The 114971-nt window shown below is 61.1% G+C and carries 99 protein-coding genes, 2 tRNA genes and 6 pseudogenes (2 of these 107 only partly in view); 50 read left to right on the forward strand and 57 right to left on the reverse strand.

All coding sequences use genetic code 11. The annotated features are described in order from the left end of the window. The 3 genes in view from PFEN_RS15155 to PFEN_RS15165 are tightly spaced (each overlapping or abutting the next) and all read left to right on the forward strand, a layout consistent with a single transcriptional unit that may run on beyond the window. Window positions 1-455 carry the end of an ABC transporter substrate-binding protein gene (locus PFEN_RS15155; RefSeq protein ID WP_191487630.1) on the forward strand. The gene continues 736 nt to the left of window position 1, outside the view, so the window shows 455 of its 1191 coding nt (coding positions 737-1191); its start codon lies off the left edge, out of view; it ends in the stop codon at window positions 453-455. Further along, a complete protein-coding gene (locus PFEN_RS15160; protein ID WP_191487631.1) occupies window positions 452-1513 on the forward strand; it encodes a FecCD family ABC transporter permease in 1062 nt (353 codons plus the stop codon). Before PFEN_RS15155 ends, PFEN_RS15160 begins: the two co-directional genes overlap by 4 nt. Further along, window positions 1507-2262, forward strand: a complete 756-nt coding sequence (locus PFEN_RS15165) for an ABC transporter ATP-binding protein (RefSeq protein ID WP_191487632.1) — start codon at window positions 1507-1509, stop codon at window positions 2260-2262. The genes PFEN_RS15160 and PFEN_RS15165 overlap by 7 nt, the downstream gene beginning before the upstream one ends. Window positions 2263-2299: 37 nt before the next feature. Here the strand turns inward: PFEN_RS15165 and glgP are convergent, their stop codons facing one another. The 4 genes from glgP to gabT form a co-directional block, all read right to left on the reverse strand. After that, window positions 2300-4801: an alpha-glucan family phosphorylase gene (gene glgP, locus PFEN_RS15170; RefSeq protein ID WP_191487633.1), complete on the reverse strand. Its 2502-nt coding sequence runs from the start codon at window positions 4799-4801 to the stop codon at window positions 2300-2302. Window positions 4802-4908: 107 nt separating this feature from the next. Continuing rightward, complete coding sequence (locus PFEN_RS15175; protein WP_100943735.1) at window positions 4909-5397, reverse strand: Lrp/AsnC family transcriptional regulator; 489 nt, start codon at window positions 5395-5397, stop codon at window positions 4909-4911. A 45-nt stretch (window positions 5398-5442) separates the two neighbouring features. Next, a complete protein-coding gene (locus PFEN_RS15180) occupies window positions 5443-6099 on the reverse strand; it encodes a 2-haloalkanoic acid dehalogenase (RefSeq protein ID WP_191487634.1) in 657 nt (218 codons plus the stop codon). Between the two features lie 95 nt (window positions 6100-6194). After that, on the reverse strand, window positions 6195-7487 hold the full coding sequence (gene gabT / locus PFEN_RS15185; RefSeq protein ID WP_191487635.1) for a 4-aminobutyrate--2-oxoglutarate transaminase: 1293 nt from the start codon (window positions 7485-7487) through the stop codon (window positions 6195-6197). Window positions 7488-7760: 273 nt separating this feature from the next. Here gabT and PFEN_RS15190 point away from each other — a divergent pair, with 273 nt between their 5' ends. Together PFEN_RS15190 and PFEN_RS15195 are read left to right on the forward strand one after the other, a co-directional pair. Beyond that, a complete protein-coding gene (locus tag PFEN_RS15190; protein WP_191487636.1) occupies window positions 7761-8687 on the forward strand; it encodes a 2-hydroxyacid dehydrogenase in 927 nt (308 codons plus the stop codon). A gap of 74 nt (window positions 8688-8761) precedes the next feature. Then, window positions 8762-10249: an aldehyde dehydrogenase family protein gene (locus tag PFEN_RS15195; RefSeq protein ID WP_191487637.1), complete on the forward strand. Its 1488-nt coding sequence runs from the start codon at window positions 8762-8764 to the stop codon at window positions 10247-10249. A 57-nt stretch (window positions 10250-10306) separates the two neighbouring features. Here PFEN_RS15195 and PFEN_RS15200 read toward each other — a convergent pair whose 3' ends face one another. From PFEN_RS15200 to PFEN_RS15255, 12 genes are all read right to left on the reverse strand, one after another. Then, window positions 10307-11386, reverse strand: a complete 1080-nt coding sequence (locus PFEN_RS15200; protein WP_191487638.1) for a tartrate dehydrogenase — start codon at window positions 11384-11386, stop codon at window positions 10307-10309. A 41-nt stretch (window positions 11387-11427) separates the two neighbouring features. Next, window positions 11428-12885, reverse strand: a complete 1458-nt coding sequence (locus PFEN_RS15205; RefSeq protein ID WP_191487639.1) for an NAD-dependent succinate-semialdehyde dehydrogenase — start codon at window positions 12883-12885, stop codon at window positions 11428-11430. A 315-nt stretch (window positions 12886-13200) separates the two neighbouring features. Beyond that, window positions 13201-14358 (reverse strand): acetylornithine deacetylase, encoded by a 1158-nt coding sequence (gene argE / locus PFEN_RS15210; RefSeq protein ID WP_191487640.1) that lies wholly within the window; start codon window positions 14356-14358, stop codon window positions 13201-13203. Beyond that, entirely contained in the window at window positions 14355-15509 is a 1155-nt protein-coding gene (locus PFEN_RS15215; RefSeq protein ID WP_191487641.1) for an NAD(P)/FAD-dependent oxidoreductase, read from the reverse strand. The genes argE and PFEN_RS15215 overlap by 4 nt, the downstream gene beginning before the upstream one ends. Further along, entirely contained in the window at window positions 15506-16882 is a 1377-nt protein-coding gene (locus PFEN_RS15220; protein WP_191487642.1) for an NAD(P)/FAD-dependent oxidoreductase, read from the reverse strand. The genes PFEN_RS15215 and PFEN_RS15220 overlap by 4 nt, the downstream gene beginning before the upstream one ends. Next, window positions 16864-17172, reverse strand: coding sequence for a (2Fe-2S)-binding protein (locus PFEN_RS15225; protein WP_191487643.1), 309 nt, complete (start codon window positions 17170-17172; stop codon window positions 16864-16866). The genes PFEN_RS15220 and PFEN_RS15225 overlap by 19 nt, the downstream gene beginning before the upstream one ends. Then, window positions 17169-19010 carry an ABC transporter ATP-binding protein gene (locus tag PFEN_RS15230; protein WP_191487644.1) on the reverse strand — a complete coding sequence of 614 codons (1842 nt, stop codon included), beginning with the start codon at window positions 19008-19010 and terminating at the stop codon, window positions 17169-17171. The genes PFEN_RS15225 and PFEN_RS15230 overlap by 4 nt, the downstream gene beginning before the upstream one ends. Window position 19011: 1 nt before the next feature. Further along, window positions 19012-19887, reverse strand: coding sequence for an ABC transporter permease (locus PFEN_RS15235; RefSeq protein ID WP_191487645.1), 876 nt, complete (start codon window positions 19885-19887; stop codon window positions 19012-19014). Beyond that, window positions 19884-20840, reverse strand: a complete 957-nt coding sequence (locus tag PFEN_RS15240) for an ABC transporter permease (protein WP_191487646.1) — start codon at window positions 20838-20840, stop codon at window positions 19884-19886. Before PFEN_RS15240 ends, PFEN_RS15235 begins: the two co-directional genes overlap by 4 nt. Before the next feature lie 49 nt (window positions 20841-20889). Beyond that, window positions 20890-22527 carry an ABC transporter substrate-binding protein gene (locus PFEN_RS15245; RefSeq protein ID WP_191487647.1) on the reverse strand — a complete coding sequence of 546 codons (1638 nt, stop codon included), beginning with the start codon at window positions 22525-22527 and terminating at the stop codon, window positions 20890-20892. Window positions 22528-22619: 92 nt separating this feature from the next. Then, window positions 22620-23894, reverse strand: a complete 1275-nt coding sequence (locus PFEN_RS15250) for an NAD(P)/FAD-dependent oxidoreductase (RefSeq protein WP_191487648.1) — start codon at window positions 23892-23894, stop codon at window positions 22620-22622. Window positions 23895-23931: 37 nt separating this feature from the next. Continuing rightward, window positions 23932-24600: a haloacid dehalogenase type II gene (locus tag PFEN_RS15255; protein WP_191487649.1), complete on the reverse strand. Its 669-nt coding sequence runs from the start codon at window positions 24598-24600 to the stop codon at window positions 23932-23934. Window positions 24601-25190: 590 nt separating this feature from the next. Between PFEN_RS15255 and PFEN_RS15260 the strand changes: the two genes are divergently transcribed. The 10 genes and pseudogenes from PFEN_RS15260 to PFEN_RS15305 all read left to right on the forward strand — a co-directional run bounded on the left by PFEN_RS15260 (window position 25191) and on the right by PFEN_RS15305 (window position 37049). Then, window positions 25191-26048, forward strand: a complete 858-nt coding sequence (locus PFEN_RS15260; protein WP_191487650.1) for a GNAT family N-acetyltransferase — start codon at window positions 25191-25193, stop codon at window positions 26046-26048. A 543-nt stretch (window positions 26049-26591) separates the two neighbouring features. Further along, window positions 26592-27788, forward strand: a pseudogene (locus PFEN_RS15265) (3-dehydroquinate synthase); the annotation flags it as partial. Next, window positions 27785-27985 carry a hypothetical protein gene (locus PFEN_RS15270; RefSeq protein ID WP_191487889.1) on the forward strand — a complete coding sequence of 67 codons (201 nt, stop codon included), beginning with the start codon at window positions 27785-27787 and terminating at the stop codon, window positions 27983-27985. The pseudogene PFEN_RS15265 and the gene PFEN_RS15270, both read left to right, overlap by 4 nt. Further along, complete coding sequence (locus tag PFEN_RS15275) at window positions 27982-28764, forward strand: EboA domain-containing protein (RefSeq protein ID WP_191487651.1); 783 nt, start codon at window positions 27982-27984, stop codon at window positions 28762-28764. Before PFEN_RS15270 ends, PFEN_RS15275 begins: the two co-directional genes overlap by 4 nt. Before the next feature lie 36 nt (window positions 28765-28800). Then, window positions 28801-29685: a TatD family hydrolase gene (locus tag PFEN_RS15280; protein WP_191487652.1), complete on the forward strand. Its 885-nt coding sequence runs from the start codon at window positions 28801-28803 to the stop codon at window positions 29683-29685. Beyond that, on the forward strand, window positions 29682-30914 hold the full coding sequence (gene eboE / locus PFEN_RS15285) for a metabolite traffic protein EboE (protein WP_191487653.1): 1233 nt from the start codon (window positions 29682-29684) through the stop codon (window positions 30912-30914). Before PFEN_RS15280 ends, eboE begins: the two co-directional genes overlap by 4 nt. Then, window positions 30904-32349 carry an alkaline phosphatase family protein gene (locus PFEN_RS15290; RefSeq protein WP_191487654.1) on the forward strand — a complete coding sequence of 482 codons (1446 nt, stop codon included), beginning with the start codon at window positions 30904-30906 and terminating at the stop codon, window positions 32347-32349. Before eboE ends, PFEN_RS15290 begins: the two co-directional genes overlap by 11 nt. Continuing rightward, window positions 32328-33464 carry a hypothetical protein gene (locus PFEN_RS15295; protein WP_191487655.1) on the forward strand — a complete coding sequence of 379 codons (1137 nt, stop codon included), beginning with the start codon at window positions 32328-32330 and terminating at the stop codon, window positions 33462-33464. Before PFEN_RS15290 ends, PFEN_RS15295 begins: the two co-directional genes overlap by 22 nt. Window positions 33465-33474: 10 nt before the next feature. Next, a complete protein-coding gene (locus tag PFEN_RS15300) occupies window positions 33475-35841 on the forward strand; it encodes a hypothetical protein (protein ID WP_191487656.1) in 2367 nt (788 codons plus the stop codon). Window positions 35842-35993: 152 nt separating this feature from the next. Next, a complete protein-coding gene (locus PFEN_RS15305; RefSeq protein ID WP_191487657.1) occupies window positions 35994-37049 on the forward strand; it encodes a hypothetical protein in 1056 nt (351 codons plus the stop codon). A 6-nt stretch (window positions 37050-37055) separates the two neighbouring features. Here the strand turns inward: PFEN_RS15305 and PFEN_RS15310 are convergent, their stop codons facing one another. From PFEN_RS15310 to PFEN_RS15330, 5 genes are all read right to left on the reverse strand, one after another. Then, complete coding sequence (locus PFEN_RS15310) at window positions 37056-39686, reverse strand: EAL domain-containing protein (RefSeq protein ID WP_191487658.1); 2631 nt, start codon at window positions 39684-39686, stop codon at window positions 37056-37058. 269 nt (window positions 39687-39955) lie between these two features. Next, a complete protein-coding gene (locus PFEN_RS15315) occupies window positions 39956-40954 on the reverse strand; it encodes a LacI family DNA-binding transcriptional regulator (RefSeq protein WP_191487659.1) in 999 nt (332 codons plus the stop codon). Window positions 40955-41058: 104 nt separating this feature from the next. Next, window positions 41059-42534, reverse strand: coding sequence for a glycoside hydrolase family 32 protein (locus PFEN_RS15320; protein WP_191487660.1), 1476 nt, complete (start codon window positions 42532-42534; stop codon window positions 41059-41061). A 13-nt stretch (window positions 42535-42547) separates the two neighbouring features. Next, a complete protein-coding gene (locus tag PFEN_RS15325; RefSeq protein WP_263596607.1) occupies window positions 42548-43828 on the reverse strand; it encodes an MFS transporter in 1281 nt (426 codons plus the stop codon). A 188-nt stretch (window positions 43829-44016) separates the two neighbouring features. Beyond that, the gene (locus tag PFEN_RS15330) at window positions 44017-44940 is read right to left on the reverse strand and encodes a LysR family transcriptional regulator (protein ID WP_191487662.1); all 924 of its coding nucleotides are present in this window, start codon (window positions 44938-44940) and stop codon (window positions 44017-44019) included. A gap of 109 nt (window positions 44941-45049) precedes the next feature. Between PFEN_RS15330 and PFEN_RS15335 the strand changes: the two genes are divergently transcribed. From PFEN_RS15335 to PFEN_RS15345, 3 genes are read left to right on the forward strand one after another with little or no spacing between them, the layout of a single operon-like run. Beyond that, window positions 45050-45679, forward strand: coding sequence for an NADPH-dependent F420 reductase (locus PFEN_RS15335; protein ID WP_191487663.1), 630 nt, complete (start codon window positions 45050-45052; stop codon window positions 45677-45679). A 19-nt stretch (window positions 45680-45698) separates the two neighbouring features. After that, window positions 45699-46541, forward strand: coding sequence for a DODA-type extradiol aromatic ring-opening family dioxygenase (locus tag PFEN_RS15340; protein ID WP_191487664.1), 843 nt, complete (start codon window positions 45699-45701; stop codon window positions 46539-46541). Further along, on the forward strand, window positions 46534-47205 hold the full coding sequence (locus PFEN_RS15345) for an alpha/beta hydrolase (RefSeq protein ID WP_191487665.1): 672 nt from the start codon (window positions 46534-46536) through the stop codon (window positions 47203-47205). The genes PFEN_RS15340 and PFEN_RS15345 overlap by 8 nt, the downstream gene beginning before the upstream one ends. A gap of 383 nt (window positions 47206-47588) precedes the next feature. On the opposite strand, the gene PFEN_RS15350 is transcribed toward PFEN_RS15345, so the two are convergent. Continuing rightward, window positions 47589-48026: a hypothetical protein gene (locus PFEN_RS15350; protein ID WP_191487666.1), complete on the reverse strand. Its 438-nt coding sequence runs from the start codon at window positions 48024-48026 to the stop codon at window positions 47589-47591. Window positions 48027-48293: 267 nt separating this feature from the next. On the opposite strand from PFEN_RS15350, the gene PFEN_RS15355 reads away from it, so the two are divergent. Next, window positions 48294-48605, forward strand: a complete 312-nt coding sequence (locus PFEN_RS15355) for a hypothetical protein (RefSeq protein ID WP_191487667.1) — start codon at window positions 48294-48296, stop codon at window positions 48603-48605. Window positions 48606-48737: 132 nt separating this feature from the next. Here PFEN_RS15355 and PFEN_RS15360 read toward each other — a convergent pair whose 3' ends face one another. Beyond that, the gene (locus PFEN_RS15360; protein WP_224770971.1) at window positions 48738-49109 is read right to left on the reverse strand and encodes a hypothetical protein; all 372 of its coding nucleotides are present in this window, start codon (window positions 49107-49109) and stop codon (window positions 48738-48740) included. A 92-nt stretch (window positions 49110-49201) separates the two neighbouring features. On the opposite strand from PFEN_RS15360, the pseudogene PFEN_RS15365 reads away from it, so the two are divergent. Next, a pseudogene (locus PFEN_RS15365) lies at window positions 49202-49393 on the forward strand (integrase); the annotation flags it as partial. Window positions 49394-49475: 82 nt separating this feature from the next. On the opposite strand, the gene PFEN_RS15370 reads toward PFEN_RS15365, so the two are convergent. Then, window positions 49476-49562 (reverse strand) — tRNA-Leu (locus PFEN_RS15370). A 630-nt stretch (window positions 49563-50192) separates the two neighbouring features. On the opposite strand from PFEN_RS15370, the gene PFEN_RS15375 reads away from it, so the two are divergent. The 4 genes and pseudogenes from PFEN_RS15375 to PFEN_RS31490 all read left to right on the forward strand — a co-directional run bounded on the left by PFEN_RS15375 (window position 50193) and on the right by PFEN_RS31490 (window position 55484). Beyond that, window positions 50193-51332 (forward strand): lactonase family protein, encoded by a 1140-nt coding sequence (locus PFEN_RS15375; protein ID WP_191487668.1) that lies wholly within the window; start codon window positions 50193-50195, stop codon window positions 51330-51332. A 679-nt stretch (window positions 51333-52011) separates the two neighbouring features. Further along, window positions 52012-53163, forward strand: coding sequence for an HD-GYP domain-containing protein (locus PFEN_RS15380; protein WP_412071446.1), 1152 nt, complete (start codon window positions 52012-52014; stop codon window positions 53161-53163). 446 nt (window positions 53164-53609) lie between these two features. Continuing rightward, window positions 53610-54587 (forward strand): annotated as a pseudogene (locus PFEN_RS31485) (HAMP domain-containing protein); the annotation flags it as partial. A gap of 111 nt (window positions 54588-54698) precedes the next feature. Next, window positions 54699-55484 (forward strand): methyl-accepting chemotaxis protein, encoded by a 786-nt coding sequence (locus PFEN_RS31490; protein WP_412071447.1) that lies wholly within the window; start codon window positions 54699-54701, stop codon window positions 55482-55484. A 37-nt stretch (window positions 55485-55521) separates the two neighbouring features. Here PFEN_RS31490 and ppsA read toward each other — a convergent pair whose 3' ends face one another. Then, window positions 55522-57957 carry a phosphoenolpyruvate synthase gene (gene ppsA / locus PFEN_RS15390; RefSeq protein ID WP_191487671.1) on the reverse strand — a complete coding sequence of 812 codons (2436 nt, stop codon included), beginning with the start codon at window positions 57955-57957 and terminating at the stop codon, window positions 55522-55524. Window positions 57958-58304: 347 nt separating this feature from the next. Between ppsA and PFEN_RS15395 the strand changes: the two genes are divergently transcribed. Next, window positions 58305-58979 (forward strand): polysaccharide lyase family 7 protein, encoded by a 675-nt coding sequence (locus PFEN_RS15395; RefSeq protein ID WP_191487672.1) that lies wholly within the window; start codon window positions 58305-58307, stop codon window positions 58977-58979. A gap of 155 nt (window positions 58980-59134) precedes the next feature. Here the strand turns inward: PFEN_RS15395 and PFEN_RS15400 are convergent. After that, window positions 59135-59577 (reverse strand): annotated as a pseudogene (locus tag PFEN_RS15400) (hypothetical protein). Between the two features lie 555 nt (window positions 59578-60132). On the opposite strand from PFEN_RS15400, the gene PFEN_RS15405 reads away from it, so the two are divergent. The 3 genes from PFEN_RS15405 (at window position 60133) to PFEN_RS15415 (ending at window position 61662) form a co-directional block, all read left to right on the forward strand. Beyond that, window positions 60133-60837 carry a polyphenol oxidase family protein gene (locus tag PFEN_RS15405; RefSeq protein WP_191487673.1) on the forward strand — a complete coding sequence of 235 codons (705 nt, stop codon included), beginning with the start codon at window positions 60133-60135 and terminating at the stop codon, window positions 60835-60837. Between the two features lie 217 nt (window positions 60838-61054). Beyond that, window positions 61055-61369 carry a type II toxin-antitoxin system RelE/ParE family toxin gene (locus tag PFEN_RS15410; RefSeq protein ID WP_191487674.1) on the forward strand — a complete coding sequence of 105 codons (315 nt, stop codon included), beginning with the start codon at window positions 61055-61057 and terminating at the stop codon, window positions 61367-61369. A gap of 2 nt (window positions 61370-61371) precedes the next feature. Next, complete coding sequence (locus tag PFEN_RS15415; RefSeq protein ID WP_191487675.1) at window positions 61372-61662, forward strand: helix-turn-helix domain-containing protein; 291 nt, start codon at window positions 61372-61374, stop codon at window positions 61660-61662. 191 nt (window positions 61663-61853) lie between these two features. Here the strand turns inward: PFEN_RS15415 and PFEN_RS15420 are convergent, their stop codons facing one another. Next, window positions 61854-62879 carry a hypothetical protein gene (locus tag PFEN_RS15420; protein WP_191487676.1) on the reverse strand — a complete coding sequence of 342 codons (1026 nt, stop codon included), beginning with the start codon at window positions 62877-62879 and terminating at the stop codon, window positions 61854-61856. Between the two features lie 170 nt (window positions 62880-63049). Between PFEN_RS15420 and PFEN_RS15425 the strand changes: the two genes are divergently transcribed. Then, window positions 63050-63289, forward strand: a complete 240-nt coding sequence (locus tag PFEN_RS15425; RefSeq protein WP_191487677.1) for a hypothetical protein — start codon at window positions 63050-63052, stop codon at window positions 63287-63289. A 122-nt stretch (window positions 63290-63411) separates the two neighbouring features. On the opposite strand, the gene PFEN_RS31195 is transcribed toward PFEN_RS15425, so the two are convergent. After that, window positions 63412-63594, reverse strand: coding sequence for a hypothetical protein (locus PFEN_RS31195; RefSeq protein WP_191487678.1), 183 nt, complete (start codon window positions 63592-63594; stop codon window positions 63412-63414). Window positions 63595-63956: 362 nt separating this feature from the next. Here PFEN_RS31195 and PFEN_RS15435 point away from each other — a divergent pair, with 362 nt between their 5' ends. After that, window positions 63957-64547, forward strand: coding sequence for a hypothetical protein (locus PFEN_RS15435; protein ID WP_191487679.1), 591 nt, complete (start codon window positions 63957-63959; stop codon window positions 64545-64547). Window positions 64548-64827: 280 nt separating this feature from the next. Here PFEN_RS15435 and PFEN_RS15440 read toward each other — a convergent pair whose 3' ends face one another. From PFEN_RS15440 to PFEN_RS15500, 13 genes are all read right to left on the reverse strand, one after another. Then, entirely contained in the window at window positions 64828-65397 is a 570-nt protein-coding gene (locus tag PFEN_RS15440; RefSeq protein WP_191487680.1) for a hypothetical protein, read from the reverse strand. 541 nt (window positions 65398-65938) lie between these two features. Further along, window positions 65939-66012, reverse strand: a tRNA-Cys gene (locus PFEN_RS15445). Window positions 66013-66160: 148 nt separating this feature from the next. Beyond that, window positions 66161-67627, reverse strand: coding sequence for an FAD/NAD(P)-binding protein (locus PFEN_RS15450; RefSeq protein WP_191487681.1), 1467 nt, complete (start codon window positions 67625-67627; stop codon window positions 66161-66163). A 14-nt stretch (window positions 67628-67641) separates the two neighbouring features. Beyond that, window positions 67642-68409 (reverse strand): ABC transporter ATP-binding protein, encoded by a 768-nt coding sequence (locus PFEN_RS15455; RefSeq protein WP_191487682.1) that lies wholly within the window; start codon window positions 68407-68409, stop codon window positions 67642-67644. A gap of 3 nt (window positions 68410-68412) precedes the next feature. Beyond that, window positions 68413-69753, reverse strand: coding sequence for an ABC transporter substrate-binding protein (locus PFEN_RS15460; RefSeq protein ID WP_191487683.1), 1341 nt, complete (start codon window positions 69751-69753; stop codon window positions 68413-68415). Between the two features lie 36 nt (window positions 69754-69789). Continuing rightward, window positions 69790-70839 (reverse strand): branched-chain amino acid ABC transporter permease, encoded by a 1050-nt coding sequence (locus PFEN_RS15465; RefSeq protein ID WP_191487684.1) that lies wholly within the window; start codon window positions 70837-70839, stop codon window positions 69790-69792. Window positions 70840-70842: 3 nt separating this feature from the next. After that, complete coding sequence (locus PFEN_RS15470) at window positions 70843-71724, reverse strand: branched-chain amino acid ABC transporter permease (protein ID WP_191487685.1); 882 nt, start codon at window positions 71722-71724, stop codon at window positions 70843-70845. Further along, complete coding sequence (locus PFEN_RS15475; RefSeq protein WP_191487686.1) at window positions 71724-72500, reverse strand: ABC transporter ATP-binding protein; 777 nt, start codon at window positions 72498-72500, stop codon at window positions 71724-71726. Before PFEN_RS15475 ends, PFEN_RS15470 begins: the two co-directional genes overlap by 1 nt. After that, window positions 72497-73492 (reverse strand): AMP-binding protein, encoded by a 996-nt coding sequence (locus tag PFEN_RS15480; protein WP_191487687.1) that lies wholly within the window; start codon window positions 73490-73492, stop codon window positions 72497-72499. Before PFEN_RS15480 ends, PFEN_RS15475 begins: the two co-directional genes overlap by 4 nt. 197 nt (window positions 73493-73689) lie before the next feature. Next, entirely contained in the window at window positions 73690-75087 is a 1398-nt protein-coding gene (locus tag PFEN_RS15485; protein WP_191487688.1) for an LLM class flavin-dependent oxidoreductase, read from the reverse strand. Next, window positions 75077-75532 carry a hypothetical protein gene (locus tag PFEN_RS15490; protein ID WP_191487689.1) on the reverse strand — a complete coding sequence of 152 codons (456 nt, stop codon included), beginning with the start codon at window positions 75530-75532 and terminating at the stop codon, window positions 75077-75079. The genes PFEN_RS15485 and PFEN_RS15490 overlap by 11 nt, the downstream gene beginning before the upstream one ends. A 9-nt stretch (window positions 75533-75541) precedes the next feature. Continuing rightward, window positions 75542-76744, reverse strand: a complete 1203-nt coding sequence (locus tag PFEN_RS15495; protein ID WP_191487690.1) for an SfnB family sulfur acquisition oxidoreductase — start codon at window positions 76742-76744, stop codon at window positions 75542-75544. A gap of 326 nt (window positions 76745-77070) precedes the next feature. Further along, window positions 77071-77634, reverse strand: coding sequence for a helix-turn-helix domain-containing protein (locus PFEN_RS15500; RefSeq protein WP_191487691.1), 564 nt, complete (start codon window positions 77632-77634; stop codon window positions 77071-77073). On the opposite strand from PFEN_RS15500, the pseudogene PFEN_RS15505 reads away from it, so the two are divergent. The 7 genes and pseudogenes from PFEN_RS15505 (at window position 77593) to PFEN_RS15535 (ending at window position 85104) form a co-directional block, all read left to right on the forward strand. Next, window positions 77593-78668, forward strand: a pseudogene (locus PFEN_RS15505) (DMT family transporter). The gene PFEN_RS15500 and the pseudogene PFEN_RS15505 sit on opposite strands and share 42 nt — an antisense overlap. Before the next feature lie 393 nt (window positions 78669-79061). Then, window positions 79062-81980: a monovalent cation/H+ antiporter subunit A gene (locus tag PFEN_RS15510; RefSeq protein WP_191487693.1), complete on the forward strand. Its 2919-nt coding sequence runs from the start codon at window positions 79062-79064 to the stop codon at window positions 81978-81980. Beyond that, window positions 81980-82324 (forward strand): Na+/H+ antiporter subunit C, encoded by a 345-nt coding sequence (locus tag PFEN_RS15515; protein ID WP_191487694.1) that lies wholly within the window; start codon window positions 81980-81982, stop codon window positions 82322-82324. The genes PFEN_RS15510 and PFEN_RS15515 overlap by 1 nt, the downstream gene beginning before the upstream one ends. Next, a complete protein-coding gene (locus PFEN_RS15520; RefSeq protein WP_191487695.1) occupies window positions 82321-83988 on the forward strand; it encodes a monovalent cation/H+ antiporter subunit D in 1668 nt (555 codons plus the stop codon). Before PFEN_RS15515 ends, PFEN_RS15520 begins: the two co-directional genes overlap by 4 nt. Beyond that, window positions 83985-84473, forward strand: coding sequence for a Na+/H+ antiporter subunit E (locus PFEN_RS15525; RefSeq protein WP_191487696.1), 489 nt, complete (start codon window positions 83985-83987; stop codon window positions 84471-84473). The genes PFEN_RS15520 and PFEN_RS15525 overlap by 4 nt, the downstream gene beginning before the upstream one ends. Further along, window positions 84470-84748, forward strand: a complete 279-nt coding sequence (locus PFEN_RS15530) for a K+/H+ antiporter subunit F (protein ID WP_191487697.1) — start codon at window positions 84470-84472, stop codon at window positions 84746-84748. The genes PFEN_RS15525 and PFEN_RS15530 overlap by 4 nt, the downstream gene beginning before the upstream one ends. Then, the gene (locus tag PFEN_RS15535; RefSeq protein WP_191487698.1) at window positions 84745-85104 is read left to right on the forward strand and encodes a Na+/H+ antiporter subunit G; all 360 of its coding nucleotides are present in this window, start codon (window positions 84745-84747) and stop codon (window positions 85102-85104) included. The genes PFEN_RS15530 and PFEN_RS15535 overlap by 4 nt, the downstream gene beginning before the upstream one ends. Before the next feature lie 164 nt (window positions 85105-85268). Here the strand turns inward: PFEN_RS15535 and PFEN_RS15540 are convergent, their stop codons facing one another. From PFEN_RS15540 to PFEN_RS15550, 3 genes and pseudogenes are all read right to left on the reverse strand, one after another. Beyond that, window positions 85269-85508 carry a pyocin S6 family toxin immunity protein gene (locus PFEN_RS15540; RefSeq protein WP_191487699.1) on the reverse strand — a complete coding sequence of 80 codons (240 nt, stop codon included), beginning with the start codon at window positions 85506-85508 and terminating at the stop codon, window positions 85269-85271. Between the two features lie 8 nt (window positions 85509-85516). Further along, a pseudogene (locus PFEN_RS15545) lies at window positions 85517-85711 on the reverse strand (colicin E3/pyocin S6 family cytotoxin); the annotation flags it as partial. A gap of 36 nt (window positions 85712-85747) precedes the next feature. Next, entirely contained in the window at window positions 85748-86650 is a 903-nt protein-coding gene (locus PFEN_RS15550; protein ID WP_191487700.1) for a LysR family transcriptional regulator, read from the reverse strand. A 131-nt stretch (window positions 86651-86781) separates the two neighbouring features. On the opposite strand from PFEN_RS15550, the gene PFEN_RS15555 reads away from it, so the two are divergent. The 4 genes from PFEN_RS15555 to PFEN_RS15570 all read left to right on the forward strand — a co-directional run bounded on the left by PFEN_RS15555 (window position 86782) and on the right by PFEN_RS15570 (window position 91824). After that, entirely contained in the window at window positions 86782-87864 is a 1083-nt protein-coding gene (locus PFEN_RS15555; protein ID WP_191487701.1) for an AbrB family transcriptional regulator, read from the forward strand. A 256-nt stretch (window positions 87865-88120) separates the two neighbouring features. Beyond that, window positions 88121-89137, forward strand: a complete 1017-nt coding sequence (locus tag PFEN_RS15560) for an iron ABC transporter substrate-binding protein (protein WP_191487702.1) — start codon at window positions 88121-88123, stop codon at window positions 89135-89137. Window positions 89138-89152: 15 nt separating this feature from the next. After that, window positions 89153-90751 (forward strand): ABC transporter permease, encoded by a 1599-nt coding sequence (locus PFEN_RS15565; protein ID WP_191487878.1) that lies wholly within the window; start codon window positions 89153-89155, stop codon window positions 90749-90751. After that, on the forward strand, window positions 90748-91824 hold the full coding sequence (locus tag PFEN_RS15570) for an ABC transporter ATP-binding protein (protein WP_191487703.1): 1077 nt from the start codon (window positions 90748-90750) through the stop codon (window positions 91822-91824). The genes PFEN_RS15565 and PFEN_RS15570 overlap by 4 nt, the downstream gene beginning before the upstream one ends. Here the strand turns inward: PFEN_RS15570 and PFEN_RS15575 are convergent. Continuing rightward, on the reverse strand, window positions 91821-93536 hold the full coding sequence (locus PFEN_RS15575) for a hydrogenase maturation protein (protein WP_191487704.1): 1716 nt from the start codon (window positions 93534-93536) through the stop codon (window positions 91821-91823). The two genes, PFEN_RS15570 and PFEN_RS15575, sit on opposite strands and share 4 nt — an antisense overlap. Before the next feature lie 223 nt (window positions 93537-93759). On the opposite strand from PFEN_RS15575, the gene PFEN_RS15580 reads away from it, so the two are divergent. Further along, complete coding sequence (locus PFEN_RS15580; protein ID WP_191487705.1) at window positions 93760-93954, forward strand: hypothetical protein; 195 nt, start codon at window positions 93760-93762, stop codon at window positions 93952-93954. A 161-nt stretch (window positions 93955-94115) separates the two neighbouring features. Here PFEN_RS15580 and PFEN_RS15585 read toward each other — a convergent pair whose 3' ends face one another. After that, complete coding sequence (locus PFEN_RS15585; RefSeq protein WP_191487879.1) at window positions 94116-94532, reverse strand: VOC family protein; 417 nt, start codon at window positions 94530-94532, stop codon at window positions 94116-94118. A gap of 32 nt (window positions 94533-94564) precedes the next feature. Next, the gene (locus PFEN_RS15590; protein ID WP_191487706.1) at window positions 94565-94990 is read right to left on the reverse strand and encodes a YciI family protein; all 426 of its coding nucleotides are present in this window, start codon (window positions 94988-94990) and stop codon (window positions 94565-94567) included. Window positions 94991-95401: 411 nt separating this feature from the next. On the opposite strand from PFEN_RS15590, the gene PFEN_RS15595 reads away from it, so the two are divergent. Continuing rightward, window positions 95402-96532, forward strand: coding sequence for a patatin-like phospholipase family protein (locus tag PFEN_RS15595; protein ID WP_191487707.1), 1131 nt, complete (start codon window positions 95402-95404; stop codon window positions 96530-96532). Between the two features lie 100 nt (window positions 96533-96632). Here the strand turns inward: PFEN_RS15595 and PFEN_RS15600 are convergent, their stop codons facing one another. Then, window positions 96633-98111, reverse strand: a complete 1479-nt coding sequence (locus PFEN_RS15600; RefSeq protein WP_191487708.1) for a sensor histidine kinase — start codon at window positions 98109-98111, stop codon at window positions 96633-96635. Then, window positions 98108-98824: a response regulator transcription factor gene (locus PFEN_RS15605; RefSeq protein WP_191487709.1), complete on the reverse strand. Its 717-nt coding sequence runs from the start codon at window positions 98822-98824 to the stop codon at window positions 98108-98110. The genes PFEN_RS15600 and PFEN_RS15605 overlap by 4 nt, the downstream gene beginning before the upstream one ends. Window positions 98825-98936: 112 nt before the next feature. Here PFEN_RS15605 and msrB point away from each other — a divergent pair, with 112 nt between their 5' ends. The 3 genes from msrB to msrA are packed head-to-tail and all read left to right on the forward strand — an operon-like array spanning window position 98937 to window position 102085. Further along, window positions 98937-99503 (forward strand): peptide-methionine (R)-S-oxide reductase MsrB, encoded by a 567-nt coding sequence (gene msrB / locus PFEN_RS15610; protein WP_412071445.1) that lies wholly within the window; start codon window positions 98937-98939, stop codon window positions 99501-99503. 27 nt (window positions 99504-99530) lie between these two features. Beyond that, entirely contained in the window at window positions 99531-101336 is a 1806-nt protein-coding gene (locus tag PFEN_RS15615) for a cytochrome c biogenesis protein DipZ (RefSeq protein ID WP_191487710.1), read from the forward strand. A 20-nt stretch (window positions 101337-101356) separates the two neighbouring features. Further along, window positions 101357-102085, forward strand: coding sequence for a peptide-methionine (S)-S-oxide reductase MsrA (msrA, locus tag PFEN_RS15620; RefSeq protein WP_191487711.1), 729 nt, complete (start codon window positions 101357-101359; stop codon window positions 102083-102085). Between the two features lie 209 nt (window positions 102086-102294). Here msrA and PFEN_RS15625 read toward each other — a convergent pair whose 3' ends face one another. Beyond that, on the reverse strand, window positions 102295-103914 hold the full coding sequence (locus PFEN_RS15625) for a glucan biosynthesis protein D (RefSeq protein WP_191487712.1): 1620 nt from the start codon (window positions 103912-103914) through the stop codon (window positions 102295-102297). A 316-nt stretch (window positions 103915-104230) separates the two neighbouring features. Between PFEN_RS15625 and PFEN_RS15630 the strand changes: the two genes are divergently transcribed. Together PFEN_RS15630 and PFEN_RS15635 are read left to right on the forward strand one after the other, a co-directional pair. After that, window positions 104231-104914: a response regulator transcription factor gene (locus tag PFEN_RS15630; protein ID WP_191487713.1), complete on the forward strand. Its 684-nt coding sequence runs from the start codon at window positions 104231-104233 to the stop codon at window positions 104912-104914. Beyond that, window positions 104892-106286: a sensor histidine kinase gene (locus PFEN_RS15635; RefSeq protein WP_191487714.1), complete on the forward strand. Its 1395-nt coding sequence runs from the start codon at window positions 104892-104894 to the stop codon at window positions 106284-106286. Before PFEN_RS15630 ends, PFEN_RS15635 begins: the two co-directional genes overlap by 23 nt. 21 nt (window positions 106287-106307) lie before the next feature. Here PFEN_RS15635 and PFEN_RS15640 read toward each other — a convergent pair whose 3' ends face one another. From PFEN_RS15640 to PFEN_RS15655, 4 genes are all read right to left on the reverse strand, one after another. Next, a complete protein-coding gene (locus tag PFEN_RS15640) occupies window positions 106308-106724 on the reverse strand; it encodes an SRPBCC family protein (RefSeq protein WP_191487715.1) in 417 nt (138 codons plus the stop codon). A gap of 300 nt (window positions 106725-107024) precedes the next feature. Then, window positions 107025-107837, reverse strand: a complete 813-nt coding sequence (locus PFEN_RS15645; RefSeq protein WP_191487716.1) for a hypothetical protein — start codon at window positions 107835-107837, stop codon at window positions 107025-107027. 178 nt (window positions 107838-108015) lie between these two features. Beyond that, entirely contained in the window at window positions 108016-108570 is a 555-nt protein-coding gene (gene phnN, locus PFEN_RS15650) for a phosphonate metabolism protein/1,5-bisphosphokinase (PRPP-forming) PhnN (RefSeq protein ID WP_191487717.1), read from the reverse strand. A 161-nt stretch (window positions 108571-108731) separates the two neighbouring features. After that, complete coding sequence (locus PFEN_RS15655) at window positions 108732-110045, reverse strand: MFS transporter (protein WP_191487718.1); 1314 nt, start codon at window positions 110043-110045, stop codon at window positions 108732-108734. Window positions 110046-110346: 301 nt separating this feature from the next. Between PFEN_RS15655 and PFEN_RS15660 the strand changes: the two genes are divergently transcribed. Further along, window positions 110347-111645, forward strand: coding sequence for an MFS transporter (locus PFEN_RS15660; RefSeq protein ID WP_191487719.1), 1299 nt, complete (start codon window positions 110347-110349; stop codon window positions 111643-111645). A gap of 219 nt (window positions 111646-111864) precedes the next feature. Continuing rightward, complete coding sequence (locus PFEN_RS15665) at window positions 111865-112635, forward strand: substrate-binding domain-containing protein (protein ID WP_191487720.1); 771 nt, start codon at window positions 111865-111867, stop codon at window positions 112633-112635. On the opposite strand, the gene PFEN_RS15670 is transcribed toward PFEN_RS15665, so the two are convergent. From PFEN_RS15670 to PFEN_RS15680, 3 genes are all read right to left on the reverse strand, one after another. After that, a complete protein-coding gene (locus tag PFEN_RS15670; protein WP_191487721.1) occupies window positions 112629-113543 on the reverse strand; it encodes a LysR family transcriptional regulator in 915 nt (304 codons plus the stop codon). The two genes, PFEN_RS15665 and PFEN_RS15670, sit on opposite strands and share 7 nt — an antisense overlap. A 168-nt stretch (window positions 113544-113711) precedes the next feature. Then, window positions 113712-114731 (reverse strand): branched-chain amino acid aminotransferase, encoded by a 1020-nt coding sequence (locus PFEN_RS15675; RefSeq protein ID WP_191487881.1) that lies wholly within the window; start codon window positions 114729-114731, stop codon window positions 113712-113714. Window positions 114732-114897: 166 nt separating this feature from the next. After that, window positions 114898-114971: the 3' portion of a sensor domain-containing diguanylate cyclase gene (locus tag PFEN_RS15680; protein ID WP_191487722.1), read on the reverse strand. The gene runs 1006 nt beyond the window's last position; the window shows 74 of its 1080 coding nt (coding positions 1007-1080); its start codon lies off the right edge, out of view; the stop codon is at window positions 114898-114900.

The raw sequence follows: 114971 nt of genomic DNA on the forward strand, positions 1-114971 counted from the left end.
TCGAGCTGGCCGGTGGCAACAACGTCGCCAAAAGCATCATCCCCAGCACCTTCGGGCAACTGAACCCGGAACAGGTGATTGTCGCCAACCCGGATCAGGTGGTCGTCACCAGCGCCAATTGGGAAGCCTTTGCCCCCGGCGGTCACTGGGTCGGTGTCGGCCCCGGCGCGGATCTGGCGCAGGCCCGACGCAAACTGGCCTGGTACACCCAGCGCCCGGCTTATGCCGGGATCAAGGCCCAGGAGAACCAGGCCTTCCATGCCATCTGGCATCAGTTCTACAACAGCCCCTACCAGTTCGTGGCCATCCAGCAGCTCGCCAAATGGTTCCACCCGACGCTGTTTGCCGATCTCGATCCCGAGGCGTCGTTTCGCGAACTGCATGAACGCTTTCTGCCGGTGCCTTACGAGCCGGGCTACTTCGTCAGCCTGAAACCAACCGAGGACAAGCCATGAGCGCCCTGGGCGAAGTGCATATCGCGCAAAGCAAGACCTATCGCCGGATAGTACTGCGCAAGCGGCTGATGCTCGCCGGGCTGACCACGCTGCTGGTGCTCAGCGTACTGCTCGACCTGGCACTGGGGCCGGCGCGCTACAGTCTGCGCGAAGTGCTCGGCGCACTGTTGTCGCCGGATACGGCATCGGCGCAAGTGCGCGTGGTGATGTGGGAAATCCGTCTGCCGGTGGCTCTGATGGCCGTGGCGGTCGGCGCGGCGTTGTCGTTGGCCGGCGCGCAAATGCAGACGATCCTCAACAATCCATTGGCCAGCCCCTTCACCCTGGGCATTTCCGCCGCCGCCAGTTTTGGCGCGGCCATGGGCCTGGCATTCGGGGTCGCGCTGTTCCCGTTTGCGGTGCAGTACATGGTGCCGCTCAACGCGTTCATCATGGCCATGCTCTGCGCGCTGCTGATCCACCTGCTGAGCATGCGCCGCGGCGTGACCGCCGAAACCATCGTACTGCTGGGCATCGCGCTGGTCTTCACGTTCAATGCCCTGCTGGCGCTGGTGCAGTTCTTCGCCACCGAACAAGCGGTCGCCGCCGTGGTGTTCTGGACCATGGGCAGCCTGACCAAGGCGACCTGGCCAAAACTGGGCGTGGTCTGCCTGGTGATCCTGCTCACCGCGCCGATCTTCGCCAAGCGCGCCTGGGCCATGACCGCCCTGCGCCTGGGTGACGACAAGGCCGCCAGCTTCGGCATCAACGTCAAGCGCCTGCGCTTGCAGACGCTGATCATGGTCAGCCTGTTGGCGTCGTTTCCGGTGGCCTTTGTCGGCACCATCGGCTTCATCGGGCTGGTCGGACCGCATATCGCCCGGATGCTGATCGGCGAAGACCAGCGGTTCTTCCTGCCGGCCTCGCTGCTCACCGGCGCGCTGATTCTGTCGGCCAGTTCAGTGGTCAGCAAAACCCTGATTCCCGGAGCGATATTTCCCATCGGCGTGGTCACCTCGTTGATCGGCGTGCCGTTCTTTATCTCTCTGATCCTCAACGGGAAGAAAAACTCATGGTGAAGCTTCAACTGGAGAACCTCGGCGCCCGTTACGGCCAGCGCGAGATCCTTCGCGAGGTGACCACCACGACCTTTCTCGGTGGCCAGGTAGTCGCCGTGGTCGGTCCCAACGCCGCCGGCAAGTCGACCCTGTTCAAACGCATGGCCGGACTGCTCGACGGACCGGGACGGGTCAATCTGCAGGACTCGAAAAAAGGCCTGCAAGGCATCTGCTACATGCCCCAGGGCCTGAATGCCAGCGCCCGTCTGACGGTGTATGAATCGGTGCTGCTGGCGCGCAAGCAACTCAACCCCGGCTGGCGCGTCGATGACGATGAATTGCAGCGGGTTGACCAGATCCTCGCCGCACTGGGGATCAGCGAATTGTCCTTTCGCAACCTCGGCGAGCTCAGCGGTGGTCAACAGCAGTTGGTGTCGATTGCCCAGACCCTGGTGCGCGAGCCGGAAATCCTGCTGATGGACGAACCCACCAGCGCGCTGGACATGCACCGCCAGGTGCAGGTGCTGAACTTCATGCGCTCGTTGGCCAGACAACGGCAGATCATCGTGTTCATTGCCATCCACGATCTGAATCAGGCCCTGCGCTTTGCCGACCAGGTGCTGGTGATTGCCAATGGCCGTGCCCAGGGCAGCGGCCCCAGCGACGAAGTGATCAACGTGCAGATGCTGCGTGAGGTCTACCAGGTCCGGGCACGGATCGAGACGTGCAGCCAGGCCAGGCGCCATATCCTGATCGACGATATCGTTTGAAGCTGTCTTCTGACCGGCGCGCCGAGCCCGACCGAGTTCAGCGCTGCCAGGCAATCAGTGCATTTTCCGCCGGCAGAAACGCCTCCGGGTGCCAGGCGCGCACCCGTGGCGTGTAGTCGTCCACGGGCCGCGTGAGCGCAACCGAAATGGAAAAGATGTAACCCTGGATGGCACCGGGAATCGGGCCAACGACGTTCATCGGCAGGCATTGCGCCGGGTGCTCGGCGCACACGGCGGCATAGAGCTCCACCCTCACCCATTGCGCCGCGATCTCGCCCAGATAGACCGGCACGCTGATCTGCAGCCGGGCGCCGTCGCGAGTCGCGTTGAGCGGGCCAATGTGTATGTTGCCCCATCCCGCGCTCAACGCCTTGCTCCATGCCTGCAGCGCCCGCGCGAGCTCGGCCTGGTCCTGGCGGCGGCGGCGGAAAGCCTCGAGCGCCGGTTGGTAAAGACGGTCCTGGTATTCGAGCAGCATGCGATTGCTGCTGAATTGCGGCCCCAACTGCGACATGCTGGCGCGCATGCGTTGTACCCAACCACGGGGGATGCCCTGCGTGTCGCGGGTGTAAAAGGCCGGGACGACGGCGTCTTCGAGCAGGCGATACAAACACTCGGCATCGGCGGCGTCGTCGCTGGGCGCGTCAGTGCCGATGGCCCAGCCGCAATCGGGTCGGTACGCCTCCGCCCACCAACCGTCCCGCTCGGACAGGTTCAGGCCACCATTGACCAGCACCTTCATGCCACTGGTGCCGCAGGCTTCCCAGGGGCGCCGTGGGGTGTTGATCCAGACATCGACGCCCTGCACCAGATGTTGCGCCAGTTCGAGGTCGTAATCTTCCAGGAACACCACATGCCTGCGCAGACCCGGACGATGGACGAAGTCCATCCAGGCCTGGATCAGTTGCTTGCCCTTCTCGTCATCGGGATGGGCCTTACCGGCGATGATCAACTGCACCGGACGATGCTCATGGGTGAGCAGACGCCTCAGGCGCTCCGGATCACGCAGCAGCAGATTCGGCCGCTTATAGTCGGTGAAACGCCGGGCGAAGCCGAGCGTGAGGCAATTGGGGTCGAGCACTTGCGCGGCCTCTTCAACCTTTTCCACCGGCTCGCCACGCTGGCCAAGGTGCCAGGCCAGACGCTGACGCGCGTATTTGACCAGATCGCGGCGTTGCTCGCCGGCCATCGTCCACAAGGCCTGGTCGTCGCTGCTGGCGAGTGTCCCCGGGAGCGATTCCAGGCTGCCGAGCCAACGGGCCTTGCCACAACTGGTGGTCCACAGGTGATCGGACCACACCGAGTCCCAGGAGGGCACATGAACGCCATTGGTCACATGCCCGACAGGGACCTCCGGCAGCGGCCAGCGTGGATAGAGATCACTGAACAGTTGCCGGCTGACTTCACCATGCAGGCGGCTCACGGCATTGCACTGGGCGCAGCCACGCAAGGCGAGGAAAGCCATATTGAACGGCTCGTTGTCGTCCAGCGGATCACGCCGGCCCAGCGCCAGCAACTCGCGCAATGAAAGATGACAATCTTCCAGATAGCCGCGCGCGTACTTGTCGATCAACTCGGCCGGAAAGACATCAAAACCGGCGGCCACGGGCGTATGCGTGGTGAACACATTCCCGGCACGCGTGGCCCACCAGGCCTCCCAGAACGAAGTCCCGATCTTGTGCATGAAGCAGCGGGCACGCTCCAGCACCAGCAGCGCGGCATGGCCTTCGTTCAGGTGGCACACCTCCACGTCGACCCCCAAAGCTTCAAGCACGGTCCAGCCGCCGATGCCGAGCACCACTTCCTGGAGCAAACGCATTTCCGAGCCACCACCATACAGTTTCGAGGTGATCCCGCGATCGCCGGCGCCATTGAGCAGATCGTTGCTGTCCAGCAGATACAGGCGCGTGCGTCCGACAACAGCCTGCCATACACGCAGATGCAAGGTGCGACCGGGCAATTCCAGCGCGACTTTCAGCCAGCCGCCTTCGTTGCCAATGGCCGGCTGAATCGGCAGGCTGGTCGGGTCGTTGTAAGGATAGGCCTCATGCTGCAGACCGGCCGCGTCGATGCTCTGCCGAAAATAGCCTTCCTGGTAGAGCAGTCCCACCCCCACTATCGGCGCGCCCATGTCGCTGGCCGTCTTGAGATAATCCCCGGCCAGCACGCCGAGCCCGCCAGCATAGAGCGGAAAGGCCTCGCTCAACCCGAACTCCATGCTGAAGTAGGCGATCCGCGCCGAATCACTGGCTCCGGGTCGTTGTGCACACCAGCCCGGCTCGCCGAGATAACGCCGGTGCTCTTCGATGGCCTGGGCGAGCTTGTGCGAGAACGTGGCATCCCGGCAGAGTTGCTCAAGGCGCTGTGGCGAAGTGTTCTGCAGAATCAGCCATGGATTGTGGGTGCGCTCCCATAGCAGCGGGTCGATCGCGTCCCACAAACCGTCGAGCGCATGATTCCAGGTCCAACGCAGGTTGAGCGCCAGTTCGGTCAATGCACCGAGCTGCTCCGGCAACTCGCGTGGCAAGAATGCATACACGTCGACACCTCGATGCAATCGGCAGGTTTACGGACCTTCGGCATGCGCGCCATGAGACCCATGCAGACGTGAATATCCACGAAAGTAAAGGTACTTGCACAGGCGGTTCAGTGACGCAGCAGCTTGCGCAGTGGCACACCATCCTTGAGCACGGGAGATTTGATGACGATGTAACTGAAGTATTTGGAGATGCCGATGTTCTTGTCCAGCAGGCTTTCGATCACCTCCTGGTAATGCTGGATGCTGCGGGTCATGAAGCGCACCAGGTAATCATAGCCACCGCTGATCAAATGGCACTCGAGCACTTCGTCCACCAGGCGGATATTGGATTCGAATTTGGCGAAATCTTCGCGTTTGTGGTCGCTCAGGGTGACTTCGGTGAAGACCGTGACCGAATCGGTAATCTTCGCCAGGTTCAGGTGGGCCTTGTAGCTGGAAATATATCCGGCCGACTCCAGCCGCTTGACCCTTTGCAGGCAGGGGCTGGCCGACAACCCCACCGCATCGGCCAGACTCACGTTGGTCATGCGTCCATCTTTTTGCAGCTCAACCAAGATGCTGATGTCGATCCGGTCCAGTTTCACTAAACCTTCCATTGCCTACCTCTTGACTGCCATTTGTAAGACAATCTTCTAGCAAAATCAGCGCCGTAAAGACAGCTGATGCTGCGCCACCAGATCGGCCATGCTGTTGATGCAGTAATCCGCCGCGCAGGGCGAGGGTTGTTTTGCCCGGCCACGACAGATCAGGCACAAGTCGCCGGTCACCTGCCAGGCGGCCGAAGGCCGGGTCACCTGCAGAATGTGCGCAACCTCAAGCTCGTTGGCCTTCAGCCATTCTGGATCGAGCAAAGGATCGCTGGCCAATGAAATGAAATCATCGGGCATGATCCCCAGCCGCTCACAGAGCAGCCCTCGATCCTCTGTATCGCGGTCCCCCCGTACCAGCAGGCGATAGAACTTGCGCAAGTACAACATCGCCCCCGGCGCGTCCTCGAACAGCGACCAGCCGGCAACCGAACGGGCAAAGCTCATCCCCTCCTCCCAACTGGCTTTCAGCCCCCAGCGTTCGGCCAGCTGGCGATGGGCGAAACACAGCAAGCCACTGAAGCCCAGCTCAGCGAACCGCGGATACAGCGCACGCACGACCTCGACGTATTCAGCCAGCACCTGGTCCTTGTCCGAGTGACCGCCACGGCTGTCGAGCAACGGTTGCAATGCCGCCCAGACCCCCGAATCGCGATCGACCAGCACCTCGTCGCAATCAATGAGCAGCGCCCGATATTCAGTCAGCCCCATGGTGTGCAAAGCCTCCGATGATGCATTTCATCTATCCATGCTCCATAAACGCTCACGGGCGATGCCTGGCGACACCGCCCCGAGCGGGCACCCACTCAGTTCAAGACGCGTGCCAATGCGCCATCGAGGATCCGCAGCGCTTCGTCGACCTGCTCTTCAGTGGTCACCAACGGCGCGAGGAAGCGTAGAACATTACGCTGGACACCACATTTGATCACCAGCAAACCACCGTTGCGGGCCTCATCGATCAGCCGCTGGTTCAAGTCGGCATCCGGAGTGCGAGCCTCGTCATCCTTGATCAGCTCGAGCGCCAGCATGAAACCGCTGCCGCGCACATCACCGATTTGCCGGTAACGCGCTTGCAAACGCAGCAGCCCCTGGCGCAAGCGTTCGCCCAGTGCTTCGCCGCGGGCCAACAAGTGCTCTTGCTCATAGGCGTCGATCACCGCCAGTGCGGCGGCACAGGACAATGCGTTGCCGCCGTAGGTGCCCCCCAGGCCGCCGGGCAACGGCGCGTCCATGATCGCCGCCTTGCCCACCACGCCCGATAGTGGCAAGCCACCGGCCAGGCTCTTGGCGACCGTCACCAGATCCGGCTGGATCCCGGCATGCTGGTAACCGAACCATTTGCCGGTACGCCCGAAACCGGTCTGGATTTCATCGAGGATCAACACGATGCCGTGCTTTTCAGTCAGGCCACGCAGTGCCTGAAGAAACTCCGCCGGGGCCGAGAGGAACCCGCCATCGCCCTGTACCGGCTCGATAATGATTGCCGCGACCCGCTCCGGCGCCACCTGGGTGGCCAGCAACTCGTCGAGCGCCTTGAGCGCCATGTCGCTGCTGACACCGCGATAAGCATTCGGGTACGGGGTGTGGAACACCTCAGGCGCGAACGGGCCGAAGTTCTGCTTGTACGGCTGACTCATGCCGGTCAGCGTCGTACCGAGCAAGGTGCGCCCGTGGAAACCGCCGCGAAAGGCAATAACCGCCGCACGATTGGTATGGGCACGGGCGATCTTGATCGCATTTTCCACCGCCTCGGCGCCCGAGGTGAAGAAGGCGGCCTTATAGGCCTCCTGGCCGCCGATCATTTCGCACAGGCGTTGGGCCAGATCGAGATAAGGCTTGTAGGCAACCACCTGGAAACAGGCGTGGGAGACCTTTTGCAATTGGGCCTGCACGGCAGCGACCACCTTGGGGTGGTTGTGACCGATATTGAGCACGCCAATACCGCCGACGAAGTCCAGGTAGCGCTTGCCGTCCACGTCCCACAATTCGGCACCCTGGGCGCGATCGATCACCAACGGGTGAGCGGTAACCAGGCCACGTGGCACGAATTGATCGCGCTGACGGAGCAAATGAGGGGTTTGGTCGACTTTGCTATTCATGGCATTTCCCATCGTGAGTCCGGCAACCGGGAGCTGGTTGCGATGATGTTCAGGTTAAGCCTTGTGCAAAACGATCTACGCCGAACTTGCCCCCTGAGAAATTCGGATCGACTGTTTTCACCCCGCCAAACGGCAGATTCCATCAGCACGCCGAATCTGCCGGAGCATCGCCAATAGAACGTCGCGCAAGCTGTTTAACCCGGTGTTTTCGACAGATCCTGCGCCGGCATTGCGCGATGATGGCGACACCCCTCGCCCTTTCAGGAAATGCCCATGGCCCTGCTGTACAAAGCTGACCCGGTGCGCGGCGAACAGTGGAAAGCTCTGTTCGCCGCGCACGCCCCGGATATTGAATGGCGTGCCTGGCCGGATATCGGCGACCCCGCGGACATCGAGTACCTCGCCGCCTGGCAGGCCCCCGACGACCTTGAAGCACTGCTGCCCAATCTCAAGGTGCTGTTCGCCCTGTCCGCCGGGGTCGATCAGTTGGACCTCGGTCGCTTGCCAAGCGGCTTGCCGCTGGTACGCCTGCTGGACCCGGGCATCACCCGCGGCATGTGCGAGTACGCCAGTTTCGCGGTGCTGAGCCTGCATCGCGACATGCTCCGTTATCGCCAGCAGCAACTGGCGGGCTGCTGGCAAGCACACTTGCTGCAACCGGCGAGCCGGCGTCGGATCGGTGTCATGGGCCTCGGCACCCAGGCTCGGCAAATTCTCGCGACGTTGCAGCCGCTGGGCTTTGCCTTGTCGGGTTGGGCCCGCAGTGCCCATCAGGTGCCGGGGGTGGACTGCTATGCCGGCCATGAGCAACTGCCGGCGTTCCTGAGCCAGTGCGATATTTTATTGTGCGTACTGCCGCTGACCGAGCAGACCCGGGGCATTCTCGACGACAAACTGTTCCGCCAACTGCCCCATGGCGCGGCGTTGATCAACATGGGTCGTGGCGGGCACCTGGTGGAAAGTGATCTGCTGGCGGCCCTGGACAGCGGGCAACTCGGCGGCGCGGTCATCGACGTGCTGCAGCAGGAGCCGGCACCGGCCGATCATCCGTTCTGGCACCATCCAAAGATTCTGCTGACCCCGCATATCGCGGCCATGACCCAACCGGAAAGCGCATTCGGGGTGCTGCTGGAAAATATTCGGCGACATCAACGTGGCGAGCCGATGGTCGGCGAGATCGATCGCACCCAGGGTTATTGAATACACCGCCACGCCAATGCGCGCGCGGACTTGCTCGCGCGCAGTACCTATTACCGCTCCAGGGAGCCCGTTGGATGACCACACACTCTTCGAACAGCTACAGCGTTGATCCGCAAACGTCTCACCAGTTTTATATCAACGGTCGTTGGTCCGCCCCCGCAAGCCCGGCAAGTTTGCCGGTGGTCAATCCGGCAAGTGAAGAGGTTGTGGCGCAGGTTGCGCGTGGCTCGGCCGCGGATGTGGATCGGGCGGTCGCCGCGGCGCGTGCGGCGTTTCCTGGTTGGTCCGCGACCTCGGCTGCGGCGCGCGGGCTGGTCCTGGGCAAGATCCACGATCTCATCCTTGAACGAAAAGAGCTGCTCGCCCAGGCCCTCTCTCTAGAAATGGGCGCGGCAATCAGTTTCGCTCGGGCCATGCAAGTGCCTCTCGCCGCCGAACACGTTCGGGTCGCACGCGATCTCCTGTCCAGCTATCGCTTCCAGACCGTTGAAGGCGGCACCGCGATTGAACGCGAACCCATAGGCGTCTGCGCGCTCATCACGCCGTGGAACTGGCCGCTTTATCAAATCACCGCGAAAGTCGCCCCGGCTATTGCCGCCGGCTGCACCGTGGTTTTGAAACCCAGTGAACTTTCGCCGCTGAGCGCCCTGCTGTTTGCACAACTGGTCCATGACGCGGGCCTGCCAGCGGGCGTCTTCAACCTGGTGAACGGAAGCGGTCCCGAGGTCGGCGCAGCCATGGCGGCGCATCCCGATATCGATATGATTTCAATTACCGGCTCAAATCGCGCCGGCGCGCTGGTCGCACAGGCGGCCGCCGAGACAGTGAAACGCGTCACACAAGAGCTGGGAGGAAAGTCGCCGAATCTTCTGCTTCCCGACGCTGACTTCGCCAAAGCCGTGCCCCTGGGAGTGATGTCCGCATTTCGCAACGTCGGGCAATCCTGCAGCGCCCCGACAAGAATGATCGTTCCAAAGGATCGGTTGGCCGAGGTCGAATCCCTGGCGGCGGCAACCGCCAATGCAATCATCGTGGGAGACCCGCGATCGGAAGCCACGGTACTGGGCCCGATAGCCAACGAAGCCCAGTTCAAGCGCGTGCAAGCCATGATCCAGACTGGCCTGGATGAAGGCGCAAAACTCGTTTGTGGAGGACCTGGGCGTGTGCCGGGTTTTACAAAGGGCTTTTACACCCGGCCGACTGTTTTCTCCGAGGTGGATTGCGCAATGCGGATCGCCCAGGAGGAAATTTTCGGTCCGGTGTTGTGCATCCTGACCTATGAGACGATCGACGAGGCGGTCGCTATCGCCAACGACACGGTCTATGGGCTGGGCGCCCATGTTCAGGCCCGGGACCTTGATCTTGCGCGTGCCGTTGCCTCTCGTATCCGCGCGGGACAAGTGCATCTGAATTACCCCGCCTGGAACCCGATGGCTCCGTTCGGCGGGTATAAGCGCTCAGGTAACGGTCGTGAATACGGCGTCCAGGGTTTTGAAGAGTACCTCGAAACCAAAGCCATCATCGGCTTTGGCGCAGCGCCAGATCTCCCTTCGCGCACATAGAACACGCTTGACCGGGTCAATCGGGCAACTGCGCGCAGTCGCCCGATTGACCCGGGTTCAAAGCGCGGCGACGATTGCCATACCGACATCCTGGGTCGAGCCCTGCCCGCCCAGGTCGGGGGTAATCGGCCCCTCGGCGATAACCCGTTCGATGGCCTTGAGAATGCCATCATGCGCGGCGCGATAACGCTCGTCCCCCTTACCCAGGAAATCCAGCATCAAGGCCCCGGACCAGATCATTGCGATCGGATTGGCGATGTTCTGCCCGGCGATGTCCGGCGCCGAGCCATGCACCGGCTCGAACAACGACGGAAAGCGTCGTTCGGGATCAAGGTTGGCCGACGGCGCGATACCGATGGTCCCGGCGCAAGCCGGCCCCAGGTCGGAGAGGATGTCACCGAACAGATTCGACGCCACCACCACATCAAAACGGTCCGGGTGCAAGACAAAACGCGCGCACAGAATATCGATATGCTGCTTGTCCCAGGTAATGTCCGGGTACTTCGTCGCCATCAATGCGGTGCGCTCGTCCCAGTACGGCATGCTGATGGAAATCCCGTTGGACTTGGTCGCCGCCGTCAGACGCTTGCGCGGTCGGGTCTGGGCCAGGTCGAAGGCGAACTTGAGAATCCGGTCCACGCCACGCCGGGTGAACACCGACTCTTGCAGCACGAACTCATGTTCGCTGCCTTCGAACATTTTGCCGCCCACCGAGGAGTATTCGCCCTCGGTGTTTTCGCGGATTACCACAAAATCGATATCCCCCGGCTTGCGCCCGGCCAGCGGACAGGGCACGCCGGGAAACAGCCGCACCGGACGGATGTTCACATACTGATCGAAGTCGCGACGGAACTTCAGCAGCGACCCCCACAACGAAATGTGGTCCGGCACCTTATCCGGCCAACCGACGGCGCCAAAGTAGATCGCATCGAAGCCCTTGAGCTGTTCGAACCAATCGTCGGGCATCATCTGCCCGTGTTCCAGGTAGTAATCGCAATGTGCCCAGTCGAACATTTCGATGCTCAAGTCCAAGCGCCATTTCCTCGCGGCCTGCTCCAGCACGCGCAACCCTTGCGGCAGGACTTCCTTGCCGATGCCATCGCCGGCAATCGCGGCGATTCTGAATACCTTGCTCATCAATCATGCCTCGCAAAATGTCTGTGCCAGCGTGGGTCGGGTTATAGCCCACCGATATGGAAGGCTTTGACTTCAAGGTATTCGTCCAGGCCGTACTTGCTGCCTTCACGGCCCAGGCCCGACTGCTTGATACCGCCGAACGGAGCGACCTCCATGGAAATGATCCCGGTGTTGAGGCCGACCATGCCGAACTCCAGTGCCTCGCCAAAACACCAGGAACGGCGCAGGTCCTGGGTGAAATAATAGGCGCCCAAACCATAAGGCGTGGCATTGGCCAACGCGAGCGCTTCGGCCTCGGAGGTGAAACGCATCAGCGGCGCCACCGGGCCGAAGGTTTCTTCGTTGGCCAGCAACATACCGACGTGGGCCTCGCCCAGTACGGTGGGCTGGACAAACTGACTGTCGCCCGTGGGCACGCCGCCGCAGAGCAAACGCGCGCCCTGGCTCAAGGCATCGTCGATATGCCGGGCAACCTTGTCCACGGCGGCCGAATTGATCAGCGGGCCGATCGTGACATCGGCGTCCAGGCCGTTGCCCACCTTGAGCTTGCCCACTTCCTCCACCAGGCGCTGGGCAAACCGCGGGTAAATGCCCTCCTGCACCAGAATGCGATTGGCGCAGACGCAGGTCTGGCCGGCGTTGCGAAACTTGCTGAGCATGACGCCGGCCACCGCCTGTTCCAGGTCGGCGTCGTCAAACACAATGAACGGCGCGTTGCCGCCCAGCTCCAGGCTCAGGCGCTTGATGTGTTCGGCGCTCTGGCGCATCAGCAGCCTGCCGACGGCCGTCGAGCCGGTGAAGGAAATCTTCCGCACGCTCGGGTTGCCGGTCAGTTCTTCGCCGATCCCCGCGGGCATCCCGGTCAGCACATTGAATACCCCGGGCGGAATCCCGACCCGCTCGGCCAGCACCGCCAGAGCCAGGGCCGACAATGGGGTCAGGTCCGAGGGTTTGACGATGATCGGGCAACCCGCCGCCAACGCCGGCGCGCATTTGCGGGTGATCATCGCGTTGGGGAAGTTCCATGGGGTGATCGCGGCGCATACGCCCACCGGTTGCTTGAGCGTCAGCAGCCGGCGATCGCCGCTGGGGGCCGGCATGGTTTCACCGTAGACCCGGCGGGCTTCCTCGGCGAACCATTTGACGAAACCGGCGCCGTAGCGAATTTCGCCCTTGGCTTCGCTCAACGGTTTGCCCTGCTCGCAGGTCATGATCAGTGCCAGGTCGTCGAGGTTGTCGAGCATGGCCTGATACCAGCGTTCCAGTAGCGCCGCCCGCTCGGCCGCCGGGCGGGCGCGCCAGGCCGGCCAGGCGCGCTCGGCAGCTTCGATGGCGCGACGGGTTTCCGGGCCTTGCAGCGCCGGCACGCGGGCGAGCAACTGGCCACTGGCCGGGTCGCTGACGTCCAGGGTCGCGGCGTTGTCAGCGCCGATCCACTGCCCATCGATATAGGCGAGTTCTGCTAAAAGGCCGGGGTCTTGCAAACGATTCTTGAGCATGGTCGAGGTCCTGATCCGAGACAACTGCCAGTCTAGGGAGGTGCCACGGACGAGGATGCTGAAAGCGCCATAACAGCAGTGTCGGATGCTGAAAAACGGGATGCGACGGCAGGCTCTACTGGTGGGCATTTGCTATCTATCGTGGCAAGCACCCAACCTGTGGCGAGGGAGCTTGCTCCCGTTCGGCTGCGCAGCAGTCGTAAAATCCCTTGATGCGTTTGACCTGACTGAACGCAGTGGCTGATTTCAGGGCCGCTTCGCGCCCCAGCGGGAGCAAGCGCCCTTGCCACAGGGGAATGGAGTCGCCAAGGGGCCTTACAGTTTCAGGGAACCCAGCAGCCCCTGCAGAAACTGTTCCCCGGCCTCCATCTGGCTGATCTCGACAAACTCGTCCGGCTTGTGCGCCTGCTCGATCGAACCCGGTCCGCACACCACCACCGGAACATCCAGACGTTGCTTGAACAACCCGCCTTCGGTGCCGAAAGAGACTTTACCGATGCCGGTATCCGGTGCGGCAAAATTCTGCAGAAAACGCACCGCCTCGATACTCGGATGGGTGTCGAGACCGGGATAGACGTTGAGGGTCTCGATTTCGATATCGGCGACACTCGACAGGCGTTTGGCTTCGCCCACGATCACTTGCGCCCGCTCGCGCATCTGCTCCAGGAACCGATCCAGGTCGTCCGCGGGCAAGTTGCGCACTTCAAAATCGAGGGTACAGAGGTTCGGCACGATGTTCAGCGCCTTGCCGCCGACAATTTTCCCGACATGCACGGTGCTGTAAGGCACATCATAGTCGGCATCCTGGGCGCCCTGCTCTTGCAACTGCTGCTGGCTCTGGCGCAATGCACCGATGAAATCGCAAGCCAAGTGAATCGCATTGAGCGAAAGCGGCGCCAGCGACGAGTGAGCCTCCAGGCCGCGGCAGTAGGTGCGGTAAGAGCCCTTGCCCTTGTGCCCGAGCACAAACTGCATCCGGGTCGGTTCGCCGATCAGGCACAGGAACGGCCGTACCGGTGCCAGGTGCAACACATCCAGCAAGCGCCGTACGCCGACGCAGCCGATCTCCTCGTCATGGGACAGCGCCAGTTGCAGCGGCCGGCTCAACGAACAGTCCGCCGCATCAAGCATGGCATCGATAGCCAGGGCGATGAAGCCCTTCATGTCGCAACTGCCACGACCATAAATTTTCCCCTCCCGCACCGTCGCCTGGAACGCCGGGAAGGTCCAGACCTGCCCTGCCGCGGGCACCACGTCGGTATGCCCGGAGAGCAGAATCCCCGGCAACTCGCGTGGGCCGGTGCTGGCGAACAGATTGGCCTTTTTGCCTGTTTCATCCTCGACGATCAGCGACTCGATACCCTTGCTCGACAACAGGTCGCGGACGTACTCGATCAAGGCCATATTCGACTCCGAAGACACGGTGTCGAAAGCCATCAGGCGTTTGAGAATATCCAATACGCGAGGTTTCATGAGACCTTGCTCCGTTGCTCGGCTGAAAGGACGAATCGGCGAATGGAGAACGGCTCAATCGACGTACTGGTGCTGCCGGTACTGATCAGTTCGGCCATCACATCGCCAACCCCCGGGCCAAGCTGGAAGCCGTGGCCGCAGAAGCCAAAGGCATAGAACAGCCCCGCTATCGCGCCGCTGGGGCCAATGACCGGCAGGGAGTCCGGCGTATAGCTCTCGATGCCGCTCCAGACCCGGATGATGTTCAGTTTCTCGGAGCCCGGCAGCAGGCGGCGCATTTGCCGCATCTGATTGAGCAGGCTTTCCGGCTTGAAGTAGGCACGCCGGTTGACCATGTCCGGCTTACAACGGTTGCCGCCACCGATGACGATGTTGCCACGCGGGATCTGCCGATAGTAAATCACCTCTTCGGGGACCTTGGTGTACACGCCGATCACCGTCGGCAAGGCGTAGGGCACCGGCTCGGTCACCGACATCTGCGGACCATTGGCTTCCAGCGGCACCGGTTCGCCGAATTGTTCGGACAGCTTGGCGGCCCAGGCACCCGCGGTGATCAACAGTTGCTGGGCGACGAACAGTTGGCCATCGCTGGTCGTGACATGGAATTGGTCCTGGACCTTTTGCACCTCGACGACCTCAGTGCGCTCTTCGATCCGCGCGCCGAGGCGTCGGGCCGCCCGGGCAAAGGCCGGCGCCGTCAGACGCGGGTTGGCGTGACCATCGTGAGGCGCATAGGAGCCGCCCTTGACCTCCGGGCCGAGGAACGGGAAACGCGCATGCAAGGCCTTGCCCGTGAGGATCTGCAAGTCCAGTTCACGGGCCTCCGGGGCCTCGGCGTAGGCTTGCAGCTCGGCGATCTCGTCCTCGCGGTAACACACGCGCATGTGACCGCTGGCGATGAATTCGAGGTCGTCGTCAATCAGCTCCGGCAGGCGTTTCCACAACGCCCAGGAACGGTTGGCCAAGGCCAACTGCCCAAGGAAACGCCCCTGGCGCCGCACATTGCCGAAGTTCACGCCGCTGGCGTATTGACCGATCTGGTCACGCTCCAGCAGGGTGACCGACTGTCCACGCTGGCGCAGGAAAAATGCCGACGTCGAGCCCATGATGCCGCCGCCGATAATCAGGACATCGCTTTTTTGCGGATTCATGAGCATTCCTCGATGATCATCATCGGCAAGGGTTTGACCGGGGCCTGACTGCGCTGCCGACCGACCTGTCGCACATCGATGCCGGCGGCCGCGGCAATCACCTCGGCCCCGGCCTGGGAGCAGTAGCGCCCTTGGCAACGGCCCATGCCAACCCGGCTGAACGCCTTGGCCCGGTTGACCTCACAAGCACCTTTCTCGTGGACCACGGCCCGTAACTCGCCGGCGCTGATCATTTCACAACGGCAGACAATGGCACTGTCCGGCAATGCCTTGGCTTGCGCCGCCGGCCAGGGAAACGCCAGGGCCAGGCCCAGACGAAAGCGGTCCATTCGCGCCAGGGCCTGACGTTGTTCGTCGCGCAAGCCGGCATCCACCGGTTTGTGCAGATCCTCCAGCAGCGCCATGGCCACCAGGCGCCCGGCGTGTTCGGCGGCATCCGCGCCACGAATTTTCGAGCCATCGCCGGCGGCATATACCCCACTGACCGAGGTCCGGCCCGCTTCATCGACGGCCAGCCACCATTGGCTGGAGGCCTCGTCGAAGCGCAGTTGGCAGCCGGCCAGATCCGCCAGTTGGGTTTCCGGGCGCAGGTGATAACCCAGGGCCAGGGCATCGCACTCCACCGACAAGGTCTCGCCGTTGGCCGTACGCACCCGCACACCGCTGACACCGCTGGCGGCGTCACCCAGTACTTGCAGCGGTTGGATCCCCAGGTGCAGTGCAATCTTCGCCCGATACAGTTGCGCCAACAGTTTCATGCCGCTGAACAGCAAACCCGGGCGCGCCAGCAGTTTCGGCAAGGCCAACAGGCGTTGGCGCAGCGGTGAGGTGTCGAGCACCGCCGCCACATTCGCACCAGCCTTGAGGTATTGGCTGGCTACCAGATAGAGCAACGGCCCGCTGCCCATGAACACCACGCGGTGGCCGATGGAAACGGCCTGGGCCTTGAGCGCGATCTGCGCCCCGCCGAGGCTGTAAGTGCCCGCCAACTGCCAACCCTCAATCGGCATCAAACGGTCGGTGGCACCGGTGCACAGGATCAACGCGTCGTACTCCACCATCGAATGGTGGCCCTCGCTGACGCAGTGCAGTTGCCCCGGCGTGAGGTTCCAGACCAAGGTCCGCGGACGGTAGTCGATGCGCTCGCGCAAACGCTCGAAGCTTTGGTGCAGGTCCCGCGCCTTGGCGGCTTCGCTGCCATACAGCGTGGCGTAATCGCGGGTAAAACCTTCCGGCTGACGCCGGTAGATCTGCCCGCCATCGCGACGATTCTCATCGATCAGGGTCGGCTTGAATCCGGCGGCCAACAGCGTTTCGGCACAGCGAATACCGGCCGGTCCAGCACCGACGATGACTATCCGCGCAGTGGCCATGTCGCCTCCGGTTGTATGGTGACTATATCCAGTCCTTCACGGACTTCATTGGAACAAGCGCGCAAACGTTCGCCAGCGCGAGTCCAGACCCAACAATCCTGACAAGCGCCCATCAGACAGAAACCGGCGCGGCGCCCCGCATCGAACTCCGACTGACGCAACGCAGTGCCCTGGGTCAACAACGCGACCATCAGCGTGTCTCCCTGCAAGGCTTCGATGGGCGCGCCGTCCACCTTCAGTTTGACGGTCGGCCGGCCCTGCTCGGCCAGTCTTACAAAACGCCCGTTCATGCATAGGCTCCCTGGATCATGATGTTCAAATCCTGCTGAGTCTTGAGCAACTCGGCGCTGTCGTGATGGCAAAGGATCTCACTGCCGCCGTCGATAGTCCGACGGTTCGGCGCAGTGTGATTGCACAGACCATCGACCCGTACCGGACAGCGATTGAGGAAGGTGCACAGTTCCGGCACGTTGGCCTTCGCGCCAATGGGTGGGAGTTCGCCACAAGTGCTGCCACAGTTCTCCAGCCAGCCCTGACGCAGCTCCGGCACCGAGTGGATCAACAGGTCGGTGTAAGGATGGAACGGAGCCTGGGCAAATGCCTGCCGAGTACCGGCCTGGACCTTGTGACCGCTGTACATCACCACGATGTCGTCGCACAGCGCCCGCACGGTGGAAATATCGTGGCTGATGAACAGATACGAAACCCCCAGTTCCTGGCGCAGGTCGCGCAGCAGTTCGAGAATCGCCGCGCCGACCACGGTATCAAGTGCCGAGGTCACCTCGTCGCACAGAATCAGGTCCGGTTTGGCCGCCAGCGCCCGGGCCAGGTTGACCCGCTGCTTTTGTCCGCCGGACAATTGATTGGGACGCCGTTCGGCCAGGGCTCGCGGCAGCCGCACCAGATCCAGCAGTTCGCCAATACGCTCGCGCAAGGCCGCGCCCTTGAGGCCGAAATACATCTTCAGCGGTCGACTCAGGAGGGTACTGACACTGTGCATCGGATTGAGCGCGGTGTCGGCGTTCTGGAAGACCATTTGAATGCGCCGGAACTGCTCAGGGCTACGCTCGCGCAAACTCCCACCCAGTGGCTGGCCAGCGAACGTCAGCGCCCCCAACGCCGGGGTCAGCAATCCGGCCACCACCCGCGCCAGAGTCGATTTGCCGGAGCCCGACTCGCCGATCACGCCGATGGCCTGCCCTCTGCGCACCGTCAGGTCGATGTCTTCCAGCACGCGGATCGACGGCATGCCTTGCAGGTTTTTGTTGCCGTAGCCGGCAGTCAAACCAGTGATGGTCAACAAGGGTTGCTCTTCGGCCACGCCACTGGGCGGGCGGATCGTCGTATCCGGCCGCGCCGCCGCCAGCAGGCTGCGGGTATACTCATGGACCGGGCCCTTGAGCAACGGCGCGGTGGCGCCCTGCTCGAAAATCTGGCCACCGTTGAGCACGACAATCTGGTCAGCCATCTGTGCCACTACCGCCAGGTCGTGGGAAACGTAGACCGCGGTCGCCCCCCTTTCGTGGACCACCCGCTTGAATGCCCGCAGCACGTCGATCTGAGTGGTGACATCGAGGGCGGTGGTCGGCTCATCGAGCACCACCAGGAGCGGATCGCTGATCAACGCCATGGCGGCCATGACTCGTTGCAACTGCCCGCCGGAGACCTGGTGCGGATAGCGCTGACCAATCTGGTCGGGGTCCGGCAAGGCCAGGTCGCGGAACAGCTCGATGGCCTTGGCCTCGAGCACGACACGGCTGCCCAGGCCATGAATCAACGCGCCCTCCACCACCTGGTCGATAAGCTTTTTCGCCGGATTGAACGCGGCGGCGGCACTCTGGGCGATATACGACACACGGTTGCCGCGCACACCTTGCAGTTCGTGTTCGCTCAACGCCAGCATGTCGTGCTCGCCAACCCGCACCACGCCCGAAGCCAACCGGCAACCGCGCCGGGCATAGCCGAGCAGCGCCAGGGCGATGGTGGTCTTGCCGGAACCGGACTCACCGATCAGCGCCAATACTTCACCCTTTTCCAGGGAAAAGCTCACCCCCTTGACGATTTCCACTTCGCCGCGCTCGCCGCAGGCCACGACGCGCAGGTCCTCGACTCGGATCAATTCACTCATATCAATGACCTCCCGAACGGCGACTACGCCGGGACGAGAGTCTGTCGATAAACAGATTCACGCCAATGGTCAGGGTACCGATGGCCAAGGCCGGAATCACGATGGCCGGCGCACCCTGGTTGAGACCACCGATGTTTTCCCGCACCAGGGAGCCGAGGTCGGCATCCGGCGGTTGCACGCCCAGACCGAGGAAGCTCATGCCGCTGAGCAGCAACACGATAAAGCCAAAGCGCAGTCCCAGGTCGGTCAACACCGGGTTGAGCATGTTCGGCAGGATTTCCACGCAAGCGATGTACAGCCGGCGCTCGCCACGGGTCCGGGCGACCTGCACGTATTCCAGCGCTTCGATGTTCACCGCCATGCTGCGGGCAATGCGAAAGGCGCCGGGGCAGAAACTCAGCACCGCGGTGCAGATCAGCAACGTAACCGATGAACCGAACGCCGAGACCATGATCAGCGCCAGCATTTTGCTCGGGATCGAGATCAAGGCATCCATCAGGCGACTGATCACTTCGTCCAGCCACTTGGGCGATACCACCGACAGCAGCGCGCAGCTGGTGCCCAGGCCACTTGCCAGTAGCGCCGCAATCAACGCCAGGCCGACGGTGAAACGCGCGCCGACGAGGATCCGGCTGAGCATGTCGCGGCCCAGGTAGTCGGTGCCAAACGGGTAAAGGGCACTGATGCCGTCAAACACATTGTCAGAGACCACTTCACCGACGGGGTGCGGTGCCAACCATGGGCCGAACAACGCCACCAGCAACCAGATCAGGCACATCGCGGCCCCGATCAAACCCAACCAGGCCGAACCGTTAGACACCTTGCCAACCGACAGGTCGGGGCTTGCAGGCGTCGACTTCACAATGAGATTGTTCATTGGTTTCTCAGCCTCGGATTGGACAGAATCGCGCACAGGTCGGCCAGCAGCACCAAGCCCAGGTACGCCGTACAAAACAGCATGGTGCAGGCCTGGACCAGCGCCATGTCACGGTTGGTCACGGCATCGACCATCAGGCTGGCGATGCCGGGGTAGTTGAAAATCGTCTCGACAATCACCACCCCGCCCAGCAGATAGGACAAGCTCAGGGCGATGGCGTTGGCAATCGGTCCGATGGCATTGGGCAAGGCATGGCGCAGGACAATCCGCACCGGCCCCACGCCTTTGAGCCGGGCCATTTCCACATAAGCGCTGTCGAGTTGATCGATCACCGCGGCCCGGGTCATGCGCGCCATTTGCGCGACGATCACGCAGCACAGCGTCATCACCGGCAAGGCGTAAGTCCGCAGAAATTGCAGGGGTGAGCTGATGTCGCTGGCATAGGACAACGCTGACAACCAGCCCAGGTTCACGGCAAAAACCAGTACCGCCAGGGTCGCCACCAGAAACTCCGGCACCGCCACCATGGCCAGGGTGACAAAACTGAGGAAGCTATCCATGCGCCCGCCCCGGCCCATGGCCGATCCGATGCCCAGAACCAGGGCCACCGGCACTGACACCAGCGCCGTGGCGGCCGCCAGCATCAAGGTGTTGGGCACCCGACCGGCCATCAACTCGCTGACCGGCATGGCGTTGGATACGGACAGCCCCATGTCGCCGCTGAGCAGGTTCGTCAGCCAATGCAAGTAACGCAACACACCAGGCTGGCCCAGCCCCAGTTTCAGGCGCAAGGCCGCCACCTGTTCCGGCGTGGCGAACTGCCCGAGCGCCTGTTGCGCCGCATCCCCTGGCAATACCGCCGTGATGGCGAATACCACCATGGACACGATCAACAAGGTCACGATCGCGGCGCCCAGACGCCGGCCGATCAGCCACAGTGTGTTGCTATTCATCGCCCTCTCCTCCTGCAATGCCGCGCGGGTAAACCTCCGGGGCGGCCCATCAGGCGTCCAGCCAGACCTGCTCGGCGAACATGTAGCCCATGAAGCCCCCCAGCGGGTTACTGCCATAGCCTTTGACGCGTTGGTCGACGCCATCAATGTTGCTGATGAACACCGGGATACCGATACCGCAGTGATCATGCGCCAGGGTCTGCATGTCGGCGTACATCTTGCCGCGCTTGGCGTCGTCGGTTTCACCACGGGCGAGCATCAGCAACTGGTCGAACTGCTCGTTCTTCCAGCCGGATTCGTTCCACGGCGCGCTCGACTGGAAAAACTGCGAAAACATCACGTCGGCGTTCGGCCGCGGGTTGATGTTGCCGAAGCTCAACGGGTGCTTCATCCAGTGGTTGGACCAGTAGCCGTCGCTGGGCAGACGGTTGACGTCGAGCTTGAGCCCGGCCTGTTTCGCCGATTGTTGCAGCAGCACGGCGATGTCCACCGAGCCGGTCGCCGCCGGCGATGCCACCAGCGGCATGCTGATGCTGTCCATACCGGCCTTCTTCAACAGGAACTTGGCTTTTTCCGGGTCGTAGACGGTCTGCGGCAGGTCAGTGTTGTAGTAGCGCGAGCCGGGGGCAATCGGATGGTCGTTACCGACCACGGCAAAACCACGGAACACCGCGGATTTGATCTGCTCGCGGTCCATCAGGTATTTCATGGCCTGGGTGAATTCCGCGCTTTTGCCGGGCATCTGGTCCTGACGGATAATCAAGTCAGTGTAGTTACCCGACGGCGCATCCACGACACGGTGCCCGGCGCTGGCCTTGATTCGCGTGGTGGACCGCGGGTTGACCTCGTTGATCATGTGCACGTCGCCCGACAGCAGCGCGTTGACCCGCGACGGCTCATCGGCAATGGCGATGAATTCGATCTCGTCCAGGTAAGGCAGGCCCGGTTTCCAGTAGCCGGTATTGCGCACTGCGATCGAGCGCACGCCCGGTTTGAACTCCTTGACCTTGAACGGCCCGGTGCCGATGCCCTGATTGAAGTCGGTGGTGCCTGCGGGAACGATCAGCAGGTGCGACACCGCCAGGATCGATGGCAGTTCGGCGTTTGGCGCGCTCAGGCGGATCTGCACTTCATTGGGCCCACTGGCCTTGATCTCGGCGAACTGCTCCATCAGTGGCATGACCTTGGAGCCGGTCAATGGATCCTTGTGCCGCGACAATGAGAACACCACGTCGGCGGCGCTCAGGGTTTTGCCGTTATGGAAGGTCACATCCTTGCGCAGGGTGATGGTCCACAGGGTGGCATCGACATTGTCGATGCGCTCGGCCAACTCCAGCTGCGGCACCAGATGGCTGTCGAAACGGGTCAGGCCGTTGTAGAACATATAGTGGCGCGCATAGTCGGTGGACAGCGCCCCCTTGGCCGGGTCGAGGGTATCAGCGGTGGAACTGGACATGCCGGCGACCCGAATCCGTCCGCCCGGCTTACCTTTGCCAGGGCTGGCGGCGTCATCGGCAAGCAGTTTGCCAGCGGCGCCGAACAGGCTGCCGGCGCCCGCGGCGGCAACCCCGGCCACACCGAGCATCTGCAAAGCGGTGCGGCGTGACATGCCACGATTGAGGCCTTCGAAGACGCGAAGGCTGTCCTGGCCGGAGATCAGTTGGGAGTCGATCTTGTTATCAGTCATATCAGCTATACCTGTCGATAGTGAGAAGGCTCATGCTCGCGGTTGTCCGGAGCGTCTTGAAACGCAAACGACGGTGACGCCACAACTTCAACTCAATGCAAATAATCCTGGAACCGGTAATACGCCCCCACCAGCGGCAGGAACCAGGGTTTGCCGAAATGCCCGGGAATCGCCGGCCAGTCCAGTTCGCGCCAGGGGTTGGCCTCGACCTTGCCGGCCATCACCTCGGCCATGACCTGGCCCATGTGCACCGACATCTGCACCCCATGGCCGCTGTAGCCCATGGAGTGATAAACCCCGCCGTGCTGGCCGGCACGAGGCAAGCGGTCGGACGTCATGTCCACCAGCCCGCCCCAGCAGTAGTCGATCCTGACCTTGGCCAACGCCGGGAACATCCGCACCATCGCCGCCCGCAGCACCTTGCCGCTCTTGGCATCGGAAACGCTGTCGGACATCGCGAACCGCGCACGACCGCCAAACAGCAAGCGATTGTCCGGGGTCAGGCGAAAGTAGTTACCAATCATGCGGCTGGTGACATAGGCGCGCCGGCCGGGCAGCAACTGGTCGATCAGGGCCTGGGGAAGCACCTCGGTGGCGATCACGAAACTGCCCACCGGCACGATCCGCCGCCGGTACCACGCCAACCCGCCGTGCTGACAGGCGCCGGTCGCCAGCAGTACTTGTCCGGCATGCAGCGTCCCTTTGGCGGTGTTGACCTGATAGCCGCCAGCCCGGGCTTTCCAGTCCGTCACCGGCGTATCCTGATAGATCAACGCACCGTGCCGCACGGCGGCCTCGGCCAGCCCGACACCAAAGCGTCCGACATGCATCTGCACGCCGTTGCGCTGCAGCAAGCCACCGTGGAACTGGACCGAGTCGACTTCGGCGCGAGTCTGCTCGGCGGACAACAGCTCGACATCGGCATCGACTTCCCGGCGAATCAATTCGCAGGTTCGTGCCAGGCCCTCGTAGTGCAACGGCTTGGCCGCCAACTTGAGCTTGCCGTTACGCTTGAGGTCGCAGGCGATCTGCTCCTGCTCCACCAGCGAAACCACACTGTGCACGGCGCTCTCGTACGCCTTGTAATAGGCCCGCGCCCTGTCCGCGCCGAGACTGGCGCTGAGACCAACGTAATCCTGGGCCACACCGGTGTTGCATTGACCGCCGTTGCGCCCCGAGGCTTCACCGATGACCCGCCCGGCTTCCAGCACCACCACACTGGCGCCCTGCAAGGCCAGCGCCCGGGCCGCCGCCAGACCGGTAAACCCGCCACCGACGATGGCCACGTCGACTTGCCCGGGCAACGCACCGAGCTGCGCACCGGTAAACGCCGGTGCGGTGTCGAGCCAGTAGGATTCACTGCCCATGTCTGATCCGCCTATGCCAAAAGAATGCCGTGATGACTCAGAGACCGACCAGCGCGGGCAACCCGCCGATATCGGTGATCTGCTGGTAGCCGTAGAAAGCATTGGCCGGGGCTTCGTGACCACGAGCAACGAACGCCTTGTTCTTGATCTTCATGTCATGGGCCGACATCAGGTCGTAACGGAAGCTCGAGGATACGTGCAAGATGTCTTCCGGCCCGCAGTTGAGGTTGTCGAGCATGAACTCGAACGCGGCCAGGCGCGGTTTATAGGCTTGTGCCTGTTGGGCGGTAAACACCTTGTGAAACGGCGCGCCGAGCTTGTCGACGTTGGACATGATCTGGCTGTCGCTGGCGTTGGAGAAAATCACCAGGGGGATTTTGTCGGCGATTTTCGACAGTCCGGCCGGTACGTCCGGGTGCGGGCCCCAGGTCGGCACGGCGTCGTAATACAGCTGGCCTTCGTCACGGTATTCGATACCCCAACGCTTGCAGGTCCGCGCCAGGGCGGTCTTGAGGATTTCGTCATACGGCATCCAGTCCCCCATGACCTGGTCCAGGCGATAGGCGGAGAAATCCTTGACGAACTGTTCCATTTGCGCGGGCACGACACGATCGGCGAACAGTTCGCGAGTCATCGTACCCATGTGGAAATTGGTCAGCGTACCGTAGCAGTCGAACGTAATGAATTTGGGGCGAAGGAAGCTCATTGAGTGCGGTCCTGAAGTTCGTTGAGGTCATGGCGCGACAAGCATTCGCTCCGTTTCAGGAGCCGTGATGCAGCGCTGCAGCACACCCTCATTACAACACCGTGAAATCAGCAGATGGCGTTAAAAGCGACCTCCGCTCGATACAAACCACCGTTTTAGGCCTCGCCCTCAGCAGACTTTGCGGGTCGCTCCAGGCTTGGGCAACCCCCGTATTCATGCGCTTTTATGGGCCTTTATCGCTTCAGAAGGCTCAAGCACGCGCGGATTCACCGCAGAACCTGCGCCGAACCAAACGAAAAAGGCCACGCCCCAGGGACGGTGCCCCTTAACCGCCCATATCGAGCAGTACCCTCTTGGCGCGCAATGGGACGGTGAGTCGTGAATCCAGACCTGCGTTGGAGAAAAAAAGCCCAAGCATTTGCTGCCGACCTTGCCGGGCAATTAAGTAGTAAGTGTGGCCCGTCGGACCTGGGCGGGCGGAATCTGCCGAATGTTCCAGCCCCTCTTGTCAGGCCCTCCCGCAGATGGGATACAGGCACCCACGCACCGTAAACCGCTTACTCGCGCACACTGCTTAACGGAGACTCGCCATGTCCGCCCCGCTACCCGCTGCTTATGTCTATCGGCCGATGACGGCCACCGATCTTCCCTTGGCGCATGCCTTGTCCGTGCAATTGAAGTGGCCCCATCGCCTGGACGACTGGGCCATGCTGCAACGGCTCAGTGACGGTTTCGTGGTTCTGGACGGCGAGCGTCTGATCGGCACCGCCTTCGCCTGTGCGCAAGGCGCGTTCGCCACCATCGGCTTGGTGATCGTCAGCGCCGACTATCAGGGTCAGGGCATCGGGCGCCGGTTGATGGAACGGGCACTCGAGGCCTGCCAGTCCCGCACCCCGATGCTGAACGCCACCTTGGCCGGCGCGCCGCTGTATGCCAGCCAGGGCTTTGTCGAGTTCGGTCGGATTCAACAACATCAAGGCCAAGCGCAGGCCCCCGCCGCCGGACCGTTGGCCGACGGTGAAGTGTGCCGCCCGCTGCGCGAGGCCGATCAGGCCCGCCAACGGCTGTTGGCCAACGCCGCCAGCGGGCTGGACCGCACAGCCGTACTCACCGCGCTGGATGATGTGGTCGAGTCTTCACTGGGCATCGAGCGTGACGGCCAGTTATGCGCCTTTGCCCTGCTGCGCCCATTTGGTCGTGGTCGTTGCATCGGCCCGGTCGTCGCCGAAAATCTCCCACAGGCCAAGTACCTGATCGCCGGGTTACTGGCCCAGGTGCCGGGCGCTTTCGTACGCATCGACATTCCAACGGACAGCGGCTTGAGCGATTGGCTGGAGGAAGCGGGTCTGAAGCCGGTCGACACCGTGGCGCAAATGGCCCGGGGCAACCCTCCGCAAGCGGTCGACAACGTCCGGCAGTTTGCACTGGTGACCCAAGCCATCGGCTAAACGTAATCGCGCGGACAACCATTCGGCGGCAGGTATCCGTTTTTTCCAAGGCCTGCCCGTCGAACTGCTTAGCCCACTATCAAACCTCATATAACCAACGGCAATAATCCAAATAACAAAGAACATGTCACATGGCTATTTCCGCCTTAAGCCTCACTTATTGGCGGCTATGTTTTTATTGGATATTACTCACGCGCCAGCCTCCGACGTGCACCAGCAACGCCCCAACCCGCTGTAATCATTAAATAAAGTCTGAAAAAACACGCTCAGACCAGCGACCCGCAACACACTCTTCCCGCCACTCCCCGATACACTTCCCGCCAGTAAGCTTGCAAAAAAACCACGCCCGTCTAGTCTCACAAACGGTTCATAAAACACAACTAATCGCCCATGAAATCCGCCACCCAAGACGGAGGTAGTCTATTTCCTTACAACAACACAATCGCTGTTTCTAATTACTGACACGGATTCGGTCATTACAATCAAGAGGGATGCTTGATGAATCGCAGTCGTGGGTATCGTGCGTTCTCGAAAAGCGCGCTGCAAGATACAGAGCAAGCGTTGCACGGACACTTCGAGGTGAACTACGACTATCCGGTGGTGTTCACCGATCACCTGTTCGACCCGGAAAATCCCTGCCTGCACCGCCAGTTGACCGCACAGCACGGGGCTTCGGCGAGCGTGCTGATGTTCGCCGATGAACAGCTGCTGCAAAGTGCTCCAGCGCTGCTGAAACAGATCGAGGGCTACTTTGCCACCCATGCCGCGGACCTGCGGTTACTGGCCGCGCCGATTGCAGTCCCGGCCGGCGAACTGAGCAAGAATCCACAGGCGTTGCAGCAACTGTACGCCGACATGCTGCGTCATGGACTGGACCGCCATTGCTATGTGCTGGCCTTGGGCGGTGGCGCGGTGCTGGATGCGGTGGGCTACGCCAGCGCCACCTTTCACCGAGGTATTCGCCTGATCCGCATCCCGAGCACGGTGCTGGCACAGAACGACGCGGGTATCGGCGTGAAAAACGGCATTAACGCTTTCGGCCAAAAGAACCTGCTGGGGGCCTTCTACCCGGCCACCGCGGTGATCAATGACTTCCAACTGCTGACCCACCTGAGCCGCCGCGACCAGATTGCCGGGTTGGCCGAGGCGGTCAAGGTGGCGCTGATCAAGGACGCGGCGTTTTTCCAATGGATAGAGCAACAGGCCGACGCCCTCGCCCACTTCGATCACCCGGCCAGCCGCTATGCCATTCGCCGCTGCGCCGAACTGCACCTGGAGCACATCACCGGCGCCGGCGACCCGTTCGAACGCGGCAACGGGCGGCCACTGGATTACGGGCATTGGGCCGCCCATAAACTGGAAAACCTCAGCGGCCACAGGTTGCGTCATGGCGAAGCCGTGGCGGTGGGCATGGCCCTGGATGGCTTCTATGCCAACGCCAAAGGTCTGTTGAGCGATGCCGACAGCGACCGTGTGCTGCGCCTGCTGCGCAAGCTCGGCTTCTGCCTGTGCCCACCGGAACTGATGTTGAAAGACGTACAGGGGCGTTCACAAGTACTGCTCGGACTGGAAGAGTTCCGGCAGCACCTGGGCGGGCAACTTTCGATCCCCATGCTCAAGCGGATCGGCGAGTCGGTGGACCTGCATGAAATAGATACCACGCTGATGGAGCAGGCATTGCTACGGCTGACTGGCTGTTCCAACCCGGTGCCCGGTTTGAGCCAAGGCTGCACGCCATGAGCCACGCATCGCCAAACCTGAAGACCTGGATGCCCCTGGGCCGGATGTCCAACCTGCCCACGGTCTGGACCAACAGCCTGGCCGCCGCCTCGGTACTGGGCCTGAGCCGGCTGATCGACCAGCCGCTGGGCAGCCTGATATGCGTTCTGGTGTTTTTCCTGTTTCCACACTTCCAGCGCTGGGTCAAACCGACATGAACATGGACGTCATTGCAGCCCCCTCGACCGCCCTGGTCATGCGCCACGATTGCCTCGCCGAACAACTCCAGGCCTTCATCCGACAGCTCGATGACAGCGAGCGGCAATGGTGGCGCGGGGCGCAAGAGCGACTCGCCCAGCACCCGGACGCCAACACCTCGGCGCTCTTGAGCAGCCAATGCAAGCGCCATCTCAACGAACAGGCCGCGCCCAACGCCGCCGGCTGGAGCCACGTCCAGCTGGCGCGCGCGCTGCTGCTGGCCCAGGCGTTGGCGCAACAACCGGCCGCCGGGCAACTGCCGTTGCTGCGCCAGCTGTTTCTGTGGGGCGACGATCAGGAAAAGATCGCCACCTTGAAAGCCCTGGACTGGCTCGATAGCCACGGGCGCTGCGTCGAGCTGGCGCTGCAGGCCGGACGTACCAGCAACAGCCAGGTGTTTGCCGCCCTCGCCCTGGACACCCACTACCCGACCCGTCACTACAGCGAACGGGCCTTCCACCAGTTGGTGCTCAAAACATTGGGCATGGGCCTCGACATACGGCGCCTGACGGGGCTGGCGGAACGCCATGGCGTGATCCTCAACCAATTGGCCCTGGACCTGCTGGAGGAACAGCTGGCGGCCGACCGCGCGGTATCCCCCGGGCTGCCCCAAACGATTGCCTTCGACCTGCTCAGCGCAGCGCAACGCGAGCGCCTGGCCGGCCTCAGTCGGCAGCAACGCTTGCCGGCGGAATGGCGTGAACACCTGTCCAGCCCCACCAGCCCCTCACCGAACTGATACTCAACTGCTCCCGCCCTGGGACGAGGATTCACCATGCTCAAATATTTCGACCCGCACATTCATATGGTCAGCCGAACCACCGACGACTATCAGAACATGGCGGCCGCCGGGATCACCGGGGTCATCGAACCGGCTTTCTGGCAAGGCCAGGCCAGGACCAGTGTCGGCAGTTTCATTGATTACTTCGACACTCTGCTGGGCTGGGAGCGCTTTCGCGCCAGCATGTTCGGCATCCATCACTTCTGCACCATCGGCCTGAACCCCAAGGAGGCCAATGACCTGTCGCTGGCCAACGAGGTACTGGAGATGCTGCCTCGTTACCTGGTCAAGGACGGCGTCGTCGCGGTCGGCGAGATCGGTTACGACGACATCACCGCGGAAGAAGACCGCTTCCTTGCCGCACAGCTGGAGCTGGCCAAGCAATTCAATCTGCCGGTGCTGGTGCACACCCCACACCGCGACAAGATCGGTGGCACCAAACGCACCCTGGCGGTGATTCGCGAAGTCGGCATCGCCGAGAACCTGGTGATCATCGACCACCTCAACGAACTGACCCTGCCCCTGGTGCTGGACAGCGACTGCTGGCGCGGCCACTCCATCTACCCCAATACCAAGATGTCGGAGCAGCGCATGGTCGCCCTGTTGCAGGAGTACGGCACCGAGAAGATGGTGGTCAACAGCGCCGCCGACTGGGGCATCAGCGACCCGCTCAAGGTGCCGAAGACCGGCCAGGCGATGCTCGCCGCCGGCTTCAGCGAAGCGCAGGTCGAACAGGTGCTGTTCCATAATCCGGTGGATTTCTTCGCCCAGAGCGGGCAATTGGACAAGACACTGGTGAGCACCCCACTGCCCATCGATCAGCGCCGGCAATGGCAGGAAAACTCGGCACTGCGTGGTCAGGAACCGGTGGTCAAATGAGCCAGCCCAGGGATTGGACGCCCACCCAGATCGGCTATTGCAGCAACGTGCATCCCACCCCCGAGCTGAGCCGGTTGTGCGCCTCGATCGAGGCGCATTTCCAGGCCGTGCGCCAGTTGCGCGGACTCGACGAGCAGGACAGCGGATTGTGGATCAGCGCCAAGGCAGCGGCGCAATTGCAGCAGATGACGACACGCCAGGCATTCCTCGAGTGCTTGCAACGCAGTGGCTTGCGCCTGACCTCGCTCAACGGTTTTCCCTACGGCCAGTTCCATGAAGGCGCGGTCAAAGCCGAGGTCTATCGTCCTCACTGGGCCGATCCGCAACGCCTGGAATACAGCCTGCAACTGGCGCGACTGCTAGCGGCCGCGCTGCCGCCGGACTGTGCCCGGGGGGTGATCTCCAGCGTACCGCTGGGCTATGCCGCGCATTGGACGCCGGCGCTCCAACACGGCGCTGAGCGGCAGCTACGCCAACTGACCCGGTCCCTGGCCAGGCTGCACCAGGAAACCGGCAAGAAGATCGTGTTCTGCCTGGAGATGGAGCCGGACTGCGTACTGGAAAGCACTGACCAGGCCATCGCCTTTTTCCAACACTGGCAAGGCACGGACCCGCATCATGAGCATCTGGCGCTGTGCTTCGATGTCTGCCATCAGGCCGTGATGTTCGAAGACTGCTATCAGTCGCTGGACAGGCTGCGTCAGGCACGGGTGCCCATCGGCAAGATTCAGCTGTCCAACGCCCTGATTTGTCGCCTGCCCCCTCAGGACCACAGCCGGCGTGAACACGTTCTCAAGACCTTGCGCGACTTTGCCGAAACCACCTACCTGCATCAAGTGAAAGCCCGCGATGCGCAGAACCGGCTATTGGCCTGGGCGGACCTTCCCACCGCCCTCGACGATTGCGCAAGGAGCCCCGGGCAATACCCCGAACTGAGGATTCATTTCCACATTCCGCTGTTCAGCGAACACTTGCTGTTGCCCGAACTCAGCGGCAGTCAGATCGCCCTGGCGCAGACCTTCGACTTTCTGGCGGACCATGTGGATTTTCGTCCCGTGCTGGAAGTGGAAACCTACAGTTGGGGCGTCCTGCCCGCCCAACTGCGGCCCACTACCGAGCTCGCCCAACTCCAGGGTATCGCCGCGGAACTGCACTGGGTCGAAGAACAACTGCGGCAGCGGCATTTGCTGCGTCCGCAAACCCGCGAGGCATACGCCCATGCCCTCTGATCGCCCGCGTCAACCGCTGCTGCTGATCAACGTGGTGGGGCTGACACCCGCGCTGCTGGGGGCGGCGACGCCCCACATCAATGCCCTGTTGAAAACCGCCAAAATGGCCAGCCTGCAACCGGTGTTCCCCGCCGTCACCTCTACGGTGCAAGCCTCGATCCTCACCGGTCTGCCGCCGTCGGAGCACGGTATCGTCGGCAATGGCTGGTACTTTCGCGATCAGGCCGAAGTGCGTTTCTGGCTGCAACCCAACGCCCTGATCCAGGGTGAAAAAGTCTGGCAGGCACTCAAGCGTCAGCGCCCCGGGTTTCGCTGCAGCCAGTTGTTCTGGTGGTACAACATGTATGCCGACGTGGAGGCCGCCATCACCCCACGCCCTCACTACCCGGCCGATGGCCGCAAAATCTTCGGCCTGTATTCGGCACCGGCGGCGTTGCACGAGCGTATCGAGCAGCAGATTGGCAAATTCCCCTTTCCGAGCTTCTGGGGCCCGGCGGCCGGTATCGCCTCGAGCCGCTGGATCGTCGACTGCGCCATCGCTGAATTCCAGCTCGATCGACCCGACCTGCAGTTGGTCTACCTGCCCCATCTCGACTACAGCCTGCAGCGCCTGGGCCCCGATCATCCGTCGATTGTCGACGAGGTGCGGGCCATCGATGGTGAAGTGGGGCGTCTGCTGGACTTTGCCCAAGCGCAAGGCGCGGCGGTGATGCTGCTGTCCGAATACGGGATCGAAGCCGTCGAGCAATCGGTCTCCATCAACCGCTTGTTGCGCGCGGAAGGTTTGTTGCAGGTACGCCAGTCGTTGACCTGGGAATTGCTCGATCCCGGCGCCAGTGCGGCGTTTGCCGTTGTCGATCATCAGATCGCGCATGTCTACGTCAAGCAGGCGCAAGACATCCCGCGGGTCAAAGCGCTGTTGCAGCGCCAGCCCGGTATCGAGCAGGTGCTGGATAAAGCCGAACAACGGGCCTGGCAGCTGGATCATCCGCGCAGCGGCGAGCTGGTGACCGTGGCCGCGGCGGGATACTGGTTCGATTACTACTACTGGTTCGACGATCGCAAGGCACCCGACTTTGCCCGTACCGTGGACATCCATCGCAAGCCCGGCTACGACCCGCTGGAGCTGTTCATCGACCCGGCCATCCGCTTCCCCAAATTGAAAGTGGCGCGCCGCCTGCTGCAGAAAAAGCTCGGCTTTCGCTACTACATGGACCTGATTCCGCTGGATACCCGCCTGGTTCGCGGCAGTCATGGCCGCCTGCCCGCTAGCGAACAGACCGGCCCGCTGCTCATCACCGATTGCGATCTGCCGTTGCCTCAGCGTCTTGCGGCCACGGAAGTGAAGCAACTGCTCCTGGAGCACTTCCTGGGGCATTCACACACCGACCCGGCCAATGCCAAGGAGCTTCCATGCGGCGAGCCATTTCCATAACAGTTCTGAGTGCCTTGGCCGGTTTGGCCCAGGCCGAGAACATCAACAACTTCAACTGCACCGACTTCTTTCTATTCGCAAGAGACATCGACAAGACCCGGACAGAGTTCAACAAGAGTCCCGAGACCATGGCCTGGAACTGGTTCGTCTGTTTGAACCAGCCCAGCACCGCGAAAAGCCCCAATCGTGTATGGGAAATAATGAAGCCCTCGGAGCAGGTCTACCTGCGCAACGGTGCCGCGCCCGCCGACTATGAGCACCGCGTGATGCCACCGAATGCCGTGCTCCAGCAGGCCAGGACGCTGGGACTGGACCTGTCACGAGCGTTCCATGACCTACGCGCCACCCAACAGGTCGATGGCTTGGCCCTGCAAATGGGCGGTGCCGTGCCGGCGTCTCAAAAAGGCAACCCTGTACGCTTCCAACTGCTGATGGGCAAGGACACGTTCGATTACATCGTGAAAAACAAGGTCTACAACATGAATGGCCAGGAAGCCCTGTCTGGCAACCTGGTGTTTCCGAACACCGCCTGGGAATTGAAAGCCGCCTGGCTGTGGATCGGCACAGACCCGGACTACTTGAAGCAACTGGTAAGCGATGGCTACTACATTGCCCAGGCTTATTACCAGCAACAAGACGGCACATACCAGGTCGGCTATGCCGCGTTGAGCGGCTTGCATGTCGTCAACAAGCTGAACGCCAACTGGGTCTGGACCACCTTCGAAAATATCAACAACAGCAAGTACACCGTGACCAATGACGCAAAGGCCATGAAGAACAGCACGGGACCGACACCGGACGCAACGGCGGCCAATACCCGCTTCCAGGCCGCTTATCCCGCCCTGTCGAAGTACGAACTGATCGGGGTTGAATTCAAACCTGTCACCCAGGTACTGGCCAACTCTCAACTGGAGTCAGCCTTCCAGAACACCTCGTCCTGCCTGGCCTGCCATGACACCGCCGCCTACTCGAACACCAAGGGTTACTTCAATTTCGCCCTGGGAAACGGTGGCGGCATTCTCTACCCCACGACCCCGCTGCCGGAAAAGACTTTCACCGGTTACAAAAAACTGGACTTTGTCTGGTCGTTGAAACACGCCCAGTGGCAACGCTAAGGAGCATGACATGAGTGTATTGAACTTCCCTCGCATATACCTCAACGGCCATATGTTCTGGAACCCGCCAACGGCCAACAACAACGATGTGTTTCCACTTTATGACGCGGTCAACGCGGACATCAACTGGCCGTTCATGGAGCATTTCGACATCAATTGCGACAACGCTCCCACCCAACTGATGCCCTGGGTCATCTCCCCCCTGGAGATGCGCGACCTGCCGACCTATGTGTTGCAGGTACCGGGCAATAGCGACCCGCTAAACTACCCGTATATGCCCGCCGAATGGGACCTGTTCGGCGACAATGCCTGCGGCACGGTGAACTATGGGAAGGATATCCATTCCAGGATCATTGGCGGCGAGCTGCAGGCCAATACCTACATCGACCAGGATCCGCTGGTCGACAAGCCCTATCAGTTGTTCGGCAATCCCCTTGGCAGCTCCGCCCCCACTGCCGCGCGCTTCGTGGACATCAGCCCGTGGCAGAACACCTTCACCGCGTTGTATTTCGACAAGCTGGTGCTGGGGGATGCTACCCGCGGCCTGACCCTCAATCGCAAGTACCGGATGATGGACCGTTTCCTGAACTTCAAGTGGGCGGCCTTGGGTGGCCTGGTGCATGTCACCACCACCTGGCAGACCTGCTTCCCCAAGGAAAATCTGGAATGGGTCATCGGCGACTCGTCCCTGCTGTTCAACCTTCAGCAGCAGATGCAGCTGCAAGGGGCGCAGGGCCTGATGTTCAGATTCTCCACCTACCTGACCTGCTACGACAGGAACGGTGTTTTCAACGACTTCACGCCGAACATCAACACCCGCTCCCATCTCCATCATGTTATGGGCGACGTGCGAAAGATGTACAAGCTGGGCCTGGACAACGTTGCCAATATTTTCTCCAACCCCGCCTATAGCCGCACCGCCGCGACCCTGGGCCTGTGGTTGGCCAACGAATACCCCACCGCCCCCGCCGGACGGCGCCTGGTACCCAACCAGCCCGTATCCATCTTTAAAACGAACCAGGAAGATACGCAAAGCGTCCAGTTGGGGGTGATCTCGGCGCAGATTACCGGCGACACCTTGTCGCTGGACCTGAGCAACACCTTTCCGTGCTATCCGGTGGACCCCAAGGCCCACATCCTCACACCGGAGAAATTCCATGCCGGCAACTACAAAGTGGGCGCCCGCAATAAGGCGCGAATCGCCACGGTGACCGGCTTCAACTTCGAACAATACCGGCAATCGGCCTTCGACAAACGCTCAGGCATCCTCGACCTCACCCTCCCCCCCGGAGCCAAGGAGATATTGGAGAACGGTAGCCTGATTCTGCAACAGGAGGGCTCGGCGCTGACCGCCGCCGAGCAGCAGGCGTGGACCGCCGAGGTGATAGAAAGCGGCAGTTTCATCGACGTGGGAGAACGCAAGACGCTGAGCATCATGGTGCAGTTGGATGGCAAGCCGGCCGCCAGCACCACACTGTTGGTGGCGGAGTATGGCAACCCCTACATGGTGACCAGCAGCGACTACTATCTGGCATTCAGTAACGCGGCCGACTTCACGCTGTTCTATGACGACCCGACGGACCGCAAAAATAACATGGCCAATCTGCCGCAATTCACTGACGCGCGCCCCGTATCGAACTACCGGAGCACCGGCAGCGGCCGTCGGCTGACCGCTCTGCAAACCGGTCAGCCGAGTGGAAACCCGATCGGTTATCAAGAGTTCCTGCATGGCCCGGGTAAACCAATCGCGGTCGACCTGCGCCCTTGCCTGGCTTTCGACAAGGGCACCCAGGTCAGCAGGACACTGAACAACTCCCAGGCCAGCAAGGTGGAGTATTCCTATGTCGCCATCACCACCGACGCCAAGGGCATTGCCCGGCTGAACTTCAGGGCCGTGGCGCCGGGCTTCCCGACCTTGCGTTTTTTCGTGCAGCAAAACACGCCCTCAGTTATCCCCTTCAGCTTCCCGATCACCGATGCCTATACCGACTTCCTCGCCCCGATACGTGTTCTGCCGGTGGACCTGCAGCTGCAACAGGAGTTCATCGACAAATGGAACTCCATCTACAAGGATCAGAACGCTCCAGAGACGTTGTGGAACGACTTCATCTACCCACGCATCCTGCAAACCTTCTATTACCTGTACCCCATCATGAACAAGTTCATGCCGCTCAACTCCCAGAAGCGGGTCGAAGGCGCCATCGACCAGTTGATTGTGCTGATCAGCAAGCCGTACCAGGACGAAAGCACGCTAGCGATGCCCATCACCCGCGACATGTCGCAAAGTCGTCGCGCCGTGCTCGAACTCTGGGCGACGGCCCTGGTGAAGCTCAATTACCCACCCAAGAAACTCAGCATGAGTGACTACGACAGCTGAACAACCACACATCTCCAGCAGGACGCCGGGTGGCAACGCGTCACCCGGCGCTGCACAGGAGAGTCGAATGCTCCAATCAGTGGCTGCCAAGCCTGCTGTCCAGGCCACGAAGCCGTGATTGCTCACCGCCTGTTTGAACATGGAGAGTGCCTATGTCCGTTGCCATTCCTATCCCCGCCCGGCCCATCGAAAGCCTGCGTCCCAGCACCTTCATCGCCGAGGGCCTGCTGAACCCGCGCGGTGTGTGTGTCGAAGCCGATGGCAGCCTGCTGCTGGTTGAAGCCGGCTCCGGCCTGCCGGAGCAGACCTTCAGCGGGCGGATCAGTCGGCTGCGCCCCGATCCGCGACACCCCGGCACCTACCTGCCCCCCGACATCCTGGCACAGGGATTTCGCTCCATGAACATGCAAGCGCGCATGCTACGGGATGAAATCATGGGGCTTTCGGACATTGCCTGTGGTGAGGGGCGCTACCTGGTCAGCCAGACCGATTATGTCGAGGGCTCGAAAATACTGGATCTACAGTACACCCCGCCCGAGCCGGTCTTCAGCAGCCGCGGCAATCTGAATTCGCTGTGCTACCACCAGACGCGACGCAGTTGGCTGGCGGTCAAGCCCGATACCAACCAACTCGTCGAGTTCACCGACGAGCAAGGTGAGCGGGTCCTCGCGCAATTGCCCGACCTGGATCAAGGCCAGGACGCGGTGCCCGTGACCCTGGTGTACGAACCGACAACCGAGGCCGTGCTGATCAGCCTGTTCTCCGGCGAGCTGCAGCGCTCCCCGACCCGCAAGGGCATCGACTTTGCCGACAAGGCGGGCCAGGTCATACGGGTCTGGCCACGCACCGGGCAGCTCGAGATTGTCCTTCACGGCCTGCAACTGCCCACGGGCTTGGCCCTGTGCCCAGACGGCACGCTGTTGGTGCTGGAGCTCTGCGACCGGCTGTTGCAACCACTGCCACCTGACTGGGCGGGAGAGCCTCTGCATGGCGGCTTTGCGCGGTTCAGTGGCCGTCTGCTCAGTTGCAACCTGCAAACAGCGCAAGTCAGTGTCCTTGCTCGTGGCCTGGATACACCCTCGAACCTGTGCCTGGTACCCGGCGCGGTGCTGGTGAGCGAAGGCATGGGCTTGCCTGGTCGGCCACTGCCCACGCCGGAGAGCGGCAACGCGGCCCTGACCGGCCGACTGCGGCGGATACCGCTCTAGCAAAAGCTACTCATCCGCTTTGCCAAAGTGGTCGGCCGGTGCCGTCATCACCGAGCCCTCCACCTGCGCACCGAATGCAACCTCACGCGCCATGGCCCATTGCGCGAACGCCTCACAGCGCAGTGGGACCGAGAAGAAATAGCCTTGCCCGACCTCATAACCCTGAGCAATGAGGATATCGCGCTGGGCGGCCTGCTCGATGCCTTCAGCCACTACGTGCAAGCCAAGCCCCTTGCCGATACCAATGACCGACTCGCTCAGGGCGCGGCAGGAGGCATCGCGCTCCAGGTCGTCGACAAAGCTCTTGTCCAGTTTCAACTCGCTGATCGGCAGGCGCCGCAAATACCCCAGGCTGGAGTAACCGGTGCCAAAGTCATCAATAGCCAGACGCACGCCCAAGGCATGCAGATCACGGATGGTTTGCTCGGTGCCCACGCTATTGGACAACAAGACACCCTCGGTCACCTCCACGCACAGGTCGCTGGGCTGCAAGCCACAACATTGCAATTGCCGGGCGATCAGCTCGGCCAGATTCCGATTGTGGAAGTTGATCGGCGACAGGTTGATCGATAAGGAGGGGACCCGCAGACCTTGTCGACGCCACAGCGCCAACTGCTCGCAAGCGTGCTGTAGCACCCATTGGCTCAGTGTATTGATCAGCCCGCACTCCTCGGCCAGGGGAATGAATCGACAGGGGGCTATGTGCTCCAGCGTTGGATGCACCCAGCGCGCCAGCGCTTCGGCACCGACCAGACGTCCGCTGCGCAGCTCGATCTGCGGCTGATACACCAGATACAACCCATCGCCGGCCAGCGCCTTGCGCAAGTCCGTTTCCAGCATCAAGCGCTCCTGGGCAACCTTGTTCATCTCTTCGAGAAAGAAACTGAAGCTGCCGCGTTCGACGCGCTTGGCCTGGTACATGGCGATATCGGCACGATGCAGCAGGCTTTCCATATCCTGCCCGTCCCTGGGGAACATACTGATGCCAATGCTGGCCGACAACACCACGGAAGTCCCGGCGACGTTTGCCGGGACACTCAGGATCATCATCAGCCGTTCAAGAAAGAATGTGACCTGGGCGGCGTTCATCCGTGGCAGCACCAGCACGAACTCATCCCCAGACAGGCGTCCGACAATGTCCGACTCCCGCAGCACGCTGCGCAGCCGTTGCGCCATGGCTTGCAGCAGCTCGTCCCCCGAGGCGTGCCCGAGGGCATCGTTGACCTGTTTGAAACGGTCCAGGTCGACGAACAGTACCGCCAGCTCGGCCCGCTCTTCAGCCGCTTCAAGCAAGGTCCGCTCGGCCTGGGCCAGCAGGAAACTGCGATTGGGCAGACCGGTCAAGGCATCATAAAAGGCCATTCGGCGAATCGACTGCCGGGCCTCTTCGCGCTCCAGCGCCAACATGCACAGGTGGATTCCCGCCGTCACCAGATGGGTATGCAGGGGATCGGGTCCACGACACTCTCTGAAGTACAGCGCAAATGTCGCCGCGACCCGCCCCGCGCCGTTGCGTACCGGAACCGACCAGCACGCCCGAAAGCCCGACTGTTGCGCCAACGCCCTGAATTCGGCCCAGAGCGGATCGTGGAGAATGTCCGTCACCAGAACCGGCTCGCCCCTGTAGGCCGCCGTGCCGCAGGAGCCCGTCGCGGGGCCGATTACCAGGCCCTCGATGGCCCTGGAGTAATCCGTCGGCAAACCCGGGCTGGCCAAGGGGTGTAGAACGCCCTCCTTGTCCACACTGAGGATCGAGACCGCGACCTCGGGGGCGATGTGTTCGATCTCCTGGCACAGCAGGGTCAACACGCTCTCCAGCGACGTTTCCTTCAACAACGCGCCAATGATCTTGTCCTGCAATACCTCATGCAGCTTGGTCCGGGTAACGTCGGTCAACACGATCACGACGTTCTCGACCTTGCCCTGCTGATCGAACACCGGCGTCGAGGAAACGTGCAGCCACAGCCGTTGGCCATTGCGCCTGCCGATCAGCGCGCTGATTTGATTGGATCGACCGCCGAGAACTCTTTCCAAAACCTTGCGCGCATACGCCTTGGCTCGGGTATCCGGGGCAAAGAACAGCAGAGGTGACTGACCGATGACCTCTTCCCGGGAATAGCCCAGCAATCGGACAAACCCGTCATTGACATAAATGAGGCGTCCTTCGGTATCGACGATACAGGTGGCCGAGCTGGTGGCATTGACTGACATCGAGAGCAATCGATGCTCGATGTCTTTCAAGCGCGACTGGGTGATGTCCTTGAGAAAAGAGGCGTAAAGAATACGGCCCTGCAAGGTGATTTTGGAGAGGGACATCGAGCCCCAGCGCACCCCGCCATCCTTGCGCGCAATACGCACATCCCGGCTGGCGCCGATAATCTTGTTGACTCCGGTCTCCCGGTTGGCGCTGATAAAACCGTCATGCTGGGCGTAGAGAGCCTGAGGCACCAGCGTCTTGACATTGTTGCCAAGCACTTCATTTCGCGGACACCCCCAAAGCTGCTCGGCAGCGGCATTGAAAAACACCACGCGGTTGTGATCATCAATGACCACCACGGCGTCAATTGCCTGCTCCAGTGTCTGCACGAAAAAGTGCTCTGCTTCTTCGCCACTGATCAACCCGACTCCAGAGTCCATGTCTTTACCACTTATGCCTGTAATCACTGTCTCACGCCCTTGAGAGCACGTGAGGTACCAGAAGCGCGACCCGGTCTTTGCAACCGAAAGTGCGGCGCTATCACCCAAAGCAATTCGTATCAGGTAATGCGATGAAAACAAGCCAAACGGATACAACCGTTCTTATGGTGTCAGTTTAACGGTTTCGTGTATTCGCGCTGTAAAAACGCCTGGGATTTTTTGCCTGGATAATCATTCGTAGTTGGCGTCAGCCGCGGATATCGTCGTTGTCACCAGGACTCACGCGCAACGAGCGGGCACGCGACCCGGTGAGTCGTGGGGTCGTCCCGACGCGCGATCACATGCTCGGCCGCGCGACGGCCCATCTCATAGAACGGCAATTGCACGGTACTCAGCGGTGGATAGAACAACTCGGCCACCCCGATCATGTTGTCATAGCCTAGGACTGCCACATCGTCTGGAATGCGCAGGCCGCGACTGAGCAGGTATTGATACGCGACCAGGGCGATACGATCGTTGCCACAGACAAGCAGGTCAAACGGCGGCTTGCCCTGCGTGCCGCGCAATTGCCGTTCCAGCGCTACCAAGGTTTCCTGATAAGCATCATCGGTCGACAGGTTGTATTGGGCAACAGCGTCCACGGACATGCCGACCTCCGCAAGGGCGCGACGCAACCCCTGCTGGCGCCACTCCCAGGCCAGGCTGCTTTGCGGCAGGTTGATGCACAGCGGATTTCGGTAGCCTCGTTTCAGCGCCTGTTTGACCGCCTGATACTGACCGTCTTCGTCGTCAGGTATATAACAGGCAACACCGGGTTCGGCACTCATGCAATTGCTCAGTACCAGCGGCAGGCCGCGCAACACCTGGGGAATTTCGACCGTGCGTAACTGCATGGTACTGAAGATGATGCCGTCGGGCTGATGGGACAGCATCAGGTCGATGGTTTGCTGACTCGGTGGCGCCTCGAAGACGTTGAGGATGAAGACGTTCCAGCCGTTTTCTCGGGCCGTGCGCTCCATTGAAAGGAGCATTTCCACGGCGAAAGGCGTTGTCGCGGTATCAAGCGCGAAGACGCCGATGGTCTTGCCACTGGAGTGACCACCACGGATCTTGCGAGCGGAAAGGCTGGGGACATAGCCCAAAGTCTCGATCGCTTGACGAACTTTCGCCAAGGTTTCCTGGTTCAGCTTTTCCGGGGTGTTGAGGGCCCTGGAAACGGTCATGAAGGAAACCCCTGCAAGCCGTGCGACATCTTTAACGGAAGCCATTCGCGAGTGCCATTGCTTGTCTGACCGGGCATCATGTCATGCTTGATAAATGCATAACAACACAATGACTGGCAGCAGGCCGCACGAATGGTACACCGCGATACTCAGAGCCGTAGATCGGCGAGGCCCCAGACAGACGCCTCCCCGAATCGCCCTGCTCCATTGACCGCGAACGCACTGACCGCGAGGCTGTCGGGCCGAGGATAGATCCGGCTGGTCAGGCTATAGCTGCCGTCGTCGACGAACACCTCGATTGACGAACGATCGAGAAAGATCCGCAGAGCGATACGCTTCTGTCCCGCTGCCACCGGTACGCTACGAACGCCGCTGACGCCAGCGCCCGAGCATTGTCGGTCGAGTACCAAACGCCGGGCCATTGCATCGAAGTACAGCAAAGTCCGCTCTTGCAGGTCTTCGCTACAGCGCAGCGCCAGGCCAAAGCGCTCGGCGCTGCTACCCGCGAGGTCCAGTTCGAGCTCGAACTCTAGCAGCGCGCCGCGAACATCGAGTGGAGAACTGCAAGATTCAACCACACCGATCGGCAGCGTTTGTTTTGACTGCCGCAGCGCCGTCAGCTCACGGGCCGGACGCATGCGCAGCCGTTCGCCGTCGCGGCTCAGCTCACGTGGCAATGACAGCGCGCCACACCAGTGTTGCGCCTGACTCGGCATGGGGCTATCCCACATATCCATCCACGCCCAAAGCAGGCGCCGCCCATCCGGCGCCAGCAAGGTCTGCGCGGCATAGAAATCGTGACCGTGGTCGAGTTCGTGCAGCTTGCCGCACTCACTGAAACACCCGCTGTCATCCAATTGGCCCATTCGATAACTGTTCTGGAATTTGTTCCAGTTATCGTATGCGCTGGGCATCAAGCCTTGCGGCGAGTAGAGAAAGACATCGCACCCCTCCAGCTCGAACAGATCCGGACATTCCCACATATAGCCGTCCGACTCGCGCCAACCTTGCAGGGCACAACCCAGGTACTCCCAGTGATGCAGGTCCGCGGAGCGATAGAGCAGAAGCCGCGGGTCGTCGCCCTTGCGCGCCCCCAGGGCCATCCACCAATGCTCGCCTCGCCGCCAGACCTTGGGGTCACGGAAATGCATGATGTCCGGATCCGGCGCGGTCTCGATCACCGGCCCATGTTTGCTGAACGACAGGCCATCCGTGCTGCTGGCCAGGCACTGGACCTGAAGAATGTGCCGGTCATCACCCACCGCGCCCAACCAGGTGTGCCCGGTGTAAATCAGATACAGCGTATCGTCCATGACCACCGCCGAGCCTGAAAAACACCCGTCCCGATCGTAGGCATCACTGGGCGCCAAGGCGATGGGCAGATGCTCCCAATGCACCAGGTCGCGACTCTTGGCATGCCCCCAGTACATGGGGCCCCATTGCGCGGAGTATGGATGATGCTGGTAGAACACATGGTATTCACCGCGAAAGCAGACCAGTCCGTTCGGATCATTCATCCAACCCGCCGGAGGCGACAGGTGATAGCCAAGGCGATAGTCATCGCCGCGTTCGGCTATTTTTCTTTCGATGGCGCGATGTGCTTCGTCCAGCAGTGCAGCGTGCATGCTTTGGTCCTTACTAGAGTTCGTAACGCGTGGTGGATTGGACAATGGCAGGCAGTTCCAGCGGATCGGCGGCCTGGGCGGGAGAAGCTGCGCGGGCGGGATCGGTACGCAACAACGTCCATGACAGCAGCAGGCAAGCGCCGACCAGGCCCGCCATCAGCACGTAAACGCTCGAGAAGCCGACATGGTCGTAGCCATAGCCCACAAGCGGCGATAGCAGCATCGCGGTCAATTGCTGGGCGAACTGGAATCCCACCAGATAGATCGAGGCGGACAGACGCGAATCGAAGTTGAACGCTATGTACTTGAATACCGAGACCAGAAGGATCGGCACTTCCAACGCGTGCAGCATCTTGCAGGCGGCGACGGTCCAGGCCTGCGTTGCCAGCCCGGAGCCAAGAATCCGGACGAACATGATGCTGCCCGCCAGAATCAATCCGTACTTGGCGCCTGTACGGCTGACCACCCAGGGGGCGAACAACATCAATAGCGCCTCAAGAAGCACCTGCGACGAATTCAGGTAGCCATAAGCTCGGGTGCCCTCCTCCGGGGTCGGGAAGAACGAGGAGAAATACACCGGAAACTGTTGTTCGTAGATCATGTAGATCCCGCACACACCGGTCAGGTACAAGCTGAATGCCCAAAAACGCGGCAGTGTCAGCAACTTCCAAAGATCATGCAGGTGCACGGGGTTCGCCGCTTGCCCAGCGGTTTGCCCGCCTGGTTGGCTGAACCTGCTCAAATCCAGCCTGAACAGGATCAGCAAGAACACGATGCCAGCGGCGCTGCTCATGTAAAACGCGATATCCGGGTCAATGTTGAAGACCACCCCGACAACGCCCGTCGCGCTGGCCCAGCCCAGCGACCCCCACATTCGGGTGGTCCCGAACTCGAGGCCCGCATGACGCGACAGTCTCTCCGTGTAGGACTCGATCACGCCCACGCCCGCGAGCATGGCCAGCGCCAGGAACGCCGCGCCGACCACGGCTCCCAGTACCACGTTGTGAGCCAGCAGGTTGGCATATACGTAAATCGCAAAGGGGGCCGCCGCGCAGAGCAGGATACCAATCCACAGCAGCAACTTTTTCGACAGGCCAAGCCGATCCTGAAGTGCGCCATAGAACGGTTGGATCAGCAGCGCCGCAATGGCGTTGGCCGCGAAAACAAAACCGATTTCCGTGCCGTTCAGACCGATGACTCGATGCAGCCAGATCGAGAACAACGAGTAGCTGGATGACCACGAAAAGAAGAAAAAATACAGCAGACCACTGATAAGCCAGTACTCGCGTTTCACTGACAAGTCCATGTGACAGTCCCTTTGTTTTTATTGTTCAGTTAACGTTAACATTACGGCGTATTACGCGTCCTGAAAGGGCTCGTTGTCAAGTGGATTGATGTTCGCGGCCGGGTTTCCCGGGTTGCTCGAGAGCATTCTTTCCCAGCAGTAAACCAGGCATCCGACAAGCGCCGCGCCGCAAACCATCAGCGAGCGACGTTGTCCCTGGAAAATGGCTCCCATTGAGGGTGGGCAAATCGCTCAGCCAGAAAATTGATCAGCACCCGGACCTTGGTCGCCAGGTGTTTGCGCGTGGGATAGACCACATAGATACCCAGTTCGCCCGACTGGTACTCCGGTAGGATCTCCACCAGGTCTCCCGTCCGCAAATCCCCGGCCACCATGAAGCTGGGTTGCAAGGCAATACCGCCCCCCGCCAGCGCGATACTGCGACAGGTATCGCCATTGTTGCAGCGAACAATCGAACGGGTGCGCACCGTTTCGCGGCCGTCAGGGCCTTGGAACTGCCAATCATTGCCGCTGGCGAAGTTGGTGTAGGCAATCACCCCGTGCTCTGCCAGGTCCTTCAAGTTGCGAACCCGAGGATGGTTCGCCAAATAGCCGGGCGAGGCACACAGGCACATCCGCGTGCCCGCCAGACGGCGTCCCACCAGGGAAGAGTTTTCCATGCGGGCAATGCGAACCGCGGCATCGAATCCCTCCTCCACCAGATCCACCAGTCGATCATTCAAGCTGATGTCCAACTCGATGTTGGGGTAGGCCTTCATGAAGTCACCCCATAGTGGCGCCAGGTGCAGCACCCCGAAGCTGACCGGGGCATTCACTCTCAAAACCCCACTGGGCTCCGGTGCGGTGGACGATACGGCCTCCTCGGCCTGGTCCATGAGCGCCAGGACTTCACGCGCCTGGTGATAAAACTGGCGCCCCTCCTCCGTCAGTGAAAGCCGTCGGGTCGTGCGCTGCAGCAGCCGCGCCCCCAGGCGTTCTTCAAGGCCGCTCACATAGCGCGAGATGGCGGCCTTGGACATCGCCAACGGTTCGGCCGCGCCTACAAAGCTGCCTTTATCGACGACGGTGCAGAAGACCTGCATCTCCAACGCTCTGTCCATCATTGTCTCACTAAGTGGAACGGTTTATCACATTCGACCTTATTTATCTCAGATTCACAACCTATAAACTGGCCCCATCGAAACGCACATCAACGCAAGTGAGGTCGCTATGAAAGTTACCGTAGTGGGTACCGGCAACATGGGTTCGGCGTTCGCAAAACAACTGTCCAGTGTCGGCCATATCGTTCGTATCACCGGGCGCGACATCGACAAGGCCAAGGTCCTGGCCGCTCAGTTTGACAATGTCAGCGCCTATCCGGCCGCCGAGGCACTGGGTGACAGCGATGTCGTTGTCGTCGCAACCGCCTATGACGACGCCGTCAAAGCCCTGCAAAGCCTGGGCGATCTGGGGGGCAAGGTGGTTATCGATATCACCAACCCACTGAGCGCCGATTACATGTCGCTGACCATCGGTCACGTGACCAGCGCCAGCGAGGAAATTGCCAAAGCAGTGCCGCAAGCCCATGTCGTAAAAGCGTTCAATACCCTGTTCGCCCAAGTGCTTGCCGACGGCCCGTTTTTCGCCAATGACCAGCGCGGCAGTGTATTTGTCGCCAGCGACAGCGAGCGCGCCAAACAGACCGCGATTGCCTTGGCACAGAGCCTGGGTTGGAACACGGTCGACGCGGGCGCACTGGTCAATGCCCGTTACCTGGAGCCATTGGCCGGTTTGAATATCTACCTCGGCTACGGCGCCGGCCTGGGCACTTCCATCGCCCCGGCCTGGCTTGGCAAGTAATCATTGAGGAGCATTCACCATGAACACTTCGTTCCCCCTGTTGTTCGTGTCTCATGGCGCTCCGACGTTTGCCATCGACCCCGGCCTGGCGGGTCAACATCTGGCCGAGCTCGGTCGCGAACTGTCGCGACCTGATGCCATCGTTGTCCTCTCCCCGCACTGGATGACCCGTGGCGAGGTCTGCGTCACGGCGATCGCCGCCCCTGAAACCCTGCACGACTTCGGTGGTTTTCCCGAGGCGTTGTACCAACTGCGCTACCCCGCACCGGGCGCTCCGGCCCTGGCCGCGCATATCGTGGATCTGCTGCGGAATGCGGGATGGAAGTCCCGGCTTGACGCCCGCCGAGGTCTGGACCATGGCGCGTGGGTACCTCTGCTGCATCTGGTCCCCACGGCCGACGTTCCAGTTGTTCAGGTATCGATGCCTGCCAGCCTCGATACCCACCAGGCCTGGAAATTGGGCCAAGCCCTCAAGCCACTGCGGGATATGAAGGTGCTGATCGTGGCCTCCGGAGGCCTGACCCATAACTTGTATGAGTTTCGGGGAGCGGTCTGCCATGGGGCCGATTACGTCAAAGCGTTTGCGGCCTGGACAGCCCAAACCCTGCAAGCAGGCAACACCGACTTCCTGCTGGACTATAAGCGGCACGCACCTTCCGCCGAACGTGCCCACCCGACCGATGAGCATTTTCTACCACTGCTGATCGCCCTCGGCGCGGCCGGCGAACACTATGCGACGCGTGTCCTGGAAGGTGGCGTGAGCTACGGCGTATTGGCGATGGACAGCTACCTGTTTTCCTCGAACAACCCTGTTGGATTCGACCCCACTCACCTCAGCCAAGGCGTTGCAGATCATGCATGACAGCTCTTTTTCCGAAGCCGTTCGCGAGCCGCGAACGGGCCTGTTTTTCCGCAAAGGGTGCGGCACTTCGGCACCCAAGGGGCGCCTGCTCCTGCTGCATGGCGTCGGTTCAAACGAAGCGAATCTCGCCTCATTGGCCGCAGCGCTACCCGAGGAGCTGGAAGTGATTCTGGTGCGCGGTCCGCTGCAGGTCGGCCCACAAGGCTTCGCCTGGTATCAGGTGAACTTCACCAGCAACGGCCCGTCGTTCAATCAAGAACAGGCAGAGTCCAGCCGGCAGCTTTTGCACCAATTCATCGAAGCGCTGCCCAAGCTGCCGACCGTGATCGCCGGCTTCAGCCAGGGCGGCATCATGAGTGCGAGCCTTGGGGTGACCGAGCCAGAGCTCGTTGCCGGTTTCGCGATATTGAGCGGCCGGATGCTGCGCGAACTTGATCCGCGGATCGCTGCCGCCGAACGACTCAAGTCGGTCTCGGCCTTCATCGCCCATGGTCATCGGGACAACGTTCTACCCGTGGTTTGGGCGAAAGAAGCGGACGACTGGCTGACTCGAATCGGCGTCACCCACGAAACACATTTCTACGACATGGCCCACGAGATCGTCGCGGAAGAACTGGTGGATTTCTCGAAATGGCTGACCAACATACTGCCACTCTCCAAATGAACAAAAGGGCCTGCCGACTGAAAAGCCTGACAAGCCCTTGATATATATGGTGCCGAAGCCGAAATCGAACCTTTCTCTTTGTCGCTGAAAATAAAGGAAAATTTTAAGTTCGAAAATTTTTCTACCTCTATGAGTACCCCCACTGTGCACACAGCGTTTGTACAGAGCGTTGTATCAGCGGTGAGGTGTTTCAAACGGAAGCTGCTTTCAGTGAACGACCTGTTTCAACAGGACGCGCAGTAGCAATTTTTCTTTCGCTGTGAGAGCTCAACACCCACTGATCAGCCGATGACGCACATTGCTGTGGTAGCCTCATCAGCTCTAGAACGTCGATTTCCATCTAAGCGAATCGCCCGGTTAGCAGCGACACCGGATGAAAATTATCACTTCTTTGCCTCTGTTTCGGTTTGACTTAAGTGCAGTATCGCATTATGCGTAGCCTCGACTCCCTTGGCGTAACCGATTGACTCATACAATACCAGCGACACTTCAAACTCGTGCCGAGCTAGATCAAAATTACCCTCTACCATTGCGAGCTTACCTAGATTGCCGTGCGCATTGCCTTCTACCTCTTTCAGAACTAGCGCACTACGCATGGCTGCTTCGGTGTCACGATCAAACTCGTCAGCGAGCAGGTTGCAAACCTCGATCTCATCAATTTCGGGATTGGCAGCGGCCGTACCGTTCGCCAATTTCTGCTCATGTTGCTCACGACGGCGAGCTGCCTCATCAACGCTGACAAGTTTTCTTCCGACGTATAAGTATCCCTGACTAGATTTCCAATCCCACTCCCCTAAATGAGCCATTTGCCTAGCAGACAATCAAACGCCATCCCGAATTAATTTGCCATCACATCGTTGCGCACCCGGTCATTGAGGGTGGCATCTGCCGGAGATAGCCATGAGACCTTCACAGTGCTTGGAATGCCCTTTGATGTCGCCCAGCCCCTAGGCATTCACGTCAAACGCGCCCAGCTGATCGTCCGCGAGAACAGCTTCAAGTTCCGCGAGCCATGAAGCGCATCAACAACAAGGTCCGGCAGCGCCGGCGACAGGCATGGCTTGACCTGCCAGCACACGAGGTTGGCCATGGCCAAAGACGATGCGCAGATCCAGCGGGACAAGCGCACCAAGGAGAAGGAAGCGCTGGCACGCATCGGTGCAACCAAGCGGACCATCATTGTGACGCCTGCCCTGGAGCATGCCTTGAACATCCTTGACAGCCGTCACAGTTTTGAGGAGTGGCAGGAAACGTTCAGCACGTTCCTGATCAACCTGGCCGCTGCGCCCACCGAAGAGTCGGCCCGATTTGCCACTATGTCGCGACCTGCTTTTGAGGTATCCGAAAAGCAGTCGCGACAGCTTGAAGAATTCAGCAAGACCGGAATCGAACCCGCTTAACCCACCCCACTCACTGCATCCTGTAACCGGATCGCCGCGCATGGGCTGGACGTACCGTAAATATGAAGTAGCGAAATGATCCGAATTGATCATTGGCTCGATCGATAATCGCCGGCCAGCCGCTAACTTTGGTTACTGGGCGCTAACGCTTGGAACCCATAACGTGCACGAAGTCGCAGCTTGGGCAATAAGCCAATCATGATCACGCTTTGCGAATGGGCGAGGTATCCCGTAAGAGATCCGAAGCGCAAAGTTATAGGCACCACTGAGCTCGTTTCCAGTAGGTGTTTTCTCTTTCAATTTTGTGTTGGTTTTGAGTCCTTCTACAGCTCCATGTAGAGCAAGCGCCTGCTTGGATGTGTCTGCGCTTTCCTCCAGGATCTGTACCGCGATATAGGCCGCATTCGAGCAGCGATCCATCTTTTCCCACTGCTTCATCTGGGCTTCATCACCGAGCGCTACAGCTGAGGTGAGCAACATCAGTGAGCCAATCAAAAAACGCATTGCTTTGATCCTTCAAATAAATTTTCGCACTAATATATCAATTTATACCAAATTGCCACCACCGGTCACGGAGGGCGGCGCCTGCATTGGAGGCCAGGGAGGCCGCCGGAGTTTCCAAACCGGAGTTCCAAATGCGTGATTTGCGCGCAAAGGCCGGAACGGACAAAGCTGAATCCAGTAGAGACATCATGCAGGCCAAGGATCAACTTGGGCATACCACCGTGGTTATGACGGAGCAGTACATTCGCAACCGCAAGGGCAAAAAAGTTTCGCCAACGAAGTGAATTGCGGACCAGATCAAAAATTGCGGACCAGAAACGAACAAGGGCTTGCATCAGCTTTCGCATGCAAACCCTTGATTTTAAATGGTGCCCGAAGCCGGAATCGAACCGGCACGCCCTTACGAGCGGGGGATTTTAAGTCCCATGCGTCTACCAGTTTCGCCATTCGGGCGGTAGCGCGGTAAAACAGCCTACGCAGTGGCTCGTTGCGAGCCAGATGGCCTGACAACCTGCCAGCCAATCTGACGCCTGCGCGACAAGGGGAAGAATATATACATCCCTCCCCCACGAAGCAAGTTCGCCGAGATCAATTCTTGGTACCGCACTCATTTCGCAACCATCTGATTTTCAAAGAGTTGCAAGGCATCGTGATAGACCTGCGCCACGATGTGCCTTCAAGGCCCCTCCGCTCTCGGGGTCGGCGGATGTTCAAAGGGCAGGCATCAATTCGACATCAAACCGTCATCATTTCATCACAAAGGCCCAACATAATGCTCCCAGCCGAAGGATCCGGCCCCATCCCAAGAAGCCCGCACATGCGGGTTTTTTGCTGTGTGCCTGGAAAGCATTGGGCTGGATCGCCAGCAGGTCGCGACACCATCCCAACCCCAGCACCTGCACAAAGCCAGCAGCTGGATCCGCTGACCCCATCTGCCAATCACACCAGCCACAAGCAGCCAATCGACGCGCTCGTGGCTTGCCCTCGTCACTTCAGTGATTGACAAGGCAAACACAGCCGCCTAACAATCGTCCTAGTTGTACGACAACAGACAATCAAAAACAAAAATAAAGAGTCCCCGAAATGAACCGAACCAAAACCCTGCAAGGTTTCGCCAGCGTTGTACTGTTAGCCGCCGCCCCACTGACCTGGGCCAATACCTACGTGTACGTTTCCAATGCCACCGATGGCACGCTCAGCAGTTATGAACTGTCTGCAAAGGGGCAGTTGCAGCCTCTGGCGACCACCGACGCCGGTGCCGGCGTCATGCCCCTCGCGCTGAGCCCCGACCACAGCAAACTCTATGCATCGATACGCGCCAAACCCTATTCGGTGGCGACCTACAGCATCGACCCCGGCAACGGCGCGCTCAAGCACCTGAAAAACGCCACCGTTGCCGACAGCCTGGCCTATGTCTCGACGGACAAGGCCGGTCACTATCTGTTCGGGGCGTCGTATGGCGAGGACCTGATCAGCGTCAACGCTATCGATGCCAAGGGCGTGGTGACCGATGATGTACGACAAGTCATCAAGACCGGCCCGAACGCGCATTCGATCATCGTCGATAAGACCAATCGCTTCGTGTACGCCGCCAACCTGGGTTCCGATCAGTACCTGGAGTTCAAATTCGACGCCACCAGCGGCAAGCTCACACCACTCGGTCATATCGATATGCCCAAGGGTAGCGGCCCTCGCCACCCGGTCATCTCGTCTGATAACCGCTTCCTGTACCTGCTCAGCGAGATGGCCGGCACCGTGACCACGTTCGCCATCGACCCAGAGACCGGGCGCCTGAGCATGCTCTCCGAAGCCAATGCAATACCCGCTGACTCAGGCCTGGTACACGGCGTCGTCCGGCCGATGATCAAACCCGGCCAACCGACCCCACCGCCACTGGCAAGCAACCTGATCTGGGCCGCCGACATCAAGCTCACTCCCAACGGGCGCTTCCTCTACACCTCGGAACGCACCGGCAGCACAGTCAGTGCGTTTTCGGTAGATAGCAAAAGCGGCAAACTGAGCTTCCTGCAGAACATCAAGGTCGAACAGCAACCGCGGGGGATCACCGTCGACCCCTCGGGGAAATGGCTGCTGGTTACCGGAGAGAAAAGCCCTGAGGTGGGGGTGTATGCCATCGATCCGCAACACGGCACGCTCACTCGTAGTTCCAGCGCGCCTTCCGGCAAGGGGGCCAACTGGGTGCAGGCGGTCAGTTACCCATGAAGCGCTGAGGGTTCATGCACGCCGCCCTGGCGTGCAACAACTTGAAGTGCTCGACGAAAGGGGGAGCAGGGAGAGGCCATGATTACGACAAGAATCATGGCCTCTCCCTGAGTGTGGAAGCTCAGCCCGATCCGGAGTTCACCTGCGGACGGCGGGCTTCAGGTGTCTCTGAGATGCCGCGAGACTCCATTGCCATAACCTATACACACCTTGTACAAATATAATACCAAAGTACAATTTATTAATGGCGACATGCTATCAATAATGATCATGCCGCCACCTCCCATGCTTGTGCCTGAGTGAGCGCTCTCCAATGAGCCTATCCGTAAGGTTCTCCCCCTGCGGAAAGCCAATGACATTTCAGAGGGCGTGGTGAAAATCGACATCACTCATCCAGCGCGCAAATTCCGCGTGCTCATGGTGAATGACTCGCCGGCAACCCGCTACCTGGAATCCGTGGGGATTCAGGTTGCCGCATAGGATTACAGTCAACAGGCTATGAAGCACTGGCAGGCGAAGAGGGAGGAAGTGATCACAGTCACTCGGACGACCAACACTCACTGAGTTTTAATAATAAAATTAGAGCCAAGGAGGCTTTTGATAAAAATAGGGACTCAACGACTCCGCAGGGGTGAGTACCATGTCAAAATGCAAAGAATGCGAAAAGCCTTGCCAAGGAATGAAAAACGAAGCATGTCATTCTTGTTTGGCGTCCCCTTATTGGAAAGATCGCCCCTCCCTTCATGGTGAGCAGTCCCCGCTCAACACCCCAGATACAGAGATCGATGAGGGATTGGTCGACAGCTCACGATGCGCAGATATATCTATAGCGCAAAACGACAACGCTATGACTGCCAATATCTTGACCGGTCCCATCACGCTGAATGAAGAACTGATAACAGCAAAGAAACTTTATCTACAATCAAGGTCCGCAGTGGTCGAAATGTTCAGTGATGCGCGAATGGGCCGTGCAATCGTTATAAATCAGGCAAATGAATTGGTCGATCACATAGCCCAATCGATTAATCGCCACCCCAATGCATTTATCAGCTTAGTACGACTCAAAAATTCAAACGAATACACCTATATGCACTCAGTCGCCGTCTGTGCACTGATGATTGCTGTTGCCCATCAGTTGGATTTTTCTGAAGAGTTAATCCATCAGGCGGGGCTTGCAGGCTTACTACACGATGTCGGAAAGGTGGCGATTCCAGGCACGATTCTTAACAAGCCAGGCAAGTTGACCGATGAAGAATTCGAGGTAATCCGTCAACATCCACAACGGGGAGAGGAAATCTTGCGAGCCTCGAGCCCGCTCTGTGAGATGGTGCTGGACGTTTGCCTGCATCATCACGAGAAGGTAGATGGCTCCGGTTACCCTGATGGGTTGGTCGGTGAGCAAATCAGCCTCTTTTCCCGCATGGCTGCCATTTGCGATGTATATGACGCAGTGACCTCGGATCGCCCATACAACGAAGCCTGGAGCCCAGCCATTGCCATTCATAAAATGTCAGGGTGGAAGCGGCATTTCGACAGTCTGGTATTTCAGGCATTTGTGAAATCAGTCGGTATTTATCCAATAGGATCGATTGTTCGCCTCAGCAGCGGTTATATTGGCGTCGTCACGGAGCAAAACCCGTATTCACTATTAACCCCCAAAGTAAAAATTTTCTTTTCTACAGCAGCAAAGGCTTACATCAAACCCACGATACTCGACATGAGCGCGCCTGCATCAACCGAAAAAATCATTGAACGCATTCTGGCCGAACAATATGGCTTCAAAAACACAGAACTGCTGTGGAACGGACCTCCCGCCAAAAACCAAGATTAAAAAACAACCTGCATGGCCCTGTTCTTGCTGGCAGACATTTATTAAAAAAAGATCTGAGCGCAGGCAGTAGACCATTAAAGCGTCATTGGCCACATCGTGCAAAAACATAAAAATCCGCCGTCTTTCATGCCGGCATAAAAACAGATTGCACTGGGGGAGTTATGAAATTCAAGTCATTGCAAGTACGCATTTGTGTCACCGCTGGGGTATGTTTGTTTTTATCATCGGCCAGTCTGGTTATTTACGGGCTATTGTCTGCTCGAAGCAACGAACACTACGTTACTAGCGAAGTCGCCGCGTTGGTCGAAAAGTCGGCGATTCGCGAGATTCAAAACCTCGCCGAATCCCGTGCCAATGCCATTCAGGCCAAATTGCAGAACGCCTTGGATGCGGCCCGCACCATGGCCAATACCTTTGCCGCCAGCAAGGCTGCACAGGGCCCGCTGATGTTGGGGCGTGAACAGATCAATACCGTATTACTCAGCGTCCTGAAGGACAATCCAGACTTCAACGGTACCTATTCATGCTGGGAAACAGATGGGCTGGACGGCCAGGATTCCGTATTTCGGAATGCTCGGGATGGCAGTAATCCACTGACGGGGCGCTTTACACCTTATTGGACACGTGGTGCCGACGGCCATGTCGCGGTACAACCATTGGTCGAGTATGACTCTACGGACCGTCACCCTAACGGGGTGCCAAAAGGCGGCTGGTACAGTGGCCCGCGCGATACCCTGAAGGAAAGTGTGCTGGATCCCATTCCTTACGTGGTTCAGGGTAAAAATGTATGGTTGACCACCCTGTCGGTACCGATCGTATCCAATGGCAAGTTCTACGGTGTGGTCGGGGCGGACTTCGATATCGCATTTATCCAGAAACTCAGTGAACAGATGTCTGCCGATCTTTATGGCGGCAAAGGTTCGGTCTCGATCATCAGTAACCAGGGGTTGGTGGTGGCGGATAGCCAACGCACCGACCTGATCGGTCAGCCCATCAAGACCTTGTTGCCTGACACCTGGGAAAAAGTGCTGAGCGATATCCAGAGCGGTCGTGGTGACAGCCTGCTCAATCCGAAAACACAGAATATCGAAGTGCTGATGCCCATTGAACTCGGGCGCACAGGCAAGCCCTGGGCGGTGCTTATTGGTCTGCCCAAGGCCGTGGTCATGAGCCAGGCTATTGCCCTGGAGCAGGAGCTGCAGGCGCGCAGTATCAGCAACAGCATCTGGCAAGTGTCGGTGGGGTTGGTCATTTCGCTGTTGGCCCTGGTCGCACTGTGGTTTTCCTCCGCGAAAATCGTCAAACCGATTCGCGAGGCCGCTGCATTGGCAGCCAATATCAGCCTGGGAGACTTTTCTCGTCGCCTGGTGCAGGAATCCGAGGACGAAGTCGGACAGTTGTCTGTCGCACTCAACGACATGTCTGAAAGCCTGCAACGGCAGGTCCGGGTGGCCGAGCGCATTTCTGAAGGTGATCTGGACCTGGAGGTCCGTTTGTCTTCGCCCCACGACACCCTTGGCAAGTCACTGGAGAAGATGGTCAACAACCTGAATCAGTTGATTTCCGAAGTTCAGGCCAGCGCCACCCAGATCACCGGCAGCTCGGCGCAGGTCACCGATCTGAGTCAGTCATTGTCCGATGGGGCGTCCAACTCCGCGTCATCCATTACCGAAATCAGCGCTGTGATGACGCAAATGGCCGCTCAGACCAAGGATAATGCCGACAACGCCAAGAAAGCCGATGAGCAATCCCAGGCATCACGAGCCGATGCGGGGGAAAGCGACAAATTGATGAGTGAGCTGATTGGCGCAATGGCTGAAATCGACAATTCGGGCAGGGACATTACGGCGATCATCACCACCATCGATAACATTGCCGCACAAACCAATCTGCTGGCATTGAACGCGGCCATCGAGGCCGCCCGGGCGGGTGAGCTCGGGCGCGGTTTTGCCGTGGTGGCGGACGAAGTACGTAGCTTGGCGGCCCGCAGCGCCGAGGCGGCGCAGCAGACAGCCGCGCTGATTGCCGACTCCTCGAGCAGGACACAACGCGGCATGATCATCGCGGGCCGAACCGCCGAATCACTCAAAAACATCGTCAGCGGAACCAGCGCGGTGTCCAGCCTGGTTTCTCTGATTTATCAAGCCTCCAGCGAGCAGGCTTCTGGCTTGCAGCAAGCGAGTATCGGCCTTGAGCAGATCGATGAGGTGACGCAGCAAAACCAATCCAACTCGCAAAATTGCGCAGCGGCGGCAAAAGATCTCTCCGCGCGAGCTTCGCTGATGCAACGGGAATTAAGTCGATTCAAGGTAAAAAAATAGATCTGAAAATCATCTGACCGGCCTACCCCTAGCGATTTTACGATTTGCGATTGCGTGACAGGCGCTCTTCCACCGCCAGAATATGCCGAGTTGTGGCGAGTACCGCATCTGGATTGAGGCTCATCGAATCGATACCAAGCTCCACCAGATACTCAGCCATCTCGGGATAATCAGAGGGTGCCTGTCCACAGAGACCGGAGTGGCGGTCGTTGCGTTTTGCGCCCTCCACTGCCAGGCGAATCATCTGTTTCACCCCTGGGTCGCGTTCATCAAAATCGAAGGCGACGATTTCCGAATCGCGATCCACGCCGAGCGTCAACTGGGTCAGGTCGTTGGAGCCGATGGAGAATCCATCGAACAGTTTGGCGAAGGCGTCGATCAGGATGACGTTGTTGGGAATCTCACACATGACATAGACCTCCAATCCGTTTTCGCCGCGCTTGAGGCCATGGCTGGCCATCGCCGCCAACACCTTTTCGCCCTCCTTCACCGTGCGGCAAAAAGGGATCATCAACTTGACGTTAGTCAGGCCTATCTCCTCTCGTACCCGCTTCATTGCCGCGCACTCCAGAGCAAAGCCTTCGGCATAAGCAGGATGGGCATAACGGGAAGCGCCACGAAAACCGATCATCGGGTTGTCTTCTTCCGGCTCGAAATACTTACCCCCCAACAAGGTCGCGTATTCATTGCTTTTGAAGTCGCTCATGCGTACTACACAGGGCTTTGGATACACTGCCGCCGCGATTGTGGCGACGCCTTCGGCCAGAGTCTTGACGAAAAAGTCCGTGGGATCATCGTAAGCGGTACTCAGGGCGGCGATCTTTTCACGTGTTGCGTCATCCAGTTTTTCCGGGTGTGCGAGCGCCATCGGATGGACCTTGATATATTCATTGATAATGAATTCCATCCGCGCCAGACCAATGCCATCCACCGGTAGCGAGGCAAGGCTGAAGGCTTGATCGGGATTGCCCAGGTTCATCATGATCTTGGTTCTGGGATGTCCCAGTTGGCTGAGATCGGTTTGCTGAATGTCAAACCCCAGAATGCCTTCATAGACATTTCCGGTTTCGCCTTCGGCGCAACTGATGGTGATCGGTGTGCCGGTTTTGATCTGCTCCAACGCGTTTCCAGCGCCCACGATGGCGGGGATGCCCAGTTCACGCGCCACAATGGCGGAATGGCAGGTACGGCCACCCTGGCTCGTCACAATCGCCGCAGCGGTCTTCATGACCGGTTCCCAGTCCGGTGTGGTGGTATCCGAGACCAGCACCTCGCCTGGTTGAAAATCACTGAGATGCCTGGCGTCGTTGATGACACGCGCCTTGCCGGCACCAATTCGGGTGCCGACCGCCTTCCCCCTGAGCAGGACCTTCGATTTTTGCTTGAGCTGGTAGATTTCAAGCACGCTCCCTTGCTTTTGCGACGCCACCGTTTCCGGGCGCGCCTGCACTATATAGAGCTGGCCATCGATCCCATCCTTGGCCCATTCCATATCCATGGGTTTATAAAAACCGGCTTTGTCGGAGTAGTGGTTTTCAACCTTGATGGCATAGTCGGCCAGTACCGTGACATCCGCATCGGAGATGCAAAAACGGCCTCGTTCTTCTCTGGACGTTTCAACATTCCCGGTGTATTCCAGCGCGATATTGCCGGTATTGAGCGTGTCGGTAAAAATCATCTTCTTTGCTTTGCTACCCAGGCCGCGCTTCAGAACGGCACGATAGCCCTGGAGCAAGCTGGGTTTGTGCACATAGAAACTATCGGGGTCGATCGTGCCCTGCACGACATTCTCGCCAAGCCCCAGTGCCCCATTGATGAAGACGACATCCCTGAAGCCTGTTTCCGTGTCCAGCGAAAACATCACGCCACTGGCCCCGATATCGCTGCGCACCATTTTCATGACCACGACGGAAAGATAGACCTTGTAGTAATCAAAGCCATTGTCGAACTTGTAGTGGATGGAGCGATCGGTAAAGTTGGAAGCCAGGCAACGCTTATAGGCATCGAGCAGGGCATCGTCACTGGCGATGTTCAGATAGGTGTCGTTCTGCCCGGCAAATGAGGCCTCCGGCGAGTCCTCGGCGGTCGCCGAGGAACGCACCGCCAATGAAATGTTCTCACCGTATTGCTGCTTGAGCTGGGCATAGCTTTGCAATATGGCCGCCTTCAGATCTTCCGGCACCGCACAGCCGTATACAATCGCCCTCGCCTTTTCTCCGCGCGCCTGCAGGTCCTTGATGTTGTCGGGGTCGAGTCCGTCAAGTGCCGCATGCAGGGGCTGCCAGGCCTTATTGTGTTCAAGGACATAACGATACGCTTCGGCGGTCACGGCAAACCCGTTGGGGATGCGCACCCCCGCAGCGGTCAGGTTCTGGTACATCTCCCCCAGCGAGGCGTTCTTGCCACCGACCAGCGGTACATCGTGGATACCCAGCTCTTTGAACCAGCGGATATGAATGTGTGAATGGGTCACGATGCGTCTCCACTTGATGAGGGGAGTGGCTTGCCCGGTCGCTGCCGTAGACATCGATTGCGACGCCCCCTCGGGCGACGCGATCAGAGTATAGACAGGATTGAAACGGGGTTACTTCCGTTGTAATTAACAGACCGCGACGAAGACGCAACATGGACATGCGTGGCAAAAGAGCCAACCCCTTTCGGATGCTTTCTTCTGGGCCGCCTTTTTTCTGGCCATCTGTAGACCCGGCCAATCTTAGCGTTACCTGTTGAACAATCAGCACCCACGTGAGTCTCACGTTACTCAACCGAGTACCTGGTATTCCCCAGACCCGGCCAACTCTCATGCCAAGGAAGACAATCATGACTGTAGATATCAGTAACTTCGACATTGCCACCCCATTGCCGACGTCAGCGACTAACCCGGTAGCGCTTGAACTGAACGGCCTCAAAGCGCTCGAAGAGTGCCCTAGCGTAATAGTCCGGCTGGCGGATGGGTCTATTCAGCTCACGGCGCCCACCAAGGGCGCATCCAGCAAGAGCACACATCGAACACGCTGCGAATGGAAAGAGTCGAATTATTGGACACTGGTTAGCGCGGCCAACCATTGGAACCAGCAAGAGATGACACTGGTGAAGGTCAACTCCGCACAGAAGGTAGTGGTTTCACAGATGCATGTTCAGGACGATGTAAATCCGGCAATCAAGGTGTTCTGGGAGAAGGGTTCGCTCACCTATGCGTTTCGAACGAACTACAACGGTGCCGACCCAACGCCTAAATTTCTGCTGGGGAACGTTGCATTAGGTGCGAAATTTCAGGTGAGCATCCATACGACGTCGGCGGGTGCCGTTGTCGTCAGCGCCAGCATCGGCGGTAACTCCGCATCCTCCCCGACTCTTCGGTTGGGAAGCTCCTGGATGTCCAAAGCTTTCGATTTCCACGGCGGAATTTACAATCAGATCGACTATACGGATACCACGCCAGCAACCGATGGCTCGATTTGCATTATCAGTCAGCTGTCCGTGACTCACGCTTAATCTGTGCTCCGGCTATTGGCAGGTGCGCAATAGCCGGTCGCGGGCTCCCCTGGCGGCCCGCCCTTTCCGCGTTGCCAGCACCGCCCCACTGATCTCCGCACCCAACGACAACCAGCGGCGCGAAGATCAGAACTTTGGCGACAGCCTTTAGCACCTCAATCAATCAGATGACTATCCAATGCCGATGATCGCTGATTGGACGGAGACGCGCCCTCAAGCAGGGCATCCACCACCGCTCGCGCCACTTCCACCGAATGCAGCATGCCCAGAACAACGCCCTCTCGACAGGGTTGGTATGCAGGCTGATTTCGTCACCATTGAGTTCGGCGGTTTCCAGCAGATTGGAAACGTAGGTCAGTGCATCCTGGGCGTTGATGCCCGGCTGGATGGCAAACAGTGTGGGCTTGTACGGGGCTTCGGGAGTGACGGGCTTGGAGCAAGTGAACGCGAGGGTATCGAGCAAACGGAGCGGGTTTGCTGGGGTCGGTTCAAACTCGCTGGAGGGTGCGTCAGAGACTTTACGCAAGTACAGGTCTTTGTCGGCAGTGCTGAGGGTTTTGCCGGCGGTCGGTGGATCGGGGGTGATTTTCTTGGTCACGGTAAAGCTCCTCTGTTAGGAAAAGGAACTCATCACCTCACGCTGCAAAACGAAAGGTGGCAAGCTGTACACAGGTTTGCAGACCGGAACAGAGGACCGGCAGGCCGAAGCCTCCTGCGCACAGCTCGCCATGATGCGAGCATGAAAATACCGCATTCGCGGCGCTGTACGCCTCTGTAGTTCCGGGCTGCAAAACCCGTATCGCTGAATTTGCAGCGACACTTGAACAGTAGCCCCGGCGTTTGGCGCACGCAATATTCTCCCACGCCTGAAACGCGTGGGAAATATGAGTTTTTTCAGCAGGTAATTTCGCATTGATTGAGCGCTGTCGAGCTGCACTGGCGGCACAAGAAACCGCCAGGATCAGATTCTCCCCGGAGCGAGTGAGTCATCAACGACCACATGATGAGGCGAAGTGCTTTTTCTACCCTCATAGCATGAGCAAGCTGTCTACCCGATCCGCTGGAGCATTCATGTATGATTTTCTCAGCACACGGATCAAAATAGATGTCTTGATTGAGAATGCACACACTTACTCCAGCAAGGTGACTCTTCGTGTATTTTTCTAAAAAATTATCGGCGATAACTCATATTGAGCACGGATTTTGTAATATTACGAAAAACGGTTTACCTGCCAATGAATTTCATCCACAACAAGAACACTCCAGCAAGGTGATTGAGGCTCGTGCTAGCGATGACTCAGGAACAATAACCGCTGACGCAGTCTTTACTAAATCCTCGCGCCCCATTTCGATCATAACCGCAGACTGCCTACCCATTCTGGTGAGCTCTACTGCCGAACCTTTTGTCGCTGCGATTCACGCGGGTTGGAGAGGCTTGTCCGCGGGAATTATAAAGAACTCTTTCAATGCTTTTTCTCTCGCTGGAATTGACAAGAGCAACTTGAGGGTGGCCCTTGGCCCCTGCATCAGGGAATGCTGCTATGAGGTACAGCTGCAAATGATCCGTGACATAGAGGCTGTTCATGGCGTGCTGTGGACGGGCGAACAAACCCCGTGGTCCTCTAGCAGGCCAACTCATAATGCAAACTCTGCCCTTGTTACGCATGGCGAAGCCTGGTTGAGCCTTTCAAAATACTGCCACCTTCTTCTGACCGCCGAGGGTATAAATCCGAGTCAAATAGATGAGTCAGCTATTTGCACTTATTGTTCAAATCTCGGATTCGGAAGCTATAGAAGGCGACAGCACAAATCAGAACCGAAAACTTTTCAATACTCGTGGATTCGTTCTCTATCATAGTGCTCGTGATCGGTTTCAACAGGAACAAAGTGAAAGAAAAAAATGGGGCCGTGCGCTCTGCCGATCGATGCAACAAGGACAAGTCGTGCTCATGCTTGCGGTCAATCACCCGTTGACGACCCATGCGGACATAAACATACCGTTACAGAAGACATGTGAACGTCCGCCCCCTCAGGTATAGGATTGCACGGAAGTAAGTCAGTGGCGTATATTTGCCATGGTATTTATTGAAACTCCATTGTTCATCCGCCGCGTCAGGGAACTGCTCGATGACTATGCCTATACAAGCTTTCAAAGGGCTCTGGTGCTGGCTCCCTCGGCTGGCGATGTCATCGAAGGTACTGGCGGGATCAGGAAAATCCGTGTCGCGGCTAAGGGCCACGGAAAACGGGGTGGTGCCCGAGTAATCTACTACCATTTTGTCTCGGCATCGCAGATAGCACTGCTGATGATCTACCCAAAGAATGAACAGCAAGACCTGACCATCGACGAACGCAAGGCGTTGAAAGCGGTCATTGAAAAGTGGAGATAACCATGAGCAAATTCTTTGCTGAGCTGATGGAAAGCGTGCAGCAAATGGACGAAATCGTGCGTGGCGAACGTCAACCCTCCCGCGAATTTACCGTCGACGCCTTGCAGATCAAAGAAATTCGCAAGGCTACCGGACTGAGCCAGGCCAAGTTCGCCGCGATGATCGATGTTCAGTTGGGTACCCTACGTAACTGGGAGCAAGGCCGGCGTGAACCTACTGGTCCGGCGAAAGCACTTCTGAGGGCCATTCACAACGATCCTGTGCATGTGCTCAACGCACTGGCATTTGACTGAGCCATGCTAAGGGCATCGTGAGATACCCTGCCCTATCTTCTCTTGTAGCTAGTGCCCCGTCGAGCGAAAGCCAGATTTTGGAGCGCGCTGGGTCTGGACAGACGTCTGATGAAGGATGGTCTGCGCCTGTCCCGTTCATATAGTCCACGACCGCGAGCAGCATCCAGAATGAGGCATCGCGCCCGACAGGGTCATTGCGGTGTGATCACAAACCAGTCGATCACCCCGACCTCACTGTTGGCCTTGATGGTCACCGAAGCCTCGCTGCCGCGCCGCTGGAGGATGGAGCGGCCCTGGGCGATTTTTTCACCCGAACGAAGATTGACCGCGTCCTGTTTATCGGTAGGACTGAACAGCCAGGCGCCACGGGAATCTCCCCATACTCGCGTACCCGCCGGGTAACGCCAGTCCCCCAGCGTGGCGGGCTGCGCCAGCTGCCCCTCCCATCTCTCAGGTCGCCGTTGTGGATCGAGGATCATGCGCAACGCGACCAATTGAAGTCCATCGAGGGCAATGTCCAGGTTGTCCGCGTCCTCGGCCCTCAGCATCCAGCTCGAACCGTCGCCATGCACCACCGTGCCCGCCGGCCAGCTCACACCGGCAATACTCACGCCCGGGACCAGGCCACACGCGGAAAAATGCCAGCGGCTGGGCCGGTACGTGTCCTCCATTTCCCGCCTGAAGGTCGCCCAGCTGCCCGCGGCACAGGACCAGCCTTGCACGAAGTGGTCATGCTCCAGATGGACACGGGAGCTGTCATATTCCGGCGAAAAATCAATTGCCACCACCGGCAACCCCAAGATCTCGAGGGGGGCGGGCAACTCGATGGATTTCAAGCTTTCAAGACCGTGCGCCTGGGGCTTTCCATCCCAACTCAGCGGGTCCAAGGTCCCCAGATGCGCTTGGCTGCCCGCCGGAAAATGCAACTCGCCCAAGTGTAGATCGGCCTGCAATCGGGGGTTCAGCGCCTGCTGTCGGGCCTGCTGTTCATCATCGATACGCTGAAAGTCGCGCCATATCACTCCACCCAGCCCGACAAACACCAGGGCCAGCGCAATCAAGCACGCATAACGCCGAGGATTACGCCGCAGGTGACGGCGCAACGGCGCAAACAGCAAGGCAACCAGGACCCACAGCAACCCGACACCGCTTATCGCGGCCAGCAACATCAACAGGAGAAGCAACAGAATGGCGGACGGATCAGGACCAAAGATCATCGAAACCAGGCGCTCACAAAGGGGACGGTAGTGAAAATGGCCATCACCTTACCACGGCCCAGAATAGGTCATAATGAGCGTCATGGAGATCACGACACCATCCAATAGTTGGCGCACCGTGCCCTACACCCTATGAACGCATCGCAGACCAACTTTTATCTGGACGTCACATGACACCCAACGCAGAGCGCTACAACCCTTCCACCGAATATGCCGACAAGCTGATTTCGCGCATCGGACAAACGCCTTCATGGATCGCAAAACGCATCGGCGTGACCGACAAGCGCATTCGATACATTCTTGATGGCGAAAGAACCGTCAAGGGAGAAACCACCGCCATTCAAATGACCTACCCCGAGCAGTTTGCCCTTGAGTGCCTTGCCGCAGAAGCTAGTGCCAGGAAGAAATAGGCGCTGATCCGAACGGGTTGTCGGCCCCCTGCGGAAAATGGGAATAGATTTATGTTCGCGATCTTATTTATTTCGATGGCAAAAAAATCATTCACTTTTCCGATGCGGACGAAAACGCTGCCTTAACCCCACAGGCCGTCATCAAGTCTTAAAGGATCAGTCATCCCGATTATCGCGATCACGACCGTGATTGCGATCATACCGTCGGTCGTTGTCACCACGATCATATCCGCGGTCTCGACCTTGATCATTGTCGTCGCCCTGCTCATATCTGCGACCGTGATCATATCCTCTGGCATGATCACGACCGTACCCGCCTCCGTCGTCCCAGATAGGCACGCAACCTCCCAGCAAGAGAGGGCCGGAAATGGCCAGGAGCATTATTACTGCGCGCTTCATTGGGACGTCCTGAAAGCTGGTAAGAGTAAAATATTGGACTGCAGATCAGCGCAATAATTCATTGGCAAAATACAGCGTTCAAAGAGGACGATGGCGGCGCGAGCGGCATAAAAAGTACCGCGGCATTCCCGTTTGACACGATGACTAGAATGCTATGATTGACCGATCTCCAGATCGGCAACAATTAGGACTGGCCTGTATCGCATGCGAGGGCGCTGCGCTTCGCCATGCGAATGGTCGTTGTTTCTTCACCTGAGAAGGAAGCATCATGCCAAGGAAGCTCGACGAGCGCGGGATCGTAGTAGTCATCGGCAGGTATAACCAGACCGTACCCTTGTTTCCGGGTAACGCCCAAGTCCCCATCCTCAAAACCATCGACCAGCGCGGCTTGGTGGAACTGCTCAACAACGCGACGACCAACGAGCCGGTGGCCGATCCCGCAACCGACCTACTCAATCTGATGATCAATCACTCCTGGTGCATAACCGCCGGTGTACACCGGGGAGGCCTGGGCGGTGCCGCTGGTGGGGCCGACCCGGAGCCCCACATTTCGCTATCGGTCAACGCAGTCGGCTACCACTTGCGCGTGAAATTGAAAGCCAAGACTTGGGTGCTGTGGGATATCACCGGGCCGACGCCGCCAGCGGCAGGCGCGATCCGGCTCAGCAAGGGAAAACAGGCGGCCGCTGACCGGAACGCCGCCCCCGTCGTGAGCGCAATAGACACGATGCGCATCAACTATGGCCTGACCGAACGGGAGGCGCTGCGTGCCTATGTACACATGCAAAAGCATATCGCCAACGGCGGTAACGATATCACCGCGCCAACCGCGGCAAAATGGGTGATCAACCAGCGCTGATACGCGTCTTTGGTTAGCATAGATCCAGTGGAAAAATGAGGTGCCATCGTTGCAGCAAGGCTGGAAATATTGATTACCCGCCCAAGGCCATGATCTCATTGGCCACTTTTTCTGCCTGCGCTTCGTCGCGACCATGGACGATGACGACGATGCGCTTTCAACTCGGCAACTCCAATCTTCACACACTCTTTGATCCGGCTCCATGCCGGGTAGAACACAAATATCCTACTTCAACAAATCACGCCGTCTTGGCAAAGCATGACTGCATGTCGCATCCCATTTATTGCTGAGGCGGAAACCAAAGACCAGTGCCGTCTATATATCCATTTCCATTCTGAGGCTGGTAAACGTACTGCTGCTGATAGGGGTTGAAAACCTGTTGTTGATATGGATTAAAATACTGCTGCTGAGGCTCTAAATATTCTACATCCTCATCGTCCTCATAGTGTTCTTGGGCGGTGTAATACGCAACCATATTCAACACCAAAACTAACCCCGCAGCACTTACCATAGGCCGATTATTACTTGCGTGATCAGAATGACTCGCTGCAATGAAAGAAGTATTGGGCCCTTCAAAAACCTTACGGGCGTCCGTCACAAAATTTTCAGTCGTGCGCCATGTAAGGGGGCCGTTTATTTGATAGCCCCACAAAGACACTCGCTCTAGAGATCGTTGCGTTGTTAGCGTCAGCCATTTGGAACTTCCGCCCTCAGTTGATATACAAAGAAATGGCCTGATACCTATGGTCCCCACCCCTTCTGGATCAGATACAGCCTGATCGGCAATGAGTGCCTCGCCGTCTAAGTAGGCAACGCAACCAGCAACAATTTCGTGCACTCCTAGCGGCATAACTAGCTCCTTTCAGTCCTTGATGATCGGAGCTTTAGGCATAGCTCACATCAGCGACAAGTGCCAACTCCTTAAATAATTTTTAGCGATTATCGAACGGCAAAAACAGCCCTATCAACGAGGATCGCTGACGTACCCCCACAAAACACCTTCACCGCCTCATCAGTCCCGTCAGCGGACTCCTGAAGGCTGCAACAGGTACCCCATGTTGCACAACAGGTGGGATGAAGCAAGAGAAAAGGCCGCGATGAACACGGCGACCTCTGGTGACGATGAGCTTGCAGCAACCAGCCGAAAGTTCCAGTTCAGGGATATTCGGCCGAAAGCCGACAGCGAAATCGAGGATATAGGCCATGCCAGCAGGCTGCTTGGACGCTCGAAAGAAGGGATGACGAAAAGGTCTATCGTCGGGTTGGCGAGATCGTAAACCCAACGAAATGATGTCGAGTTGCGGAACTCCTACCAATAGTTGCGGAACCCTTCTCATTTTTCAGACAATAAAAAAGCCCCGTAGACTATTGATCTACGGGGCTTTGAATAGTGGAGGCCGAGGTCGGAATCGAACCGGCGTAGATGGATTTGCAATCCACTGCATAACCATTTTGCTACTCGGCCTCAGGTCGAATCGAGCGCCCTTGCAAGACTGGCTTGCCGCAACTCCTTGATTCTTCAGCGTTCGCGACGTTGCCGCCCGAGCTGATGGCGCGCATTATGTCCTAGTTGAATGACACTGGCAACCCCCTGAATTCTAATAATTTTTAGCTCAACCCTGGTCTTTCCGCGCGGCCGTCAGTTGTGCCAGACGCACCGCCAGCGCCTTCGCCTGGCTGGCCACGTCGGTCACCGCCGTGCTCTCCCACCACATGCCGCGCAACGGCGGGCCCATGGCGAACAAGCGTGTGGAGATAGCGCCCTCGGCGTCCACCACCGCCCCACCCGGATCAGCCGCAATGCCCAACGCCAACGGCCCCGGGCGCACCAGCCCGCGTGCCAGCAGTTGCTGAGGTAAGGGCCGATCCACCCGTCGCCAGTCATATTCAATGCCCGTGGAGTTGATCAAGGCCATCCCCGTGACCGTGACCGTGCGCGCCTCTCCCCGTGGACGGATGGAAATACTCACCTGCCCATCCCGTGGTTCGTCCAACCCCTTGAACGATGCCGCCTCGATGGTCAGCCGCCCTTCCTGATACAAACGCGCCACCAACTCGGCACTCAAGGGCGGCGAGCGGTGGTGATGGCTCTCCCACCACGGTCGCACATGCCGGACAAACTGCCGACGCTCAACATCGCCGGCCTGGCTCCAGAGCCGACCGATATGCGCTCGCACCGTGTCCAGTGGGGCCTGCCAGTCGATCCCGGCCTCCAGCGCAGCGGTACATTGGCGCCGCACCTCGCGCAGCAACTGCCGGGGGCTACGAATACCGTGATCCGCCGCCAGGAAGTCCACCCACGTCGGCGGCTGACGCCGTACATGAGGCAACAGCCCATGCCGGGAAAACACCCGGATCGGCCCGCGATGCCCAGCCTGTTCCAGGGAGACCACGGCATCGACCATGGTCAACCCGGAACCAATGATCAGTACCGTCCCCCGCGGATCAAGTCGCGACATGGCCGCGACATCCCAAGGGTCCAGCGCCGCCGCATTCAGGCCACTGGAGTGTTTCTGCCGGGTCCGCGCCGCCGGGAACAAGCCGGTCGCCAGCACCGCGCAGGCACCTTCCAGACGCTGACCATCGGCCAGTGTCAGCCGCACACCGCCACTGTCGCTTTGCAGATCGACCGCCTCAGCCCGCACATGCTCGGCCGTCGATCCCGACACCGCCCCTCGCGCCCTCGCCTCGGCCAACCGCTGCTGAACATAGAGACCGAAGATTCCCCGAGGCGGAAAAAGCTCGCTGATCGGTACATGCTGTTGATCCGACTCAGGCCAGCCACCCTCGGCGATATAGGCTTGCAGCCACTGCGTCAGGTCATCGGCATTGTCCGGATCGACGCTCATCCGCGCCGCGTTGCCGTTCAAGGTATGCCCCAGCTCCGTGGCGCTATAGGCCTCACCCCGCCCCAGCTCGGCACGCGGCTCGACGATCAGGATCCGCCGCCGGCCCGGCAGGCGCAGCAACTGCACCGCCAACATGGCGCCACTCAAACCACCGCCGACGATCAGCACATCGGCGCGACCCGCAACCGCCGGGACGGCGTGTGTCGCCTGTCCGCTCAGGGTTTCACTCATTCTTCACTCTCTTGTCAGTGCTTGCCCAGGTAGAAGTCGTGCAAGTCGCCACGGGCCAGCAATTCATCCGCCGTGCCGCTGAGCACCACCCGACCGGTGTCGAGCACATGGGCCTGGGTCGCGTATTTCAACGCTACGTTAATGTTTTGTTCGGCAATCAGGAAGCTGACCTGCCGCTCACGATTGAGCTGCGCGACAATCTCGTAGATTTCCTCGACGATAATAGGCGCCAGGCCCATGGAAGGCTCGTCGAGCAAGACCAACGTCGGCCGCGTCATCAAGGCCCGACCGATGGCGACCATCTGCTGCTCGCCACCGGAGGTCAGCCCGGCCTGGGTCTTGCGCTTGGTTTTCAGGCGTGGAAACCAGGCATACAGCCGCTCCAGGTCGTCCTGCATCTGCCGTCGACTCAGGCCACGCACAAAACCACCGCTGCGCAGGTTGTCCTCCACCGTCAACTGACCGAACACATGCCGCCCCTCCAGCACATGCACCAGGCCGTCGCGCACACGCTGGCTCGGGTCGACCGCCAGGCTGTCACGTCCCTGGAAGTGAATGCTGCCGCGCGTGACCTGTGCCCGCTCGGCCCGCACCAGCCCGGAGATGGCCTTGAGGGTGGTGCTTTTACCGGCGCCATTGGCCCCGAGCAAGGCGACGATGCCGCCCTTGGGCACACTCAGGGACACCCCGGACACCGCCAGGATCGTCCGGTCATAGATCACCTCGATGTCCGAGACCTGCAACAGCGGTGCGGCGCTGGCTTCAAGCGCGGGTTGGCCCATGGTTCACTCACCCGCCGCGCAGGTGCGCGGAGTCAGGTGTTTTTCCTCGGCGAAGGCCGCCGACTTCGCGTCGATCAGCGGCCGCAACAACGCCCGATCCGCCGCGATCCAATCGCTGACCAGGCTCCAGTGGCTACCGTCCCATTGCTGGACCCGCGCCGATCCACCGCCTTCATGATCGCTGCAGGACAGCTTCAGGTTCTGCATCAGGCCGTAGAAGCCCATGGCCTTGAGTCGCGCATCGTCGATGTCCAGGTGTTCCAATCCCCAGCGCCCTTCTTCGCCCTGCAACGGGCGTTTGCCGAACTTGCCCTGCCCGGTGCGAATCGCTTCCACCGCAATCGCCGCGTTCACCAGCCCGGAGTTGTAGTAGACGCTGCCGAAGTTGCCCAGGTCCTTGAGGTCGCTCTTGCCCTTGTCGAGGATGTACTGCTTGAGACGCTTGTGAATCTCGAAGTCCGTGCCCGCCGGGTAAGGTGTCAGCGCCAGGTAACCCTTGGCCGCCGCGCCAGCCGGCAATACGTCTTCGCTGGAGCTGGCCCAGATATCGCCGACGATATGGTCAACCGGGAAACCAAAACGTGCGGCGGTCTTGACCGCCACCGGCGTCGACACGCCCCAGGTGCGCAGGAACACCCAGTCCGGGTTGAGCTGGCGGATCTGCCGCCATTGCGCCGACTGTTCGTTGCCCGGATCGGCCACTGGAATCTGGATATTCTCGAAGCCGTATTTTTCCGCCAGCAGTTTCAGCGGCCCGAGGGTTTCGCGACCATAGGCCGAGTCGTGGTAGACGGTGGCGATCTTCTTGCCCTTGAGTTTGTCGAAACCGCCCTCGCGCTGGGCGATATAGTTCACCAGGGTCGAGGCTTCGCTGTAGAAGGTCAGCATCACCGGGAAGTTATAAGGGAAGACCTTGCCGTCGGTGGCCTCGGTGCGCCCGTAACCGAGGGTGATCAGCGGGATCTTGTCGACTTCCGCGCGTTCGCTCAGGGCGTAGGCCGCCGGCGCGCCGTTGGGCTGATAGACCGCCACTGGCGCGCCATCCAGGCCGTTCTTGAAGCGCTCATAGCACTCGATGCCCTTCTCCGCCGTCCATTCGGTCTCGCACTCCTGCCAGACCAGCTTGACGCCGTTGATCCCGCCCTCCGCGTCGTTGATGTAATTGAGGTAGTCGATCATCCCGGCCCAGACCTGCACGCCGCTGGAGGCATAGGCACCGACCCGATAGGTGGCCAGGGGAAAGAACTGCTGGTCGGACGAAGCCTCGGCCATCGGACTCATCGTGCCGAGAACTGTCAGGGCCAGGGCCGTGGCGGCCAGTGATCGTTTGAAAAGTGCACGCATGGTGGAAAGGTTCTCCAGGTATGGGAAGTCGCCAAGTCAGAAGCGCAACGGCCAGTGCCGCAGCCGCTCGCGGGTATTGCTCAGCAGGCGGATCAGTCCTTCTGGTTCCTTGATCAGGAACAGGATGATCAGCACGCCAAAGATGATTTTCTGCAGGTTCTGCAACTGCCCGGCATCCACCGCCCCGCCGAGCAAGGCCTGCCCAAGGTGGCTGAGCAGGATCGGCAGCAGGCAGATAAAGGCCGCGCCGACGAAGTTGCCGGCGATGCTGCCCATGCCGCCGATAATGATGATGAAAAGGATCTGGAACGACCGATTGATATCGAAGCTGCCGGCGCTGGCCGTGCCCAGGTAGGCGAACGCCCACAGCGCCCCGGCGATACCCAGGTAGAAGGAGCTGACGGCAAACGCCAGGCGCTTGTAGCGTGCTACCGGGATGCCGATGACGGCCGCGGCGGTGTCCATGTCGCGGATCGCCATCCAGTTGCGCCCGGTCTGGCTATTCACCAGGTTGCGCGCGACCCAGGTCAGCAGCAACACCGTGACCAGGGTCAACAGGTAGCGGCCCAGCGGGGTATTCAGGTCATGCCCGAGCAACGCCAGGCTCGGCGCGGAAATGGTCCCGGACGAGCCGTAGTTGTAGAACCAGGGAAACTTGACGAACAACCACTCGAGGAAAAACTGCGCGGCCAGGGTGGTGACCATCAGGTAGAAACCCTTGATCCGCGAGCTGGGCAGGCCGAACAGGAAGCCCACCAGGCCGCTGATAATGCCGCCACCGAGCAGCGCCAGGGGCAAGCCGAGTTCCGGCAGGCGCAGCAGAAAACCGTAGGTGGCAAAGGCCCCCACCGCCATGAAGCCCGCCGCGCCGACCGAGGTCTGTCCGGTGTAGCCGGTCAGCAGATTGAGCCCCAGTCCCGCCAGGGACAGCACCAGGAACGGGATCAGGATCGCACTCAGCCAATAGTCGTTGCCCACCAGCGGCACGATGCCGAACGCCAGCACCAGCAGGCCGAGCAACGACCACGGCAGGCGCCGTTCTACCAGCACCCAGGGTGCCGTTTCACTCATCACGGGAACAGACATGCTTCAGACTCGCTCGATGGCCCGCTCGCCGAACAGGCCGGCCGGGCGGATATACAGGAAGGCCAACGCCAGGACATAGGCGAACCAGGGGGTGATGCCGCCACCGATCAGCGGCCCGATATAGACTTCGGCGAGGTTCTCGGCGGCGCCGACGATCAGCCCGCCGACAATCGCCCCGCCGATCGAGGTGAAGCCACCAATGATCAACACCGGCAAGGCCTTGAGCACCACCAGCGACAGGGAAAACTGCACCCCTTGGCGCGCGCCCCAGAGCAGGCCCGCCACCAGGCCGACACAGCCGGCCACCGCCCAGACGATCTGCCAGATGCGATTGAGGTTGATGCCAATCGACAGCGCCGCCGTGGTGTCGTCGGCCACCGCCCGCAGCGATATGCCGATCCGGGTCTTGTTGAACAGCAGCGCCAGGACCACGACCAGCACCACGGCGGTGGCGGCGGCAATCAGGTCGAACTGGCTGAGCATCACCCCGTGGACAAACAGCGGCACGTCGTCGATGCCCAGGTCCAGCGCGCGGACCTGTGAACCCATCAGCCCTTGCGCCAGGCCCTCGATAATGAAGGACAGGCCGAGAGTGGCCATGAACAAGGTGATCTGCGAGCGATTGACCAACGGCCGCAACACCAGGCGCTCGATCAGCAGCGCACCGATCACCATCACCCCGACCGCCAGCAGCAGCGCCAGGGCGAACGGCACGCCTTGATCGTGCAGGCTGACGAAAGTCAGGGCGGCGAACAGCAGCATCGCGCCCTGGGCGAAATTGAACACACCACTGGCCTTGTAGATCAGCACGAAGCCGATGGCGACCAGCGAATACAGGGTCCCGGCGAGCAAGCCGCCGATCAGGGTCTCTAGGAAAAACGCCATCAGTGCACGGCTCCCAGGTAGGCCGCGATCACCTCGGGATTGCCCTGCACCTCGGCCGGCGTACCGTCGCCGACCTTGCGCCCGTAATCGAGTACCACCACATGATCGGACAAGCCCATCACCACCCCCATGTCATGTTCGATCAGCACCACGGTGGTGCCGAGGTCGCGATTGACGTCGGCGATAAACCGCGCCATTTCCTGTTTTTCTTCGGCGTTCATGCCGGCCATCGGTTCGTCCAGCAGCAACAGCGTGGGCCCGGCGATCAGCGCGCGCCCCAGCTCCACGCGTTTTTGCCGGCCATAGGACAAGGTGCCCACCGGCACATCGCGCACGGCCTGCAGCTCCAGCAACTGGAGAATGTGCTGGGCCTTGCGGCGAAAGGCTTCCGCCTCCCGCCGCGCCCGGGGCAGGCCCAGGGCCTGTTCGAGAAAGTGGCTGCGCATATGCCGCGACAGACCGGTCAGGAGGTTGTCGATCACGCTCATCTTCTTGAACAGCGCATTGTTCTGGAAGGTCCGGCCAATGCCGCGACGGGCCGCGTCCAGGGGATCGATGCGGCGAAAGCGCTGCCGCGCGAAGACGATCTCGCCGCTGTCGAAGCGGTAGACCCCGTTCAACAGGTTGAGCAACGAGCTCTTGCCCGCGCCGTTGGGCCCGATCAGGGCGCAGATCTCACCGCGTAGCACGTCGAACGACAGTTCGTTGATGGCCTTGACCCCTTTGAACGACAGCGACACGCCGCGCACTTGCAAAATCGGTTCGAGGGTACTCATGCGCTTTTCCGTCCCGGGGCATCGACCCGCCATTGATTGAAGGCCGCCGGTACGTTCGATGGTGTTGCCGGTTGCCAGATGTATTGCAGACGTTGGAAGCCCAGCAAGCGCCGCACACGTTGCTTGAGCAAACGGGCCACGAGCCGTTCGGGATGGGCCAGCGCCCACTCGCACAGGCGCCGGCGCCAACTGCCCGGAGGGGCCAGGCGTTGGTCGATTTCGTCCGCCAGCGTCTGCAGGCGTTCCGCTGACAGCAACAGGCCGGACGGCGCGACCTCGCCGCGATCACGACTGGCGCTGTCGCGGCTCTCCGGGAAGGCCAGGCCGTGGCCGCCGTGCAGCCACTGCTCCAGCACCACGCTCAAGCCGCCCTGCCAGTGGGTATCTTCTTCGCTCCACAATGGCGGCTGGAGACTCGCCGCGCGCCACAACACTTGCGGGCGTGGCTCCTGGCTGTTGCCACCGAGACTGGCGAAGGCGAGCACGCGTTGCCTGGGTGAACCGGGTAGGCGTCCGGGCAATTGATTGGCGATCAGTACCGTGGGGACGGTGCTGGAATCAGCGGCAGCGAGCCAGTCGAGCAGTTGCTGGCCGTTGTCGACAAACCCGTGGCTGGGTTGCAGGCGCCAGAAGGTCTGGCCGAGGGTTTCGGCGGTCAGGTCCGGGGCCAGGCTCAAGACCTTGCCGCCAATGGAATGAGCGGCCAGTGCCAGCAGCAACAGGTTCGGTTCCAGGACACCGCTGACGGCCAGCCGCGAGTCGGCGCTGAAGCCCTGCTGGCGCAGGCCGTCGGCCAGGCGCTCGACTTCGCGCAAGGCATCGATCCAGCGCCAGCTGTGCCATTGTCCGTGGCGCTTGTGACGCAAGGCCGCCTGCAACGGACTGACCTGGGCCCAGTGGCGCAGTTGCTCAAGGGCACCGGGGAAGATCGAGACCGTTTCAGGGTGCGGCGGATGGATAACGGGCGGACGTTTCAGTTCGTGCACGCTCATGGGCTCACCTCGTTCAGTCAATGTGGCGAGGGGGCTTGCCCCCGTTGGGGTGCGAAGCGCCCCTAAAACCAGTGATCGCGGTGTGTCAGGTAGAACACGGCAATCAGTTTTGCGACTGCTTCGCAGTCGAGAGTGGCGGTGCGGCGTCCCGACAAGCCCGCTCGCCACAAACAGTTCTATCGCCATGGAGTGGCTGATCAGGCCGATCGCAGGCTCTTCCCGCGCGACGCCGCCAGGTCCCGATACCCCGCCCCCGGATGGATATCCGCCAGCTTCGGCCCCGCGCCGAAGAGCTTCTCGCGCAAGGTCCCCGGGGTGTACTCGGTCTTGTACACACCGCGCTTCTGCAACTCCGGCACCAACAAGTCCACCGCATCGACAAAGGTCTCGTGGGTCAGTGCATAGGCCAGGTTGAAACCATCGACATCGGTCTCTTCAACCCACTCCTGCAACAGGTCCGCCACGGTTTCCGGGCTGCCGACAAACAACGGCCCGAAGCCACCGATCCCGACCCAATCCGCCAGCTCGTTAGGCGTCCAGATCCGGTTCGGGTCGGCCGTGGAAAAGCTCTCCACCGCCGACTGGATAGCGTTGGTGTGCACATGCCGCAACGGTTCATCGGGCTTGAACTGACTGAAGTCGATCCCGGTCCAGCCCGAGATCAGCGCCATGGCACCCTCGTAGCTGACATAGGATCTGTATTCCTCGAACTTGGCCTTGGCCTTGGCGTCGGTCTCGCCGAGAATCACCGTCTGCAGGTTGAAGATCAGGATGCTCCTCGGGTCCCGACCGGCCTCGGCCGCGCGCCGACGGATATCGGCCACGAGTTTTTTCAGCAGGACCTTGGACGGCGCGGCGACGAACACGCACTCGGCATGCTCGGCGGCGAACTGCTTGCCACGACTGGACGCGCCGGCCTGGTAGAGTACCGGCGTGCGTTGCGGCGACGGTTCGCAGAGGTGGATGCCGGGCACCTGGAAGTGCTTGCCGACATGCTGGATCTCGTGGATCTTGCTCGGGTCGCTGAACACCTTGCGCGTCCGGTCACGCAGGATCGCGCCGTCTTCCCAACTGCCTTCCCAGAGCTTGTAGCAGACCTCCAGATACTCTTCGGCATAGTCGTAACGCGCGTCATGTTCGGTCTGGGCGCGCTGGCCAAGGTTCTTCGCGCCGCTTTCCAGGTACGAGGTGACGATGTTCCAACCGGCGCGGCCCTTGGTCAGGTGGTCCAGGGTGGAAAGGCGTCGGGCAAACGGATACGGGTGCTCGAACGACAGCGAGGCGGTGAGACCGAAGCCCAGGTGCTCGGTGACCAGCGCCATGGGCGGGATCAACTGCAACGGATCATTCACCGGCACCTGGGTCGCCTGGCGGATCGCCGCGTCGCCATTGCCGTTGTAGACGTCATAGATGCCCAGCACATCGGCGATAAACAGGCCGTCGAACTTGCCCCGTTCGAGGATCTTCGCCAGGTCGGTCCAGTACTCCAGGTCCTTGTATTGCCAGGAACGGTCCCGTGGATGGGCCCACAGCCCGGGTGACTGATGGCCGACGCAGTTCATGTCGAAGGCATTGAGGCGGATTTCACGGGACATCGACAGCACTCCTGGCGTCCGGCGGAACCACACCATTGAGGCGGAAATCACCGATCAGGCGGTATTTGAGATGCAACGGATCCTGCAGCGGATCATGGCTGGGTGGCCACTCGCTGCGCTGGCCGGTCAGCTCCAGTTCGACCTGGCCGACCTGCGCCAGGGCGTCGCTGCTGGCGATACTGGCCTCGGCGACCGCGATGACTTTTTCGGCCGCGTCCTGGCCGCCAGCGGCAATGTGCTCGGCGCGCTCCAGCAGGGCCGCCGCCACGTCAATGCGAATCCACAGGTCGCCAAACTTGCCGATCACTTGGGGATCGGTCGCCAACCGGGCATGGGTACGCACAACACCCAGGGTCCGCTCCAGGACTTGGCGGGCGTGGTGCAGATCGCCCGCCACCTGCGCCAGGGTGGGTTGTTGGCTGATGGGAGAAGTCAATGCGTTCATCGTGAGCTCCTAGTTCCAGGCATGTCGGGCCGGTTTGACGCCGTTGAGCAAGTAATTGCCGATCAGGTGGTATTTCCAGCGGGCCGGGTCATGCAGGGTGTGCGTGCGGGCATTGCGCCAATGGCGATCGAGGTTGTGCCTGGCCGATACCGAACGGGTACCGGCCAGTTCGAAAAGCTTGCTGCTGGCCAGCAGCGCGATTTCGGCGGACAGCACCTTGGCCTCGGCCACCACCACCGAGGCCAGGGCGACGCTGTCTTCGCTGGGCTGCGCCAGCGCGTGGTCGACCGCCTGCCCGGCCTTGTCCAGGATCGCTTCGGTGCCGTGCACCCGCCACTCCAGGTCGCCGATGGCGGCCTGGGTGAACGGGTCCTGCCAACCATGTTCCTGCTGGCTGTCGATCCAGGGCCGGGCCTGACGGGCATGCTGCTTGGTTGCTTCGAGGGCGCCGAGGGCAATGCCGGTGTCGACGGCGGCCTGGATAATCTGCGAAATCGGGCCGCTGGCGGTGGGCAGGTCAAAGGCCTTGTGCGCTGGAATCACGCTGCTGCGCGGCACCCGCACGTCGTTGAACAAGGCGTTGCCGCTGGCGGTGGTGCGCTGGCCGAAGCCATCCCAGTTATCGACGATGGTCAGGCCCGGGGCACCCTGTTCGACAAAGGCGATCTGTGCCTGGCCGGCCTCGTCGAGCCCGACCACCGGGACGATATGGGCGAACAAGGCACCGGTGCAGTAGAACTTTTCACCGTCGATGCGCGCGCTGTCGCCGTCAAAACGGATACGGGTGTCGAAGGTGCCGGCGTTCTTGCTCTTGGCTTCGGAAAACGCGTTGCCGAAACGATAGCCTTGCAGCACCTTGGCGAAGTAATACTGCTTTTGTTCCGCGCTACCGGTGTGCAGCAGGATATCCACCAGGCCGAGATGGTTCTGCGGTATCTGCCCGAGGGACGAGTCGGCGGCCGAAATGATCTTGATGACTTGCGCCACCGTCACATAGGAAACGCCGGCACCGCCGTAGGCCTTGGGAACGGTAATGCCCCACAGGCCGCTGGCGGCGAATTCGTCGAGTTCGGCGGCTGGCAGGCGCCGCTCGCGGTCACGCACGCCGGCCTCGACGGCAAAACGCGCGGCGAGGGTCCTGGCCGTGGCAATGGCCTCTTCATCCGAACGGATGACATGGGCGGTGTAAGCAGGTTTGGCGACAGTTGTCATAGACCGACTCCAGAGTCCTTGAAAATGCGAAACGCATGACAAGGACATAGCAGGAGTCGTGCCTGAAAATAAAATCTATATTTTTCAGTAAGTTAAATTTAAAACGCAGAACAGATCACCGCTATAAAACAGCAAACTGTGCGGACACTGTTGCCCAGGCAACAGTGGGTACGGGGTTTTTCCCACGCCGGCCAGAGATGAAGATGGAGACTTGAGAACAGCACGGACCTGTAGGAACGGCCGGTCGACGCTCGATTGCCCGCGAAGCTTTTGGCGGCCTCAAGGGCCTCTTCGCTGGCAAGCCAGGCTCTACGGGGTCGTGGTGCCTACAACACCACGTTGCGGATAAAGCGCGTCGCCACTTCGCCATCGTTGCGATAGCCATGGGGCTGGTTGCTGGGAAACATGAAGAACTCCCCAGCCGCTACCAGGCGCGGCTGCTCCCCGAGCAGCACCGTCAGGCAGCCTTCAAAGACGTAGATCTGCTCGCTCCAGCCGTCGCAGTCCGGCTCCGAGTCATAGCGTTCCCCCGGTTCCAGGCGCCACTCCCAGAGTTCGACTTCGCGGCTGGCCATCGCCTTGGCCAGCAATACCGCCTTGCTCCCCGGAATCAGCCCGGCCCAGGCCAGTTCGTTGATCCGACTCGGGTCGCGGGCATCCGGCGCCTGGATCAGGTCGCTGAAAGCCACGCCCAACGCCTCGGCCACCCGGTCCAGGGTGGTCAGGCTGACATTCTTTTCCCCCGCCTCGATCGCCACCAGCATACGGCGGCTGACCCCGGATTTTTCCGATAGTGCGCTCTGGCTCAATTGAGCCGCATGGCGCAGGCGACGCACGTTCAAACTGACATGCTGCAATACCGACGCGCGCTGCGAAGTTTCTTTGTGCACTATATTGCTCACTTGATTGGTTTGCGCAGTATACTGCCCAGCTTCGGCGCATTGTGCGTCTCACCCGGATAGTGTGCAAGGCCATGACTGCGGCGAACTCCAACACCTCGTTTGCCTCGACCCTGCGGTTCAGCAAGGCCGAGTGCGTGCTGATCCTGATCACCGTCGTGTGGGGCGGCACCTTCCTGCTGGTGCAGAACGCCATGACCGTCAGTGGCCCGATGTTCTTCGTCGGCCTGCGCTTCGCCGCGGCAGCCAGCATCGTCGCCCTGTTCTCGGCCAACAGCCTGCGCGGTATCACCGCCTTCGAGCTGAAGGCGGGGTTCTTCATCGGTACCGCGATCATGCTCGGCTACGGTCTGCAAACCGTGGGTCTGCAAAGTATTCCCAGCAGCCAGTCGGCGTTCATTACCGCGTTGTACGTGCCCTTCGTGCCGCTGCTGCAATGGCTGGTGCTGGGCAAGCGCCCGGGACTGATGCCGAGTATCGGGATCATGCTGGCGTTTACCGGCCTGATGCTGTTGTCCGGGCCCAATGGCGCGCAGCTGAATTTCAGCTCCGGGGAGATCGCCACGGTGATCAGCGCCATTGCGATTGCCGCCGAGATCATCCTGATCAGCAACTATGCCGGCAAGGTCGATGTACGCCGGGTGACCGTGGTGCAGTTGGGCACCGCGTCGATATTGGCGTTTCTGATGATCGTCCCGACCCAGGAGGCGTTGCCGGAGTTTTCCTGGTTGCTGCTGGCCAGCGCGGTCGGCCTTGGCGCCGCCAGCGCGGCGATCCAGGTGGCGATGAACTGGGCGCAGAAGAGCGTGTCGCCGACTCGCGCGACCCTGATCTATGCCGGGGAGCCGGTATGGGCCGGAATTGCCGGGCGTTTGGCCGGCGAGCGCCTGCCCGGGATCGCGCTATTGGGGGCGGCGTTGATCGTCGCGGCAGTAATCGTCAGTGAGTTGAAAACCAAGGGTAAACAACGTGTCGAGGTCATTGAAGAGGCAACAGAAGCCGAAGGGCTGGACCCGAACAAATAGCTGAACCGCGTTATCGTTCTTCGCGAGCAAGCTCGACTCCTACAGGTTTTTGCGTTTTATTGTGGCGAGCGGGCTTGCCCGCGCTGGGGCGCGCAGCGGCCCCAAAACCGCTGATCTCGCTGTATCAGGCAGAACGAGATGTCCGGTTTTACGGCTGCGGTGCAGCCGAGCGCGGGCAAGCCCGCTCGCCACAAACTATCACTCAGCTTCACACCACCTTGAACTTCCCATATCCAGCCGACTCCCCGTCCTAGACGTTCATCCGTCCACGAGTCAGACCAGGCGCATCAGCCATTTACCACCTACCTTGTAGGATTCTGCCACAGGTTCCCGGTTGGTGATCCTCGGCGTGCCACGTATGATTCTTCGCAAACTCCTGCAGATTAGAAGCCTATGTCCCTGATAGTTCTACTGCTTCTGCCTTTTATCGGCAGCTGTCTGGCCGCCGTGCTACCGCATAACGCCCGCAACAGCGAATCGCTCCTGGCCGGGGTGATTGCCCTGGCCGGCACCCTGCAGATGGCACTGTACTACCCGCAGATTGCCCACGGCGGCGTGATTCACGAGACCGTCAACTGGCTGCCCAGCCTGGGCCTGAACTTCGTCCTGCGCCTGGACGGCTTCGCCTGGCTGTTCTCGATCCTGGTACTGGGCATCGGTACGCTGGTGTCGCTGTATGCCCGTTACTACATGTCGCCGGAAGATCCGGTGCCACGCTTTTTCGCGTTTTTCCTGGCGTTCATGGGCGCCATGCTCGGCCTGGTACTGTCGGGTAACCTGATCCAGATCGTGTTCTTCTGGGAACTGACCAGCCTGTTCTCCTTCCTGCTGATCGGCTACTGGCATCACCGCAGCGACGCCCGTCGTGGCGCCTATATGGCGCTGACCGTGACCGGGGCCGGCGGCCTGTGCCTGCTGGCCGGCGTGCTGATTCTCGGTCATGTGGTCGGCAGCTATGACCTGGACACCGTGCTCGTGGCCGGCGATCGGATCCGCGCCCACGCCCTGTATCCGCTGCTGCTGCCACTGATCCTGATCGGCGCCCTGAGCAAGAGCGCGCAGTTCCCCTTCCACTTCTGGCTGCCCCACGCCATGGCCGCGCCAACCCCGGTCTCGGCCTATCTGCATTCGGCGACCATGGTCAAGGCCGGGGTGTTTCTCCTCGCGCGCCTGTGGCCGTCGCTCTCCGGCAGCGATGAATGGTTCTGGATCGTCGGCGGCGCCGGGGCCGCGACCCTGATGCTCGGCGCCTACTGCGCCATGTTCCAGAACGACCTCAAGGGCCTGCTGGCCTACTCCACCATCAGCCACCTGGGCCTGATCACCCTGCTGCTGGGCCTGAACAGCCCGCTGGCGGCGGTGGCCGCGGTGTTCCATATTCTCAACCACGCCACCTTCAAGGCCTCGCTGTTCATGGCCGCCGGCATCATCGACCACGAAAGCGGCAGCCGCGATATCCGCAAGCTCAGCGGTTTGATCAAGCTGATGCCGTTCACCGCCACCCTGGCGATGGTCGCCAGCGCCTCAATGGCCGGGGTGCCGCTGCTCAACGGTTTCCTGTCCAAGGAAATGTTTTTCGCCGAAACCGTGTTCATCACTTCCACCGCCTGGGTCGAAATGGCGTTGCCGGTCATCGCCACCCTCGCCGGCACGTTCAGTGTTGCCTACTCGCTGCGCTTTACCGTCGATGTGTTCTTCGGCCCCACGGCCAGCGACCTGCCCCATACGCCCCATGAGCCACCGCGCTGGATGCGCGCGCCGGTGGAACTGCTGGTATTCACTTGCCTGTTGGTGGGAATCTTCCCGGCCCAGGTGGTCGGCTCGATCCTCGCCGCCGCGGCCCTGCCGGTGGTCGGCGGGACCTTGCCCGAGTACAGCCTGGCGATCTGGCATGGCCTCAACGCACCGATGATCATGAGCCTGATCGCCATGTCCGCCGGCGTGCTGCTCTATCTGCTGCTGCGCAAACAGCTCAAGCGCGGCCGCTTCAGCCGCCCACCGCTGATCGGCCGCTTCAACGGCAAGCGCCTGTTCGAACGCAGCCTGGTGATCCTGATGCGCTGCGCCCGGCGTGTCGAACGCCTGGTCAGCACCCAGCGCCTGCAAACCCAGCTGTTCCTGTTGGTGCTGGCGGCGGTGGTCGGCGGCCTGATCCCGATGTTGCACAGCAGCCTGTCCTGGGGCGAGCGGCCGAAAATCCCCGGATCGATCGTCTTCGTCACCCTCTGGCTGCTGGCCATCGCCTGCGCCCTGGGCGCCGCCTGGCAAGCCAAGTACCACCGGCTGGCGGCCCTGATCATGGTCGGCGTCTGCGGCCTGGTGACCTGCATGACCTTTGTCTGGTTCTCCGCGCCGGACCTGGCTCTGACCCAACTGGTGGTCGAAGTGGTGACCACGGTGCTGATCCTGCTCGGCTTGCGCTGGCTGCCACGGCGTATCGAGGAGGTCTCGCCCTTGCCCGGCAGCCTGCGCAAGGCGCGTGTTCGCCGCCTGCGCGACCTGCTGCTGTCGGGGACGGTGGGCGGCGGCATGGCGCTGTTGTCCTATGCCATGCTGACCCGACAGACGCCCAACGATATCTCTTCGTTCTACCTGCGCCACGCCCTGCCCGAAGGCGGCGGCGGCAACGTGGTGAACGTCATGCTGGTGGACTTCCGCGGCTTCGATACCCTCGGGGAAATCACCGTGCTGGTGGCCACCGCCCTGACCGTATTCGCCCTGTTACGGCGCTTCCGCCCGCCGAAGGAAAGCCTGGAACTGCCCAACCAGCAACGTCAACTGGCGCCGGACGTGGTCACCGACCTGGTCAACCCGCGCAGCGCCAGCGATACCGCCCTGGGCTTCATGATGGTGCCGGCGGTACTGGTGCGTCTGCTGCTGCCGATCGCCTTCGTGATTTCGCTGTACCTGTTCATGCGCGGCCACAACCAACCGGGCGGCGGCTTTGTCGCCGGCCTGGTGATGTCGGTGGCGTTTATCCTGCAATACATGGTTGCCGGCACCCAGTGGGTCGAAGCGCAGATGCGCCTGCGGCCGTTGCGCTGGATGGGTACCGGCCTGTTGTTCGCCACGTTCACCGGCCTCGGAGCGATGGCCTTCGGGTATCCGTTCCTGACCACCCACAGCGCCCACCTGCACCTGCCACTGCTGGGCGACGTCCATGTCGCCAGCGCGCTGTTCTTCGATATCGGCGTGTACGCGGTAGTGGTCGGCTCAACGCTGCTGATCCTCACCGCCCTGGCGCACCAATCGGTCCGTGCCCATCGGCCGAGCCAGCAACTTGCCTCTCAAGCCAAGCCAGGAGCCGCCTGATGGAAGAAGTCATTGCAATTGCCATCGGCGTACTCGCGGCCTCCGGTGTCTGGTTGGTACTGCGCCCGCGGACGTTCCAGGTGGTGATGGGGCTGTGCCTGCTGTCCTATGGGGTCAACCTGTTTATCTTCAGCATGGGCAGCCTGTTTATCGGCAAGGAACCGATGATCAAGGATGGCGTGCCCCAGGACCTGCTCCACTACACCGACCCGCTGCCCCAGGCCCTGGTGCTCACCGCCATCGTCATCAGCTTCGCCATGACCGCGCTGTTCCTGGTGGTGCTGCTGGCCTCGCGGGGCCTGACCGGCACCGACCACGTCGATGGCCGGGAGCCCAAGGAATGAACCCGATGTCGCACCTGATCATCGCGCCGATCCTGCTGCCGCTGCTCACGGCGGCGCTGATGCTGATGCTCGGCGAGAAACACCGGCCGCTCAAGGCCCGCCTCAACCTGGGCTCGAGCCTGATCGGCCTGGGCATCTCGGTGCTCTTGCTACTCGGCACCCAGGCCGGCGAAACCGCCTCCATCGGCGTCTACCTGCCGAGCAACTGGCAGGTGCCGTTCGGCATCGTGCTGGTGGTCGACCGCCTCTCGGCGCTGATGCTGGTGCTGACCGGCATTATCGGCGTGAGCGCGCTGCTGTTCGCCATTGCCCGCTGGGACCGCGCCGGCGCCAGCTTCCACGCACTGTTCCAGATCCAGTTGATGGGTTTGTACGGCGCCTTCCTGACTGCCGACCTGTTCAACCTGTTCGTGTTCTTCGAGGTCCTGCTGGCCGCTTCCTACGGCTTGCTCCTGCACGGTTCGGGGCGCTCGCGGGTCTCGGCGGGATTGCACTACATCGCGATCAACCTGCTGGCCTCGTCGCTGTTCCTGATCGGCGCGGCATTGATCTATGGTGTCACCGGCACCCTGAACATGGCCGATCTGGCCCTGAAGATCCCGCTGGTGCCGGAAGCCGATCACGGCCTGCTGCACGCCGGCGCGGCGATTCTGGCCGTGGCTTTCCTGGCCAAGGCCGGGATGTGGCCGCTGAACTTCTGGCTGGTGCCGGCGTACTCCGCGGCCAGCGCCCCGGTGGCGGCGATGTTCGCGATCATGACCAAGGTCGGGGTCTATACCTTGCTGCGTCTATGGACCCTGCTGTTCTCTGGCGAAGCCGGCGCCTCGGCGCATTTCGGCGCTGACTGGCTGATCTACGGTGGCATGGCGACCATCGCCGGCGCCGCCGTGGCGATCCTCGCCGCCCAACGCCTGGAGCGCCTGGCCAGCCTGAGTATCCTGGTATCGGCCGGCATCCTGCTCTCAGCCATCGGGTTTGCCCAGCCGAACCTTACGGCCGGCGCGCTGTTCTACCTGGTCAGCTCGACCCTGGCCCTGAGTGCGCTGTTCCTCCTGGCCGAACTGATCGAACGCTCGCGCTCGGCCAACGAACTGCCGCTGGACGAAGACATCGATCCGCTGCCACGGCCGCAGGAATCCCCGCACCCGCGTCCGGGCACCAACCTGGACGACGAACAGAAAGCCGTGGTCGGCCAGGTCATTCCCTGGACCATGGCCTTTCTCGGCTTGAGTTTTATCGCTTGCGCCCTGCTGATCATCGGCATGCCGCCACTGTCCGGCTTTATCGGCAAGCTGAGCTTGCTCAGCGCCCTGCTCAACCCGAAAGGGCTCGGCATCGACGCTCCGATCTCCACGGCGGCCTGGGCCCTGTTGGCGTTGCTGGTGCTATCCGGGCTCAGCTCACTGCTGGCTTTCTCGCGCATGGGCATCTCGCGCTTCTGGACACCCCTGGAGCGCCCGTCGCCGGCGCTGCGGCGCTTCGAATACCTGCCGATCGTCGCCCTGCTGGGCCTGTGCATCCTGCTGACCGTCAAGGCCGAGCCGCTGCTGCGCTATACCCAGGCCGCGGCTGAATCCCTCGACAGTCCCGGGCGCTACATCAGCGCCGTGCAGGCCAGCCGCCCGATACCGAATCCGTCCGCCGCCGTCGAGGTACAGCCATGAAACGTCTGTTCCCCGCGCCCTGGCTATCCCTGGCGCTCTGGCTGTTGTGGCTGGTACTGAACCTGTCGCTGAGCCCCGGCAACCTGCTGCTGGGGGCGGCCCTGGGCGTCTTCGCCCCGCTGATGATGGCGCCATTGCGCCCACGGCCGATCCGTATCCGCCGTCCCGGGGTGATCCTGCGCCTGCTCCTGCGGGTCGGCGCTGACATGCTGCTATCGAACCTCGCCGTCGCCTGGAACGTGCTCAACGCCGGCCGCCGCGCGCCACGCTCGGCCTTCGTCAAGGTGCCCCTCGAGTTGCGCGACGCCAACGGCCTGGCCGCGCTGGCGATGATTTGCACGGTGATTCCCGGCACCGTCTGGTCGGAACTGGCCCTGGACCGTAGCGTCCTGCTGTTGCATGTGTTCGACCTGGACCAGGAGGCGGCGTTTATCCAGCACTTCAAGGCGACCTATGAACGCCCCCTGATGGAGATCTTCGAATGAGCGGACTGCTCGCCAATGCGATCCTGCTGAGCCTGTTTATTTTCAGCGTGGCGCTGGTCCTGACCGTGGTCCGGCTGTTCAAGGGCCCGTCAGCGCAAGACCGGGTCCTGGCCCTGGACTACCTCTACCTGATTGCCATGCTGATGATGCTGGTGCTGGGTATCCGCTACGCCAGCGACACCTATTTCGAAGCGGCGCTGCTGATTGCCCTGTTCGGCTTTGTCGGCTCGTTTGCCCTGGCCAAATTCCTTCTGCGCGGCGAGGTGATCGAATGAACGCGTTATCGCCGTGGATCGAAATTCCGGTGGCCTTGTTGCTGCTGGCCGCCAGCCTGTTGGCCCTGTGCGGCGCCATCGGCCTGTTGCGCATGAAGGACTTCTTCCAACGCATGCACCCGCCGGCACTGGCCTCGACCCTCGGTGCCTGGTGCGTGGCGCTGGCCTCGATCCTGTATTTTTCGGCGCTCAAGTCGGAGCCGGTGATCCATGCCTGGCTGATCCCGATCCTGCTGTCGATCACCGTGCCGGTGACCACCCTGCTGCTGGCCCGCACCGGGTTGTTTCGCAAGCGTATGGCTGGGGATGATGTGCCTGCGGAGGTGAGCAGCGGGAGTACCGAGGGCAAGGGCTGAGCTATTTGCAAGTTTTCTAGCGTTCTCACGGGCCTCTTCGCTACGGTGCGGCGTCCCGACAAGACAGGCTCCTGCAGGACTTTATAAATTCATCATCATTGCCTTCAGGCAAAAAGCCGGTAATACAAACATTCATCGTTAAATCCGTCCTATCTGGCGTGAGCTCAAGCCTCCACACCGATGAGCATTTCCAAATCAGTTGGAAGCTCCTTTCCAATCAGCGCTGATATTTCTCTCACTTGGCTATCACTCAAATCCCACAGCCCCTCAGCCATCGCATTGAGGTTTTTATAGCCAAGCAAGCTCACGATTTTCTCGTTATGCGAAGGATCCAAACAAAGCTCAAACTTGAGCGAGTCATCTTCGTCATTGTTTGGCAAAAAACCTGTGAGACACAAATACATAAAAACCTCTACTTCTCTACTTTTCGACTGGGACTCGCTAGTTTGGTTTGTTCGCCAGTAATAGGATCAAACTCCCCTAAATGCTTACCTTGCTTGTCATACATTTCGACGGCGCCATGCTGGCTGTCCCACTCATAGATCCGACCTTTCCGGTCCTTCCAGCGGGCACGTTTAGCTCCACCACCCTGGACCCGACTTTTCGAATTAACTTTAGTTGACCGAGCTGGCGAGGATCAGGCTCAACGCGCGCTGAAAAACGCCCGGCCATCGCGCTTGAGCAGGTCGAGCATGGTCTGGGCCGCCGGGGACAAATAGCCGCCGGCCCGCACGGAGACCACCAGGGTGCGCTTCATGGTGGTTTCCTTGAGCCGCACCTCGCGCAGGTGCGTCGCGCCCTTGACGTCCTCCAGGGTTTCGCGCGCCAGGAAGCTCAACAAGCGGGTCTGGCCGATCAAACGCGGCAACAGGGAAATCGTGTTGGTCTCGATCTGCACCGAGGGCGCCGGCAAGTCATGGGCCAGGAACACATTGTCGATCCAGCGCCGCGACGACACCCCGGCCGCCGGCAGCACCCAGCGATAACGTCCCAGTTCGCTCAGGCGAATCGGCGCATCGAAAATCGGGTGATTGCGGCTGGCGACCACCACCGCTTCGTCATCGAACAACGGATGCGACAACAACTGCGGGTCATCGTCGAACAATGGGCAGATCACCATGTCCAGCCGCCCGGAACGCAGCGACTCGCGCAACATATCGTCCTGGCCGATCGCCAGGTTCAGGGTGATCTCCGGGGCTCGCTCCAGCAAGGCCGAGGTCAGTTGCGGCAGCAGGTACTCGGCCATGCTCGCCGCGCAGCCCAGGCGGATATTGCCGAGTACGCCGCTGGCGAAGTCGCGGACTTCACGGTGGGTCTCGGCAATGCTCTGCTGCAACTGCCGACCGCGCAGTTGCAACAACTCACCGACCGGCGTCAGCTTGATCCGCCGGCCCTCGCGCTCGAACAGCTTGGTCCCGAACGACGCCTCCAGACGCTGGATGCTCTTGGTCAGCGCCGGCTGGCTGCGATTGAGTTTCTGCGCCGCGCGGCCCAGATGACCGAGTTCGGCGATGGTTTCGAAATAGGTGAGATCGCGCAGGTCCATATTGATCAACCAAAGTTATCGTTTCATCACAATTAGAAACTGGACTTGATCAATTGCGCTATCAATAATTTGCCCAACGCGCCACTTTCAACGCCCTGCAACAGGAGCGTCCAGCGCTTTGGAGAGTGTTCTTGTCCGCATCATCATGGTTTTCCCTGTCCACCTGGTCGCGTTTGCGGCAATGGCTGGCCCTGCTCTTGCTGGCCGGTGGCAGTGGACAGTTGCTCAAGTACCTCGAGCTGCCCGCCGGGCAATTTATCGGCCCGATGCTGGTGGCGATCGCTTTCGGGGTCAGCGGTGCGCATATCCGCCTGCACAAGGAAGCCTTCCGCCTGAGCCAGGGCTGCATCGGTCTGCTGGCCGCGCACTCGATGACCCTGGCGGTGCTGAGCGCGATGAGTGAGTCCTGGCACCTGATGCTGCTCGCCACGCTCCTGACCATCGGCCTGAGCTCCCTGGTGGGCCTGGCGATGGTGCGTTTCGGCGGTATCCATCCAAGCACGGCGGCCTGGGGCACCTCACCGGGCGCGGCGTCGGCCATGGTTTCGATGGCCGACGATTTCGGGGCCGACGCCCGGGTGGTGGCGACCATGCAATATGTACGGGTGGTGTGTGTGGTGATGATCGGCGCGCTGGTCAGCCATCTGCTCGAAGCCCCGGCCAACGGCAGCGATCTGCACGCCACTGACCTGGCACAGCACGGCTCCAGCCTGCTCAACCTGGGGCTGACCCTGGCCACCGTCGTGCTCGGCGTGGTACTGGGCATGCGGATACCGGCGGGGGCCTTGCTGGTGCCATTGCTGCTCGGTGGCGGTCTGCAGCTCTCCGGCTTGCTGCATATCACCCTGCCCGCCTGGCTGCTGGCGATCGCCTACGGCGCCATCGGCTGCTACGTCGGCCTGCGCTTCGACCGCCCGACCGTGTTGTACGTCTGGAAGCGCCTGCCGGCGATGATCCTCGGCGCCATCAGTCTGATCGCCTTGTGCGCCGCCTCGGCCTGGGTCCTGGCGCGACTGCTCGGCCAGGACTTCCTCTCGGTCTACCTGGCCACCAGCCCCGGCGGGCTCGACACCATGGCGATCATCGCGGTCGATACCCACTCCGATGTCGGCCTGGTCCTGGCGATGCAGACCTTGCGCCTGCTGGCGGTGATCTTCAGCGGCGCGTTCTTTGCGCGCCTGGTGATTCGCTTCGCCGTGCACATCAAACCCTAGTCTCGACAAGACTCACCGATGACGCCACATTCGTGGCACAATCTGCAGCGTTAACTTAGTCAAAATACGAACGACATTGATTAAGATTTGTTTGCGAGCCGTGCTGGTTTTGACGTTTTTTTCTCATTTCACCCTCTAAATTGCCGCCCGGACAAGTATGCGAATGATTCCCATTGTTTAACTTGACCGGCGGCGCTGACGTACAGACAGCATCCGCCACCTCGACGACTAAAAGACCGCAGGAGCTTCCCCCACAATGATTCCCCGTCTGCCTTCGTTTCTGAAAACCACCCTGCTGGCCACCGCCCTGTTCAGCGCCGGCCACGCCTACGCCACCCCGAGCGCCGACGGCATCGTGGTCTATAACGCCCAGCACGAAAGCCTGACCAAGGCCTGGGTCGATGGCTTCACCAAGGAAACCGGGATCAAGGTGACCCTGCGCAACGGCGATGACACCGAGATGGGCAACCAGATTGTCCAGGAAGGCGACAAGTCGCCGGCGGACGTGTTCCTGACCGAAAACTCCCCGGCGATGGTGCTGGTGGACAATGCCAAGCTGTTCGCCCCGGTCGCGCCGACCACCCTGGAACAGATCGACTCGGCCTACCGTCCGGCCCACGGCAACTGGGTCGGCATTGCCGCCCGTTCCACCGTGTTCGTCTACAACAAGAGCAAGTTGAACGAAGCCCAGTTGCCCAAGTCCCTGCTCGACCTCGCCGCCCCCGCGTGGAAAGGCCGCTGGGCCGCGTCGCCGGCCGGTGCCGACTTCCAGGCGATTGTCGCCGCCGTACTGGAACTCAAGGGCGAAGCCGCGACCCTGGACTGGCTCAAGGCCATGAAAACCAATGCCTCGATCTATCGCGGCAACAGCGCGGTGCTCAAGGCGGTCAATGCCGGCCAGGTCGAGAGCGGCGTGATCTACCACTACTACAGCTTCGGCGATCAGGCCAAGACCGGCGAAAACAGCAAGAACACTTCCCTGCACTACTTCAAGCACCAGGACCCGGGCGCCTTTGTCAGCACCTCCGGCGGTGGCGTGCTCAAGTCCAGCAAACACCAGGAAGAAGCCCAGGCCTTCCTCAAGTGGGTCACCGGCAAAGATGGCCAGGCCGTGCTGAAGAACGGCAACTCGTTCGAATACGCGGTTGGCGTGGGCGCCGAATCGAATGCCAAACTGGTGCCGCTCAAGGATCTCGATGCGCCCAAGGTCGATGCCTCGAAACTCGACAGCAAGAAAGCGGTGGAGTTGATGACCCAAGCCGGAATCCTGTAATTGATCCCCGAGTCCATTTCCCACCTGGACCCCGCCGCAGTCGCTCACGCGCCTGCGGCGCTTTCGCGTAAGCGATCCAGAAACTTCTTCGGCCGCCAGGGCAATAGCTGGATCATCGGGCTGTCGCTGCTGGTGTCGCTGCTGGCGCTGCTACCGATCGCCTTCGTGATCCTGTCTGCCTGGCAAACCGGCTGGGGCACGCTCGAAGCCCTGATCTGGCGCCCACGGGTGGCCGAGTTGCTGGCCAACACCCTGTTGCTGATGGTCATCACCATTCCCCTGTGCGTGGCGCTGGGACTGGCGCTGGCCTGGCTGACCGAACGCACCGACCTGCCCGGCCGACGCGCCTGGTCATTGCTGGCCACCGCGCCGCTGGCCGTGCCGGCGTTCGTCCACAGCTACGCCTGGGTCAGCCTGGTGCCACCGATCCACGGGCTGTTCGCCGGGGTACTGGTGTCGGTGATCGCCTATTTCCCGTTTCTCTACCTGCCGATTGCCGCGACTCTGCGGCGGCTGGACCCGGCCATCGAGGATGTCGGCGAGTCCCTGGGCCTCAAACCCTGGGCGGTGTTTTTCCGCATTGTCCTGCCGCAACTGCGCCTGGCGATCTGCGGCGGCGCCCTGCTGGTGGGCCTGCACCTGCTGGCCGAATACGGCCTCTACGCGATGATCCGCTTCGATACCTTCACCACCGCGATCTTCGACCAGTTCAAGTCGACCTTCAGCGGCCCGGCGGCGCATACCCTGGCCGGGATCCTGGCGCTGTGCTGCCTGGGCCTGTTGACCGTCGAGTCGGCCGCCCGTGGCAAGGCCCGCTATGCCCGGGTCGGTTCCGGCAGCGCGCGGCAGCAACGCACGGTACGCCTCAGCCGCGGCACCAAAGTGCTGGCGCTGAGCATTCCACTCATCAGCAGCGTGCTCGCCCTCGGCGTGCCGTTGATCACCCTGGGCAGTTGGCTGATTGCCGGTGGCCGCGAGGTCTGGCAACTGGACGCTTTGTTCCCGGCCCTGGAACAGACCCTGCTGCTGGGTGTCGCCGGGGCCCTGCTGACTACCTGCGCGGCGGTGCCCGTGGCCTGGTTGTCGATCCGCTCGCCCGGGCGTCTGCATCGCCTGCTGGAAAGCTGCAACTACATCACCAGTTCCCTGCCCGGCATTGTCGTCGCACTGGCCCTGGTCACGGTCACCATCAACTTCGCCCGACCGATCTACCAGACCTCGATTACCGTGCTACTGGCGTACCTGTTGATGTTCATGCCCCGCGCGCTGGTCAGCTTGCGAGCCGGCATCGCCCAGGCGCCGGTGGAACTGGAAAACATCGCCCGCAGCCTCGGCCGCTCGCCGGGCCGGGCACTCTGGTCGATCACCCTGCGCCTTGCCGCGCCGGGAGCCGCCGCCGGCGCCGCGCTGGTGTTCCTGGCCATCACCAACGAACTGACCGCCACCCTGCTGCTCGCGCCCAATGGCACACGTACCCTGGCCACCGGTTTCTGGGCAATGACCAGTGAAATCGACTACGCCGGTGCCGCGCCCTACGCGCTGCTCATGATCCTGCTGTCACTGCCGCTGACCGGGCTTCTCTATCATCAATCCAAACGCACGGCTGGCCGATGAACGCTCTTGAAATCAACGCGCTGTACAAGTCCTTCGGTTCGCAAGCGGCCCTGGAAGACATCAACCTGTCGATTGCCACGGGCAGCCGCACGGCCATCGTCGGCCCTTCCGGCTCGGGCAAGACCACCCTGCTACGGATGATCGCCGGCTTCGAGTTTCCCGATGCCGGCCGTATCACCCTCGACGGCCAGCCGCTGGTGGATGCCCAGACCCAGGTCCCGGCCCACCAGCGCCTGATCGGCTACGTGCCGCAGGACGGCGCGCTGTTCCCGCATATGACAGTGGCCGATAACATCGCTTTCGGCATCGTCGACAAAGCCACCCGGCAACAGCGGGTCGCCGAGCTGATGGACAGCGTGGCCCTGGAACCACAAATGGCTAAACGCTGGCCCCATGAACTGTCCGGCGGCCAGCAGCAGCGAGTGGCGTTGGCCCGCGCCCTGGCACAACGTCCACGGCTGATGTTGCTGGACGAACCGTTCTCGGCCCTCGACACCGGGCTGCGGGCATCGATGCGCAAGATGGTCGCGCGGCTGCTGTCCGAGGCCGGGGTAACCACCATCCTGGTCACCCATGACCAGGCCGAAGCCCTGTCCTTCGCCGATCAGTTGGCCGTGATGCGCAAGGGCCGGTTGGTCCAGGCCGGCCCACCGATAGACTTGTACCTGCGCCCGGATGATGAAGACACCGCGCTGTTCCTCGGCGATGCGGTGATCCTGCCCGCCGTGATCGAGAACGGCTGGGCCCAATGCGAGCTGGGACAACTGGCGGTCAACGACGAAGGTCGGCACGGGCCGGCGCAGATCATGCTGCGCCCCGAGCAATTGCAACTCGTGCCCCGCGTACCGGGACAGCCGGAGAGCAACGGCAGCCCGGCGCGGGTGACTGAATGCGACTTTGGCGGCAACACCTGCACCTTGACCGTGGAGCTGACAGCCCAGGCCGCCGGCGGGCAGGCACGGCGTTCCTTGCTGGTACGCAGCACCGGCATGCACGCCCCCCGGATCGGCAGCGAGGTGCTGGTCTCGGCCCTCGGCAACGCCCATGTGCTGGGCCGACAGGTCGCCCGCTAGACGCTAACCACCTCGGCACTGCTCGCCCAGAGCGCCAGCAGTCGCCGAGGTGTTCCGCAGCCCCGGCGCTTGAACACAAAGTGCCGGCACTTTTCGGCAAACCGGTTGCGGTCCTGGACCATGTCCAGTTGCATCTCGGCCAACTCTTCTTCGCGGCAGCGCTCCATGTCCTCGACATCGCGGGTCTGCCGGCGCGCGCGTACTACTTCATAGATCGGGTCGTGGGCCACGCGCTGCGCCTGATCCATCAACCAGGCGCCAAAAGCCAGCGGACAACGCGGGCCGACATCCTGGACCAAACCCATTTCCCGCGCCTCGACGACGCTGATCGGCAGGCAGTCCTCGGTGAGCTGCAGCGCGCGCTCGTAACCGACCGCGCGGGGCAGGCTGTAGGTCCAGTACTCGGAGCCATGGAGGCCCATGCTCTTGTAGTGCGGATTGAGCACCACGCCGCTGCGCGCGAACACCCCGTCAGCCGCCAGGGCCAGCATCACCCCACCGGCACCGGCGCTGCCGGTCAGGCCACTGATCACCAACTGGCGGGCGGTCAGGAGTTCGCGACAGACATCGTTGATCGCGCGAATATTGGCCCAGGCCTCGAACCCGGGAATCACGGCCGCCTGAATCACATTGAGGTGCACACCGTTGGAAAAACTGCCGCGCCCGCCACGAAACAACAACACCTCGGTGTCCCGCGCCTTGGCCCAGCGCAGGGCACTGACCAGCCGCCGGCATTGCTCGGTGCTCATGGCGCCGTTGTAGAACTCGAACGTCAGCTCACCCACGCCACCCTGCTCGCGATAACGGATCGGTTGATAGGCCTCGTCACAATGCGGGTAATGGGCGATGGACCAGTTCAAGCTCGGCACGTCGTCGAGTCGACCGGCCAGCACATGGCGCGCCGGGCGCTTGAAGGTCTCTTCCCCCGGCCGGGGTTTGCGGCGCAGCGAGCCGATCCACAGGCTGCGGTCCCCCGTCGCCACCAGCACCGCATCGTCATGCACCGCCAGCAGTTGCCCCGGCGTGCCACGACGGCTGTCCAGATGGGCGTCATAGAGGTAGTACGATTCGCCGAGCAACTCGGCCAGTACGCCGGGCTGGCCATCGGCGGCATCAATGCGCCGCTGGATCAGCGCGGCGTCATCCTGCCAGCTGAAACTGCGGTCACTCTGCTGCATGTTCGGCTGCAGGCGGCCACGGACCTGTGGCGAACGGTAATCCAGGGGCTGCGGCACAAAGTCACTGCCGAACCTGGCCACTACGTCGTGGATACAGGCCATGGCCGCATCGGCCACCGCGCCATTGTAGAGTTCGGACTTGCGAATGCCCGTCGGCATCTCGAATTCATGGGTGGCCCAGATCGCCCCGCTGTCCATTTCCTCGGCGGCCTGCAAGGCCGTCACGCCCCAGGTCGGCAGCTGCCGGGTGATCGCCCAATCGAGCGCGCTGGCGCCGCGATCACCGACAATCCCCGGATGAATGATCACCACCGGACGCTGGGTGTTCTGCCACAACCGGGCCGGCACGCGGTCCTTGAGGAAGGGGCAGATCACCAGCGTCGCGGGGCTGTCCTCGATCTGCTCGCAGACCGTCTCGGCATCGCTGAACAGCACCACACTCGGCCGATGCCCCGCTTCGCGCAGCTCCAACCAGGCGCGCTGGGTCAACCCGTTGAACGCCGATGCCAATAGAATAATTTTCAATGAACGCATAACTGAACTCCTCCTTGAGCAATACGCCGGGCCTCTGCTGCAACGAGCAATCCATGGCCCGGCCGGAGCCACTACAGTAATGCCCCGCGACCGCGGCACCTTGATCGAGGTCAACGGACAACCGCACGGCGGGAGCATTAGCGCAGCGCCGATTTCTCGGCTAGGATTTCCTGCTCATGGAGTTGCCCATGCGTTCAATGGGCTTTGAGACAAGGAGAGAGAAATGACCGCAGTTCGTGTTGCAGAGCGTGCCTATCGCAGTTGGTCCAGCCCCATCCTGCTGGAACTCAAGGAACGAGAGCATCAGTTGGACCCGTCCTCTCGGGTAGCCCTGAGCAATGTCTTGCAAGAGCGTCGTCTGCTCGATAGCGACAGGCTGACAGCCATGATGCTACCTATCAGGCATGGCTTCGAATGAAGGTAGGGGATTCGGCCCGCGCAGCCGGTCGCGTTCGAAAAATGCCCGTATTGCCTGGTCGCCCTAGCTGAACGACCGGTGTCGCGCATGCCGTTACCGCGCTAGCATGCTCAGGCCTGCAGTGTACGATCCGACTGCAGGCTTGAGCACTCATCAGACGCTTACTTCGCACCCTCGTAATTGACCATCCAGGCCACGCCGAAACGGTCTTCGAACATCGCGAAGCGTTCCGACCAGAAGGTCTTGCCCGGCGCCATATGGACGCTGCCACCAGCGCTCAACCCCTTGAACAGGCGCTCGGTCTCGGCGACGCTATCGACATTGAGCGACACCGAAACGCCCTGGATCTTGCTGAATGGCTGCTGCGGCGGACAATCGGAGGCCATCAGGCTGTAGTTGCCCACCGTCAGGCAGGCATGCAGGATTTTGTCCTTGTTCGGCGCATCCTTGGGCACACAGGCCTCCTCCGGGGCATCGGCAAACGACAGGAGAAACAGCTCGCCACCGAGGACCTGCTTGTACAGGGTAAAGGCTTCCTTGCAGTTGCCGTTGAAGATCAGGTAAGGAATGATTCTCATACTCATGATAGAACTCCTATTCTGGCAGGGTTTCAGGATTGACCGGACATCTGCGTGCGCAGGCGTTCTTCCTGTTCGCGCAACTCGGGGGTAAAGCATTCGCCAAAGTCCTCGGCCTCGAAGATCTGGCGGATTTCGATTTCAGAGTCACCGAGCATCGGGTTCGGACAACGCTTGACCCAGTCGATGGCCTCTTGCAGTGACCGCACATTGAAGATCCAGAAACCGGCGATCAGTTCCTTGGTCTCCATGAACGGGCCATCGACCACGCTGCGCTGCTTGCCGCTGAACCGAACGCGAGCGCCCTTGGCACTGGGATGCAGCCCCTCGGCGGCGAGGATCACACCGGCCTTGGCCAGCTCTTCGTTGTAGCTGCCCATGGCCGCCAGCAGCTCCTGACTGGGCATTTGGCCAGCTTCCGACTCCGGACTGGCTTTGACAATCACCATGAATCGCATGGTCGTATCTCCTGATGGTGGTAGACAAATTCGACAAGCCGGCAGGCGGCTCTGTCGAATAATCGAACGAGCGACCGCGGAATCGACAACCCACGAAATCTTTTTTCCTGATCGCCGTTGCTCCATTTCCGGGCGCGCAACGATCGGCGATCAATAGCGCCGTCGCCCATCCGACCCAGCATAGAAGGATATGAAGCAGGACCATGGATTGGGCCTGGCAGCCCGTCGTTACGGGACAGCGCCTACACACAGTCAAGGCGAATCCCACCCCGATAGCACAAAGAGTGCCCTCTTCCCAACGCGAGCTTGCTCGCGATGGACGCCAACGCTAACGTGGGAAAGCTGAGCGCTTGCGCAGAGCCCCCACATGGAATAACCCCCGCCCCCGACAACGCCCACCCGAGAGGAAACATGGAGTCTCCCGCAGTCCCGATTGGCCAGCGTCCGGACTTTGCCCTCGCCCTCTCCGGCGGCGGTGTCCGAGCCATGGTGTTTCACCTCGGCGTGCTCAAATACCTCGCCGAACAACAAGCCCTGGAACAGGTCACGCAGATTTCCACGGTGTCCGGTGGCAGTCTGCTGGTGGGCCTGATGCTGCAGGAAAACCACGGGCAATGGCCCGACTCCACGACCTTCCTGCTGCGCATCTACCCTGCCCTGCAAACCAGGCTGTGCTCACGCAGCCTGCTCTGGAGTGCCTTGCGCCAGCTGCTCAACCCGCTGAATTGGCGCTTCCTGCTGTCGCGGGCCAACCTGCTGGCCCTGGCGCTGCAAAACGAATGGGGGGTGACCGCCCTTCTGCCGGAGATCGGCGCCAAACCCGACTGGTCGATCAACGGCACCACGGCGGAGAACGGCAAGCGCTTTCGCTTCAAGCGCGGCAACATGGGCGACTACTCCATCGGTTACGCCGCCACCAACGGTTTCCCCCTGGCCCAGGCCCTGGCGGTTTCAGCGGCGTTCCCCGGCGGAATCGGCCCGCTGTCGCTCAAGACCCGGCGCTTCAAGTGGATGCAACGCCAATGGGAAGCCCCGCTCAACAGCGCCGTCGAGGTGCGCCCGCCCTTCAGGAAGCTGCGGCTCTACGACGGCGGCGTCTACGACAACCTCGGCCTGGAACCCTTGTTCGACGCCGCGACGGGACAGACCAAGCGCTATGCGTACCCGATCATCGTTTCGGACGCTGGCGCGCCCCTGAAACCGGGGTTTGACGCCGGGGTGCTGAGTCCCTGGCGGCTCAAGCGCCTGGCCGACATCATGTCCGACCAGACCCGGGCGCTGCGCGGCCGGACCTTTGTCGAATACCTGAAGAAGGCTCCCGGGCGTGGTGCTTACCTGAGCACCGCCAGTTCCCTGGTCGAACCGACCAAAGGCAGCGACGCCGCCTTTGCAGCGGATTTCCCCACGACCCTGAATCGGCTGCAAGCCGAGGTCTTCGAACGGATCGCCCGGCACGGTTATGCCGTGGCGCGGGCCACCGACCGGCAGTACCCGCTGCTGCCGCTTGCATCGACAGTCCCCGAAGTCCTCGAACGCCTCTGAGCCCGTATCGCCCGAGGGTACTCAAGGCAGCGCCAGCCCCCCCCAGGCTGGCGACCGGCAATGGACCGCGAAACTCAATGGCCCGCGCAAGCGCTGAATATCAGGCCGACTCGCGCGCCTGACCCGCCGCGCTCAGCTCGAAATGGAACACCGCGCCTTTGCCTGGAAGCGACAGCAGGCGAATCTGGCTGTCGTGCAATTGCAGGATGCGTCGGACAATCAGCAATCCCAGGCCACCGGAGCGCCGGTCACCCTCCTGGTTGAACGGCCGACGGAACAGGTTCTCCAGCAATGAAGCGGCAATCCCCGGACCGGTGTCACTGACCGTGACCTGCACCTTGCCAGCGCCATGGACCAGCGCCACCTCGATGGTGCCGCCTGCGGGGGTGTGGCGCAGGGCGTTGTCGATCAGGTTGGTCAGCACCCGCTCGATCATGCCCAGGTCGGCGCTGACCATCGAGGCCCCACGGGGCAATACCGCCTGCAGTTTCGACTGGCGGGTCTCGGCCATCAGTTCGAACTTCTGGAACACATCCTGGATCAGGTCGCTGAGGGAAAAATCCTCGACCTGCAAACGCACCGCGCCATGCTCCAGGCGCGCCAGCTCGAACAGCGCCTGGGCCAGTTGCCCGACCTTGCTGCTCTGGGCCAGGGCGATCCCCAGGTAGCGTCGACGCTCGTCCGCTGTCAGCAGCGCGTCCTTGAGGGACAGGGTTTCCAGATAACCGTGCAGCGACGCCAGGGGCGTGCGCAAGTCATGGGAAATATTCGTCACCAGCTCGCGGCGGTCCTGGTCGAGCTGGGTCAGGCTGCGCCACTGCTCACCGATACGCATTGCCATCTGGGCGAAACTGGCTTCCAACACCTCGATTTCATCGCGCCGCCCCGCTCCCGCCCGCGACAGCAGCGGCAACTGGGCCGGCGCGGCATCGGTATCGAAATGGCGCATGGTCTCGGTCAGCCGACGTAGCGGTCGGGTGATCAGGCGAAACGCGATCAGGCCGGCGATCAGCCCCAACAGGGCCACCAGGCTCATGGCCCACAAGGTGGTGCGCAGTACCGAACTGGCCGAGACCTGGGCCGCCAGGCGATCATGTTCCTCGCCCTGGAGAACCACATAAAGGTAGCCCAGCTCCTTGCCGCCACCACGCAGGGCGGCGGCGCTGAATACCTTGCGGCCGTCAGCGCTGCGCGGATCGTCACCGAGGATCGGCAACGGCTGCCCCTCCAGCAAACGACGGATCGGCGCCAGGTCGACATGGTCGCGGTGCAGGTGCCCCTGCGGCGCGGCATCGCCGGTGATCTTGCCGCTGGGTGAGAGCAGATAGACTTCCACGCTCGGGTTGACGTTCATCAGTTGGCCGAACAGCGCGCGGACCGCCTCCATGGTCAGCCCCTCGGTGCCGACCAGCTTGTTGTCCAGGGCAATGCTCTGGGCCAGGTCCCGGGACAGCCCCTGGACCACTTCCTTTTCGTGCATGTCACTGGCCCGCACCTGCAACCACACCGAGGCCCCGCAACAGGCCAGCAGCAGAATGGAAAAGGCAATGGACAGGCGCTGGGACAGAGTCAGGTTCATGGCGCGCGACTCACCGGTGAAAAACGATAGCCACGGCCCCAGACCGTGAGAATCCGCTCGGGTTGCGCCGGATCGACTTCGATCTTGGCCCGCAGGCGATTGATATGGGTATTGACCGTGTGTTCGTAGCCGTCGTGCTGGTAGCCCCAGACCTGGTTCAGCAGATCCATGCGCGAATACACGGTGCCAGGGTTTTTCATGAAGAAATGCAGCAGGTCGAATTCCCGTGGCGTCAGGTCCAGGGGCTTGCCGTCGACCTGGGCCTCGCGGGTCAACGGATCGAGGCTCAGACCACCCAGCTCGAGGGTCCCCGCCTCGATTTTCAGGCTCTTGGCCAGGGCATCGACCCGACGCAGCAGGGCCTTGACCCGCGCCGCCAGCTCAAGCATCGAGAACGGCTTGGCCAAGTAGTCGTCGGCGCCCAACTCCAGTCCGAGCACCCGGTGCATCTCGCTGGAACGGGCGCTGGTGATAATGATCGGCGTGTAGCGCGCCATGGCCCGCGCCTGCCGGCAGATCTCCAGGCCATCGACGCCCGGCAGCATCAGGTCGAGGATCAGCGCGTCCCAGGAGCCCTTGCTCAATTGCGCCAGGCCGAGGTTGCCATCGGCGCAGTGGGTGACCTCGTAGCCCTCGTCCCGCAGGTGCAGACTCAGCAAGCCCGCCAGGTGCAGGTCATCTTCGACGATCAGAATACGTTTGGGTGAATCCATGGGCAGCCTTTGTGCGGGTAGTCGCCGGAAACGACGCCTGGTTCATTGTGCCGGATCAGCGCCCGGCAAATCTTCACAATTAAGTTAACTTTACGGGAGGATTTGGCGACCCTTGCCGTCCAACAATGAAAGCCTGATCAACCACCATGGACGCGACGCCATGTCCTCCAGAAGACGCTTTCTTGTTTCCAGTGCCGCCACCCTGCTCGCCGCCAGCTTATTCGACTGGCGCGCCGTCGGCGCCACCTTTGGCAGCGGCAACCGCTCGGCCGACAGCGGTGAAACCTTCGAAGTCAGCCATAGCGACACCGAATGGAAAGCGATGCTCAGCGACGAGCAGTACGCAGTGCTGCGCCACGAAAGCACCGAACGCCCCTACTCCAGCGCCCTCAACGAGGAGCACCGCGACGGTGTGTTCGCCTGCGCCGGCTGTCACCTTGCGCTGTTTTCATCGGCCAGCAAATACGACAGCCGCACCGGCTGGCCCAGCTTTACCGCGCCGCTGGAAAGCGCCGTGGCGACCCGCCGCGACACCTCCTTCGGCGTCTCCCGTACCGAGGTGCATTGCCAGCGTTGCGGCGGTCATCTGGGCCATGTGTTCCCCGACGGCCCCCCACCCACTGGCCTGCGCTACTGTATGAACGGCGTCGCCATGACCTTTACCCCCGGCGCGGCCTGATCCGCACGCCTCGACAAGGACTCCCTCATGTTCCTGCTTATCCTGGCCTACCTCGGCGGCCTCCTGACCATCCTCAGCCCCTGCATCCTGCCGGTGCTGCCGTTCGTCTTCGCCCGCTCCGGCGAGCCGTTTCGCCGCAGCGGCCTGCCGTTGCTGTGCGGCATGGCCCTGACTTTCGCCCTGGTCGCCAGCCTGGCGGCGGTCGGCGGTGGCTGGGTGGTGCGGGCCAACCAGTACGGGCGCTGGCTGGCCCTGGCGCTGATGGCGTTTTTTGCCATTACCCTGCTGTTCCCGCACCTGGCCGAACGCCTGACCCAACCGCTGGTGGCGGCCGGTGACCGGTTGTCGCGCTCGGCGCAAAGCCACAATGGTTCGCCAAGCGCGCGCTCGTCCTTTGTACTGGGCATCGCCACCGGCCTGTTGTGGGCGCCCTGTGCCGGGCCGATCCTCGGTCTGATCCTGACCGGCGCCGCCCTGCAAGGCGCGAACATCGGCACCAGCCTGTTGCTACTGGCCTATGCCGCTGGCGCCGCGACCTCCCTGGCTGGCGCGCTGCTGGTCGGCGGCAAGCTGTTCCAGGCGATGAAACGCAACCTCGGCACCGGACAATGGCTGCGCCGTGGTCTCGGTGCGGCAATGCTGGTCGGCGTGGTGGCCATCGCCCTGGGCCTGGATACCGGCCTGCTGACCCGAGTGTCCACGGTCGCCACCTCGGGACTCGAGCAGAAGCTGCTCGACAGCTTGACACCGAAGCAGGCCACGGATCAGACCGGTGCCATGCTGGCGGCAGTCAACAGCGACGCCGGCCAGCCGGCTGGCGGCATGATGGCGATGGCAACCAAGACCGGCGGCGCCGAACGTAAGCTGCCGGTGGAAGGCAACCTGCCGGACCTGTCGGGCGCCGTGCAGTGGCTCAACTCCGCGCCGCTGAGTGCCGCCGAACTCAAGGGCAAGGTGGTACTGATCGACTTCTGGACCTACTCCTGCATCAACTGCCTGCGCAGCCTGCCCTACGTCAATGCCTGGGCACAGAAGTACCACGACCAGGGCCTGGTGGTGATCGGCGTGCACGCACCGGAGTTCGCCTTCGAACGCGACATCGACAATGTGCGCCAGGCCGTGGGCAAGCTGGGCATCCAGTACCCGGTGGCGATCGACAACAACTACGCGATCTGGCGTGGCTTCAACAACCAGTACTGGCCGGCCCATTACTTCGTCGATGCCCAGGGCCGCGTGCGCTATCACCACTTCGGTGAAGGCGACTACGAGGGTTCCGAACAGGTGATCCAGCAACTGCTCAGAGAGGCCGGTCGGCAGAACGTCGCTGGCGGCACGGTCAGCACCCAGGCCCAAGGCGTCATGCAGGCCGCCGACGAGGCCGAAGTGAAGTCGCCGGAAACCTACCTGGGTTATGACCGTGCCGAGAACTTCGCCTCGCCGGGCGACCAGGTGGCGGACCAATCGAAACACTACGCGGCACCGCAACAGCCGACCTTGAACCAGTGGGGCCTGGACGGCCAATGGACCGCCCATGCCGAGCAGGTGACGCTCAACCAGGCGCCGGGCCAGGTGGTCTACCGCTTCCACGCCCGTGATCTGCATCTGGTGCTGGGCCCTGGGTCGAACGGCAAGCCAGTGCGCTTCAAGGTGCGCATCGACGGCACGCTGCCGGGGGCCAACCATGGCACCGATACCGACGCCAACGGCGAAGGCACGGTGACCGAGCAGCGCCTGTACCAACTGGTCCGCCAGTCCGGGAACGTGACCGAGCACACCTTCTCCATCGAATTTCTCGACCCCGGTGTACAGGCCTACGCCTTTACCTTCGGTTGATCGCCACGAGGATGAACATAATGAGTACGCCTGTGATGCAACGAAAAACCCAATCGCCGCTGCTGGTACTCGCCGGAATCGCCAGTCTGGCCTTGTCGGCCCTGATGTTCCAGCGCCTGGCCTGGTCGGCGGAAGACGCGGTGCGGATCGCCCCGCCGGCCCTGGATCAACCGGCAGGCGCCAGCGGCAAGGCCACGGCGGTGTTCGCCGGCGGCTGTTTCTGGGGCGTCCAGGGAGTGTTCCAGCACGTCCGGGGGGTTGAGAACGCAGTGTCGGGTTATACCGGCGGTGCGGCGAATACCGCCCGTTATGAAGCGGTAGGCGAAGGTTCGACCGGGCACGCCGAGTCGGTGCAGGTGACCTATGACCCGAACCAGGTCAGTTACGGGCAACTGTTGCAGGTGTTTTTCTCGGTGGCCCATAACCCGACGGAGCTCAACCGCCAGGGGCCGGACAGCGGCACGCAGTACCGTTCGGCGATTTTCCCGGTGAATGCCGAGCAGGAAAAGATTGCCAAGGCCTATATCGCCCAGTTGGAGGCCGCCAAGGCGTTCCCCTCGGCGATCGTTACCCGGATCGAGGACGGCAAGGTCTTCTATCCGGCCGAGGGCTATCACCAGAACTACCTGACACTGCACCCGACCGCGCCGTATATCGCCTTCAATGATCTGCCGAAGGTGGCAAACCTCAAGCGCCTGGAGCCGGAGCTTTATCGGGCCGACCCGGTGCTGGTGCCGGACGCCAATTGATGACGAATGCCGCAGACTCAAGAGCAATCTTGAGTCTGGCCACGATTTGTGGCGAGCGGGCTTGCCCGCGCTCGGCTGCGAAGCAGTCGCAAAACCTGTCATCACGGTCTGCCTGATACACCGCGATGACGGGTTTCAGGGCCGCTTCGCGCCCCAGCGCGGGCAAGCCCGCTCGCCACAGGAGCGTGTTCGGAGCCCAAACTTTCTTATCAGGTATAGCGGCGCTTCTCCGGGGTTGGCGGGAAGTACTGGTACAACCAGGTTTCGCTCAAGGTCCGGTCACGGGTGCGAATGAACAGGCGCAGTTCCACCGGATCGACCTGGTCATCGCTCGGGTACCAGTCGAACGTCACCCGATAGCCGTTGATTTCGTCCAGTTTGAGGACATCGATATCCTTTATCTGACCGCGGGATGTCGTCACCACCGGATCGATCGTCGCGCCCTCGGACAGCCGCTCCAGGCCGCCGCCGGTAAAGTCCACGGCAAAGCGCCGGGCCCAGACCTCGGGATAATGCTCGCCCGGTGCCCAGCCCTCGACAAACCCACCCATCCCCGAACGGGTGGCATGGACCCGCGCCAACGGCGTCCCCACCGGCGGCAGCGCGCTCCAGTAGAGCTTGTAGCCGTAGTTCAGCGAAGCCCCCGCCGCCACCGGCTCCTTGGGCGTCCAGAACGCCACGATATTGTCCAGGGTCTCGCCCGTGGTGGGGATTTCCAGCAGATCGACGGAGCCCTCGCCCCAGGCCGTGGTCGGCTCGACCCACAGGCTCGGACGCCGGCTGTACCAATCCACGGTGTCCTGGTAGCTGGCGAACTCATGGTCGGTCTGCACCAGGCCGAACCCCTTGGGGTCCTTGTCGGCGAAGGCGTTGAACTGCAAGGTCGCCGGGTTGTTCAAGGGCCGGCAGATCCACTCGCCATTACCGCGCCACATGGCCAGGCGATCAGAGTCGTGGATCTGCGGATGAAGGGTGTCGCACATCCGCCGTTCGTGGGTGCCGCAACTGAACATGCTGGTCATCGGCGCGATACCCAACTGTTCGATGGCCGTGCGCGCGTTGATATGGGCATCGACCGCCATCACCACCTGCTCGGCCTGGCAATCGATATCGAAACGGTAGGCGCCGGTGGCACTCGGCGAGTCGAGCAAGGCATAGACCACGAAACGGGTGCTGTCCTTGTCCGGGGTTTCGAACCAGAAATGAGTGAAGTCGGGGAATTCCTCGCGCCGCTTGGCATAAGTGTCGATCGCCAGACCGCGCGCCGACAGGCCATATTGCCCGGTCTTGTCCACCGCGCGGAAATAGCTGGCGCCGAGGAACGAGACAATGTCGTGCTGGTCGATTTCCGGAGCCTTGAACAGCTTGAAGCCGGAGAATCCCAGGTCGCCCTTGAGCCGGGACGGATCAATGCCACTGCGCGCGTAGTTGAACAACGCCGGACGGAAATGCACCTCCCGGGCCTGGCGCGTCCCGGCATCGACGCTGTACATGCGCACCGGTTGCTTGAAGCCCATGCCAACGTGAAAGAACTGCACGTCCAACTGGCCCTTGAGTTCATTCCACAGCGAGTGCCGGGCATCGTACTGAATGGCATTGAACTGTTGCGGGGTCATACCCTCCAGGGTTGGCGGCAACACCTGGCGGGTGCTGACATAGTCCTTGCCGGCGAGTTTTTTCGCATGTCCCTGCAATGTATCGAAGTCGAAGTGTTCGATCTCGCCGTCCGCGGCGGCGGCAAGCGCCCGCGCCGCGAACAGACCGCTGGCCGACAGGCCGGTGTAGGCCGCCAGGGCCATGGATGCTTTCAGAAGATTGCGGCGATGCATAAAAAGACCTGTACAGGAACTGCAGGACATCCGGAACTGCTGGGTACCGGATAGAAAGAAGCGCTTGCTCAAGACTGCGAGCGAACGCGGCTACAGCTAAACAGATAACAAATCCTTATGAGGGTTCGCAATATCCTACAGAAAACTTACTGACAGCCTTCATTCAGCCAAGGTGTGGCTATATGTTTCCAGCCTCCATTGAGACCCGAGGCGCCCTGTGAACAGCAGCCCAGAGCGCGTGAAGATTTGTTCAGAAAGCTTTCACCGACTTCTTGGCACACTTGCCCACTTGTTTGAAGGTCCGTCGAGGCAACCCATGACCCGCATTCTGACCATCGAAGATGATGCTGTAACCGCCAAGGAAATCGTGGCTGAACTGAGCAGCCATGGGCTTGAAGTCGACTGGGTCGACAACGGCCGCGAAGGTCTGGTACGCGCCGTCAGCGGCGGCTACGACCTGATCACCCTGGATCGCATGCTGCCTGAACTCGATGGCCTGGCGATCGTCACGACCCTGCGCACCATCGGCGTGGCCACGCCGATCCTGATGATCAGTGCCCTCTCCGATGTCGATGAGCGCGTACGCGGCCTGCGGGCCGGCGGCGACGATTACCTGACCAAGCCCTTCGCCTCCGACGAAATGGCGGCCCGGGTCGAAGTGCTGCTGCGGCGCAAGAGCCCGGCACGGGAATTCGAAACCTCGCTGCGGGTCGCCGACCTCGAGCTCAACCTGATGACCCGCGAAGCCTCCCGGGCCGATCAACTGCTGACGCTGCTGCCCACCGAGTACAAGTTGCTGGAGTTCCTGATGCGCAACACCGGGCAGATCCTCTCGCGCATGATGATCTTCGAGGAAGTCTGGGGTTATCACTTCGATCCTGGCACCAACCTGATCGATGTGCATATCGGCCGCCTGCGCAAGAAGATCGACGGGCCCGGCCTGGCCCCGCTGATCCGTACCGTGCGAGGTTCGGGTTATGTCATTGCCGAACCCCTCTAAAGGCTGGCGCTCCTCCACCAGCCGGTTGCTGGCACTCTACAGCTTCCTGTTCGTGGCCTGGAGCTGCAGCCTGATGGGGGTGCTGTACTACGAGGTTTCCGGTTACCTGAACACCCTCGCCCGTCACTCGCTGATGCAACGCCAACACCTGTTTTCGCGCTTCCAGGGCCAAGCGCTGATGGAAGCGCTGACCACCAGCATGACGTTCGACATGCGTGGCGTGGATGCCTACGGCCTGTTCAACGAGCAGAAAATGCACCTGAGCGGGCCGATCCAGGAAATCCCCGCTGACCTGCCGATGGATGGCAAGATCCATGAACTGGCCGATTGCACCGACTCCGACGACCCGGACCTGCCCCAGGACAGTTGCGACGCGGTGGCCACCCAGACCCATGACGGGCGCTGGCTGCTGCTGGTACGCGACAACGGCTCGCTGTTCGGTGTGACCCGGATCATTCTCCACGCCCTGTTCTGGGCGGTCTCGTTGACCATTCTGCCCGGCATTGCCGGCTGGCACTTGTTGCGCCGACAGCCGATCCGTCGGATACGGGCGATCCAGGCCAGCGCCGAGTCGATCATCGCCGGAGACCTGGGCCATCGCTTGCCGCTGTCAAATCGCCGCGACGAGCTGGATATGCTGGCGGCGATCGTCAATGCCATGCTCGACCGGATCGAGAAACTGATGCACGAGGTCAAGGGCGTCTGCGACAACATCGCCCATGACCTGCGCACCCCGCTGACCCGCCTGCGCGCGCAGTTGTACCGGATCCAGCAACAGGCCGTCGAGGGTTCGCCCGAGTCCCTGAAGCTGGATGGCGTGATTGCCGAGACCGATACCTTGATGGCGCGTTTCCGTGGTTTGTTGCGCATCTCCGAGCTGGAAGACCATCAGCGGCGCTCCGGTTTCCTGGTGCTGGACCCATTGCCGTTGCTGCATGAGCTGCATGATTTCTACCTGCCGCTGGCTGAGGAAGCCGAGATCTGCCTGCGCCTGGAGACCCCCGCGACACTGCCGGCAATCACCGGTGACCGGGCCTTGCTGTTCGAAGCCCTGGCCAATCTGCTGAGCAATTCGATCAAGTTCACCCCGCCGGGTGGCGAGGTGGTATTGATGGCGAGCAACGACGCCGGCAGCACCCGCATCGAAGTACAGGATTCCGGCCCCGGCATCCCGCCGTCCGAGCGCGAGGCGGTGTTCCAGCGCTTCTATCGCTGCGACGAAGGCACCCAGCACGGCGGCTTCGGCCTCGGCTTGTCGATTGTCGCCGCCATCGTCAGCCTGCACGGCTTCAGCCTCGACATCGGCACCAGCGAGCAGGCCGGCGCGCGCTTGATCCTCAATTGCCGCAACAGCCTGATGACCGCGGATTGAATCGGCGCTCAGGCGCGGTGTTCAGTCCGGGAAGTTGGCCTTCAGGGCCGCCAGGCCCTCGGCATAGATCCCGTGGAACAGCTCCACCGCCTCCTCTTCACTGACCCCCTGCGGAGTGAAGATCCCCGCCCACTCGACGACGCAGGTATGTGGCTCATTGCCCTCGCGGACCTGCATCGTGGCCAGGTAATCGATTACCGGGAATGGCTTCTCGATAAAGGAGTAGCTGTAGCGCCGGGCCCGGTTGTCGAACGCTTCCAGGCGCTCGACGATGCGCACGCCGTCCGCCGTGTGCAAGGTGCGCACACGCCCGCCTTCGCTGAGACTGCTGCTGGGAATGGACGGCAGCCAGTCCGGCAGGCAATCGAATCCGCCCATCAGTTGCCAGACCGCTTCGGGTGGCATGCCGATCTCGACGGTTACGGATGTTGCAGCCATGAATAATCTCCACGAACAAGTTGGACAGCCAGGCCGACCCCGGCGCTGGACCCCCTGCTAATAACGACCTTATCGCAAAGCTCGGTGGACAAGGCCAGCGCCTTGATACTCAGCCTGAAGCGTTGCGCGATCATCTTTATCCGTTCAACTCTAGCCATAATTTGTGACGATGCCGGTTGATAGCCGCCACTCGTCGCCTTGGACGTCCCGGGCATGCATCCAGACGCTCTCCAGACACTCGATCCGCTGATGCGTGAAGTCGCCGTCAAGGCAGTGCTGGCGCAGGCCCTGGATCGAGCGCTAGATGTCCATGATCTTGGCGACAAAGGCATTCCAGCCTGCCGGTTCGCGGATCAATGCCGGGTAATTATGCGAAAAGCCGCCCATCACCCCGCGTCGAGTCATGAGTTCGCGGATGATGGCGGTCGCCGGGCCGCCGCCACTGCCGTTCGCCAGGCTCTGCTCCTGATAGGCGCGCCAGTGCAGCTCCATCGCAATAACCTTGCACAGCGCCGACTCCTGGGCCAGGACCCCGGTATTCTTGGCCAACAGGCAGAGTTTGACCGGCACGCTGATGCCCAACGATACGCCACCGGGAACAGCCGCCAGGCCAAACCCGACGCCCCGGTTGAGCAACTTGTGGGTTTTCATGAGTTTCAACAGATCAAGCCAGCGGCACAGGGTATTACTCTGCCGGCAGTTCCTGGCCATCTCGGCAAAATGATACAAGTGCACGGCTGAAGCACCGGCGGAACTACCCTCGCGCATCAAGGCGTAGGGGTTGACGGGCAAGACCATGCTACCGACCACCGCCGCCGTCCCGGTAAACGACTGCGCGTAATTACGCACTTTACGATGGCGCAGCAGATGCTTGGTCTTGGACGAAGCGCTCCCATCAATACCATGCACAACGAAATAGGGGTTATCCACCAGGGCCGAAGTCGGTTGCCCCATCTTGTACGAGCCCACCACCGGTGCCACGCAGGCTCCCAGGCCGTGGGGAATGACCCCGGACAAGGCCAGGGCGGTGTCCATGATCAAACTGTCCATCTTGAAACTGTACTGGGAAAGTTCTTTCAAGCGAGTGGCAAAGCTATCCTGTTCGACACTCATATCGGCCTATCTCTCGTATTTAAAAAGCCGGGGGATTTTCAATTAAAATATCAGTCCCGAGCGCTATTCAACGAGGTCAAAAAAGGCCAATTTATTACCTTAGTTTGCAGCTTACTTAAACAACCGCCAATACAATAAGAAAACTCCCAAAGACCACGAGTTCAATTATAAAAAGCTACTATTTCCCGATTAGCCTGAACAATTTTTCCAGGCTTATGCGCAGGGACCCCGAATTATCCAACAGGCTCAATGACGGGTCGTCCAGTGCCAGCAGCGACGCCGTGAATTCGGCATTGCGCGCCAATCGTGCCTCGATCTGCGGCAAGCTCTCCCGGCCCCGTGCCAGCAGCCGCTCACGCAGTACGGCCTGGTCGACGACCAACAGGATCACCTGCAAATCCGGGTAGCGCGCTCGCGCCTGCGGCAGGTAAGCCCGTGAACCGTTGACCAGCACCTCCACTCCCGCGGCCAGCCACTCGTCGATCAAACGCGGAATGCCATAACACAGGCCATTGGCCTGCCAGCTCATGGCAAAGGCGCCCTGGGCCTGCATCGTCGCGAACTGTTCGGCACTGACCGCCTGCGCCGCCTCGCCAACCGCTTCAGCCGAGCGGGTGATGACGCGCCGGGCAACACGGCAGCCACGCTCGGCCAGGGGTTCGCGGGCGGCATCGAGCAAACTGTCCTTGCCCGAACCCGAAGGTCCGATGAGATAAATTAATCGACCCGCCATCCACAATCCCTCACACGTCGTCGCGCGCACAGTACAACACTCGCACCGTTCATGGCACTGGCCGCAAGCTGCTTTGCACACTGGCCGAGGGACAAGACGCGCGCGTCGACGCAGAACGGTGAGCCAAAACCTCAAGCGCGCCCCGGGCACTCGTGCCTGGCTCAGCCCAGGTTGCGCGCCGCCAGCCGGGAGAAGCTCGCCAGGCAAGCCACGGCGGCAAAACCGGCACCGATATACAGGGCCAGGACCGGTCCCGCGTGACTCGACAAGCCGAAACTCAAGGCCACCAGCGCGGCCCCCGTGGACTGCCCGAGCAGGCGCGCGGTGGCGATCGTGCCACTGGCGCCGCTACTGCGTTCGCGCGGGGCGCTGGTCATCAGGGCCTTCTGGTTGGGCGACTGGAAGAAACCAAAGCCCAGGCCACAAATCACCATGCGTACACCGATCTCCAGGGCACTTGGGTCCGCGGGCAGCATCGCCAGGGACAACATGCCCAGCGACAGAACGCCCAGGCCGATACCGCCGAGCAAGCCCGGCGGGTAGCGATCCGACAGGCGTCCGGCAAAGGGTGCGATCAGGGCCACCACCACCGACCAGGGCGTCATCAGGTAGCCGGTCTGGACCGGATCGCGGCCCAGCACTGTTTCGAAGAAAAAGGGCAGCGAGACAAACGCCAGGCCCTGGGTCGCGAAAGAGCAAATCGCCGTGAGGGCCGACAACGCGAACATCGGACGCTTGAGCAGGTCGATCGGAAACATCGGCGCCGGATGTCCGGCCTCGCGGCGGATCATCAGGTAACCGGCGCTGACACAAACCAGCAGGGCCAGACAGATCGGCAGCGTACTGGCAAACTGCGCGCCCTCCCCCAATGCATAGATCAGCGAGCCGAAGGTCAGGATACTCAGGCCGGCCGTGCCCCAGGCAAAGCGCTGGCCGTTGGGTGGAGTATGCGGCAATGAAGGAATCGCCATGGCCAGGGCGATCAGGCCGATGGGAATGTTCACGCCAAACAGCCAGGGCCAATCGGCCACCGACAGGATCAACGAGGCGACCGTCGGTCCGGCGGCGAACGACATACCCACCACCAGCGCATTGAGGCCCATGCCCCGACCGAGCTTCTCCGGGGGGAACAGGCTGAAGATCAGCGCGCCGTTGACACTCATGATCGCACTGGCGCCTACCCCTTGCAGGACCCGCGCCAGCGTCAGCTGAGTCAGGCTGCTCGACATCGCGCACAGCGCCGAAGACAGGCTGAACAACACCAGACCGAACAGATAGATCTTGCGATGCCCGATCACGCCGCCGAACGAGGCGAAAGCCAGGATGGTCGCGACCGCCGACAGCTGGTAGGCGTTGATGATCCACACCGAGGCGGCCGGCGTGGTGTGCAGGCTGGTGGCGATGGCCGGCAACGCTGTGTTGGCGATGGCGGTGTCCAGCGAGGCCAGGGCAATGGAGATCAGGATCGCCAACATGCCACTGACCTGACGCGATAAACGCGGCCTGAAAATTCCCGATAACCCGCTGATCGCACACCCCCGAGAGCCGCCGTACAGAGCGGATGATAGCGTTTTGCCGAGCACCGCTGGCGAGGTTTTGCTGAACCGTGGCTGTACGACAGCAGCCGACTCCTTGTCCCGCACCAAAGATTGATCCACTTTACACATCAATCCATTCTAAAAATGCACTTATCAAATCTATAGCGCTGTTCCAGTATCCCGCTCAATAAAAATCTGCACTGCGATGCAGGCCATAAAAACGCTGGAGACCTTCAAGATGCACGCCACAACACCGACCGCCAGTTCCGCCCGTGCCAAGGCGGGCGCGGTATTTCGCGTTACCTCGGGCAACTTCCTCGAACAGTTCGACTTCTTCCTGTTCGGCTTCTATGCCACCTATATTGCCGCCGCCTTCTTCCCCGCCAGCAGTGAGTTTGCTTCGCTGATGATGACCTTCGCGGTGTTCGGCGCCGGCTTCCTGATGCGCCCACTGGGGGCGGTGATTCTCGGTGCCTATATCGATGAAGTGGGCCGGCGCAAGGGCCTGATCGTCACCCTGTCGATCATGGCCAGCGGCACCATCCTGATCGTGCTGGTCCCCGGCTACGAAAGCATCGGCCTGCTGGCTCCGGCCCTGGTCTTGATCGGTCGCCTGCTACAGGGCTTCTCCGCCGGCGCCGAACTCGGCGGGGTCTCGGTGTACCTGTCGGAAATCGCCACGCCGGGGCGCAAGGGCTTCTTCACCGCCTGGCAGTCATGCAGCCAGCAAGTCGCCGTGGTGATCGCCGCCGCCCTCGGCTATGGATTGAATCAGTGGATGTCGGCCAGCACCGTGGCCGACTGGGGCTGGCGCATCCCGTTTCTCGTCGGTTGCATGATCGTGCCGTTCATCTTCCTGCTGCGCCGCAACCTGGCGGAAACCGAGGAATTCGCCAAGCGTCGTCATCGGCCGGGCATGCGCGAGGTGTTCAACACCCTGGCGCAGAACTGGGTGATCGTGGTTGCCGGGATGCTGATGGTGGCGATGACCACCACTGCCTTCTACCTGATCACCGTGTATGCGCCGACCTTCGGCAAGACCGTGCTGCACCTGAGCACTGCCGATAGCCTGCTGGTGACCTTGCTGATCGGGGTCTCGAACTTCTGCTGGCTGCCCCTGGGCGGCACCCTCTCCGACCGTATCGGCCGCCGCCCGGTGCTGCTGACCATGGCCGGCCTGACCCTGGCCACGGCCTACCCGGTCTTGTCACTGCTGGTCCAGGCGCCCAGTTTCAGCCATATGCTGCTGGTGCTGCTGTGGCTGTCGTTTCTCTATGGGATGTACAACGGCGCGATGGTCGCGGCCCTGACCGAAATCATGCCGGCGGAGGTCCGCGTTGCCGGTTTCTCCCTGGCTTATAGCTTGGCGACGGCAGTGTTCGGTGGTTTCACTCCGGCGATCTCCACCTTGCTGATCGAGTACACCGGGGACAAGGCCGCGCCGGGCTACTGGATGAGCTTCGCCGCGCTCTGCGCCCTGTGCGCGACGCTGTTTCTCTACCGCAAGGCCAAGGTGCAGTTCCAACCAGCGGTGTAGGTCTGGCGTTTCTGGGGTGACCTCAAGGCCGCCTTCGCTGGCAAGCCAAGCTCCTACAAGTTATCAGTCGAACACAAGATCCTGGTTCGACACAGACCCTGTAGAAGCCTGGCTTGTCGGAACACCGCACCACAGCGAAGGCAGCGGAACAGGCACCACAGACTCATGAGCCTTGAGCCCAGGCCCACCTTTTCAATACCAAAAAACAAGAGAGATCCGATGAAAGCAGTGTTCTTGAAACTCGCCCTGATCGCCAGCCTGGCCCTGGGCACTATGGCCCAGGCCGAGGAAATCCGCGTGATGACCTCCGGCGGCTTTACCGCCGCCTACAAGCTGCTCGGCCCGAAATTCGCCGCCGATACCGGCAATACCCTCGACACCATTCTCGGTCCGTCCATGGGCAAGGCCCCGGAAGCCATCCCCAATCGACTGGCGCGTGGTGAAAAGGCCGATGTGCTGATCATGGTCGGCTATGCCCTCGACGACTTGATCAAGCAAGGTAAGGTCTTGCCCGGTTCACGGGTGGAGCTGGCCGACTCGCGGATCGGCCTGGTGGTGCGCGAAGGCAGCGCCAAGCCGGCCATCGCTACCGAGCAGGAGCTGAAAGACACCCTGCTCAAGGCCAAGTCCGTGGCCTACTCCGACAGTGCCAGCGGCGTGTATATCCAGGAACAGCTGTTCAAACGCCTGGGCATCGAAGCACAGCTCAAGCCCAAGGCGAGCATGGTGCCGAAGATCCCGGTGGCCTCGGTGGTCGCGACGGGCGACTACCAGTTGGGCTTCCAGCAGGTCAGCGAGCTGCTGCCGGTGCTGGGGGTGACTTATGTCGGCAAGATCCCTGAATCGCTGCAGTCGGTGACGCGGTTTGCCGCCGGGATTCCGGTGGGAGCACAGCATCCCGAGCAGGCCAAGGCGTTGCTTGATTACCTCGCGGCCCCGGCAGCCCAGGCAACCGTGAAGGCGACCGGGCTGGACTCCATTTCTCATTGATGACAGGTGCTCTGTGGCGCCTTCATCTCGACAATCAGACGCTCCAGTTCCCGCGCCGCCGGGGTCAGCACCCGCCCCCGGCGCTTGAGCAGCCCGACCTTGCGCATCACCTCCGGCTCGATCAGCGGCACACTGGTGAGAATCGGGTGCCCGGCCCCCGGCATCGCCATGGTCGGCACCGCCGCCACCCCCAACCCGGCCTCCACCAGGCCGATCATGGTAGTGACATGCCGGGTTTCGCAAACCCCCGACTTCTGCGGCGCGATACCCATCAGCGCCTGGTCGAGCAGGAAGCGATTGCCAGAGGTCTTGTCGAGGCTGATGTAGTCCTGCTGGTACAGCTCGGTCCAGGTCACGCTGGCCCGGCTGGCCAGCGGATGATCGCGGCGGCAGGCCACGACGTAGCGCTCCTCCAGCAGCAACTCGAATTCGATTTCCGCTTGCAGGTTGCCGGTGAAACTCAGACCGAAATCCGCCTCGCCACTGAGCACCGCGGCATGCACGTCGTTGGCGCTGGAATCCAGTACCTTGACCTTGATCTTCGGGTATTGCCGGTGGTAATGGGCAACCACCTTGGGCATGAAGTAATAGGCCGCCGATGGCACGCAAGCCACCGTGACATGTCCCAGCCGGGTCGAGGCCACGTCGCTGATGCCGAGCAAGGCCAGGTCCAGGTCATCCAGCAGTCGCTCCACCGTCGGCGCGAACGCCCTGCCCACCTGGGTCAGGCTGACCCGTCGGGTGGTGCGCTCGAACAGCCGTACACCCAACGCATCTTCCAGCTTCTCCACCCGCCGGCTCAAGGCCGGCTGGGAAATGCTGATGGCCTGGGCCGCCTTGCGAAAGCTGCCCTGCTCGACCACCGCGCGAAAAGCCTGCAAATCGTTCAAATCGAAGTTGATGGCCACGGAGCTGACTCGTCGAAAACTGATTGATCAGTTTAACGCATGAGTCAACCGATTCGATGCATGAGGTAATCTTGAATGCATGCCATTCATACGACAAGACAGTAAAAAGCCCGGCCTGATCGCTCAGGCCGGGCTCTTCGGACTGCCCGGATCAGACAGTCGTCGGCATCAGACCTTGACGATCCAGCCCGCCGGGGCCTCGACGTCACCGGTCTGCACGCCAGTCAGTTCGTTGTACAGACGCTGGGTCACCGGACCGACTTCGGTCTCGCTGTGGAACACATGCAGCTTGCCGTTGTACTCGATGCCACCGATCGGCGTGATCACGGCGGCAGTCCCGCAGGCACCGGCTTCCTTGAACTCGTCGATCTTGTCGATCAGCACGTCGCCTTCGATGACTTTCAGGCCCAGGCGTGACTGAGCCAGTTCGATCAGCGACATACGGGTAATGCCCGGCAATACCGAAGGCGACTTCGGCGTGACGAATTCGTCGTTGCGGGTGATGCCGAAGAAGTTGGCCGAACCGACTTCCTCGATCTTCGTATGGGTCATCGGATCCAGGTAGATGCTATCGGCAAAACCATGCTTCTTGGCATCGGCCCCCGGCATCAGGCTGGCGGCGTAGTTACCGCCGACCTTGGCCGCACCGGTGCCTTGAGGAGCGGCGCGGTCGTAGCTGGAGATCACGAAGTTGTGTGGTTTCATGCCGCCCTTGAAGTAGGCGCCGACCGGAATGCAGAAGACCGAGAAAATGAACTCGGGAGCGGTACGCACGCCGATGTTGTCACCCACGCCGATCACGAATGGCCGCAGGTACAGCGCGCCGCCGGTGCCGTAAGGTGGGATGAAACGTTCGTTGGCGCGGACCACCTGCTTGCAGGCTTCGATAAACACATCGGTCGGCACGTGCGGCATCAACACGCGCGAGCAACTGCGCTGCATGCGCGCGGCGTTCTGGTCAGGACGGAACAGGTTGATCGAACCGTCCTTGCAGCGGTAGGCCTTCAAGCCTTCGAAGCACTGCTGGCCGTAATGCAGCGCGGTCGAACCTTCGCTGATATGCAGGACGTTGTCTTCGGTCAGCGTACCCTTGTCCCACTCACCATTACGGTAGTACGACAGGTAGCGCTTGTCGGTCTTGACGTAATCGAAACCCAGCTTGTCCCAGTTAATATTTTCCTGACCCATGGCATCCTCAATCATCTGATAACCGCCTGAATCACTCAGGCTTATGACATTTTTTCAGCAGGCCACCACAATACCCTATTCAGGCAGGAAATCGCAGCCTGGGCGACGTGCATGTCCTACATGCGTTTATGCCCGGACCTTCATGCCAGGCGCCTGCGGGCGACCTTCAGCCGGCATGGACCGGCGACGCGGCCTGGCGGCCAAAGCGGTATTGATTGTTCCCGCTGCGCTTGGCTTCGT

Origin of the sequence: Pseudomonas sp. FEN, from assembly GCF_904067045.1 — a bacterium.
GTDB lineage: Bacteria > Pseudomonadota > Gammaproteobacteria > Pseudomonadales > Pseudomonadaceae > Aquipseudomonas.

What these genes read in the sequence shown, in the direction of transcription:
- PFEN_RS15160 (WP_191487631.1), top strand. Translation starts at nt 452, where the DNA reads ATGAGCGCCCTGGGCGAAGTGCATATCGCGCAAAGCAAGACCTATCGC.
- PFEN_RS15165 (WP_191487632.1), top strand. Translation starts at nt 1,507, where the DNA reads ATGGTGAAGCTTCAACTGGAGAACCTCGGCGCCCGTTACGGCCAGCGC.
- PFEN_RS15175 (WP_100943735.1), bottom strand. Translation starts at nt 5,397, where the DNA reads ATGGAAGGTTTAGTGAAACTGGACCGGATCGACATCAGCATCTTGGTT.
- PFEN_RS15180 (WP_191487634.1), bottom strand. Translation starts at nt 6,099, where the DNA reads ATGGGGCTGACTGAATATCGGGCGCTGCTCATTGATTGCGACGAGGTG.
- gabT (WP_191487635.1), bottom strand. Translation starts at nt 7,487, where the DNA reads ATGAATAGCAAAGTCGACCAAACCCCTCATTTGCTCCGTCAGCGCGAT.
- PFEN_RS15190 (WP_191487636.1), top strand. Translation starts at nt 7,761, where the DNA reads ATGGCCCTGCTGTACAAAGCTGACCCGGTGCGCGGCGAACAGTGGAAA.
- PFEN_RS15195 (WP_191487637.1), top strand. Translation starts at nt 8,762, where the DNA reads ATGACCACACACTCTTCGAACAGCTACAGCGTTGATCCGCAAACGTCT.
- PFEN_RS15200 (WP_191487638.1), bottom strand. Translation starts at nt 11,386, where the DNA reads ATGAGCAAGGTATTCAGAATCGCCGCGATTGCCGGCGATGGCATCGGC.
- PFEN_RS15205 (WP_191487639.1), bottom strand. Translation starts at nt 12,885, where the DNA reads ATGCTCAAGAATCGTTTGCAAGACCCCGGCCTTTTAGCAGAACTCGCC.
- argE (WP_191487640.1), bottom strand. Translation starts at nt 14,358, where the DNA reads ATGAAACCTCGCGTATTGGATATTCTCAAACGCCTGATGGCTTTCGAC.
- PFEN_RS15215 (WP_191487641.1), bottom strand. Translation starts at nt 15,509, where the DNA reads ATGAATCCGCAAAAAAGCGATGTCCTGATTATCGGCGGCGGCATCATG.
- PFEN_RS15220 (WP_191487642.1), bottom strand. Translation starts at nt 16,882, where the DNA reads ATGGCCACTGCGCGGATAGTCATCGTCGGTGCTGGACCGGCCGGTATT.
- PFEN_RS15225 (WP_191487643.1), bottom strand. Translation starts at nt 17,172, where the DNA reads ATGAACGGGCGTTTTGTAAGACTGGCCGAGCAGGGCCGGCCGACCGTC.
- PFEN_RS15230 (WP_191487644.1), bottom strand. Translation starts at nt 19,010, where the DNA reads ATGAGTGAATTGATCCGAGTCGAGGACCTGCGCGTCGTGGCCTGCGGC.
- PFEN_RS15235 (WP_191487645.1), bottom strand. Translation starts at nt 19,887, where the DNA reads ATGAACAATCTCATTGTGAAGTCGACGCCTGCAAGCCCCGACCTGTCG.
- PFEN_RS15240 (WP_191487646.1), bottom strand. Translation starts at nt 20,840, where the DNA reads ATGAATAGCAACACACTGTGGCTGATCGGCCGGCGTCTGGGCGCCGCG.
- PFEN_RS15245 (WP_191487647.1), bottom strand. Translation starts at nt 22,527, where the DNA reads ATGACTGATAACAAGATCGACTCCCAACTGATCTCCGGCCAGGACAGC.
- PFEN_RS15250 (WP_191487648.1), bottom strand. Translation starts at nt 23,894, where the DNA reads ATGGGCAGTGAATCCTACTGGCTCGACACCGCACCGGCGTTTACCGGT.
- PFEN_RS15255 (WP_191487649.1), bottom strand. Translation starts at nt 24,600, where the DNA reads ATGAGCTTCCTTCGCCCCAAATTCATTACGTTCGACTGCTACGGTACG.
- PFEN_RS15260 (WP_191487650.1), top strand. Translation starts at nt 25,191, where the DNA reads ATGTCCGCCCCGCTACCCGCTGCTTATGTCTATCGGCCGATGACGGCC.
- PFEN_RS15270 (WP_191487889.1), top strand. Translation starts at nt 27,785, where the DNA reads ATGAGCCACGCATCGCCAAACCTGAAGACCTGGATGCCCCTGGGCCGG.
- PFEN_RS15275 (WP_191487651.1), top strand. Translation starts at nt 27,982, where the DNA reads ATGAACATGGACGTCATTGCAGCCCCCTCGACCGCCCTGGTCATGCGC.
- PFEN_RS15280 (WP_191487652.1), top strand. Translation starts at nt 28,801, where the DNA reads ATGCTCAAATATTTCGACCCGCACATTCATATGGTCAGCCGAACCACC.
- eboE (WP_191487653.1), top strand. Translation starts at nt 29,682, where the DNA reads ATGAGCCAGCCCAGGGATTGGACGCCCACCCAGATCGGCTATTGCAGC.
- PFEN_RS15290 (WP_191487654.1), top strand. Translation starts at nt 30,904, where the DNA reads ATGCCCTCTGATCGCCCGCGTCAACCGCTGCTGCTGATCAACGTGGTG.
- PFEN_RS15295 (WP_191487655.1), top strand. Translation starts at nt 32,328, where the DNA reads ATGCGGCGAGCCATTTCCATAACAGTTCTGAGTGCCTTGGCCGGTTTG.
- PFEN_RS15300 (WP_191487656.1), top strand. Translation starts at nt 33,475, where the DNA reads ATGAGTGTATTGAACTTCCCTCGCATATACCTCAACGGCCATATGTTC.
- PFEN_RS15305 (WP_191487657.1), top strand. Translation starts at nt 35,994, where the DNA reads ATGTCCGTTGCCATTCCTATCCCCGCCCGGCCCATCGAAAGCCTGCGT.
- PFEN_RS15310 (WP_191487658.1), bottom strand. Translation starts at nt 39,686, where the DNA reads ATGGACTCTGGAGTCGGGTTGATCAGTGGCGAAGAAGCAGAGCACTTT.
- PFEN_RS15315 (WP_191487659.1), bottom strand. Translation starts at nt 40,954, where the DNA reads ATGGCTTCCGTTAAAGATGTCGCACGGCTTGCAGGGGTTTCCTTCATG.
- PFEN_RS15320 (WP_191487660.1), bottom strand. Translation starts at nt 42,534, where the DNA reads ATGCACGCTGCACTGCTGGACGAAGCACATCGCGCCATCGAAAGAAAA.
- PFEN_RS15330 (WP_191487662.1), bottom strand. Translation starts at nt 44,940, where the DNA reads ATGGACAGAGCGTTGGAGATGCAGGTCTTCTGCACCGTCGTCGATAAA.
- PFEN_RS15335 (WP_191487663.1), top strand. Translation starts at nt 45,050, where the DNA reads ATGAAAGTTACCGTAGTGGGTACCGGCAACATGGGTTCGGCGTTCGCA.
- PFEN_RS15340 (WP_191487664.1), top strand. Translation starts at nt 45,699, where the DNA reads ATGAACACTTCGTTCCCCCTGTTGTTCGTGTCTCATGGCGCTCCGACG.
- PFEN_RS15345 (WP_191487665.1), top strand. Translation starts at nt 46,534, where the DNA reads ATGCATGACAGCTCTTTTTCCGAAGCCGTTCGCGAGCCGCGAACGGGC.
- PFEN_RS15355 (WP_191487667.1), top strand. Translation starts at nt 48,294, where the DNA reads ATGGCCAAAGACGATGCGCAGATCCAGCGGGACAAGCGCACCAAGGAG.
- PFEN_RS15360 (WP_224770971.1), bottom strand. Translation starts at nt 49,109, where the DNA reads ATGCGTTTTTTGATTGGCTCACTGATGTTGCTCACCTCAGCTGTAGCG.
- PFEN_RS15375 (WP_191487668.1), top strand. Translation starts at nt 50,193, where the DNA reads ATGAACCGAACCAAAACCCTGCAAGGTTTCGCCAGCGTTGTACTGTTA.
- PFEN_RS15380 (WP_412071446.1), top strand. Translation starts at nt 52,012, where the DNA reads ATGAAAAACGAAGCATGTCATTCTTGTTTGGCGTCCCCTTATTGGAAA.
- PFEN_RS31490 (WP_412071447.1), top strand. Translation starts at nt 54,699, where the DNA reads ATGGTCAACAACCTGAATCAGTTGATTTCCGAAGTTCAGGCCAGCGCC.
- PFEN_RS15395 (WP_191487672.1), top strand. Translation starts at nt 58,305, where the DNA reads ATGACTGTAGATATCAGTAACTTCGACATTGCCACCCCATTGCCGACG.
- PFEN_RS15410 (WP_191487674.1), top strand. Translation starts at nt 61,055, where the DNA reads ATGGTATTTATTGAAACTCCATTGTTCATCCGCCGCGTCAGGGAACTG.
- PFEN_RS15415 (WP_191487675.1), top strand. Translation starts at nt 61,372, where the DNA reads ATGAGCAAATTCTTTGCTGAGCTGATGGAAAGCGTGCAGCAAATGGAC.
- PFEN_RS15420 (WP_191487676.1), bottom strand. Translation starts at nt 62,879, where the DNA reads ATGATCTTTGGTCCTGATCCGTCCGCCATTCTGTTGCTTCTCCTGTTG.
- PFEN_RS15425 (WP_191487677.1), top strand. Translation starts at nt 63,050, where the DNA reads ATGACACCCAACGCAGAGCGCTACAACCCTTCCACCGAATATGCCGAC.
- PFEN_RS15435 (WP_191487679.1), top strand. Translation starts at nt 63,957, where the DNA reads ATGCCAAGGAAGCTCGACGAGCGCGGGATCGTAGTAGTCATCGGCAGG.
- PFEN_RS15440 (WP_191487680.1), bottom strand. Translation starts at nt 65,397, where the DNA reads ATGCCGCTAGGAGTGCACGAAATTGTTGCTGGTTGCGTTGCCTACTTA.
- PFEN_RS15450 (WP_191487681.1), bottom strand. Translation starts at nt 67,627, where the DNA reads ATGAGTGAAACCCTGAGCGGACAGGCGACACACGCCGTCCCGGCGGTT.
- PFEN_RS15455 (WP_191487682.1), bottom strand. Translation starts at nt 68,409, where the DNA reads ATGGGCCAACCCGCGCTTGAAGCCAGCGCCGCACCGCTGTTGCAGGTC.
- PFEN_RS15460 (WP_191487683.1), bottom strand. Translation starts at nt 69,753, where the DNA reads ATGCGTGCACTTTTCAAACGATCACTGGCCGCCACGGCCCTGGCCCTG.
- PFEN_RS15465 (WP_191487684.1), bottom strand. Translation starts at nt 70,839, where the DNA reads ATGTCTGTTCCCGTGATGAGTGAAACGGCACCCTGGGTGCTGGTAGAA.
- PFEN_RS15470 (WP_191487685.1), bottom strand. Translation starts at nt 71,724, where the DNA reads ATGGCGTTTTTCCTAGAGACCCTGATCGGCGGCTTGCTCGCCGGGACC.
- PFEN_RS15475 (WP_191487686.1), bottom strand. Translation starts at nt 72,500, where the DNA reads ATGAGTACCCTCGAACCGATTTTGCAAGTGCGCGGCGTGTCGCTGTCG.
- PFEN_RS15480 (WP_191487687.1), bottom strand. Translation starts at nt 73,492, where the DNA reads ATGAGCGTGCACGAACTGAAACGTCCGCCCGTTATCCATCCGCCGCAC.
- PFEN_RS15485 (WP_191487688.1), bottom strand. Translation starts at nt 75,087, where the DNA reads ATGTCCCGTGAAATCCGCCTCAATGCCTTCGACATGAACTGCGTCGGC.
- PFEN_RS15490 (WP_191487689.1), bottom strand. Translation starts at nt 75,532, where the DNA reads ATGAACGCATTGACTTCTCCCATCAGCCAACAACCCACCCTGGCGCAG.
- PFEN_RS15495 (WP_191487690.1), bottom strand. Translation starts at nt 76,744, where the DNA reads ATGACAACTGTCGCCAAACCTGCTTACACCGCCCATGTCATCCGTTCG.
- PFEN_RS15510 (WP_191487693.1), top strand. Translation starts at nt 79,062, where the DNA reads ATGTCCCTGATAGTTCTACTGCTTCTGCCTTTTATCGGCAGCTGTCTG.
- PFEN_RS15515 (WP_191487694.1), top strand. Translation starts at nt 81,980, where the DNA reads ATGGAAGAAGTCATTGCAATTGCCATCGGCGTACTCGCGGCCTCCGGT.
- PFEN_RS15520 (WP_191487695.1), top strand. Translation starts at nt 82,321, where the DNA reads ATGAACCCGATGTCGCACCTGATCATCGCGCCGATCCTGCTGCCGCTG.
- PFEN_RS15525 (WP_191487696.1), top strand. Translation starts at nt 83,985, where the DNA reads ATGAAACGTCTGTTCCCCGCGCCCTGGCTATCCCTGGCGCTCTGGCTG.
- PFEN_RS15530 (WP_191487697.1), top strand. Translation starts at nt 84,470, where the DNA reads ATGAGCGGACTGCTCGCCAATGCGATCCTGCTGAGCCTGTTTATTTTC.
- PFEN_RS15535 (WP_191487698.1), top strand. Translation starts at nt 84,745, where the DNA reads ATGAACGCGTTATCGCCGTGGATCGAAATTCCGGTGGCCTTGTTGCTG.
- PFEN_RS15540 (WP_191487699.1), bottom strand. Translation starts at nt 85,508, where the DNA reads ATGTATTTGTGTCTCACAGGTTTTTTGCCAAACAATGACGAAGATGAC.
- PFEN_RS15550 (WP_191487700.1), bottom strand. Translation starts at nt 86,650, where the DNA reads ATGGACCTGCGCGATCTCACCTATTTCGAAACCATCGCCGAACTCGGT.
- PFEN_RS15560 (WP_191487702.1), top strand. Translation starts at nt 88,121, where the DNA reads ATGATTCCCCGTCTGCCTTCGTTTCTGAAAACCACCCTGCTGGCCACC.
- PFEN_RS15570 (WP_191487703.1), top strand. Translation starts at nt 90,748, where the DNA reads ATGAACGCTCTTGAAATCAACGCGCTGTACAAGTCCTTCGGTTCGCAA.
- PFEN_RS15575 (WP_191487704.1), bottom strand. Translation starts at nt 93,536, where the DNA reads ATGCGTTCATTGAAAATTATTCTATTGGCATCGGCGTTCAACGGGTTG.
- PFEN_RS15580 (WP_191487705.1), top strand. Translation starts at nt 93,760, where the DNA reads ATGACCGCAGTTCGTGTTGCAGAGCGTGCCTATCGCAGTTGGTCCAGC.
- PFEN_RS15585 (WP_191487879.1), bottom strand. Translation starts at nt 94,532, where the DNA reads ATGAGAATCATTCCTTACCTGATCTTCAACGGCAACTGCAAGGAAGCC.
- PFEN_RS15590 (WP_191487706.1), bottom strand. Translation starts at nt 94,990, where the DNA reads ATGCGATTCATGGTGATTGTCAAAGCCAGTCCGGAGTCGGAAGCTGGC.
- PFEN_RS15595 (WP_191487707.1), top strand. Translation starts at nt 95,402, where the DNA reads ATGGAGTCTCCCGCAGTCCCGATTGGCCAGCGTCCGGACTTTGCCCTC.
- PFEN_RS15600 (WP_191487708.1), bottom strand. Translation starts at nt 98,111, where the DNA reads ATGAACCTGACTCTGTCCCAGCGCCTGTCCATTGCCTTTTCCATTCTG.
- PFEN_RS15605 (WP_191487709.1), bottom strand. Translation starts at nt 98,824, where the DNA reads ATGGATTCACCCAAACGTATTCTGATCGTCGAAGATGACCTGCACCTG.
- PFEN_RS15615 (WP_191487710.1), top strand. Translation starts at nt 99,531, where the DNA reads ATGTTCCTGCTTATCCTGGCCTACCTCGGCGGCCTCCTGACCATCCTC.
- msrA (WP_191487711.1), top strand. Translation starts at nt 101,357, where the DNA reads ATGAGTACGCCTGTGATGCAACGAAAAACCCAATCGCCGCTGCTGGTA.
- PFEN_RS15625 (WP_191487712.1), bottom strand. Translation starts at nt 103,914, where the DNA reads ATGCATCGCCGCAATCTTCTGAAAGCATCCATGGCCCTGGCGGCCTAC.
- PFEN_RS15630 (WP_191487713.1), top strand. Translation starts at nt 104,231, where the DNA reads ATGACCCGCATTCTGACCATCGAAGATGATGCTGTAACCGCCAAGGAA.
- PFEN_RS15635 (WP_191487714.1), top strand. Translation starts at nt 104,892, where the DNA reads ATGTCATTGCCGAACCCCTCTAAAGGCTGGCGCTCCTCCACCAGCCGG.
- PFEN_RS15640 (WP_191487715.1), bottom strand. Translation starts at nt 106,724, where the DNA reads ATGGCTGCAACATCCGTAACCGTCGAGATCGGCATGCCACCCGAAGCG.
- PFEN_RS15645 (WP_191487716.1), bottom strand. Translation starts at nt 107,837, where the DNA reads ATGAGTGTCGAACAGGATAGCTTTGCCACTCGCTTGAAAGAACTTTCC.
- phnN (WP_191487717.1), bottom strand. Translation starts at nt 108,570, where the DNA reads ATGGCGGGTCGATTAATTTATCTCATCGGACCTTCGGGTTCGGGCAAG.
- PFEN_RS15655 (WP_191487718.1), bottom strand. Translation starts at nt 110,045, where the DNA reads ATGTTGGCGATCCTGATCTCCATTGCCCTGGCCTCGCTGGACACCGCC.
- PFEN_RS15660 (WP_191487719.1), top strand. Translation starts at nt 110,347, where the DNA reads ATGCACGCCACAACACCGACCGCCAGTTCCGCCCGTGCCAAGGCGGGC.
- PFEN_RS15665 (WP_191487720.1), top strand. Translation starts at nt 111,865, where the DNA reads ATGAAAGCAGTGTTCTTGAAACTCGCCCTGATCGCCAGCCTGGCCCTG.
- PFEN_RS15675 (WP_191487881.1), bottom strand. Translation starts at nt 114,731, where the DNA reads ATGGGTCAGGAAAATATTAACTGGGACAAGCTGGGTTTCGATTACGTC.